Origin of the sequence: Kitasatospora sp. NPDC017646, assembly GCF_044329365.1 — a bacterium.
Taxonomy (GTDB): domain Bacteria; phylum Actinomycetota; class Actinomycetes; order Streptomycetales; family Streptomycetaceae; genus Kitasatospora.
On the sequence record NZ_JBIRJC010000005.1, the window covers coordinates 140,675 to 256,017 of the forward strand.

Here is a 115,343-nt window from a genome sequence, read left to right on the forward strand (position 1 = left end):
CAGCTCTCCCGGCGCGATCAGGCCGAACCGTCCGGGGTCGACGCGCTCGCGCAGGCCGGGTGCGAACTCGCCGAGAAGGCGCAGGACTTCGCGCCGGAAGCCGATCGGGTCGGCGTCGGCGTCCAGGTGTGCGGGCGCCTCCAGCGGGCCGCCGGGCACCGCCTCGAAGGCCAGCACGTGCGCCGGGCCGAGGCGGGACAGGAACGGGATCCGGAGGATCTCGCCGGCGCCCGGCACGAAGTGGATGTCCAGCGTGTGCGGCGAGTCCTCCCGGATGCCCTGGTAGAGGCCGGTGCACAGGATGCGCTGCGGCCCCGGGTACGGTGAGCGCGCCGGGTCCACCGGGAACAGCTCCCGGACGGACCGGTCGCCGTTGGCGACGACCACCAGGTCGTGCCGGCGGGCCGCCCGGTCCACCGCGACCGGGCCGGTCCGCACGTCACCACCGCGCCGGGTGAACTCCCCGAGCAGGTGCGGCAGGTAGAGCCGGAAGTCGACCACGCTCGCCGGCGGGTCCAGCGCCGCCGGGAACTCCAGCGCCCCGTGCTCGCCCCGTACGGTGACGGCCCAGCCGTACACCCGGGCGTCGTCGAACTCCCAGCCCCGTACGCCGAGCGCGGCCTCCCGCTGCTGGGTCGGCGCGAACCGGGCCGGGAAGTTCCTCGGCCGCCCCGCGCCGAGTTCCTCGGCGGTCTGCTCGGAGTACAGCGTCACCGGCACGTCGAGCTGCTGGAGGCGCAGCGCCAACTGCAGCCCGGAGATGCCGGATCCGATGATGCCGATGCCGGTCATGCCGTCACCCGCCCGGTGGCGCGGTCCCGGCCCAGCTCGCCGGCCAGCCAGGCCAGGGCCTCCACGGTGTACCCGGCGGCCTCCGGCGAGGCCAGCGCCGAGACCGGGATCAGTACGGGCAACTGCATGCCCGCGTCGCCGAGTTCACGGATCCGGTCGAGCACGGTCTGCCGGCTGCCGACGATCGCCAGGTCGGCGACGAGTCCGTCCGGCACCACGGCGAGGGCCCGCTCGACCTGCTCGCGGGTCAGGCGGTGCGGCAGCAGGTGCGACAGGCCCCGGTAGCCCTCGCCGAACGGGTGGGCGACACCGTGGGCACTCCACTGGGCGGCACCGGCGTGCAGCGCCAGGTACCGGATCGCCGTGGACCGGGTCAGCGCCCGGGCCGCCGCGTCGGTCTCGGCCACGATGACCGGTACGCCGCCCGCGGCGACGATCCGCTCCGGGTCACGGCCCGCCGCGTCGGCCGCCTCCCGTACGGTGGCCAGCCGACGGGCGTACTCGGCCGGCGGCATCAGGTCCGAGGGGATCCAGCCGTCGCCGTAGCGGCCCGCGAGCGCGGTCATCCGGGGACCGCCGCCGCCCACCCAGAGCTCGGGGACGGCTCCGCCGGGCGCGCGCAGGTCCATCACCGCCTGGTCCAGGGTGTGGAACTCGCCCTTGAAGTCGTGGGGCCCCGTGCCGTCGAAGAACAGCCGCAGGATCCGCAGCGCCTCGTCGACCCGGTCCACCGTGCGGCCGGGGCTGATGCCGTACGGCTGGAGGTTCATCCGCGCGCCCCCGCCGATGCCGATGACGGGCGGGCGCTCGGTGAACTGGGCCAGCGTCAGGGCGGTCTGGGCGAGCACCGCCGGGTGCCGGCGGTGGGGGTCGGTGACCCCCACCGCCAGCCGGACCGGGCCGGCGCTCGCCGCGAAGTTGCCCAGCACGGTGGCGAACTCGAGGGACAGGTCCGGAGTGGGGAGCACCGAGGCCAGGTAGCTGAAGCCGGTGTCCCAGGCCTGCCGCGGAAAAACGTTGATCAGGTGGTCGAACACCAGGAAGGTGTCCATCCCCGCGGCGCGTGCGAGGTCGAGCAGCCCGCGCCCGCCCTCGACCGGCCCCACGGCGTCCCACGCCAGTCCCACTCTCATGTCAGACGACCTCGACCCGCTGGAGGTGACGCCGGGTCGGGCCGGTGAACGCGTTGCGCCCGTGGATGAGCGAGAAGTTGTCGGCGAGCAGGATGTCGCCCGCCCGCCAGTCGTGGTGGTAGCAGTACCGGGGGCTGTGCACCCGCTCGGCGAGCGTGCCGAGGAAGCCCTCCTCCTCGGACTCGGCGACCCCGTGCACCTTGACGGACACCGGGTTCTTGTACGCCTCCGGGGCCAGCGGCTCGGCGAACCGCAGTACGGGCGCGCCGGTGGCGGGGTGCTGGGTGACCAGCCCCTGGGTGACCTCGCCGCCGTAGTGCACGACCTTGTCCGTCGAGTAGGTCATGCTGACGCGGCTCCAGCGCGCCCGCTCCTCGTCGTCCGCGTCCTGGTAGACCCGCGACGTGTCGCAGAAGACCGTCTCGCCGCCCACACCGGGCGTCGCGTCCAGGCACTGGAAGAAGAAGTAGCGCGGGTCCGCCTCGGCGAAGGCGCCGTCCCAGTGGAAGGGCACGTCGCCGCTGCCGAAGAGGTAGTTCCGCGGGTTCTCCTCGACGACCAGGTCGATGACCTCGCCGGCGTCCCACTTCAGGACCTCGCCCCACTGCCGGGAGTAGTCCGCGAACTCCTGCTTGGCGAGGAGCTGGAAGCCGCGCAGCACCAGCACCCGCGACTCCTCGGTCCAGCGGCGCAGCGTCTCGACGGGGATGTCGTCGATCCGGGCGCCGCCGCCGAGGGCCTCCACGAGCCGGCCGAACGGGCGCAGCGGGGTGTGGATCAGCTTGGTGGTCTCGGTGGAGCCGCAGGGGTGGCTCACGTTGGTGGACTGTGGCACCGAATTCACGGAATCGCCTTTCTCGGAGGGGTTGACCGCGGGGACGGGGCGACCGTCAGGCCCTGGCGGTGGACGGCGGAGCGACGTAGTGACTGGGGCGCCCGTCGCGCCAGACGACGGAGGCGTCGAGCTTCTCCGCGTCCCATTTCTTGACCAGCGACAGGTTCGTGCCGTCGTCGAGCACGACGCCGTGCCACGGCGTCAGCCATTCGTCGCTGCTCCGCAGCAGCCGTACACCGATCTTCTCGGAGTGCGGCGGCTGCGGGTGTATGGAAAGCCGTAGCGCACGCGGGAACTGTTCGGCCACCACCGCGCTCCAGGCATTGCTTCGGCTGATGGTCCGGTAGGCGCGCTCCTTGGATTCGTTCCGCAGTGCGGTCCGCGAGACGGAGTCGCCCTTGACCCCGACGGCGTCCTCGAACATGAAGCGGTGGATCCCGTTGAAGAGGCTCCGGGCGTTGGCGTCGGTGCGCACGCTCTCCTTCAGGTCGTCGAGCGAGGGCGCGTAGTCGAGTTCGAGCACCTGGCGCAGCTTCGGGTAGTCCGTCCCGCTGAACGCGTCGTCCAGCCCGTACAGGTCGAGCGAGGACCAGTTGGCCGCCTTGATCATGTCGGCCAGGCGCCGGCGGTACTCGGTCACCATGTCGTCCTCGACGCCGACCACGTCGCCGAACACGTGGCCGTCCGAGCAGATCGTGATCCGCGCGCCGGCGGGGTGGAAGTGCCTGATGTAGTCGCAGAGTCCCTGGAGGAAGCTCAGTCCGAGGAACTCGGCGTAGTCCGGGGTGCCGCCCAGCACCTTGGTCCGGTTCGGCGACTTCGCCGGGAACGCGGGCAGGACCAGGTGGATCGGCAGCGACCGGCGGATGAAGTAGGCCAGTTTGGCGCGGTGCGCCTCGCGACAGCCGTCGCAGGGCGAGGTGAGACACTGCGCCCCTCCGGTGTTCTCGCCGTTCCTTCTGTCGCTCCGCCGGAAGTGGTACAGGAGATTGACGATCTTGTCCGACAGCTCCGTTTCGGAAACCGTCGTGGACGGATTCTGACTCAAGGTGACTCCCCCGTGGAAAGATGGGCGAACAAGGAATAGGCCGTTCGCTCCGGTGCTGCCCGGTTTTTCCCCCGCCGGGTGCGCCGGTATCGGCTTCGGTTCGCCCTCCGAGACGTAGGTTTGCACACCTCGGGAGCGCCCCGCAACGGCCGTGCGATTAGATGGGAATGGCGGCCGATAAAGGAGTGGTTATCGATCCGTATTCGGCCTGCCGGCGCCCGTTCCGGGCGCACCGGGATATCCCCGGTGCATCGCCGCCGGATTTCGGTTCCCGACGGGGACGGCCGCGGTCGGCCGTCGCTGCGGGACGGATCCCCGCCCTTACCGGAAGTCCGGCACCGGGCGCGGATCGAGGAGCGGTGCCCAGCCCTCGTCGGAGTGCCGGTACGTCCACCGGGGCCCGCCGCGCACCAGGCCGGCCAGGGCCGAGAGCAGCCGTTCGACGTGCTCGGCGGTGGTGCCGAGGCCGACGCTGGCGCGCAGCGCCCGGCCGGCCCCGGCGGCGCCGCCCACCAGGGAGTGCACGGCCTGGTGGGCGCAGAACGCCCCGTACCGGATGCCGATCCCGTGCTCCGCCGCCAGGGCGGTGGCGAGCAGCTGTTGGTCGACCGGTCCGCCGGCCCGGTCCACGACGCTGAACGACACGACGCCGATCTTCGGGTGGTCCGGGTCCCACATCCCGAGCAGGCGGACTCCGGGGATCTGCGCCAGGCCCTGCCGCAGCCGGGCGGCGAGCGCCTGCTCGTGGGCCGTGATCGCGTCCCACCGCGCCGTCAGGGTGTCGCAGGCGACGGCCATCGCGTGGGCGCCGACCACGTTCGGCGAGCCCGCCTCGTGCCGGTGCGGCAGGTCCGCCCAGGTGACGGTCTCCTCGCCGGACTCTTCGGCCACCAGCGCGGTCGCGCCGCCGCCGGCCAGGTACGGTGCGGCCTCGGCCAGCCAGGCCGGTGTCCCCACCAGGGCGCCGGCGCCGAACGGGGCGTACAGCTTGTGGCCGGACAGGGCCACCCAGTCCACCCCCAGCGCGGTCACGTCCAGCGGCCGGTGCGGCGCCAGTTGCGCGGCGTCGAGCACCACCCGGGCGCCGTGGCCGCGGGCCACGCCGGCCAGTTCGGCCACCGGCCAGACCTCGCCGGTGACGTTGGAGACGCCGGTCAGCACCACCAGCCGTGGCCCGTCCGGCGCGGCGGCCAGCGCCTCGTCGAGCCGGCGCACCGCGTCCTCGGGCCGGCTCGGCACGCCGAGCCGGCGGAGTTCGGCTCCGCGCCAGGGCAGCAGCGCCGCGTGGTGGTCCGTGGAGAACCGGAACACCGTGGTGCCCGGCGGCAGCGCGCGGCCCAGGAGGTTCAGCGCGTCGGTGGTGTTGCGGGTGAACAGCACCGCGGCGCCGGGCGCGGCCCCGACGAAGCGCCGGACGGCCGTCCGGGCCTCTTCGTAGACCCGCGTGGACACCGCGGAGGTGAACCCGGAGCCCCGGTGGACGCTGCTGTACCAGGGCAGCAGCCGGTTCACCCCGCGCTGGACGGCGGTGAGGCACGGTGCGCTGGCCGCGTGGTCGAGGTTGGCGTGCGGCACCCGTCGGCCGTCGAGCAGCGGCACGGATAAACCGGCGCCGACCACGCCGGGAATGCACTCGGTATCGGAGTTCAGAAATGAGTCCGTCTTCATGCCGGCCCCCGTGATTATCACTTTGGCATGGTTTGCGCGGAACTGATCGGGCGAAAGTGAGCGGACGATTCCCCTTTGTGTGCCTCGTGCGCCTTGTGGGCTGTGCCGCGCCGGCGCGTGCTCTTGCGTCCTACGGGTGGCTCGCCTCGCCGCCCCCGCGCTAGAGTGAAGGCTCATGCTGTCATTTGTGCGCCGATTCGGTCAACGTTTCATTCATAAGGCATGCGCAAGCAGCGGTAGATTAATCATTATGAATCATGGGGGATGTCAGCCATGGACGACCCGACCGTGCACCAGCTGCGACTTCTGCTCACCCTGGCCGAGGAACTCCACTTCAAGCGCGCCGCCGCCCGGCTGTACCTCACCCAGCCGGCCCTGAGCCAGCAGATCAGCGCACTGGAACACCGGCTGGGCGTACAGCTCTTCACCAGAACCAGCCGGCGCGTCGAACTCACGGCGGCCGGCGAGTCCCTGCTGCCCATGGCCAGGAAGGTCGTCACCGCGATGGAGCACCTGCGCAACGCGGCGTCCCGCACCAAGCTCGGGGACGGCCGGCTGCGCATCGGCGTCTGCGAGAACGTCGCCCCGCTGGAGGCGACGCGAGCCGTGCTCGGTGCGATCAGCTCGCTGTACCCCTGTCTGGGCCCGGAGATCCGGATCTACGACTTCGCCGACCCGATCACCGCCCTGGAGAGCGGAAGGATCGACGCCGCGTTCGTCTACCTGCCCGTACCCGAGGGCTTCCACAGCCAGCCGCTGACCACCGAACCCCGGATGGTCTGCGTCGCCAGCTCGGACCCGTTGGCCGCCCGTTCCTCCGTCAGCCTGGCGGACCTCGCGGGCCATCCGGTCGTCAGCCTGGCCTCCGAGATGTTCCAGGAGGGCCGCGACTACTGGGCCGCCGCTCCACGCCCCGACGGCACCCCCGTCCACTACACCGACCACCAGGTCAGCAGGTTCGAGACCCTCCTGTCCGTCGCCTCCTTCGGCGGCGCGATCGCCTTCGTCCCCTCGGCCGCGGCACGCCTCTACCCCCGGCCCGACCTCCGCTACCTCCCGGTGGACGACCTCCCGGACTGCACCCTGGGCATGGTCTGGTCCGCCGCGGACCGGGCCAAGCCGCACATCGCGGCCCTGGAGGACATCTGCCACCAGCTCCGTCAACAGGGTGTGCTCCAGGGGGACATGCAGAGCCTCACCCGTCTCCTGGACATGGAGTCGGCCTACTGCTGACCCGGGTGTCGCGGAGTGCGGGGCCCGGCCCCCGGGGGCCGGGCGCGGAGTCAGTCAGCGGGCCGGGGGGCCGGTTCGGCGGTCGCGGTGCGGCGGGCGACGGCGGGGCCGAGGAGGAGCTGGCCGACGGCGGCGAGCAGGCCGATGCCGGCGCAGGTGAGCCACAGGGCGGAGGAGCCGTGGTCCAGGAGCCAGGCGCCGGCGACCGGCGCCGGCAGGCCGCCGAGGGACCAGGCGAAGCCGTAGGCGCCGCTGTAGCGGCCGCGGAGGTGGGGCGGGGCGAGGGCGACGGCGGTGGCCGCGCTGGCGCCGGTGAAGGCGATCTCGCCGAGCGACCAGATCACGGTGGTGGCGCTGTAGCCGAGGGGTGAGGCGGCCAGGGCGTTGAGGCCGAAGCCGAGGCCGACCAGCACCGTGCCGGCGGTCAGCACCCGGTTGGGGTCGGCCCGGCCCAGCCGTCCGACGGCGAGGGGCTGGACGATGCTGATGACCACGCCGTTGACGGCCATGGCGGTGCCGAAGGCGGCGGGCGACAGTCCGTCGGCCCGCATGGCGAGCGGGAGCGTGGAGACGGTCTGCATGTAGACGAAGGCGTAGCCGCCCGTGATCAGGACGAAGGCGCACATCACCCGGTCCCGCAGCACCGCGCCGAAACCGGAGGTGCGCGGCCCGGCCGCGGGCGGTGCGGTGTCCTCGCCGACGGCGAACCAGACCATCAGCCCGAAGGCGGCACAGGTGGCCGCGTCGACCCGGAACAGCCAGCCGAAGCCGAGGCCGACCAGCGCCCCGCCGATCAGGACCCCGGCGGTGTAGCCCAGGTTGACCGCCCAGAACAGCAGGCTGTAGGCGCGGGTGCGGTGCCGTTCAGGGACGAGGTCGGCGACCAGCGCGCTGGAGGCCGGACGGTAGACGTCGATCGCCAGGCCGAGCGCGAACAGCTCGACGCCGAAGGCGAGGAGGCCGCTGCTGGCGGCGATGGCGACCATCAGGGCCGCGCTGGCGAGCATCCCGCCGAGCAGCGTCGCGCGCCGGCCGAAGCGGTCGGCGAGCCAGCCCGCGATGAGCTGGGAGAACAGCATGCCGACCGCGAAGACCGTGAGCAGGGTGCCGGCCGCGGCTGTGGAGAAGCCGCGGTCGGTCGTCAGGTACAGCGCGAAGAAGGGCTGCACCATGGTGCCGACGCGGTTGACCAGGGTGCCGGCCCAGAGGGCCCAGAAGGCCCTCGGCATTCCGCCCAGACCGGCGCGCAGCCGGGGTGCCGCGGATGCCGGTATCCACGTCAACAGCTGTGTCAGCACTCGGACGTCCTCCTCGGTTCACGAACGGCGGGCGACCCCGGGGGCGTCGGGCGGACCGGCGGCCCCCGGGGCATCGGCGACGGGTCGTCAGGACCGGACGTGCACCCGGGTCAGGTTGGGGAAGGAGTACAGCGAGCTGATGAACAGGCCGCCGACCTGCGGGCCCACCAGGGAGAACTGACGCTTGTAGAACACCGGGATCAGGGGCGCGTGCTCGGTCATGATCCGCTGGTCCAGCTCGGCGTACCCCTCGGCCGCGGCGGCCCGGTCGGGCTCCTTGCCCAGTTCCGCTAGACGCCGGCTGATCTCGGGGTCGTCGAAGTAGGAGAGGTTCATGTTGCCCGTCTCGGTGAGCCGGTCCCCGCGGAAGAGCACGTCCATCACCCCGGCCGGATCCGGGAAGTCCGGCCCCCACACGCCCCAGATCAGGTCGACGTCGGTGTCCCGGCGGCCGACCGTGCTGTAGTAGGCGGCCCGGTCGACCGGGACGAGCTCGATCTCGAAGCCGGCCCGCTCCAGCCCGGCCTTGACCACCGGCGCGAGCTTGCGCAGCGGGGCGATGTCCTGGAAGGCGTACCGCAGCTTCGGCACCTCCTTGCCGGCCAGCAGCCGCTCGGCCTTCTCCGGGTCGCCGTTCGGACCGGCCGGGTAGGCGTCGTACGGGCGGTAGCCGGGCAGCAGCGGGGCCAGGATGGTGGTGGCCGGCTCGGCCGCGGCCGGGCCGCCCGCCGCCTCGATGTAGGAGTCGCGGTCGAAGGCGTAGATCAGCGCCCGTCGCACGTCGGGGTCGGGCACCCGCTGGGTGTTGATGTAGATGTACATCGCGTAGGCGGTCGGGCCGTCCAGGACCCGCTCCAGCTTCCCGGGGTCGATCTGGATGGCGAGGATGTCAGCCGGGGCGACGTCGGTGGTGGCGATCGAGGTGGCGTCGGCGGCCGCGGGCTCGGCCAGGCGCCGGGTCTGGGCGGTGCGGTCGACGCCGAACGTCCAGCGGACCTCGTCGACGTACTGGCGGCGGATCGGGTCGGTGGCGGGCGACCAGTGCGGGTTGCGCTCCAGCACGATGTACTCCCCGGGCTGCTCCTCCTTGCGCCGGTAGGGGCCGGTGGACAGCCAGGAGGTCTCGTACTCCGCGCCGGGGGCCCGGTCGGCCGGCACCGGCGTGGTGGTGGTCGTCGCCGCGAAGAACGGGAAGTCGGGGTGCGGCTCGGCGAGCCGGAAGACGATGGTCCGGGCGTCGGGGGTGGTCACCCCGGGCGCGGGCCGGCCGTCGTGCCCGGGGCCCCGGTAGGTGCGCTCGGGGTCGAGCGCGCGCTGGATGAACTGCGGTCCGTAGTCGCCGAGTTCGGAGAAGGAGCGGGCGACGGCGTGGGCGACGTCGGCCGAGGTGATCGGGGTGCCGTCCTCGAAGGCCAGGCCCTCCCGCAGGGTGTAGGTCCAGGTCAGCCCGCCGTCGACGGTGCGTCCGGCGTTGGTCGCCAGGTCGCCGACGAGGGTCAGGACGCCGTTGTCCGGGTCCTCCTGGTAACCGGTCAGGGTGCGGTGGAAGAACGCCGTGGCCACGGCGAGGGTCGTGCCGATGTACGTCTGGGCCGGGTCCATGTGCTCGGGCGGAGCGTCCGCGAGCAGGGTGACGCTTCCGCCCCGCCTGGCGCCCGGCACCTCGGAGGCGGGTGCGGTCGCCACTCCCTGGTGGTCGATCACGAGTCGCTGGCCCTCCGGGAGCGGGGTGCGCTCCCCGTCCAGCACCGGTGCGAGCAGTTCCGGGGAGTCGCCCTGGTTGGTCACGGTCGATCGGTCCTTCGTTTCCGGGTCGGCGTGCTGCCGACGAGGGTGGGGTACGGGTGAGGGGTCCGGGCCGCGGTTCAGTCCCGCGCCGCGGCGTCGACCGCGCTGAGCACGGCGGCCAGGTCGAGGCCCAGTTCGGCGAGGACGTGCTCGTGGTCGCCGCCGTGGGACGGCCAGTCCTGGCCGGCGTTGACGCCGCGCACCGCGCACCGCGGGAGCAGCAGGGCCAGTGCCGAGGCGACGCCGCCGGCCGGGCGGTGCTCCTCGACGACGACGAACCGGGAGTGCCGCCGGGCCAGCACCGCCGCGGCTTCGGCCAGGTGCTCGTGGTCCAGGTAGCACAGGTGGGCGTGGGCCAGCTCGGGGCGCCGCTGCCGGGCCTGCCGGCACAGCTCGGTGCCGACCTCGCCGACCGAGACCAGGCAGACGTCCGTACCGGACCCGCCGGCCGGGCCGTCCCAGCGCACCGTCGGCACGTCCTCCCCGGCGGGGTGCAGTCCGACCGGGTTGGCGTTGCGCCCGGTGCGGATGTAGTGCGGGCGGCCGGACGACGCCGCGGCGCGGATCACGGCCCGCATCTCGGCCTCCCCGTAGGGCGCGGCGATCACCACGCCCGGGACGCCGGACAGCACCGCCAGGTCCTCCAGGCAGTGGTGGGTGGTGCCGAACCAGCCGCCGGAGACGCCCGCGTACGGGGCCACCACGCTGACCCCGGCGTTGAGGTAGCCGAGGCCGAGCTTGAGACTCTCCGCCGCCCGCAGGGCCGCGAACGGCGCGAAGGTGCTGACGAAGGGCCGGAAGCCCGCCATCGCCAGCCCGGCGGCCATGTCGATCATGGCGCCCTCGGCGATGCCCAGGTTGAAGAACCGGTCGGGGTGCTCCTCGGCGAACGGGTGGCGGCGCCCGCCGAGGTCGGCCTCCAGGCACAGGATGCGCGGGTCCGTCCGGGCCAGCAGGGTCAGCTCCGCCCGGTAGGCGTCCCGGCCGGAGAGCACGGCGGGGGCGGCGGACCCGGCGGGCGCGTCCGGCTCCGCCGGCCGCACCTGAGTGGCAGTCATTTCACGAACCGCTTCCACTTGGCCGCCCGCGCGGCATCGATGGTCACATAGTGGGATCCGGCCCTGCCCTCGACCGCGGGCACGCCCTTGCCCTTGACGGTCGCGGCGACCACGGCGAGCGGCCGCCCGTCCGGGGCGCGGTCCGCGGCGAACACGGCGTGCAGCTGCGCCAGGTCGTGCCCGTCGACCTCCACGGTGTCGAAGCCGAAGGCCGCGAACCGCTCGACCAGGTCGGGCAGCGGCGAGATGTCCGCGACCAGCCCGTCGTTCTGGCCGCCGTTGCGGTCCACCACCAGCACCAGGTTGCCGATCCGCTGGGCCGCCGCGACCTGGCAGGTCTCCCAGATCAGCCCCTCCTGGAGCTCCCCGTCACCGACCACGGCCACGCCGAGTCCGGGGCCGCCGGACAGCCGCCGGGCCAGTGCCCAGCCCGCCGCGTACGGCAGTCCGTGGCCCAGGCTGCCGGTCGGGAAGAGCACCCCGGGAACGGCGTGGTTGGGATGGCCGGTGAAGTGGTGCCCGGGGTCGGCGTACAGCGGCGCGGGGTTCTCCGGCAGGACGCCGCTGACGTGCAGCGCCGCGTAGAGCGCGGCGGCGGCGTGCCCCTTGCTGAGCACCACGCGGGTGCCCTCGTCCCGCCCGGCCCGGTGCAGCGCGGCGATCAGGACGTCCGTCACCGAGAGGCTGCCGCCGAGGTGGCAGCCTCTCGGTCCGGCGGCCATGTCGATGATCAACCGGCGTGCCTCGCGGGCGCGTTCGGCGAGCAGGGCCAGTACCTCGTCGGTACCGGCGGCCGGCCTCGCGCCGTCCAGCAGGACACTCATGACCGCTTCCCCTCTCCCTGTTCGTTGCGGTCGGTCGCGGCGGGCCGGGACGCGAACCACCCGGCCACGGCGTCCGCCAGCACTCCGCGGGCCGCCCGGTACTCCTCGGCGGCCACGTGCTCCCGGTCGGTGTGGTCCAGCGCGGCGTCACCGGCGCCGTAGGCGACCATCGGGACGTCCCGCCAGGTGGTGGCCAGGGTGTTCATGTCCGAGGTGCCCTTCTTCACCAGGAACCTCGGACGCACGCCGGCCTTGGCGAAGGCCCGGCCGAAGGCCTTGGCCAGCGGGCTGGTGCGGCCGCCGCTGACTCCGGGCGTCGCCCGCAGTTCCGTCACCTCGACGCCCTCGCCGGCCTCCTGCGCCGCCGCGGCCCGGAGCGCCGTGAGGTCGGCCCCGGGCGGCACCCGGAAGTTCAGCACGCCGGTGGCGCGCTGGACGCCGCGGTCGGCCTCGGACTCGACGCCGATCACCGCGTCCAGCGCGGTCGGCGCGACCTCCAGCACGGCGGTCCTGATCCGCTCCAGCGCGCGCAGCAGCGCGTCGGGAGCCGACAGGGCGTCGTACCCGGCCGAGTGACCGCTGCTCACCGTCGCGGCGATCCGCAGCTTGAACAGGCCGAAGTAGCCGATGGTGAGCGCGCCGGAGCCGCTGGGCTCACCGACCACCACGGCGTCCGCCGGGTAGTGGTCGCGGACGTGGAAGGCGCCCCTGGAGGAGGAGATCTCCTCCTCGACGGCGCCGACCACGCGCAACTGCCCGTCCGCCGGGACCTCGGCCGCTGCCAGCACCTCCAGGAAGGCGACCAGCGAGGCCTTGGCGTCCACGCTGCCCCGGCCGTGCAGGGTCCCGCCGTCCCAGTGGGCCGGCCAGTGGAACGGCACGGTGTCGAGGTGGCCGAGCAGCAGCAGCCGCCGGGGCCCGTCGCCGCGCACCGCGACCAGGTTGCCGGCCTCGTCGATCCGGGCGTCGATGCCCCGTTCGGCGCACCACTGCGCGAGGTGGGCGGCGAGTTCCCGCTCGTCCTCGGAGACCGAGGGGATCTGCACCGCGCGGCTGAGGAGTTGGAGGTCGGGGGCGGGTTCCCGGGTGCGCCAGAAGCGGGTCCAGCCGTCCGGGCGGCCCAGGGTGTGCGGCCCGGTGATCGCGACGTCGGCGCTGCCGGCCAGGGCCAGCTCCGCGGCCCGGACCTTCTGGCGCATCCGCCCGCCGGCGTACCCGCCCGCCTCGCCCGCGTGGGCGTGCCGGAGCGTGGAGCCGGGGTCGGCCGGGTCGGTGAGCAGCCCGGCGGATCCGGTGACCAGCCGCAGGTGGTCGGCGGCCACCGCGTTGGACACCTCGGCGGCCAGCACGTCGGCGTCCACGTTGAGGGCGGCGCCGCCGTCCACGTCGAGGACGGGCGGGCTGACGCAGACCACGTCGAAGGCGTCGAGCAGGGTGGTGAGGCGCTCGGCGTCGACCGCGGCCACCACACCCGCCCGGTGGTCGCGCACGATGCGGGTCCGGCCGTCCGCGACCACCTTGAGCGGGCGGTTGGCCCGGCCGGAGACCAGACCGGTGCGGGCCGCCACGCCGGTGAACACCCCCAGGCCGCGGGCGGTCAGGCCGGCCTCCACCAGCGGGAGGGTGAGCTGCTCGTAGGCGGCGATCACGTGCGGGACCTCGGCCGGCGACATGTGCCGGACGCGGTCGCCGTTGGGCAGGTCGAGCCACGGGATCGACCGGCCGACGGCCTCGTAGTGCCGCTCGATGCCGGCCGCGCCGCCGGCCACCAGGAGGACCCGGGCGCCGCGGCGGGACAGCTCGGCGACCTCGTCGAAGATCCCCGGGTGGTCAAGGGTGCTGCTTCCGAGCTTGAGGACGTGCAGCGGCCGGGTCATGGCGCCACCGCGGTGAACGGCAGGCCGGTCGCCTCGGGCAGGCCGTGCAGCCGGTTGAAGGTCTGCACGGCCTGCCCGGCGGCGCCCTTGAGCAGGTTGTCCAGCGCGGCCACGGTGACGCAGCGGCCGCCGCGCACGGAGACCGCCACCTCGGCCACGTTGGAGCCGATCACGGACTTGAGCATCGGGAAGTCCTGCGGGGACCTCGGCGAGGGCCGCAGCCGGACGAACGGCGTACGGGCGTAGGAGGCGGCATAGGCCCGCCGGACCTCCAGCGCGGTGACGCCGGGGCGCAGACGGCTGTAGGCGGTGACGAGGATGCCGCGCGGGGTGTCCAGGCTGTACGTGGAGAAGTGCAGCTCCGGCGCGGCGCCCGCGTAGTCCGTCAGGGCTTGGACGACCTCCGGCGCGTGCCGGTGGCCGAACAGTTTGTGGACCCGGAAGTTGCCCGCCCGGTCGGCCGGGTGCTCGGTCGAGCCGCGGCCCGAACCGCTGGAGCCGGTCTTCGCGTCCACCACCACGTCGTCCTCGACCAGGCCCGCGGCGAACAGCGGGCGCAGCGCGTAGACCGTGGTGACGGCCATGCAGCCGGGCAGGTTGACGAACCGGTCCCGCGGTACGTCGGCGAACTCCGGGACGTGGTAGGCGAAGGGCTCCGGCCAGTCGGCCGAGGCCGGGTAGTGGGCCGCCGCCTGCTCGGGGTCGCGCAGCCGGAAGTCGCCGGCGAGGTTCAGCACGCGCCCGGCCCGCTTCGCCACAAGGCCCATCCGCGGGGGCAGTTGACCGCCCGGCAGGCAGCCGAAGGCGACGTCGACCTCGGGCAGCTCGTCGAGCGGACGGAACGTGAGCTTCGCGGCGGCCGGGTGGTTGCGCAGCCAGGGGAGGACGGCGCCGACCGTCCGGCCCGCGCTGCGCTCCGAGGACAGGAAGGCGAGTTCGGCGTAGGGGTGGTCGAGCAGCAGCCGGATCAGCTCCGCCCCGGTGTAGCCGGTGGCGCCGAGCACGGCGACGGTGACCGGCCGCCCCTGCCGCGCCCCCGCGGGGGCGGTCTGCTCAGCCAAGGCGGGCCGCCCGTTCCTGCGGGCGCGGGTACTCGCGCTCGGTGGCCAGCTTGCGGATGGCGTCGGGCCGCCGGGCGACCTTGGTGAAGGCGTCCGCGTAGCGTAGGGCCCGCTCGTACTCGACCGGGGAGCGCAGCTCGCGGCAGAGCACCAGGGTGCTCTCCAGCATGGCGAGGACGTTCGGGAAGTCCTCCGGGCGGTGGTCGCGGACGGCCTGCGGGTTCAGGGTGAACGGGTAGCCGCCGCCGAAGCCCTCGCGGTGCCGGAACGGCAGGTGGCAGGGGATCGGGGTGTTCTGCCACTCGCGGGCCGGCACGCCCTCGGCCACCAGCAGCTGGTGGACCGCCTCCTTGACGGCGTGCACCGGCAGGTCGCCGAGGCCGACGGCCTCCGGGTCCAGGGTGATCCGGTACATGTTGTACGCGTGGGTGCTGCCCTGTGGGACGTGCGGCGGGCGGAACAGCCCGGTCTGCGTCAGGGCCTCGCCGAGCAGCGCGGCGTTGCGGGCGCGGACCGCGTCGTAGTAGGGCAGCCGGCGCAGCTGGCTGCTGCCGAACGCGGCCGCGATCCAGGACATCCGGTAGTCGATGCCGTGGCGCTCCAGGTACTCCTCGGCCCGCTGGTGGGCCTCGTCGGTGGCGAAGAAGGCGATGCCGCCCTCGCCGCCGAGCGGGAAGTTCTTGTCGGCCATCAGGCTCTGCCCGGCGGCGTCGCCGAGCGAGCCGGCGACCGCGCCGCCGAGGGTGGCGGAGTGGGCGTGCGAGGCGTCCTCCACCAGGGCCAGGCCGTGCCGGTCGGCCAGCGCCCGCAGGGCGGGGACGTCGGCCGGCAGGCCGTGCACGTGGACGGGCATGAGCGCCCTGGTCCGCTCGGTGACGGCGGCCGCGGCGGCCCGCGGGTCCATGCAGTAGGTGAGCGGGTCGATGTCGACGAAGACCGGGACGGCCTTGGCGGCGACCACGGCCTGGGCGGTGGCGATGAAGGTGAAGGCCGGGACGATCACCTCGTCGCCCGGCTGGACGCCGGCGCCGATCAGGGCCATGTGCAGGCTGGACGTACCGCTGGCGGTCGGCAGTGCCCGGTGGGCCCCGACGTACGAGCGGTAGGCCTCGGCGAAGCCGTCGACGACCTTCTCGGGGCTGCTGCGCTGGGACAGCAGCATGGTGAAGACGTCTTCCTTGGTGATGACCGGGAAGACCGTCCGGCGCAGCTCCTTGGGGATGATCGCGTCGCCCCCGAACTCGGCGAGCTGGGCGTCGAGTTCGTCGGCGCTGGGCAGCGGCAGGGGGGCCGAGGGGAAATCGGTGATCACGCGGACGCTCCTGACGGGGCCGACGAGGAGGCCTGCTGGACGGCCATGCGGATGCAGGCGGCCACGAGCGGGCTCAGACGGTAGTTGAACTGGACACCGGGGACGAGGTCGGCGTCGGCCTCTTCCTGGGTCCACATGGTGCGCAGGTCGTAGGCGCCGAAGATCTTCAGCCGCTCGGCCCTGGCCCAGATCCGGGGATCGTCGGTCAGGACGGCGGCCGCCGGGCCGAAGCCGAGGCCGGTGAGGTCCACGACCAGGGCCGGGGCCGGCTCGACGCCCTCCGGGCGGGCGAGTTCGCGCAGCCGGTCGGCGTTCTCGCCGTCCAGCGAGATCCGGTCGAAGGCCGGGCGGCCGTCCGCTCCTTCGCGGACGGTGACGCCCAGCCAGGCGACGAAGGCCGCCGTCCTCGGGTCGAGGCCCGGGAGGTCGGCGGAGTCGCCGTGGCCGATCCCCTGGCCGGCCAGCGCGGCGTGCACGGCCGCGGTGCCGCTGTTCACCAGGACCGCCTTGGCGCGGCCGGTGGCCTTGGCCAACAGCCTCTCCAGCCCTGGCAGTTCGCGGTCACTCTTCTCGATGCTCATCACGGTCCCCGAGGTCATGACCCGGGTCAGTACGACCGCCGTGTCGAACAGTTCCATCGAACCTTCTTCTTCGGTGATGCGGGGCAGGGGGGCGGGCGCGGGGCCCGTCGGCCGGTCGCCGGTCGGCCCGTCAGGCGGGCAGCGCGCCGGCGAGGTGCGCCGCGAGCCGGCCGGCCACGTCGACGCCATGCAGGGCAGACGAGCGGGCGAACTCGGGGTTGGCGTTGACCTCCAGCACGCCGAGTTCGCCGGTGGCGCGGTTCTCGATCAGGTCGATGCCGTAGAAGCCGTCGCCGAGCAGGTCGACGGTGGCGAGGCAGAGCTTGGCCATCTCGTCGGTGATCTCGGCCCGTTCGACCTCGGCCCCCAGGTGGGTGTTGGTCCGCCAGTCCGTCGAGACGCGGCGGAACGCGACCACCGGCTCCCGGCCGACGATCACGACCCGCAGGTCGTGGCCCGGCTTGTCCACGTACTCCTGGACGAGCACCGGGAAGAGCTTGCCGGCCGCGTCGACCGACTCGCGCGCTCCCACCCAGCTGTCCAGGCACTCCTCGTCGGACAGCCGTACGACGCCGCGGCCCCAGGAGCCGCTCACCGGCTTGACCACCGAGGGCCAGCCGATCTCCTCGACGGCCTCCCGCACCTGGTCGTGGGTGAAGGCGTGCAGGGAGCGCGGGTGGCAGATCCCGTGCCGGGCGAGCAGCAGGGCCTGGAGGCCCTTGTCGTTGCAGATCTCGATCGCGGCGGCGGTGTTGAAGGTCGGCACCCCGGCCTGCTCCAGCCGCCGGGCGGCGCCGATCGCCTCCCGGTGCGAGAGGTTCCTGAGCACCGCCAGCCGGGGTGCCGGCACCCGGCCGGACAGGATCCCGGCCAGGTCCGGCACCAGCGCGGTGCGGGCGGTCAGTCCCTGGGCGCGCAGGGCGTCCAGGAGCTGCCGCTCCTCCGGGCGGAGCATGGTGAGGGACAGCAGGACGTCGACGGACTCCGGGCTCATTCGCCCCAGTCCTCCTCGACCTCGGGGGCGAGCTCGACCCGGACGGTGGCGTCGGACTTCTCGACCACCTCGTGCTCCTGGCCGCAGGAGTCGCAGGCGACGATCTCGCCGACCTCCCAGTCGGCCAGGATCTCCAGGGCGCTGTCGCAGACCAGGCAGGCGGTAGCGGGTGCGGTTACGGACATGGTTCCTCTCCAGGGGTTCGTGGTGCCGGACGGTGCGGGTTGTTAACGGTGCGGGGTGGTGCTCCGGCTGCCGGACCGGTCAGCCGGCGGGGTGCGGGTCGACGACGACGCGCACCTGGTCGGCGAAGGTCTTGGTGGCCCCGTCGACGGACTCGTCGAGCGGGACGTCGACGATCAGGGAGGCCGAGCGGTGGCCCGAGTCGACCTGGTCGTCGAGCAGGTCGCCGACGCGGCGCCCGACCAGGACGCCGCGTAGCGCCGCGGGGGCCTGCGGGGCCAACGGGGTCAGGACGGGCCAGCGGTCGTCCCGGACGATCCAGGAGACCTCGGCGCCGTCCGCGGTGACGTCCGCCAGCCGCCCGTGCGGGTGGTCGACGAAGTGCTGGCGGGCCCGGCGGCGGGGCTCGGGGTAGCGGGTCGGGAGTCCGAGGGCCAGGTCGACCATGGCGGGCTCCACGCCCTCGCCGGTGGCCAGCTCCCACAGGAAGGTGATGGCGTCGCCGGGCAGCCGCGCGGCCACCTCCATCAGCACCACGCCGTCCTCGGTGAGCCGGTACTCGGCGTGGGTGATGCCGTCCTTCAGCCCGACCCGGCGCAGGACCTCGCGGTTGGCCTCGACCAGCGCGGTGCGCGAGGCCTCGTCCAGGACGGCGGGGGAGGTGTGCTCCACCTCGGTGAAGAAGGCGCCGCCGGACTCGTTGCTCTCCTTGCCCGTGACGCCGGACCAGAGCACCTCGCCGCCCTGCACCAGGGCCTCCACCGAGAACTCGGGGCCGACCACGCGGCTCTCCACGAGCGCGATCTCGTGCGGGGCCAACGCGGCCAGCGCCGCCGTCAGCTCCTCCTGGTCGTGCACCAGGCGCACCCCGGAGCTGTAGAACCGGCCGGCCGGCTTGACCACGGCGGGCAGCCGCTCCGCCGGGAGGGTGAAGCCGGCCCGCTCCTCGGCCGGAACCGTCTGCCAGGACGGCGCGAAGGCCGGGGCGGCGGTGCGCTGGAGCAGCTTGTTGCGGCAGATCAGCGCGGCCTGGGAACCGCTGCCCGGCAGGCCGAGGACGTCGGCGAGGACGCCCACCGGCTCGACGAACACCTCGCCCACCGAGATGACGCCGCGGACCCGGTAGCGGCGCAGCAGCGGCTGCACGGCGGGCGCCACGGTGGCCACCTGGGCGTCGGGCACCTGGACGACCTCGGCGAGCCCGGACAGCGGGTGCCCGGCGTCGGCCCGCAGTTCGGCGAGCCGGTCAAGGTCGGTGTCGCGGCTCACCACGGCGAGCGGGGCCAGGCCCCGGCGCCGGGCCTCGGTGATCAGCCGGCCCTGGCGGGCGAGGACCACGAGGTCGCCCATCAGGAGCAGGGCGTCTGGGCGGCCCTGCGGATCGGGCTGGGGGCCGGGCTGGGACTGCGGATCGGGCTGGGACTGGGCAACGGTGGGCATGGCGGATCGTCACTTCCTGGGTTGGGGGTTCAGCCGGCCCGGGGCGGGCCGCTGGATCGGAGGGGCGGCAACGGTCGCGGACGCCCTGGGCCCCTCCGGGAGCGGAGCTGCGTCACACTCCGTCAGCGACGGCGGCGACGGGCAGGGGCGCGTCCGGGACGGCCTCGGGGTCCTCGTGCCGACCGCCCTCGCCGTCCGAGCCCGACCGGACCAGGCTGACCGTGAAGACCAGCCAGCCCGCGACCAGGGCGACGGTGGCGAGCAGCAGGGCCGTCCGGGCGCCGAGCCAGGTGCCGGCCCAGCCGCCGAGCGCGGCGCCGATGCCGATGGTGCCGAAGGCCACGAAGCGGTTGGTGGCCGAGGCGGGCGCCAGCAGCGTGTCCGGGGTGGTCCGCTGCCGGGCCGTCAGGCTGAAGATGTTGAAGACGGTGAGGCCGAGCCCGTACAGGACGAAGGCGGCGGTGCACACCGTGGCGGTCACCAGCCTGGGTCCGGACACCAGCGGGATGACCAGCGGTGCGACGGAGGCCAGTCCCATTCCGGTGATCAGCGTCCGGGCCGCCCCGAACGAGCGGCCCAGCCGGGTGGCGAACAGCGATCCGAGGACGGAGCCGGCCCCGCCGACGGTCATCGTCAGGCCCAGCAGGCCGGGGGAGAAGTCGAGGTCGCGCACCGCGTGGACGAGGTAGAGGGTGAGGACGGCCTGTTCGAACAGGTTGAACCAGGCGGCCTGGAGGGTGAGCCGGCGCAGCAGCGGCACCCGCCAGGAGAAGCGCAGCCCCTGCCCGATGAGTCGGAGGATGCCGGGCCCCTGCCCGGACCCGGCCGCCGGTGCCACCGGGACGCTCCGGTGGCGGATCGTCAGGAACGCCCCCACGGCGAACAGGTAGGCCACGACCCCCAGGGTCAGCGAGGTCGGTCCGCCGAGCGAGCCGAGCAGGATGCCGCCCAGCCCGGGCGCCGCGACGGTGGCCAGCGCGTAGGTGGTCTCCAGCCTGCTGTTCGCCACCACCAGCCGGTCGCCCACCACCAGGACCGGCGCGTAGGCGAGGGCGCACACGTCGGCGAAGCAGGTGATCGCGCCGATCGAGAAGACCACCGCGTAGAGCAGGTAGATGCTCAGCCAGTGGAAAACGATCGCCAGCGGCACCAGGGCCAGCAGCAGCGCGTTGACGGTGTTGGCGGTGATCAGCGTGGGCCGGTGGGCGCGCCCGCTCAGCCAGGCCCCCGCGAACAGGGTGAAGACCAGCAGCGGCAGGAACTGGGCCGAGTTGAGCAGCCCGACCTCGGTCGACCCCGCGTTCAGCGAGACCACGGCCACCAGCGGGATGAGCAGGGTCATGCTCTTGCCCGCCAGGTTGGCGAGCGCCTGACCCAGCCAGAACCTGGCGAAGTCCGGGGTGACGACCAGTGCCGCGGTGCGGCTTCGGAGGTCGGAAGGCATGGCGGTCCCTTCGGACGGCGTCGGACGGCACCGGGCGGTGCGAGGCCGGGCGGTCGGTCGGTGAGGAGTGGTGCGCCGGCGCCGGTCGCGGGCCGGCGCCCCCGGCGCGGGGCCGGGCTCGGCGGAAGGCGGGGCCGGTGCTCAGCAGAAGGGCGCGAAGGCCTCGGCGACCACGGCCTTGGCGACCGCGCCGGAGGACTCGGCGAGCGACTTCAGCTCGGCGGCGTTGTGCGCGCGGATGTCGCCCGCGCGGCCCGCCAGGGCGCTGTCCTCGGCGAGGTCGAGCAGCCACAGGGGCCGCAGCTCCGCGCCGCGCAGCGCCTTGGCGTCGGCCGCCTCGATTCCCGCGTGGACCCAGCGACAGCCCGCCTCGGCGGCGGCCCGGATGGGCTCGTAGTAGACGGTGTTGAAGTACTCGCAGGCGTCCTTGAGCCGGCCGTAGTCGAAGCCGGCCGCGCGCAGGTAGAGGGTGTCGCCCCAGGCGTAGTAGAGGCAGAAGCCCACGGGGGGCTCGCCCTCGATGCCGCAGAACGCCACCTGGGCGGCATCGCCCATGGCCGCGGCCTGGCGCCGGAAGGACTCCGCGAGCACCGCCGGGTCCGAGGCGTGCCCGTACCGGGCCTGGGTGCCGACGAGCAGCTCGGCCGCCTCGACGTAGCACTCGCCGAGCGTGGACCTGGTGATCCGGTAGCCGGCGTCCCGGAAACGCTTGACGTCCCGTCGGACCATGTCGATCCGGCGCTTGGACGGCAGGCTGCGCAGCCACTCGTCCCAACCGCCGTCCGGGACCGGGATCCAGGCGTCGGCGGCGAGCAGCAGCGGCGGGCCGGCCGCTCCGGCGGCGCGCAGGGCCAGCACGTCGTCGGTGCTCAGGAAGAGGCCGAAGGCGGGCACCGGCCGCGCCTCGGGGGTGGAGGGCAGCAGCTCGGAGCCGGCCAGTTCCAGCCGGAGCTTCCCCAGGGCGTCGAACAGCGCGGCGGCCGCCCGGTCGCGCCCGACACCGGGCGAGGCGAGCAGGTGGGTCTGGTAGCCGCGGCGCTGTCCGAGCAGCAGACCGGCCTCACCCGCGCCGGGCAGGCCCAGCGCGGAGAGGTGGGACTGCCACTGGTAGAAGGAGTTGGGCTCGTGCTCGACCGCGGTGATCGCCACCGCCGCCGTTCCCCCGTCCCCCACGGGTACGTGCAGGCCGCCCGTGGCGGTGGTTCCGCCGATGTCCGTCGCACAGAACCGCAGCCAGTCGTGGGAGGAGTAGAGGCGGTTCCCGGTCAGGGCGTCCCAGGCCGTGGGTGGGAGCCCGCCGAGGACGTCCGCGAAGGGCGAGGTGTGTGACATGCGATGGGGTCCTGTCTGAAGAGGGCGGACGCTCAGCCGCGCCGGGCGGCGAGCTCCAGCTGCTGCACCCGGCTGCCGACCCGGGTGCGCAGGACCACACGCGGCGCCCCGTCGCCCGGGAGGACCTGGAGGGTGCGCTCCTCCGTCCAGCCGGCGAAGCGGAACTCCTGGTCGCCGACGTGCACCAGGCGGAACTCCGGCCGGCCGTCCAGGCTGAGCACCAGGTGCTCGCCGTCGCGCTCGACCGAGGCCGCCAGCTGCTTCTGCGGCTGGAGGAACTCGCCTTCGGTCTCCTCCCAGTTGGCGAAGGACTCGGGGAGGTCGAAGCGCACCAGGGAGGCCTCGGTGGCCTCCGCCGTCAACGGTCGACGGCCCCGGCTGAAGACGATCTCCGAGACGTCGACCCGGTCCCGCACCTCGGCGGGGAAGAGCTCGAAGAGCTCCTTGCTCGGCAGGGTGTCGATCACCAGGTGCACCCGGGTCTCCGTGCCCGTGTTCTCCACCCGGTGGACCTGACTGAAGTCGCCGAACCAGAAGGTGCCCGGCTGCCACTGCTGGAGCTTGCCCGCGATGTACATCCGGGCCTCGGTGTGGGTCAGGATCGGGACGTGCACCCGCGCGGTGCCCCACGCGACGCCGTACTTGTTGTCGAAGTGGTCGGCCGACCGGGCGCCGGGGCCGAGCGCCATCAGCCGGGCGCTGCGCAGCTCGGCGGGGATGGTGTCGAGCACCTCCGCCAGGTACGGCGCCTTCTCCAGCCACGCGGTGGGCTCGAAGTCCACCAGCGCCGGGCCGCCCGGGTCGGTGCGGTCGAGGTCGCCGCCGGGGCTGCGCAGCGGCAGGACCCGCCAGTCGATGGGCGCCTCGCCGATCACGCCGTCGGCGCCGTACGTCCGCTGGAGGTTCCAGGCCTGCCGGCGCAGTTCCGCGACGTCGGCGACCAGTCGCTCGACGTCGAAGTCGAGCGCCAGCCGCGCCGCCTCGGGCAGTCCGGGTACCACGTGCGCCTGCGTCGCCTCGGTCATCTCGTGCTCTCTCCTCTGGCCTTGGTTGGTGGACGTGCGGGGGTTGGTGGAGCGTCAGCCCCAGCCGGGGTCGCCGGGCAGGAGGGCGGTCACGGTGCCGACCGCGAGTGCGACCGCCGTCGAGACACGCAGCAGGAAGTAGAGGGTGGAACGCATCCTTGGCTCGCTTTCGTAGGGCCGACGGTTGTGACGGGAGTAAGCCTGCGGGCCGGGTGGGGTGCTCGGGGAGGCCTTCCGGGTCGCATGAAGTTGCACTGCAGCAAGGTGAGGTCGCGAACTCGGGAACAATATTCCAGGACATGACAAATCGGATGTTTTCCGCCAATCGGCCCGCCATCATGAACGCCCTGTAAAGAATTTCCCGAAACCTTTACCGGGCAACGCTTCCTGCTGATACTGAGGCCGATCCGTCGAACCGGATCCGTCATTGTTAGAAACGGTTAAAGGTCGATGGCCGGTTCGACTCGGATCACCTAGAGTTGGCGCCGTGAATTTGCCGAAGCCCGGATTTCCCGAACTCCTGCCTTCACTCGACGCCACAAGCGTCGCGATCTACAAGTACGCCCTGGAGGCCGGCGGACTGACCGTCGGCTCGGTCGCCGGCCTGACGGGCACCGACCCGGCGGAGGCCGAGGCGGTCCTCTCCGGGCTGATCGCCATGCGCCTGCTCCAGCCGAACCGCGACGGCTGGGTCCCCACGCACCCCGCCACGGCCCTGGCCACCCTGTTGGCGCCCGTCGAAATCGACATCCGGCTGCGCGAGTTGGACGTGGCCCGGGTGCGCGAGGAGGTCGCCGCACTCCTCCCGCTCTACGAGGAGCACAGCGCCGCCCGGGAATCGCCCACCACCACGATCGAGATCCTCGACAACCTCGAATCGGTGCGCTCGGCCCTCGACGCCGCCAGCGCCCAGTGCCGCGAAGAGACCCTGACCGCCCAGCCGGGCGGCGGGCGCCAGCAGGAGATGCTGGCCGAAGCCACCCCGCGGGCCCTCGCCATGCTCCAGCGGGGCCTGCGGATGCGCACCATCTACCAGCACACGGCGGTCTTCAGCGGGCCGACCCGGGACTACGTCAACGAGGTCACCCGCAAGGGTTCGGAGGTCCGGATCTTCGGCGAGGACTTCACCCGGATGATCATCTTCGACCGGCAGGTGGCCTTCATCGGCGACCGCACCCGGCCGAACCTCGCCCTGGTGATCCGCGAACCCACCCTGGTCGGCGTCCTGGCCGACGACTTCGAGCGGCTCTGGCGCTGGAGCAACCCCTTCCTCGCGGTGCCGCAGCGCATCACCCGGGACGCCGCCGAGGGCATGAGCAGCGCCAAGCGCACCGTGCTCCGGCTGATGGCCGACGGCCTGAAGGACGAGGTCATCGCGCGTTGCCTGGGCATGTCCGTCCGCACCTGCCGCAAGCACATCGCGGAGATCATGCAGGAACTGAACGCCACCAGCCGCTTCCAGGCGGGCTGCCGCGCGATGCAGCGGGGCCTGATCGACAGCGGCCCGCTGAGCGTCACTCCCGACGGCTATCTCCTGCCCGACGGCGGTGACCCGTCCGCGGATTCCCGCCCCGAATCCGCCGGCGAGCGGAATCGGGGCCACGCGGAGAATGCGTTCGGAGCCGCCCGCGTCCGGGTCTGACGCCACGGCGCAAAGCAGCGGCGGAGATCGGCGGTGCTCCGCTTCCCGTTCACGAGGAGATATTCCCCTCCTGACGGGCCATCACCCAGCCCCCCCTTGGGTCGGATATCGAACGGTCGGCGCTCCGGCGGCCGCGGAATGCCTGCCCGGGCGGAGCGCCGCCGAGAACGGAACGCGGCGTCCACCCGGGCCGCGACGGCCGAACGGAAGCCCGCCGACCCGCACACGGCGCAGCGGCGGGAGGCCGCGTCGACGATCGCGGGCAGGTCCTGCGCGCCTGCGCCCAAGTGCCGCGGGCTACTCGAGGGGCGCCTGCGGCATCGTGCCGGGGCAGAGTCGGCGCGGCTGCCCGTCACCCTTGAGCTTCGCGTCGACGCAGCCGCCCGGCAGCGCGCCGGGGCCGTAGGTGCTGGTGCCGAAGTTGGCGGTGACCTCGAGAACGCCGTTGCCGAAGCTGGTTCGCTGCACCTGGTGGTCCGCGCTCAGGTAGCGGAAGTCGGTCATCGGCTGAGTGCCGGCGGCCTCGTGCAGGGGCGCGAAGTACTGCTGGAGTGCGGCGAGTTGCCTGCCGTCGGTGTTCAGCGTCGGGCCGTTGAGGACCAGGTTCAGCGGGGTGTTCTGCAAGATCGCCTGCAACGCCCGGGTGGTCTCCAGCGCCGGGAACTTGGTGTAGGACAGCTCCCACCGGTCGAGGTTGACCTGGGCGTCGTGCAAGGCGGTCTCCAGCAGCGGGATCCGGTACGCCGGGTCGAACATGGCCTTGGTCAGATCATCCGGCAGGGTGACCGGTTTGAAGAAGACGCCCGGTGCGGTGGCCGGCGCGTAGCCGCCCCAGACCTCCTTGTCCTTCTCCAGTGGCCACAGCCCGTCCACCGGCGGGGTCAGCGAGCCGTGGCTGAAGGCGATGACCGGGCCGGCCCAGCTGTGCGCGGCCTCGGATCCGAGCACCAGTTTGTCGGGACCGGACAGTCGGCGCATCCGGGCGATCCGGTTGGCTTCGTCCTGCTGCTGGTTCATCGGGTGGTCGGGGCTGAAGTCGTCGTACAGCTCGCCGGCCGCGTCCACGTCCAGGAAGTAGCTGTTCGATCCGTTGGCGGTCATCTGCCGGGTGCGCTGGGCGAGGAACTCGTCGTGCTGCGCGAACGCCTGCGAACTGAGGTAGCAGCCGCGATCGTGGAAGCCCGCGAGCACGGATCCGTCCTGCCGGTGGATGCAGTAGCCCGGGTAGACCGGGGCCGGCCAGGCGGAGGTGGGGGCGTCGGCGGTGGCCGGGTCCTGCCCGTTGGCGAACGAGTCGTACGGGCCGACCAGGTAGCCCGCCCGCTTCGCGGCGGCCACCGCCTGTGCGTCCATCGGCTGGTCGTCGGCGTCGTAGCCGAGCCAGAGCCGGGACAGGCCCAGCGCCTGCATCTGCCGCACTCCCTGCGCGGTGCGGGCGCTGCCCCAGGCGTAGGCGTGGAACGCGCCGAGCAGCTTGCCGACCTCCGGGTTGGCGGCGATCTTGCTGCTCAGCGTGGCCAGTTGGCCCTGGTCACCGAGCCAGTGGCGGTAGTCCTGCGCAGGGGCGACCGGCGAGGGGGCGGTGAGGGCGAAGGTGACCGTGTAGTCCCGGGTGCCCGCCCGCTGGGAGAACGTGTGCACGGCGGTGCCGCGCAGACGGCCGTCCTGGGAGCCGAGGCCGAGTGAGGTGCCGATCGGCTGCGGCACCAGGTAGCTGAGACCCGCTCCGGCCAGCGTGTAACCCCACAACGGCATGCTCAGGTCGGTTCCGAGGCCGTAGCTGGCGCCGGCCACGCCGGTCCGGGTCGAGTTCCAGAACGGGTCGGCCACCGGAATGCCCAGACCCTCGCCGCGCGGCAGCTGCATCTGCGTGGCGGACGGATCGGTGCCGGTGACCGGCCAGGACAGCGTGGCGCCGTCGCGCTCGCTGTGCACGGTGACCTGGAGCCGACCGCGCACCGCGGCGGCGGTGACGCTCAGGCCGTGCTCCGGCAGCTTCCAACTGGCCGTACCGCCCTCGACGGTGACCGGGCCGGGCGCGCCCAGTGGCTGCGCGGCGGGTGCGGAGAGGGTCAGCGTCCGTTCGTCGCGGCCTTGCGCGGTGATGGCCAGCGAGTCGGTCCGCAGCTGTGCGACGCCGCCGTCCACCGGGATGTCCAGGAGGTTGCCGTGTGACCGGATCGAGAGGCCGGCGGGCGCCCGGCCGGCAGGGTGGGTGGTCGCCCCGTGGGCGGCTGACCAGCTCGCGTTGACGAGGGTGGCAGCGCTCACCAGCGCGAGCGCTGCCACCGTCGCGCGGCGGCGGGGGGTGCGTCGCGGGCGTTGCGGGTGGGGCGGCGGAGTGGAGCTCGTGGTCGTCATGCTGCGGAAGGATGTCGGAGGGTCATAAGAAGGTCTCTTATGAGGCGTCGGCGGGGCCGTGCCACGAACGGGCCGTCAGCGCGCCGACCGCCCTGGCGGACGCGCTCAGCCGGCCAGTGCCAGCCGGAACAGCGCGCCGCCGCCCGGGGCGTTCTCGGCGGTGAGGGTGGCGCCGTGGGCGCGGGCGATCTGACGGGCCATCGCGAGTCCGAGACCGGAGCCGGGCAGTGCGCGGGCCGCCGAGGCGCGGTAGAAGCGGTCGAAGACGTACGGCAGGTCCTCCGGCGCGATGCCGGGGCCGTGGTCGCGCACGGTCAGCTCCAGGCCGGCCGTGAGGTGCACCTCGACCGTGCCGCCCGCCGGGCTGAACTTGGCCGCGTTGTCCAGCAGGTTGGACAGCAGCCGGGCGCACCGTCCCGGCACGCCCGGGACGGTGCGCTCCCCGGCGGTGTCCACCAGGGTGAAGCCGATCGCGGGCCAGTGCTCGCGGGCGGCGTCCACGCAGCGCGCGACCAGCGCGCCCACCCGGACCTCCTCGAGCAGCGGCTGCGGCTCCTCGTCGCGGGCCAGCTCGATCAGGTCGTTGACCATGCCGGTCACCTCGCGCAGCTGGCGGCCCAGCGCGGAGGCCGCCCGCTCGCGCTGGCTGTCGGTCAACCGGTCGGCGCGGCTCAGGAGTTCGGCGTTGGTGCGGAGCGCCGTGAGCGGGGTGCGCAGCTCGTGCGAGGCGTCCGCGACCAGCCGGCGCTGGGCGGCCACGGACTGTTCCAGCTCGCCCAGCATGGTGTTGAAGCTGCCCGCCAGTCTGGTCAGTTCGTCCTCCCGGCGGCCGGGCGGCAGCTCGATGCGCAGACCGGCGTCGCGGGTGTCGGCGATCCGTTCGGCGGTCCTGGTCAGCCGGGTGACCGGGGCCAGTCCGGTGCGGGCGACCGTGTGGCCGAGCGCGGCGGCCAGCAGCACCCCGGCCGCGGCGACGGCCGCCATCAGCTCGCCGGCCTGCCGTACGCCCTCCTGCACGGTGTCGGCGCGCAGCGCCACCTGGACGGCCTGCCGGGTGCCGGCGGGGGCGGCGGTCATCGGGGTGGTGAGCATCCGGGCCGGGTGGCCGCCGATGGTGACGTCGGTGAAGTAGCCGCCGCGCTCGCGGGCCGCGATCCGGCGGGTGGCGGGCGTGACCGGCAACAGGTACGGCTGTGCCGGGTCCCTGGCCGGGTCGGCCGGCACGATCTGGGCGCACGCGGGAGCGGCCAGGTAGCCGCACTCGCCGTAGACCACCTGTGGTCCCTGGCCGCGGTGCTGCTGCTGGAGCAGGGTGGCCTGCTGGGTGAGGTGCAGGTCGAGCTGGTGCTCGAGCTCGTAGCGGACGACGGTGAAGGCCGCCGCGCTGACGCCGACGGCGACCAGCGCGACCGCGGCCGTGCAGGCCAGCGCCAGCCGGGTGCGCAGCGGACGGCGCCGGCGCCAGCGGGCGTGCGCCCTCACCGCTCCTCCAGCCGGTAGCCCACCCCGTGCACGGTGTGCACCAGCCTCGGCTCGCCGCCGGCCTCCAGCTTCCGTCGCAGGTAACCGATGTAGACCGCCAGCGAGTTGGAGTCGGGGCCGAAGTCCGAGCCCCACACCCGCTCCATGATCACTTCGCGCGGCAGCACCTGGCCGGGGTGGCGCAACAGGACCTCCAGCAGCGCGAACTCGGTGCGCGAGAAGTCCAGCGGGCGGCCGCCGCGGCTGCCGGTGCGGGTGACCGGGTCGACCACGAGGTCGGCGTACCGGTACTCGGCCTCCTCGACGGCCGGAGCGCTGCGGCGCAGCAGGGCGCGCAGCCGGGCGGTCAGCTCGTCCAGCGCGAACGGCTTCACCAGGTAGTCGTCGGCGCCCGCGTCCAGGCCGTCGACCCGCTCGCTCACCGAGTCGCGGGCGGTCAGCACCAGGATCGGGATCCGGTCGCCCAGGGCCCGCAACCGTCGGCAGACCGCCAGGCCGTCGAGCGCGGGCATCATCAGGTCGAGCACCATGGCGTCGGGCTGCCAGCGGGTCACCTCGCCGAGCGCCGCCAGCCCGTCGGCGGCGCCGCGCACCTGGTAGCCCTCGACCGCCAGCCCGTCCTCGACGGCGGCTCGCACCTCCGGGTCGTCGTCCACGACCAGCACCTTCTGCCCGTTGCTCATGCGGACAACCCTCTCAAACCGACTCTGAGAACTCTCTTACATCGGCTCGCCAGGCTGCCGGGCATGCGGACAGAACACGGGGACCAACCCCTCTCGGTGGTGATCGGTGCAGGTGGCACAGGCGGACACATCTATCCGGGCCTGGCGCTGGCCGAGGCCCTGCGCCGAGCCGACCCGCGAGCGGTGATCTCGTTCGTGGGTACCGAGCGCGGCCTGGAGACCAGGCTGATCCCGGAGGCCGGCTACCGGCTGCACACGGTCGACATGATCCCCTTCGACGCCGCCCTCGGACTGCGCCGCTACACGCTGCCCGCCGCGCTGCTGCGCTCCGGCCGGCAGTGCCGGGAGATCCTGCGGGCCCAGGGTGCGCAGGTGGCGGTCGGCATGGGCGGCTACCCGAGCGCGCCGGTGATCGTCGGGGCCCGGCTGGCCGGCCTGCCGAGCGTGGTGCACGAGTCCAACGCCGTGCCGGGACGGGCCAACCGCTTCGCCGCCCGGCTCACCCCGCACCTGGCGCTCGCCTTCGACCGGACCCGGTCCCACCTGCCCACGGGCCGGCGGGTGGAGACGGTGGGCATGCCGCTGGTGGGCGCGGTGGCCCGGCTGGACCGGGCGGCGCTGCGGGCCGAGGCCCGGCGCCACTTCGAGGTCCCGGAGCACGCCCGGCTGCTGGTCTTCAACGGGGGCAGCCTCGGCGCCACCCGGCTCACCGAGGCCGCCGTCGACCTGGCCGAACGCTGGCGGCACCGCCCCGACCGGCGACTGCTGGTCAAGACCGGCCCCACCGCCCTGGACGAGGTGCGGGCCCGGCTGGCCGGCAACCCGGTGGCGCGGGCGGTGCCCTACCTGGACCGGATGGACCTCGCCTACGCGGCGGCCGACCTCATGGTCTGCCGGGCGGGCTCGGCCACCGTCGCCGAACTGGCCACGACCCGGATGCCCGCCGTGCTGGTGCCCTACCCGCACGCACCCCACGACCACCAGACGCACAACGCCCGGGTGCTCTCCGACACCGGCGCCGGCCTGCTGCTGCCGGACGCCGAATGCACCGGCGAACGGCTGGCCGCACTGGTGGAACCGCTGCTCGCCGACCCGGCCCGGCTGACGGGGATGGCGGCGGCGGCCGACCCCGGTACCCACGCGGACGCCGCCGACCTGCTGGCCGCCAAGGTGCTGGCCACCATCCGCCGCGGCGTGCCGGCCACCGCGTCCGGGCCCACCACCGAACCGGACGGCCCCCGAGGGCCGCACCGGGCGAACGGCCCGCACGACCCCCACGACCGATACGACCCGTTGACCAGCGACAACCCGCCCCTGCACACCTGGAGGACGACATGACCGCGCAGACCGACGACCGCCGCCCGCAGCCCTCGAACGACGCTTCCACGCCCGCCGACTGGACCGGACGCACGGTGCTGGTCACCGGCGCCGAGGGCTTCATCGGCAGCACCCTGGTCGACCTGCTGGTGACCCGGGGCGCCCGGGTGCGGGCCCTGGTGCACTACAAGCCGTACGCCGAACGCGGCTACCTGGCCCGCTACCTGGCCGAGTCCGACGGCGCCGTGGAGATGCTCGCGGGAGACGTCCGGGACGCCGGCCGGGTGCTGGACGCGGTCGCCGGCTGCGACACCGTCTTCCACCTCGCCGCGCTGATCGGCATCCCCTACAGCTACCAGGCTCCGGAAGCCTACGTGCAGACCAACGTGGTCGGCACCCAGAACGTCGCAGCCGCCTGCCTGCGCCACGGCGCCAGGCTGCTGCACACCTCCACCAGCGAGGTGTACGGCAGCGCGATCACCGTCCCGATCAGCGAACACCACCCGCTGCAGCCGCAGTCCCCGTACTCCGCCTCGAAGATCGGTGCCGACATGGCGGCCCTCTCCTACTGGAATTCCTTCGAACTGCCGGTTTCGGTGGTCCGCCCGTTCAACACCTACGGGCCGCGCCAGTCCGCCCGCGCGGTGATCCCCACCATGCTCGCCCAACTCCACTCCGGGGCACGGCAGATCAAGCTCGGCTCACTCACCCCCACCCGCGACTTCAGCTACGCCACGGACACCGCCGAGGGCTTCCTGGCCATCGCCCGGGCCGATCGCACCATCGGCGAGGTGCTCAACCTCGGCACCGGCCACGAGATCTCCATCGGCGACCTGGCCACCGCGCTCATCACCACCAGCGGCCGCGACGCCGAGGTCGTGGTCGACCCGGGTCGACTGCGCCCCGGCGGCAGCGAGGTGGCACGGCTGCTCTCCGACAACCGCAAGGCGCGCGAACTCGCGGGCTGGCAGCCGCGCGTCGACCTGGCGGAGGGCCTGCGCCTCACCTCCGACTGGGTCGCCGAGCACCTGCACCTGTTCGCGCCCGAGCGCTACCAGGTCTGACGCGGAGGTGACCCGCGCGGCCACATCGGCCACATCGCTCGGGTCGGGCCACGTCGGTCGGGTCGGGTCGGGGCGGGCCGGGTCGGGAGGGCGCCCCGGCCGCTGCCCCGGCGCCGTCGGGCACCGGGGCAGCGGGCCCGGGACGATGAGGTCACCCCGGGCAGGCGACGGTGCTACCGCGCCGCCGCCTGCCCGGCCGGGACCGCACCTTCGAGGCCCCGGCCGGGCAGGGCCCGCAGGATCGCCTCGACGCTCTGCTTGGCGTCGCCGAAGAGCATGGCGGTGTTGTCCCGGAAGAACAGCGGGTTCTGCACCCCCGCGTAGCCGGAGGCCATCGAGCGCTTGAAGACGATCACCTGCTCGGCCTCCCACACCCGCAGGACGGGCATCCCGGCGATCGGGCTGCCCGGGTCGTCGGTGGCGGCCGGGTTGACGGTGTCGTTGGCGCCGATGACGAGGACGACCGAGGTCGCGGCGAAGTCGTCGTTGATCTCGTCCATCTCCAGGACGACGTCGTAGGGCACCTTCGCCTCGGCGAGCAGCACGTTCATGTGCCCGGGCAGGCGCCCGGCGACGGGGTGCACCCCGAAGCGGACCTCGACCCCGCGGTCGCGCAGCCGCTGCGTCAACTCGGCCACCGGGTGCTGGGCCTGGGCCACGGCCATGCCGTAGCCGGGGGTGATCACCACCGATCGGGCCCGGTCGAGCAGCCCGGCGGCCTCCTCGGCACGGACCTCGCGGTGCTCGCCCTGCTCCTCGCCCCCGCCGGACGGGGCCTCGATGCCGAAACCACCGGCGATCACGGACAGGAAGGAGCGGTTCATGGCCTTGCACATGATGTACGACAGGTAGGCACCGGAGGAGCCGACCAGCGCCCCGGTGACGATGAGCAGATCGTTGTCGAGCAGGAACCCCGAGGCGGCCGCGGCCCAGCCCGAGTAGCTGTTCAGCATGGAGACCACCACGGGCATGTCGCCGCCGCCGATCGAGGCGACCAGGTGCCAGCCCAGGGCGAGCGCCAGCACGGTGACCGCGACCATCAGGGCCGGGCCCGGGCTGGCGGTGAACCAGACCGTCAGGCCCAGGAAGGCGGCCAGCGCGCCCAGGTTGAGGGCGTTCTTCCCGGGCAGCGTCAGCGGACGCGAGGCGATCCGGGCGGACAGCTTCAGGAAGGCCACGATGGAGCCGGTGAAGGTGACCGCGCCGATGAAGACGCCGATGAAGACCTCGGCGTGGTGGATGCCGAGCAGGTCACCGGCGATCCGGGTCTGGCCGGACCCGTGGGACTCGACCTCCAGGTAGCTGTTCCAGCCGACCAGGACGGCGGCGAGACCGACGAAGCTGTGCAGGACGGCGATCAGCTCGGGCATCTGGGTCATCTCGACCCGCCGCGCCCGCCACAGCCCGGCCGCACCGCCGAGCGCCATCGCGATCACGATCAGCGCGACCGCGCCGGCGGTGATGCTCTGCGCCGCCACCACGACGGTGGCGACCAGCGCCAGGGCCATGCCGGCGATGCCGTAGACGACACCGGCCCGCGAGGTCCGGTGCTGGGAGAGCCCGGCGAGGCTGAGGATGAACAGCAGCGCGGCGACCAGGTCCGCGGCGTGCGAGGCCGTCGTGGAAGTCATCGGGTTCGACGCCTTTCGGGGGAGGTCGAGAACATCGACAGCATGCGGCGGGTCACGGCGAAGCCGCCGAAGATGTTCACGCTGGTCAACAGCACGGCGATGAAGGACAGCACGGTGACGACGCGGCTCTCGTGGCCGATCTGCAGCAGGGCCCCGATCACCACGATCCCGGAGATCGCGTTGGTCACCGACATCAGCGGGGTGTGCAGGGCGTGGTGCACCTTGCCGATGACGTAGTAGCCGATGACCACGGCGAGTGTGAACACCGTGAGGTTTCGGGCGAGTTGGGCCGGCGCGAAGGCGGTCAGCAGGAAGGCCGCGAACATGCCCGCGCCGATCAGGCCGAAGCGCGCCGCGGGGCCGAGGCGGGGCCGTCCCGGTTCCACGGCCGCGGATGCCGGCGCGAGGGGTTGCGCGGCCGGAGCGGCGGACACCGCCACGGGCGGCGGCGGCCAGGTGATCCGGCCGTCGCGGACGACCGTGACGGCCCGCTGGACCACGTCGTCGAAGTCCAGGGCCAACCGGCCGTCCCGGTCGGGCGTCAGCAGCTTCAACAGGTTGACCAGGTTGGTGCCGAACAGCTGCGAGGCCTGTGCGGGCAGTCGGGCCGCCAGGTCGGTGTACCCGATGATGGTGACGCCGTTGTCGGTGACCACCGTCCGGCCCGCCACGGTGCCCTCGACGTTCCCGCCCTGCGCGGCGGCCATGTCGACGACGACGCTGCCGGGCCGCATCGCCGCCACGTCCTCCGCCGTGAGCAGCCGCGGGGCCGGGCGGCCGGGGATCAGCGCCGTCGTGACGATGATGTCCACGTCCTTCGCCTGCTCGTGGTACAGCGCGGCGGCGGCGCGGTCGTACTCGGCGGAGGTCGCCTTGGCGTACCCGTCGGCGCTCGCCTCCTGGACGACCTCCACGGCCAGGTACTCGCCGCCCAACGACCTCACCTGGTCGGCCACTTCGGGCCGTGGATCGGTCGCTCGTACGATCGCGCCCAGGCTGGACGCGGCGCCGATGGCGGCCAGGCCGGCCACGCCGGCACCCGCCACGAGGACCTTCGCCGGCGGGACCTTGCCCGCGGCGGTGACCTGGCCGGTGAAGAAGCGCCCGAACACGTGGGCCGCCTCGATCACCGCCCGGTACCCGGCGATGTTGGCCATCGAGCTGAGCACGTCCATCGACTGCGCCCGGGAGATCCGCGGGACGGCGTCCAGGGCCAGCGCGGTGACGCCCTGGGAGGAGAGTGCCTTGAGCAGTTCGGGGTGCTGTGCGGGCGCGATCAGGCCGATCAGGGTGGTGCCCTCGCGCAGCCGGGCGATCTCGTCGTCCGTCGGGGCGTTGATCTTCAGGACCACCTCTGCCGCCCAGGCGTCGCCGATGCGCGCCCCGGCGTCGGTGTAGGCGGCGTCGGTGAAGCCGGAGGCGGCGCCGGCCCCCGGTTCGACGACGACGTCGTAGCCGAGACCGAGCAACTGCCGCACCGTCGCCGGTGTCGCCGCGACGCGGGCGTCCCCGCTGGACGACTCGGCGACCACGCCGATGGACCGGGGTGGGGGTTGGGTCGGGACAAGTGCAGACATGTCTGGTGTCTCCCTCGTCGAAAGCGCTGCTGACCGGGGGGATGCGCGGCCGGGGAGGATCCCCGGCCGTTGGTCGAAGGAACGTACTCCTACCCAGTCTGCGAACCGATGGCGCGAACCAGTGACGAGCCTCACTCAGCCGTACGGACACCGGCCGGGCGTGGCCGGGCGTCCGCCGCCTCCCGAGGGTGGTGGGCCCCTCCCGCCGGCGGTCCGTCGCCCTTACCAGTGCGGTCGGCGGCTCCGGCCGGAATTCCGAAGTAATTCACATCCTTCGGCTCAAAACCACTGGGGCCGGGTGTTTCCGGTCGGTCCCCTGACTACGCCGCGTGCCGCGGCACGATGACTGGCCCAGGTCATTCGGGTTCCTGTCCTCGGAGGCCGAGGAGGCCCACCGCCTCAAGGGCCAGTTCCCGCTGATCGCGGCCATGTTCTACCCCAACGCGACCGGGGACGAGCTCGACCTCGAAGTGGACCAGCAGAGCTGGTACTTCCTGTTCGACGACGCGCTCGACGAACAGTGCGGCCGCACGCCCGAGCGGGTCCGCCACCTGGTCGGGCTGGTCAAGGAGGGCACCGCGGGAGAGGCGTCCCCGCTGCCCCTGGCCGCTGCCTTCGCCGACATGCGGCGTCGCGGCTGCCGGGACATGCCCGAGGACTGGGTCCAGCGGTCGGCGGCCCACTGGGCCTCCTCCCTCGACCACCACGTCCACGAGGCGCGCAGCCGGCAGTCCGGCACGCCGATGTCCCTGGGAACCTACCTGCGCGTCCGGCGCCACACCATCGGCGTGGCACCCGTCATCCACCTCGCCGAGCGGCTGTCCTCGTGCGTCCTGCCGGACCACCTCTACGCGCTGCCGCACCTGTCGGTCATGCGGGAGATGACGAAGACCTTCATCATCTGCGACAACGACATCGTCTCCCTGGACAAGGACGAGGCGCTGGGGGAGCGGAACAACCTGGTCCTCTGCCTGGAACGGGAGCACGGGCTCTCCCGGCAGGAGGCGGTCGACCTGGCCCTCCGCCGCCGGGCCGAGGCCCTGGACCTGTTCACCGGCGCCCACCGGGCCCTGCTGGGCAGTGCGACGGCCGGCCGGCTCGACCCGGCCGAACGCGACCTGCTCCAGCGCTACTGCACGGAGGCGCTGCAGACCACGGTCCGCGGCGCCCACGACTGGCACCACGTCTCCACCCGGTACCGCGGTCAGCGACCGGCGCCCCCGTTCCACGACCGCGCGCGCAGCCCGTTCCAGGACCGCACCGCCAGGACCCGACACAGCCGAGGAGCAGCACCACGCCCGACCACCGCCCGGCGTCCTTCGTCGCCTCCGAACGGGACCGGACCTGCCCGTTCGACCCGTCGCCGGACCTGCGCCGGATGCGCGACGAGGACGGCCTGCCCCGGCTGCGCGTCCTCCACCCGGTGCGCGGCGAGATCGAGGCCGTCGTCGTCACCCGGTACGGCGACGTCCGGGCCGCCTTCGCGGACGAGCGCCTGGTGACGGGCAACGGCATCGACCCGGCGCTGCCGCACACGCTGTTCAACCACCCCGGCTTCCTGGCCGCCTACAGCGGGGCGGAGCACGGCCGCCTCCGGCGGATGCTCATCGGCGGCTTCACCGTCCGTCAGGTCGAGCGCCGGGTCAGCAACTGGCCCGGCTGGAACTGAAGATCGCCCTGCCGGCCCTGCTCCGCCGCTTCCCGACCCTGCGGCTCGCCGCCCCCGAAGCCGCCGTCCGCTACCGCCGGGGCTCGACGGTCTACGGCGTCGAGGCGCTCCCGGTCACCTGGTGATCTGTGGGCCCGTCGACCGCCGGTCGGCGCGGCGGCCGACACCGGACGTACGGGAAGTCCGGGGGCCGGGGTTGCGTCGTCGGCGGTGTCGCGGGCGAGCGGGCGCCGGGAACGGGCGAGCGAGCGGATCCTGCCATCGTGAACCGTTCGTCCACCGCGGAGGTTTGCCTTCACTTTGCCTGATCAGGGGTCAAGTGAGAGGGGCGTGGCGGCAACGAAATCCCTCTTTCCGGTCATTCCGCCGACCGCGTCTACCGTTCCGGCGAGCCGCGGCCCTACGGTTGTTCCATCCGATCCGTTCGCACACCCCGGGGATGGCATGGATATGAGGAAGCGATTCGCGGTGTTCGCACTGGCCACGGCCGTGGCCGGAGCGGGATTCGTCGGCATCTCGTCGACGTCGGCCTCCGCCACCACGACGGCGCTGAGCTGTGGCAACAAGCAGTTCTTCACCGGGAGCGGCGGCCACGCGGGTGCGTCGATCAGGTGTACGGGCGGGCCCTTCGTCGCGGACGTGACGTGCTTCAAGCCGGGCTACGGCCGGTACCACCACTACGGCAACCGCGTCGAGAGCGGCGGCACCTCGACCGTGTGGTGCGACCTCAACGCCACCGCGGAGAACGTGACGGGCCTCGCTTCCTGAACCCGCGTCACGGAAACGGGGTCGGAACACCCGCACCGGAGGGTGAACTCCGAAGGCCCCCACGGAGCGGGCGCGGCGGCGCGCCCGCTCCTGCACGTTCAGTGGCGGAACAGCCCGCGCCGCTCCGCTTTCGCCGACGGCGCCGGGACGCCGTCTCAGGCGGGCAGCACCCACTTCTGGTTGGCGCCGCCGGTGCAGTCCCAGATCTGCACCTGGGTGCCCGCGGTGGTGGACCACCCGGGGTCGTCCAGGCACTTGTCGGACTGCGGGTTGTACAGCGAACCGTCGGAGCGCGGGATCCAGACCTGGGAGCCGGTGTTGTTGCAGGCGTAGAGGTCCACCGCTGTGCCGTTCGCGGTGCCGGCCGCGTACACGTCCAGGCACTTGCCCAGCACGTGCAGCGTGCTGCCGGCCTGGACGACCGTCCACTGCTGGGCGGGGGTGCCGTTGCAGGTGTAGATCTGCACCGGGTTGTAGTCGGCGGTTGAGGCAGCGCGGTCGTCCAGGCAGAGGCCGCCGTAGCCGGTGATCGCCGAGCCGCCGCCGCTGCCGCCGGTGGTGGAGGTGTACGCCGCGACGGATGCGACGCTCATCGTGGCCCCCGAGGTGGTGGCCGCCGTCGGGGTAGTGCACCCGCAGACGCCGTTGGGGAAGCCGCCGCCGATGGCCAGGTCGAGGATGATGGACAGCGGGTGGTCGAAGGCCTGCTGCCAGACGGCGGTGCCGACCTGGTTCTCCGTCACGGTGAAGTACGCGGTGCCGTCGAGGTACCAGGTGATCGACTCGGCGGCGGTGTTGGTGCGGTCCAGGACCATCGTGTAGTCGTGGTAGCCGCTCTGGCAGCCCGGGCAGGCGCGCAGACCGCTGCCGATCCCGTTGCCCTCGTTGCACACGCCGCCGGGGGAGGTGCCGCAGTGAACGGTACCGGCCACCTGCGAGCGGGCGTTGACGTCCTCCATGATGTCGATCTCGCCGTTCTCGGGCCACTGCCCCGGGCCCAGCATCCAGAACGCGGGCCAGTACCCCAGCCCGCCGGCGGGGGCGGGCTGCATGATCGAGGCCGTGACCTCCAGCTTGCCGCCGGCCGGCGCGCCGGCGACCGCGTTCGGCGTCCGGATCCGGCCCGAGGTCCAGGAGCCTCCGCTGCCGAGGGCGGTGATGTCCAGGTGGCCGTTGCCGTCGAGGTGGACGTTGGCGGTCGAGTCGGTCATGGTCTCGATCTCGCCGGTTCCGAAGTTCGAGCCAGGGCCGGTGTCGTACGTCCAGTTCGCCCCGGACGGCCGTGTGCCGGCGGGGCCCGCGAAGTCGTCACTGAACACGGTCGTCCACCCCGGCGGCGGCCCGGCGGCGGCCACCGGGGTCGCCGCCGTCACCATGGTGGTGGCGGCGGTGGCGGGCGCCTGGCCGAGCAGCGCGACGAGCATGCCGAGGGTGGCCAGGACCGCGAGTCGGCGGCCGGGCCGGGTGAGTTGGCTGGCGCGTCGGCCGGTGCGGCGGCGCGCGTGGTCACGGGTCATCTGCGGCTCCCAACGGAAGGGGCGCGGACCCGGCCCGCGAGGTGGGGTGGGGGCCGGTTCCGCGGAGCGGAGCGGAGCGGGGGTTCCGGTCCGGCGGATCCCGCCGGACGAGCCCTGGAGTCGTCCCATCGTGTGCTGAGCTGAGGCGCATTCAACTCCTGTACCTGTCAAGGCGTCAAGAGGCTGGAACGGCGCTCCCTGGCGTCAACTCGTGAAGGCCCTCGTTCGAAGGCTCTGGCGATCAACGCGGTCCTGGCGACATCCGCCCTCGTGCCGGCGGCCCCGGCCGCGCAGTCCGACGACCATGGCGGCCGGCAGCCCCACCACGGCGAGGACCACGACGCTCCCGCCGGGACGCTCTGCCCGTTCCACCTGCACATCACCGACCTGCTCGACCAGGAGGAGATCAGGACCGTCGGCCGCTACCCCGACGGCTCTCCCGAGAGGTCCTCCGGCGCAGGCCGCTGATCCTGCGGTGCACCGACGTGGACACCAGCGCCCAGGTCGACCGCGACCGGAGCGGCCGGGCGACCGAGCACCGCCTGCCGGACGGCAGCACGCCGTGGGGGCGTTCCGCGCCCTTCGCGCGTCTCCGCCGAGATCCACCCCGGCAGGTCCCCGGGTACGCGACCCCCGCCGCCGAGCGGATCGAGGTGAGAGGGGACGGGATCGGTGTGAGACTGGGCAGGAGAGGGGTGATCACCGTGTCGGACCCACCGCACGCGTCCGCCGGTTCCGACACCGCTGTCGACGAGCGTCGGCTGGAAGAGCTGATCATCGAGGCGCAGACGGCCTTGCCGGTCGAACTGCCCGCCCTGGCGAACCGGTGCGCCGCGGCCCTCGGCATGGACGCCGCGCTGATCTACCTCGTCGACCTGCAACAACGGCTGCTCGTCCCACTCGACGAGACCTCGGAACCGGTGCCGGTGGACCGCTCGCCGGCCGGCTGGGCTTATCGCAGGCTCTCCCCGCAGGTGGCGGCCGACGACGGCGGCATGATCGTCTGGATGCCGCTGGTCGACGGTGCGGAGCGGCTGGGCGTGCTGGCGGTGCGGACCGCCGCGCTCGACGGCGTTCGGATGCGCCGCAGCCGGATGCTGGCCCATCTGTTCGCCACGCTGATCACCTCCAAGCGCACCTACAGCGACTGGCTCGCCTCCCTCGCCCGGACCACGACCATGGGGTTGCCCGCCGAGATGCTCCGGGCGTTCCTGCCGCCCAACACCGTCGGCAGCAGCCGGTGCGTCTCGACCGCGGTCCAGGAACCGGCGTACGACGTCGCCGGCGACGCCTTCGACCACTCGGTGGTCAAGAACGTGCTGCACACCATGATCCTCGACTCCATGGGTCACGATCTGACCGCCGGACTGACCACGTCGGTGGCCATGGCGGCGGCGCGCAACGCCCGCCGGGCCGGCCGCGCCCTGGCCGACGTCGTCGGTTCCGTCGACCAGGCGCTCGCCCGATGGCTGCCCGACCATTTCTGCACCGGAGTGCTGTGCAGACTCGACGCGGAGACCGGGGTGCTGCACTGGCTCAACTGTGGTCACCCACCACCACTGCTGATCCGTGCCGACCGGGTGCTCCACGGAGCGCTGGACAGCCCCCCACAGCCCCCGATCGGCCTGGCCGGCCAACTCGCCCCGGCAGCCCGGCAGGTCCACGAGACGACGCTGGAACCGGGCGACCGCGTCCTGCTCTACACGGACGGCGTCGTGGAGGCCCGCGACACGGACGGTGCGGAGTTCGGCCTCGACCAGTTCGCCGACTTCATCATCCGCTCCTCAGCCGCCGGCCAGCGCCCGGCCGAGGTGCTGCGGCTGCTCATCCACGCCATCCTCGACCACCAGCGCGACCAGCTGCGGGACGACGCGACCATCCTGATCTTCGAATGGCGCCCGCAGCACCCGTGACGCGCTGTCGCCCCTGCCCTTTGCCGCCCGTTCGCCCGTTCGCCCGTTCGCCCGTCCGCCCGTTCGCCCGTTCGCCCGTCCGCCCGTCCGCCCGTCCGCCCGGGCGATCGGGCCTCACGATCGGAACCACGGGCAACCGCGAGAGGGCCCGCGCCACGCGGATCGCGCGGGCGCGGGCCCTCTCGGGTCATCCCAGTGGTCCCTGTCCGGCCGGCCCCCGGGGTGAGGGGGTGGGCGGTCGAGATCGTGGGTGTGTTGCCGGGCCGAGGGATCGGCTCAGTACCAGTGGTGGTTCTGCCAGAAGGCCCAGGCGGCGTTCGGGCTGCTGTAGCGGGTGTTCATGTAGTCCAGCGCCCACTTGATCTGGGTGGCCGGGTTGGTCTTCCAGTCGGGACCGGCCGAGGCCATCTTGGAGGCCGGCAGCGCCTGGCCCAGGCCGTAGGAGCCCGAGCTCGGGTTGGTCGCGGTCACGTTCCAGCCGGACTCGTGGGAGATGATCTGGCTGAAGGAGGCCAGCTGGTTCGCCGGGACGATCTGGGCGGCGATGGCCTGGGGGGAGGCGGTGGCGGCGTTCGCGGTGGCGGGGACGACGGCGGCACCCAGGGCGGTCAGGCCGGCGGCGCCGGCCAGGATCGCGGCAGAGGTACGCATGCGGAGCTTGAAACTGGGCATGTAGGGCAAGACCTCAATCGGGTTGGGCCGAGCCGCGCCCCGTGCTGGACCGTGGCCGGACAGGGGCCATGACGGTCGCGGGGCGTGACCCGGCAGTTAGCCGTTCACCGGCGGGACAGGAGCCGGTGTGGCTGGATGCGGCAATTGTTGCCAGGTGGGACCGGTTGTCGACAAGACCCCCTTGTTACGATCCGCCGTCGTATTCACGGGGGTGGGGCGTGCTGGTTCGCAGGGCGGATCGCACCGCCGACAACCGTGCTGAGCTGGGAAGATGCAGCGACCGGGGTTGGCGGGTGGCGCCGGGAGTGGCCACTATCGCCCGTCGTCGACCTGTTCGGGTGTGAGCGGGCTCACTGTTTATGTCGCTTTTCAGTCGATTTTTCCGTTGCTGACCGAGTCGTCACCCGTGCTCTGAGTGCCGGCGACCTGCCTGGATCGAGACCCGCGTCACACGCCCGCCGCCGCGACGAGGGCACCGGTGACTTCGTCGCGGACGATGACCACCGCTGCCCGGTGGCACCGGGCGAGCCGACGGTGCGGTGCCGTCCTATCGTGTTCGGAGGGGGTGAGCGTGCCGAGGAGCTGCCATGGCTACGGCGAGATGGTTCTTTGAGTCAGGTCACACTGCGGCGGAGTTCAGCGCCAGACACATGATGGTCACCTACGTGCGCGGACAGTTGAAGAACGTGCGCGGCTTCCTGGTGATCGACCCGGACGACCCGGAGAAGGCCCAGGTGGAGGCGACGATCGACGCGACGCAGGTGTACACCGGACAGCCCGACCGCGACGCCCACCTGCGCAGCGCCGACTTCTTCGATGTCGAGCGTTTTCCGACCTGGACGTTCACCGGGTCCCGCATCCGGCAGGTGAGCGCGAACGACTTCGAGGTGACGGGCGAACTCACCATCCGCGGAGTGACACGCTCCGTGACGTTCGATGTGACGTACCTGGGACAGTGGGACACCCCGTGGTGGGAGGGCGACCGGGACCTGGGCCCACGGCGCCGGGCCGGATTCGTCGCCAGGTCGCGCATCAACCGCCATGACTTCGGCGTGAGCTGGAACGACGTGGTCGACCGGGGTGGTGTCGTCGTAGGCGACATGGTCGACGTCACGGTCGATGTCGAGGCAGTCCTGGAGCCCACTGCGACGGCAGGCTGACCCGCACAGGGGGAACACGGGCGCGATCGCGGGGAAGCGCGCTGGTCTCCCGGCCCCGACCGGGGCACCGCCCGGTGAGGCCTTCGACGTGCTGTTCAGCGCCGCCCGCCCCCGGCGCGCTGCCCACCGTGTCCTCCGAGGGGCGCTCGGCCTTCCACCGGCTCCGGGTGTGCGCACCTCCGGGCTGGGTGGCAGCGTGGAGGAGGGACCCGATACGCGGGGACGGCCTGCATGCACAGAGTGGACAGTCACGCCACCGGAGACACGGAACCCGGCGGACCGGGGGAACACCGGTACGCCGGGGGGCGGTCGAGTTCGAGGCTGCGGGTGCGTAGTGTCGCCGGGCAGGTGTTCCTGTGGCTGCTGGTCGTCGTGGTGCTGCTGGTCGGTGCCGGGCTGACGGCGCTCGTACTGCAGGCCCGTGGCTACGCCACGAGTGACGCCGCGCACCGCACGCGCGCCGCGGCCGTCACCATGGCGCAGGTCCCCACGGTGGTGAACGCTCTGGACAGCGCCGACCCGACCGCGGTGCTGCAGCCGCTGGCTCTGGACGTCACGGAAAAGGGCGGCTTCGACTACGTCGTGATCGCCGGCCCCGACGGGACGCGCTACGCGCAGACCGCCCAGCCCGAGCTGATCGGGAAGCACCTCATCGGCCCCTACCAGCAGGCCCTCAAGGGACCGATCACCATCAGCTTCACCGTGCCCATCGGACGCGTCGTGGAAAGCAGCGCGCCGGTCACCAGGCCGGACGGCTCGACCGCCGGCCTGGTCCAGGTCGGCTACACCGTCGCGCGGGCGAGCAGCGCGGTGAGCAGGCAGTTGCCGGTCCTGTTCGGCGGCGCGGCGGCCGCGCTCGCGGTGGGCACGGGCGGGGCGGTGCTGGTGCGGCGGCGGTTGCGTCGCCAGACCCACGGGCTGGGCCCGGCCGAGATGACGCGGATGTACGAGCACCACGACGCGGTGCTGCACGCGGTGCGCGAGGGCGTGCTGATCGTCGGCGGGGACGGGCGGGCGGTGCTGGCGAACGACGAGGCGCGGCGGCTGCTGGAGCTGCCGCCCGAGGTGGAGGGGCGGCCGATCACCGAGCTGGGGCTCGATCCGGGGCTGGCGGAGCTGCTGGCGTCGGGGCGGGCCGCCACCGACGAGGTGCATCCGGCCGAGGACCGGCTGCTCGCCGTCAACAACCGCCCCACGGCGCCGTTCGGCGGCGGGCCCGGCAGCGTCGCGACGATCCGGGACACCACCGAGCTGCGGGCGCTGGCCGGGCAGGCCGAGGCGGCCCGGGGCCGGCTGAAGCTGCTCTACGACGCCGGGCTGCGGGTGGGCACCACCCTGGACATCGTGCGGACCGCCCAGGAGCTGGCGGATGTGGCGGTTCCCCGGTTCGCGGACTTCGCCACCGTCGAGCTGGCCGAGGCGGTGCTGCGCGGTGACGAGCCGCTCCCCGGCACGGGCGTCGCCGGAGGCCCGCGGATCCGCCGGGTGGCCGCCCGCGGCATCCGCGAGGACCGGCCGTTCTACCCGGTGGGCTCGCAGATCAGCCCGCTGCCCGGCACACCGGAGGCCACTGCCCTGGGGCGCGGGCGTGCCACGCTGGTGGCCGACCTGCGGCAGGCACACGCCTGGCGGGCACGCGATCCGCGGACCACCGACCGAATCCTGGCGTACGGGGTCCACTCGCTGATCTCCACGCCGCTGACAGCGCGCGGACGGGCCCTGGGCACGGTCAGCTTCTGGCGCGCGGGGCAGTCGGAGCCGTTCGGGCCGGAGGACGTCGCCTTCGCCGAGGAGCTGATCGCCCGCGCGGTGATCTGCGTCGACAACGCCCGCCGCTACACCCGCGAGCGCCGGATGGCCGAGGCGCTGCAGCGCAGCCTGCTGCCCCGGGGACTGCCCGAGCAGAGCGCCCTGGAGGCGGCCTACCGCTACCTGCCGGCACTGAACACGGTCGGCGGGGACTGGTTTGACGTCATCCCGCTGCCCGGCTTCCGCGTGGCACTGGTCGTCGGCGACGTCGTCGGTCACGGCCTGCACGCGGCCGCCACCATGGGCCGACTTCGCACAGCCGTCCTCAACTTCGCCGCCCTCGACCTGCCTCCGGACGAGTTGCTCGCCCGTCTCGACGAACTGGTCGCCCGGCTCGACCAGGACGAGGCGGGAGAAGGCGACGTCGAGGGCCAGGACGAGGGTGAGAGCGAGCGGACGGTCACGGGCGCCACCTGCCTGTACGCGATCTACGACCCGGTCTCCGGAGACTGCACCATGGCGCGGGCGGGTCACCCACCGCCCTCACTGGTGCGCGCCGACGGCAGCGTGGAGTTCGTCGACCTGCCCGCCGGGCCACCACTGGGGGTGGGCGGTCTGCCCTTCGAAACCACCGAACTCCAGCTGGCGCCCGGTGCCGTCCTGGTCCTCTACACCGACGGACTCGTCACCAGCCGCGAGCGCGACCTGGAGACCGGACTCGCCGCGCTGCGCCGTTCCCTGGCGAGCGCCCACGCGGACGCCTCCCCGGAGGACATCTGCCGGGCCGTGTTCGACACGCTGGCCCCGCCGCGTCCGAGCGACGACGTCGCACTCCTCGTCGCGCGCACGCGACTGCTGGCGCCCGACCAGGTGGCCACCTGGGACGTACCCGACGACTTCTCCGCCGTCTCCCGCATCCGCAACGCATGCGGCGACCAGCTCACCGCCTGGGACCTGGAGGAACTGACCTTCACCACCGAGCTGATCCTCAGCGAACTGGTCACCAACGCCATCCGCTACGGCACCGAGCCCATCCGCGTCCGCATGCTGCGCGACACCAGCCTGGTCTGCGAGGTCTCCGACGGCAGCAGCACCGCCCCGCACCTGCGCTACGCGGACACCACGGACGAGGGTGGCCGCGGCCTGTTCCTGGTGGCCCAGCTGGCCGAACGATGGGGAACCAGGTACACGGCACGAGGCAAGGTCATCTGGGCGCAGCAACCACTGGCCGCACCCGAGCAGCAGTTCCAGGCGATGCTGTTGTGAGCCCCGCGTGTGACTCGCGCTCGACTCCGCCCTTCCCGGCGTCACCACCTGATCGTCCGGGATCCGGCAAGGCAGCTGAGCGTCGACCCCACCGGAGCCACCATCCTGCGCCTGGTGGTCGCCGACGCAACGGAGGCGACCACGTCGACTGGGCGGCACCGTTGCTCGCCTGCTGACCCAGTGTCCGACAGACGCGGTGCTCCGGCAGGCGCGGTGGCGAGGGACGGGACCCCTTCTGCGTGACCGCGACTGCCACGCACCCGGCCGTGGGATGTCGCGCCGTTCCGCTGGACGTGCGGGCACGGCGGGGCCGCTTCAGGGTGGCGGCCCCGCCGTGGGTCAGGGGTCGAGGAAGGACATCAGCCGGTGACCTGGACGACTGCGGTCCGGCCGGCGGTGACGGTGACGGTGGCGTAGGTGTAGGTGGTGCCGTCGACGGTCGTGGTCCGGGCGGGCTGGGTGGTCCCGTTCACGGTGATGCCGGTGTGGTTGCCGGGGAACCGGGCCGTCCAGGTGAGGCTTCCGGTGGCGGAGGTGTTGGTGAGCGTGGACGTGGCGGCGCCGTCGTGGCGCAGGGTCACCGTGTTGCCGCCGACCGGGATGGAGGCGAGCTGGAGCCAGCCGATGTCACCCGGGAGCTGGGACGTGGTGGTCAGTGACCGGCCGGCGGCGTCGGGCTGGACGCCCATCAGACCCTGGACGGTCTGGCTGAGGAGCGTGTAGGAGATCTCGGGGTAGTCGGCGTTGAGGAAGCTGCCGTGCGAGGCGTTGACGTTGCCGTAGACGTACTGCATCCACTTCCAGCCCGTGGCACTCATGTTGTGGGCGAAGAAGACGTCGGGCAGGTAGGTGTCGGCTTCGAGGTTGTCCGGGGCGCCGGGGCCGGAGGCCTGGGCGTCGATGAAGGTGAGGTAGTTGGTCTGCCGGGCGCCGGGGTCCATGATGCCCTTCAGCGGCATGAACCAGGAGTTCTCCTTGCCCCAGCCCGTGTAGGCGGTGCCGTTGACGTCGTAGGCGCGCACCACGTTGGCGGGGTTGGCGGGGTCGACGCTCCAGGTGGAGTTGTAGTAACTCTTCAGCCGCGCCGCCTTGTTGGCGTACGTGGTGGCGCCGGTGGCGTCGCCCTTGGCCTTGGCGAGGGCGGCGGCGGCCAGGTAGGCCTGGTACTGGGAGCCGATGGCGTCGCCGGATTCGGCGAGGGTGGCGCCGTTCTCGTTGTAGCTTGCCACGCCCTGGAAGATGTCGCCGCTGGTGGCCTGGGCGACGGGTGTTCCGCCGTTGTCGATCGGGCCGGTGTGCCCGTTGATGTACGGACCGACGGTGTTGGCGACGAACGTGGACAGGGTCGGGTCGTTGAGGTAGTCGGTGTCGCCGGTCCAGGTGTAGGCGTCGTTGACCTTCTGGGCGAGTTCGAAGGCGGCGGGGAGCTCGCGGACGAAGGAGGTCGGGCTGTTGTAGTCGATCGCGCCGGGCGTCTTGGCGTCGAAGTTGACAGACCAGTACGGGTCGTAGCCCTGGGCGGGGGTGGCGGAGGCCGCGAACGAGCGCAGCATGGTCTTGTTGGCGGCGTCGAGGCCGAGCAGGTGCGCGCCGACCAACTGGTGGGCGAAGTCGCGGGAGTAGTAGTAGGGGCGGAAGGGGTAGCCGGCCCAGACGGTGTTGGAGTAGACGCCCTGCTTGTTGGGATCACCGTTGATCGGGCCGGTCACGCCGGGCTGGGTGGCGAAGGAGTTCGCCTTGGTCTTGGCCCAGTTGAACAGCGCGGTGACGGTGGCGTTGGACGAGCTGAGCTGCGGGTCGTTGGGCGCGGAGGGGGTGACGGTGACGTCGTCGACGTTGACCCAGCCGCTGGGGGAGGAGCCGATCACCAGGGTGATGCTGTCACCGGCGTTCACATGGACGTGCGGCACGGTGTACAGGGCGTAGGTCGACTGGGCCGGGACGGTGAGCGAGCCGGCGGTGGTGCCGTTGACCTGGACGGTGAGCGTGCCGCCGGCGGCGCCGGAGGCGATCCAGGCGCTGACGTCGTAACTGCCGCTCTGGGGCGCGGTGATGCTCTGGCTGACGCGGTACCCGGTGCCGGCGTCGAGGTAGGCCAGTCCGGAGCCGCTGTGCGGGTTGTTGGTGGCGGTGCCGGCGTGGGCGGTGAACGTCCAGCCGATGCCGCCCTGTTCGAAGCCGGGGTTGGCGAACACCAGCGGGTCAGCGCGAGTGAGCAGCCATTCCTGGTTGGCGCCGCCGTTGCAGGTGTACTGCTGGATCTGGAGGTTGGGGGTGGTGGCGCCGCCCGGCAGGTCGAGGCAGAGCGCGGCGTTCTGCGGGTGGATGATGGTGGCGCCGTCGGGCGCGGTGGTGAGAGCGAACTGCTCGTTGGCGCCGCCGTTGCAGGCGTACTCGATGATCGGGGTGCCGGAGGTGGTCGAGCCGCCCTGAACGTTCAGGCAGGTGTGGGGTGCGGCGCGGTCGGCGATGGTGTAGCCGCCGTGGCCGTTGGCGGTGAGCTGCCAGCGCTGGTTGAGCAGCCCCTGGCACGGCTGCTGGACGACCGGCGTCAGGTCGGCGGTGGCGGCCCACTGCCCGCCCAGGCACTGGCCGGACGCGCCGGAGGCGAGGGTGTAGCTGCTTCCGGCGACGACGGGAGCGCTGGCCGCGGCGTGGGCCGCGGTGGCGGGTGCGAGGCTGAGGGCGCTCGCGGCCAGCGATATCAGGCCCAGGTGGGCGTGGACACGGCGGCTCGTGAGGTGGGGCAAGGGGTCCTCCGACATCGTTGTGGGGGATGGAGCCCCGGCGGCCTCAGGTGGGCGGCCGCCGGTCGTGGTGGGGGCCGGTCGTGCCGCGCACGACGACCTCGGGTTGGAACATCAACTCGCCGACCGGCACCTGGCGCCCGGCCAGCAGGCCGACCAGGCCGCGGGCGACCTCGGTGGCCAGCCGGTCGACGGGCTGGCGCACGGTGGTGAGCGGTGGGTCGGTGAACTCCATCAGCGGGCCGTCGTCGTAGCCGATCACGGAGACGTCCTCGGGGACGGCGAGGCCCTGACGGCGGGCGGCGCGGATCGCCCCGAGGGCCATCTGGTCGCTGCAGGCGATCACGGCCGTGGCACCCCGGTCGAGCAACTGCTCAGTGGCGAACTGGCCGCCCTCCACCGAGTAGGTCTGGCGGACGATCAGCTCGTTGTCGCCCAGGCCGAGGGCCGCCATGGCGGCACGGTAGCCCTCGACCCGCCGGTCGGCGGGCCGGTTGCCGACCGGGCCGGCGGCCATGGCGATGCGACGGTGGCCGAGCCGGTGCAAGTGGCGCACCGAGAGCTCGGCGGCGTACACGTCATCGGTGGAGTACGCGACCGAACGTCCTTCCTCGAAGCGGCCGTTGATGCACACGTACGGGACGGCCCGGCTCTCCAGCAGCTGCACGACCTCGGGGTCGACGGTGTCGAGCGTGTTGCTGGCCGAGCAGAACACGATGCCGCTGGCGCCGAGGTCCAGCAGCGACTTGAGGAAGTCCCGTTCCTGGACGCCGCCGGGCAGGGCGGGGCAGACGACGGCGCGCAGGCCGTGGGGGGCCAGGGCCAGGCCGATCTTCTCGGCCAGCAGACCGAAGATCGGGATCGACAGACCGGGCGTGATCACCCCGATGATGCCGCCGCCGGTGATGCCGCGCTCGTATCCGAGCTCCTCCATCACCCGCTCGACCGCCTGGCGGGTCTTCTGTGACACGCCGGTCTTGCGGTTCAGGACCCGGCTGACGGTCGCCACGCTCACTCCGGCGCGCTCGGCCACCTCGGCGATCCCGACCTTCTCGTGCTCCACTGCGGCCCCCAACTCGTGCTCTCTGCTCGTCTCGGCTCGGCGGTAACTATGTCATTCGGGGTCCTCGTCCAGCTGGCACAGACCGCCGGGCGGGACAGCGAGGGAGTGCAGGCCGGCCGTGAGGTCGAGAGCGGTCGGCGGCTGCGGTCGGCCCGCCGCGTCGTACACGCTCAGTCGCACCTGGCGGGGTGGCCTGGAGACGTCCAGGAGGAGCCGTCCGCTGGTGGAGGCGTTGATCAGGGTGAGCGTGCGCCATGGTTCGGTGGGCAGGACGACGGGCCGGTCGGTGTAGCTGGTGACCACCACCTGCTCGCCGTGGCGGGCCGTCACCTGCGGGTAGAGCTCGTCGGGGCGGCCGGGTTCGTAGTGGCCGCCGGTGAGGGCCGGGCTCAGGCGCTGCCAGGTGGTGAGCCAGAAGGCGAGGGTCTCGCGGTGCCGCGCCGGGAGTTCGGAGAGCCGGGCGGAGATCTGCGGGACGGCGTGCAGGGCGCCGTGGATCTGGCGGGCGAGGGCTTCGGGCGTCGCGTCCGGGTCCCACATCAGCATGTCGGAGTGGACGGCGCCGCCCGGTGCGATCAGGCCGATGTCCAGGGTCCGCACACGGTTGGCCAGCGCGTCGGCCGGGCAGTCGTTCGCGCGCAGCAGGTTGCCGTAGGCGGTCATGGCCGGGCCGGTGTAGCGCTGGCGCAGCTCGATCACGAACCCGTCGCCGCGCAGACCGCGCAGTTCCTCCCGCAGCCGGCCCAGCAGCAGCGCCATCGCCCGGCCCACGTCGGGCACGAAGCCGAAGCCCGCGTGGTCGGGGGTCGGTGTGCCGGTGTAGACGGCGGCCTCGTCCAGGAAGTCGATCTTCAGCCCGTCGAGGCCGTGGGTGTCGACCACCTCACGGCAGATGCGCACGACGTGGTCGCGGACCTCGGCGTGGCGGGGATCGAGGATGTGGCAGTCGAGGACACGGCTGTGGTGGGGGGCGAAGCGGGACCAGCGCCGGTGGGCCTCGGAGCGTTCCCCGAGAAGCAGGGGGGCGATCCAGGCGGTGTAGCGCAGGCCCGTGGTGCGGACGGTCTCGACGTGGCCGCGCAGGTCGGGGAACTTGTCCGGGTCGGGTCGCCAGTCGCCGCAGCCCGCGTAGCCGCGCCCGTTGCCGTGCAGCTGCCAGCCGTCGTCCAGGAACAGCTGGCCGCAGCCGAGCTCGGCGGCGAGCGCCGCCTCGCGCTCGACACCGGCGGCGTCGACGTCCTGGGTGAAGGCGTACCAGGTGGAGTAGACGGGGGTGCGGCCGAACGCCGGGGTGGGAAGCGGTTGCCCAGCCGGGAGACCGGCGAACCAGTCGCGCAGCTCGCGCAGTGCGGCCGCCAGCGTGCCGCCGGGCGCGGCCAGCCGCAGCCGGCAGCTCTGGCCGGCGGCGAGCGGGAAGCGCAGCCAGACGCCGAAGCGCTTGTGCTCCTCGGAGACGCCGAACCGCAGGGCCGTCACCTGCTCGGTGCGGTCGGTGGCGAAGCCGAGGACAGCGCGGCCGTCGGTGTCGTAGAGGCAGCCGACCGGGGCGGAGTCGATCAGGGAGACCGAGCGCCAGGGGGACCAGTCGGCCGGCAGCGTGCGCTCCCAGCCGGCGTTCGGGTGCCAGAAGCCGGCCGCGTCGCCGAGCGGCACGTCCAGGCGGACCGTCACCTCCGCTGCGACGGAGGCCGTGACGACAGCTTCGGAGTCCTGCCGCGCTGCCAGCTCGACGGTGCCCTCGGGGGCGTGCACGGTGATCCGTGCACCGTGGAGCTGGAGTTCGCACAGGCCCGGATCCCACTGGTCCGGGGTGAAGGTGGGCAGCGCGGCGAGGTCGAGGGTGCCGGTCTCCACGGAAGGCCTCTCTGGGGTGGGGTCGGTGGACGGTGGGCGGGTCACTGCTTGACGGCTCCGGCGAGCATCCCCGAGACGAAGTGCTTCTGGAGGAAGAGGAAGAGCACGGCCATCGGTACGGCCGCGACGGCGGTGCCGGTGAGTAGCTGGCCGTAGTCGACGTCGATGCTGCCGGTCAGCGCGGCCAGGGCGACGGGGATGGTGTACGCGGACTGGTCGCGCAGTACGACCAGGGGCCACAGGAAGTCGTTCCACTGGAACAGGAAGAGGAACATCGCCAGCGCCGCGAGGGCCGGCCGCATGGTCGGCAGCGCGATGCGGAAGAACAGTCCCAGCTCGCCGCAGCCGTCGATCCGCCCGGCCTGGAGCAGTTCGTCCGGCAGGGCCTTCATGGACTGGCGCATCAGGAAGATGCCGAACGGCAGGGCGAGGTTGGGCAGCAGCACGGCCTGCCAGGTGTTGAGCCAGTCCAGGTTCACCATCATCTTGAACAGCGGGACGACGGTCAGCTGGGTGGGCACCACGAGGGCGAGCAGCAGCACGGAGAAGAGGAAACCCCGGCCGCGGAAGCGGTACTTGGCGAAGCCGTAACCAGCCAGGGTACAGACGGTGCCGCCGAGCAGCGTGTAGGCGACGGACAGCAGCACGGAGTTGAGGACGACCCGGCCGAAGCCCACGGACTCCTGGAGGTGGCTCAGGTTCGACCCGAGCGCGTCGCCGGGCAGAAGGTGCGGCGGTCGGCCGAAGATGTCGTGCGAGGTGTGGGTGGCGGCGATAGCCAGCCAGTACAGCGGTGCGACCGTGAAGGCGAGCAGCACCAGCATGCCCCCGGTCAGCAGCACCTGGCCGCGCCGGGACGCGCGCAGGGCGGGGCCGGTGGTGGCCATCAGTCCTCCTCCTTGGCGAACTTGACCTGGACGATGCCGAACACCGCGATGATCAGCACCAGCGCGTAGCCGATCGCCGAGGCGTAGCCGAAGTCGAAGTAGCGGAAGCCGGTCTGGTACAGGTACACGCCGATGGTGGTGGTCGCGTTGTCCGGGCCGCCGCCGGTCATGATGAACGGTTCGTCGAACAGCTGCAGGGTGCCGATGGTGGACAGCACCACGGTCAGCACCAGGGCGGGGCGCAGACCGGGCAGAGTCACGTGCCAGAAGCGGCGCCACGGGCCGGCACCGTCGACGGCGGCGGCCTCGTAGTGCTCGGCGGGGATCCCCTGGAGGCGGGCCAGGTAGATGACGGCGTTGTAGCCCGTGTAGTGCCAGGTCAGCGCGAGCACGATGGAGATCCGGGCCCAGAACGGCTCGCCGAGCCAGTGCACCTCGGGCAGGCCGACCAGCTGCAGCAGCCAGTTCACGGCGCCGGAGTCCTGGTTGAGCAGCGCGCCCATCAGCAGTCCGTAGGTGACCAGGCCGGTCACCACCGGCAGGAAGAAGCCGAGGCGGAAGACCGGCTTCCAGCGCAGCAGCGCGGAGTTGAGCGCGACCGACAGGCCGAGCGCGAGCGCCAGCATGACGGGGACCTGGACGACGAGGATCAGCGCGGTGTTGCCCAGCGCCTTCCAGAACAGCGGATCGTCGACCAGGCGCTGGTAGTTGTCGAGCCCGGCCCAGGTCTGTGCCATGCCGTCCGTGTGGTACAGGCTGAGGACGAACGACCACCCGATCGGGTAGAGCCGGAACGCCGCGAAGAGTGCGAGCGCGGGCAGCACGAACAGGTACGGCGCCAGACGCGCGCCGCTCCACCGGCGGCGAGCGCGCAGCGGCCCGGTGGCCGCTCCGGTGCCGTCGGCGCCGGCCCGGGACGGGGCCGACGCACCGAGCGAGGTGGTGCTCATGCCTGCGACCGCCGGGTCTGCTGGGCCAGCTGGTCGGCGGCCGCCTTCAGCACCGCGGCCGGATCCGCGCCCTGCAACAGCACCTTGGTCTGGGCGTCGTCGATCGCCTTGAGGGCGCGGGCGTAGTCGGAGGTGTAGTTGGTCGCCACCGACGGCTTGGACAGCTCGTCGACGAAGACCTCGGCGTACTTCTGCCCACCGAAGAACGCGTCGGCGGCGTGGAAGGCCGGGTCCTGGTACGCGTCCAAAAGCGCCGGGAAGATGCCCTTCGCCTTGAAGATCTCCACCTGGGAGGAGGGACGGGTCAGGGCGAACTCCGCGAACGCGAACGCGGCCCGCTGGTTCTTGCTGCTCCCGGACACCGCAAGGTGGGTGGAGTTGACGATCGCCGAGCGCGAGCCGCCGGCGGTGACGGCGGGCGGGAGCATCAGCTGCCAGTCGCCGTTCTGGTCGGTGGCGAAGGTCTCCATGTAGCCGCCGTACCAGGCCGGGTTGGGGCAGACCGCGACCTTGCCGGCCTTCACCGCGGCGTCGTAGCCCGGCGCACCGGGCGAGCCCTGGGCGTCGAGGACCAGACCCGCGTCGTTCATCTCCTTGATCAGGGTGAGCGCGCGCACCGCCTCGGGGGAATTGAGGGTGATCTTCCCGTCCAGGTTGAAGTAGAAGGCCCCCTGGAGCTGGAGCAGCAGCTGGAACAGGTTGGCGGAGTCGGCCTGCGAGGCGGACCGGTCCACGGCCAGCAGGGCGGTACCGGTGGCGTCCTTGACCTTCTTCCCGGCGGCGATGACGTCGTCCCAGGTCGCCAGCGTCGTCGGGTCCACACCCGCAGTCTTGAAGAGGTCGGCGCGGTAGAAGAAGCCGGCGGCGTTCGCCTCCCACGGCAGTGCGTAGACCTTTTCGCCCCGGGAGACGGTCTGCCACAGGCCCGGCGCGAAGGCGTTGGCGTACTTGCCGGCGTCCAGTTTCGACAGATCGGCCAGCCCGCCCGGGAACTTCTCGATGTAGCTGGGCAGGTAGTCCACGCCGATGTGCAGCACATCGCCCAGGCCCTGCCCGCCGGCCGCCATCGCGATGGTGATCTTGTCCCAGATCGCGGGGTTGCCGATGTCCTGCACCGTCACCTTGACGTCCGGGTAGACGGCGTTGAACGCCGGGACCAGGGCCTTGAGTTCGGCGGCCGGATTCTTCCAGCTCCACACGGTGATCGATCCGGACGGGGCGCCGGAACCCCCGGTCACGCCCCCTCCGGAGCCCGAACCACTGCACGCGGCGAGGGCCGAAGCCCCGCCGGCGGCCACCGCCGCGGCCCCCAGCCCCTTCAGGAAACCGCGCCGACTCGGCCCGCCCACGACTCTGCCACCCATGCCCGGGTCTTCCTCCCTCGAAGCGCGCGACCGCAGTGGGAAACGACGGGTCACGCGTGTGCTTCAGCGGCCCCGGGGAGCCGGGCGCCGCTGCGCCGCCGGTCTGGCCAGGCGGCCGAGGAGGAATGTAGCGATCCGATCAGATGCAAACAAGGGTTTTCACGTCGTTTTCGCTACACAGAGCGAAAGTGTTACGCAAGGAGCTGCCGGGCCATGCTCGTCCCCCGTCTCGCTCGTCCGGTTATCAGGCGCACGAGCAGGCGAGTTGGGTTTGCCGCCCGATGGCCGGTGAGGGTGTTCGGTCGCAGTCGGACGCCGGGTCGGCGCTCCGGTCGCACTGCATCGAGCGCCCACCCGGCGTGTTGACTTGCGACGGATCATGTTTGATTCTGTTGCCGCCTCGGTGGGGTCTGGAGCACACTGGCTCGACCCGCGAGGCCTCCGTACCGAGAGGCAAACCGTGACCAAGACGACCGCCAAGCTGGCGGACCGCCGCGAGATCATCTACTTCGACCAGGACGACTCCGCCGTCCGGAACTCCATCGACCTGCGCCCTCTGGAGCCCGCCACCGGCCTGTCGACCGTCCGCCGGGACCCCGCCACCGGCGCGTGGGTGACCATCGCGGCCCACCGTCAGGGACGGACCTACCACCCACCGGCTGACGAGTGCCCGTTGTGCCCCTCCCGCGACGGCAGGCTGAGCGAGATCCCCGACAGCGACTACCAGGTCGCGGTCTTCGAGAACCGCTTCCCGTCGCTCGCCCTGGACACCGCCGCGCCCGGCACCGGCTCCGGCGGCCCACTGCGCGCGGAGCGGGCGGGTGCCGGCCGCTGCGAGGTGGTCTGCTTCACCGCCGACCACGACGCGTCCTTCGCCGACCTCACTCCGGCCCGGGCCCGCCTGGTGCTCGACGCCTGGACGGACCGGACCGCGGAGCTGTCGGCCCTGCCCGGCGTGGAGCAGGTGTACTGCTTCGAGAACCGCGGTGCCGAGATCGGTGTGACGCTGGCGCACCCGCACGGGCAGATCTACGCCTTCCCGTTCACCACCCCGCGCACCGTGCTCATGATCGGGCAGGCCGAGCGGCACCGGGCCGAGACCGGCCGCAACCTCTTCGAGGACCTGCTGGCCGCCGAGCGCGCCGACGGCGTCCGGGTGGTGCTGGCCGGCGAGCACTGGACCGCGTTCGTCCCGTTCGCCGCACGGTGGCCCTACGAGGTGCACCTCCACCCGCACCGCCGCGTACCCGACCTGACTGCACTGAACGAGGCCGAGCGCGTCGAATTCCCATACATCTACCTGGAGTTGCTCCGACGATTCGACCGGATCTTCGTCGAACCGGGCCAGCTGGCCCAGGCCGTCGTGACCCCGTACATCTCCGCCTGGCACCAGGCGCCCACCGTTCGCGGCGAGGAGTTGGCTCTTCATCTGGAACTCTTCACCGTCCGCCGCGCCCCCGGAAAGCTCAAGTTCCTGGCCGGCGTCGAGTCCGGCATGGACGCCTTCGTCAACGACGTGACGCCCGAGGCGGCGGCCGAGCGGCTGCGGCAGGTGGCGTCATGACCGACATCCTGCACGCGTTCCATGCCGTCCACGGAACCGCGCCGGACGGTGTGTGGGCCGTACCCGGCCGCATCAATCTGATCGGCGAACACACCGACCACAACGGCGGATTCGTCCTCCCCGTCGCTCTCCCGCAGGCCACGCGCGCCGCCGTCCGCCGCCGCGACGACGGCCTGCTGCGGCTGTCCAGCACCCGGGTCGGCGGCCCGGTCGTCGAATTGCGGGTGGACGACCTCACCCGGGGCGCGGTGAACGGGTGGGCCCGCGTCCCGTGTGGCGCGATGGACCAGATGGCCTCCATGTGCTGCACCGAGGGCAACGCGCTCTTCCTGGACACCCGCGACCTGACCTACCGCCAGGTCGATCTCGACCTGGCCGGATCGGGTCTGCGACTGCTGGTGATCGACACCGGGGTCAAGCACGATCTCGCCGGCGGCACCTACGCCCGGCTGCGCGCCGGGTGCGAACAGGCTGCCGCCCTGCTCGGCCTGCCCACCCTGCGGGACCTGCCACTCGACGCACTCCGGCCCGCCCTGGACCGCCTGCCCACACACCTTCGCCCGCTGGTGCGGCACGTGGTCGAGGAGAACGCGCGCGTCGAGCAGGCCGTCGCGCGGCTCGAGGCCGGGGACCCGGCCGCCCTCGGGACCCTGCTGACGACCGGGCACACCTCGCTGCGTGACCACTACCGGGTGACGTGCCCCGAAACCGACCTCGCCGTCGACACGGCCGTCGCCGCCGGTGCCCACGGCGCCCGGCAGACCGGTGGCGGCTTCTGGGGAGCGGTCATCGCTCCCGGCAGGTCGCGCGACGGCCGCAGCAGCCGAAGCCAGTTGCCCAAACTTCGCAAAATATCAATGGAGTTGGTCGAGGTTGACGACGGCTGTCACCGGGGCGTGGTCGGACCAGCGCTCGGCGTGGGTCGCGGCGCGCTCGACGTAGGCCTGGACGCACTTGTCCGCGAGGCCCGGGGTCGTCACGACGAGGTCGATGCGCCAGCGGATGGACGCCTTTTCGAGAAGGATCCGCACCGTTCGACTCTTCCCACCGGCTGCCCGGCACCGGTCACCCCACTGATCGGCGGGCCCCGGTACCGTGGCCGATGGGCCGCTGGAGTGATGTGCGGCGACATGGTCGTCAATGTGGTCGTGAATAGTTTGCGGAGCCATTTCCTGCACCGCATGATCGGCCGTGTTCGGTCTTCTCGATCTCGGGCGGCGGTGCGGTCTCCCGTGCACCCGCTTCCGGCCGGGCGCACGGGAGTCACGGTCCATGTCAGAGGGGGACGGCATGTCGCAACGCTTCGGCAGGACTCGCTGGAGGCGCTTCGCCGTCATCCTGCTGCCGTCTCTCGCGGCCACCGCGGCCCTCGTGACCGGGGCGGCCCAGAACGCGCTCGCCGCGTCCTTCCTCATCTCCGGTGAGGAGTTCAAGCTCTCGGCCGAGGAGCTCCACGGCGAAGGCTTCAGCCTGTACGGCACAGTGGACTTCACCCGCGAGCACGACCCGGTGCCGGTCATGGTGACGGGGTTCGAGTCCGCCACGATCCACGGGCTCTGCCAGTCGGCCGTCTTCCCGATCCCGGTGCTCGGCACGTTCACGCTGCGGCTCACCGGTGACAAGCGAGCGGCCACCGTGAAGGGCTTCTTCATCGACGCGAAGCACTTGGCGGCCGACCAGTCGAGCGCCCATCACCTCGACATCGGGGTCGCCGCCGGAGCGCTCACCAAGGGCGAAATCAGCCAGGGCGATCGGGACTCGCGCTTCTTCAACCCCAACAGCCCTGCTCAGCAGGCAAGTTCGATCAGCCTGACCGACGTGCGGGTGGCCGCGGTCGCGGTAGCGGCCGGCAGCTTCGATGTTCCCGGTTTGGGCGTTTCGCTGGTGCACGGCCGGGACGAGTGCTTCTGACCCGCCGACCCGGTATCCCGACAGCCCGTCTCAATCCCACTGACCGCACAGGGAGTTGCCACGTGTGGAACAGAACCACGGCCTCGTGGTCCCCGCCGCGCGAGGCGATCGCCGCAGCCCGACGGGAGTTCCGCGTCTGGCGCGGCACCCGCCCCTTCTGGGCCGGTCTGCTGACGTTCAGCGGCGGCCTGCCGATCCTCTACTTCCCCTTCCCCTATGCCCACCCCAGTCTGGGCGGTCTCGGCCTGGCGCTCTCCACCACTGCGGGTGCGGGCTCACTCCTCATCGGGTGCCTGCTGATCACGCTGGGTCTCACGCTCTGGCTCCAGCAGCAGGCGCGGATCTTCGCCGGGGTCGCCGCGATTCTGCTCGCACTGCTCTCCGTGCCGGTCGCCAACTTCGGCGGCTTCTTCCTGGGCCTGCTGCCCGGGCTCATCGGCGGCTCGCTGGCCTGCGCCTGGGCACCACCGGACAACGGTGGGCCGGTGGAGCCGGATATTCCGGAGTGAACCGCGAGAGGGCCCGTGCCACGCGGATCGCGCGGGGTTGACGTCAAGACCGGACGCGTCGCCCCGGCCGCGACGTTGCGGAGTCGATCGGGTCCAGGTCGTTACGGCCGCCTGACTGCCTTCGGACGAAGCCCGTGTCGCACATTCGGTCCAAACGTGCGTGCCCGTGGGGGGCCAGCGGTGGACGCGACGGAGGCTGGGCCGTCAGGGGGATCGCCAACTGAGACGGAGAAGCCGTGCCCGAGCCGGACTACTACTAGTTCCACTCCTCCCACGGGCACCACGCCCCGCTCCACGTCGTCTGGATGCCGCTCGGACCGGGCGGCCTGAGCTCCTTCGAGTACGCCGACTCGACGAGGTCCCACACCTTCCGGGGGAAGGAGGTGAGCGTGGTCGAAAGCCCGCTCGGCCGTGTGGTGAGCGTGACGATCGAGACGAGTGTCGACCGCGGATCGACGTCGTTCTCCGTGCTGGTGCCGTCGGTCAATCTGAACGGGCACAGTGCGACGGTCAGCACCGTCGGCATCACCACCCTGCACCGGATCGGGATCGGGCCCATGACCGGGCAACTCGACGTGTACTCCGAGACCCCGCTCATCGGTACGGCCGAGAGCCGCATCATCCCCCTCGAAGAGGAGGCCGGTGCCGGCGCCGCTCGCGTGTGATCGTGCCCGCCGGGACACCGCCGCCGCCGGTGCGGGAGAACACTTCCCACACCGGGGGCGACGGGCCCACGTCCCTCCGGGCGTTCCTCGGCCTCGCGGTGCGCATCATGCCCACCCCGGCCACACCGCAGGATCCGTCTCCGTCCTCACCGACGGCGGCGACCTCGTCGCCGTCGATCTGACCGCGGGCTGGCTGCCGGCGGACCCGAAGACCGGAGGCCCGCTCCCGCGGTGTCGGCGACTGGTTGTGGTGATTGAGATCGATAAAATATGGATTGTGATCATCAGTGATCGACTGCGGTGGCGCCGCCCTCTCTACGGCCGATGGGAGCCGGCTCTGCTGGCGCCGCTGATCCTGACCGTCGTCGTCGCGGGCCTGGCGTTCGCCACACCCAGGCAAGTCGCCTTCAGCCGTATCCTGACCGCCGCGCCGGCCCTGGCCGCGTCCATGTGGCCCGTGCTTCCCACCGTCCTGCTGGGGCTGTGCTGCCTTCTGATCATGATCGGCCTCAGCCTCGTCTATCCGGACCTGGGGACGTGGTACACGGTGGCGGCGATCTTCGCCGTCACCGTTGCGGCCGCGTACGCGAGCCATATCCGGCTCCAGCGGGAGAAGACCCTCGGCCACGTCAGACTCGTCGCCGACGCGGCGCAGGAAGTGGTCATGCGCCCTTTGCCGCGCTTCGTCGGGCGCGTCGAGATCGAGTCGCTGTATCTCGCGGCGGCGGCGCAGGCCCGCATCGGCGGCGACTTCTACGAAGCCGTCGACACACCGTACGGGGTTCGACTGCTCATCGGCGATGTGCGAGGCAAGGGCCTGGCGGCGGTAGGGGCGGCTGCGGCGGTGGTCAACTCCTTCAGGGAGGCCGCCTACGACGAGCCGGACCTGCGCGACGTCGCCCGGCGCCTGGAGACCAGCAGCACTCGACACAGCGTTGCGTTCGCCACTCAGGACCCGTCGGAGAGCTTCGCCACCGCCATTCTCGCCGAGATCCCGGACAACGACGGCCGCATCGGACTTCTCAACTGCGGGCATCCCCCACCGCTGCTCCTGCACGCCGGGCAGCTGGGCATCGTGCAGCCCACGGCTCCCTCGCCGCTTCTCAACCTCGCGGAGCTGATCGGCGGAGACTACAGCGTCGAATCCGTCCGTTTCACCCCTGGCGACCTGCTGCTTCTCTACACGGACGGTGTGATCGAGACCCGCAACCGCACCGGCGAGTTCTTCCCGCTGCCGGACTGGATGCGGCGGCAGACCCCGGCCGGGCCCCGAGAGCTTCTCGACAGGCTTCACCGGGACCTCCTCGACCACAGCAACGGAGGACTCGACGACGACATCGCGGTCCTCGCCGTACGCCTGCGCGAACACCCGGAGCACGAAGGTCCTCGTCCATCCGGTTCGGGTGTCGCCTGACGACCGGAGTCGGCACACGACGACCAGGACAACCCCCGTTCGGTCACCCGACGTCCGTGCGTTCCGCCGGTGGCCGGCGTCGGGTTCGAGTTCGAGGTCGAGGTCGAGGTCGAGGGTCTGCTGGTCGGGCCCTTCGGGTCGGGCCCGCGCCATGGGGTGCCCCGCCGGTCGGCACCCGCCCTCTCACCTGCGCCGACCCGCCCTCTCACCCGCGCCGACCCACCGCTGATCCGTTCGGAACGCAGGCCGACGGTCGAACTCGGTCCGTTTGGCGTCGACAATGGGATTTGTCCCCCGTTGTTCCGGAACAAGGCTGGGCCTGGCTTGGTCGACTTGCAGCGAAGTCCTGATGTGCCCGGGCGGCTTGCTCGTCCGAGGCGCAGCGGGCAAGGGCGCCAAGAACACGGTCGGCCGCATGCGGGAAGGCCCAGGCGGCTGTTCAAGGGCCTGCTGAGCCTGCACAGCCTCGCCGGCCCGGTGTTCCTCCTGCAGCTGGCGGCGATGCTGCTGATCGTCGTCGCCGCGCTGGGGGCTCTCGTGGTCGGGGCCCGGCGCGACGCCACGGCGGATGCCCAGAGCCGGACGCTCGCCGCGGCGCAGGCGTTCGCGAACTCTCCGGGGATCCTGACGGCACTGAGCGGCCCCGACCCGACCGCAGCCCTGCAGCCGTACGCCGAGGCGGCCCGGAAGGCCGCCGGCGTGGATGCCATCATCGTCTACCGGTTGGACGGGATCACGCTCACCCACAGCGACCCGAACCAGATCGGGAAGCACGTCATCGGTCCCTACGCGGAGGCGGCGACCGGCAAGCCCTTCACCAGCACCTTCCACGGATCGCTGGGCCTCTCCGTGATCTCGGCGGTACCCGTCAAGGCCGCCGACGGCTCCGTCGTCGCCATCGTCTCCTCCCCGGTCACGGTCGGGAAGGTGCAGCAGAGGGTGAACCAGCAGCTTCCGGTCCTGTTCGGCGGTGCCGCGGTGGCTCTTGCCATCGGTGCGGGCGGGACGAGCCTGGTGAGCCGCCGGCTGCAGCGGCAGACCCATGGCCTGGGCCCAGCCGAGATGACCAGGATGTACGAGCACCACGACGCCGTGTTGCACGCCGTCCGGGAGGGCGTGCTGATCCTCGGCGAGGACGGCCGCCTGCTGCTGGCCAACGACGAGGCCTCCCGGATGCTCGGCCTGCCCGTCGACTGCGAGGGCCGTCCGATCACCGAGCTGGGCCTCGGCGACCCGGTCGCCGAGCTGCTGGCCTCGGGGCGAGTGGTCACCGACGGCGTGGTCGGCTCCGGCGACCGTCTGCTCTCGGTGAACATCCGGGCCACCGACCGCAACGGGGGACCGCCCGGGCGGGTCGCGACCCTGCGCGACTCCACCGAGCTGCGAGCCCTGTCCGACAAGGCCGAGGCGGCCAACGAGCGCCTCAAGGTGCTGTACGAAGCCAGCAGCACGATCGGCACCACGCTCGACGTGGTGCGCACCGCCCAGGCACTCGCCGAGGCGGCCGTCCCGAACTTCGCCGACCACGCCACCGTCGACCTCGCGGAGTCCGTCCTGCAGGGCGACGAGCCCACCGGCACCCGGAGCCTCCGACTGCGGCGCGCCGGGCTGAGCGGCGTCCACCCGGACGCGCCGTTCCATCCCGTCGGTGCGACCATTCCGATCGATCCCAGCGCCCCGCTCGGCCGCAGCCTTCATCACGGCCGGTCCGTGATCGAGGCGGATCCGACCAGTGCCGCGGTCGACCACGGCATCCACTCGGTGCTGAGAGTGCCGCTGCTCGCCCGAGGCCAGGTCCTCGGCGTGGCCGCCTTCTGGCGCGCGGCCTCACCGGCGCCGTTCGACCAGGACGACCTCTCGCTGGCCGAGGAGCTGGTCGCCCGGGCCGCCGTCTGCATCGACAATGCGCGCCGCTACACCCGCGAGCACCGGATGTCCGTCACCCTCCAGCACAGCCTGCTACCCGGCGGACTGCCCGAGCAGAGCGCCCTGGACGTCGCCTACCGCTACCTGCCCGCCGAGGCCGGCGTGGGCGGCGACTGGTTCGACGTGATTCCGCTGCCCGGAGCCAGGGTCGCCCTGGTGGTGGGCGACGTGGTCGGCCACGGCCTGCACGCCGCCGCCACCATGGGCCAGCTGCGCACCGCCGTGCACAACTTCTCCTCCCTCGACCTGCCCCCGGACGAGCTGCTCGGCCACCTGGACGACCTGGTCAACCAGATCGACCAGGACCGGGCGGCCAGGGACAGCGACGCCATCACCGGCGCTACCTGCCTGTACGCCATCTACGACCCGGTCACCCTGCGCTGCGCCATGGCCCGGGCCGGGCACCTGCTGCCGGCCCTGGTCCACCCGGACGGCTCGGTGGAGTTCCCCGAGTTGCCCGCCGGGCCGCCGCTCGGGCTGGTCGACCTGCCGTTCGAGAACGCCGAACTACAGCTGCGGGAGGGCACCCGGCTGGTCCTCTACACCGACGGGCTGGTCGAGGACCGCTCCCGGGACATCGACGTCGGCCTCGAACTGCTGCGCACCACCCTCGGCCAGGGCGACCGCAGCCCCGACGACACCTGCGAGGCGGTGCTGAACGCCCTGCTGCCGGCCAACCCGACCGACGACATCGCCCTGTTGGTCGCCCGGACCAAGGCGCTGCCGGCCGGCCGGGTCGCCACCTGGCACGTCCCGGCAGACCCGGCCGCCGTCGCTCGGGTCCGGGCCGACGTCGCGGAAAGGCTCACCGGGTGGGGGCTGGACGAGATGGCCTTCGCCACCGAGCTGATCGTCAGCGAGCTGGTCACCAACGCCATCCGGTACGCCGTCGGTCCCATCCAGCTCCGGCTGCTCCGTGACCGCGCACTCATCTGCGAGGTCTCCGACGGCAGCAGCACCTCCCCGCACCTGCGGTCCGCGGTCAGCACCGACGAGGGCGGGCGGGGGTTGTTCCTGGTCGCCCAGCTCTCCGAGCGCTGGGGCACCCGCTACACCCCCAACGGCAAAGTCATCTGGGCCGAACAGCAGCTCCATGAGAGCGCCACCCCGGCAGTGGAAGGTCCCGGCGAGACCACGCTCGTGACCACCGAAGGACGTCTGGAGTCATCGTGACCGCATCCCGTGCCCGAGCGGCGACCGTCTGCGGCTGCCTGATCCTCCTGGCCATGGGCCTGGGCGCGTGCGGCCGCACACCGCCCGCCGCACCCAAAGACCCGTCGGTGGCCACCTCCGCGAAGGACGTGGGTGGCATGGACGCACTGACCGCCGCGGCGAAGAAGGAGGGCGCGCTCAGAGCCATCGCGATCCCCCGCGACTGGGCCGACTACGGCGGCCTGATCGACGGCTTCGAGAAGAAGTACGGGATCACGGTCACGGTCGACGACCCCCTGGGTCACAGCCAGGACGAGATCGACGCCATCAAGAAAAACGGGACACGGCAGAGCGCCCCCGACGTCATCGACGTGGGGGACACGTTCGCCCGGGCAGCAGGCCCGCAGAACCTGCTCGCGCCGTACAAGGTCGCCGCGTACAGCTCGATCCCGAGCAACCAGAAGGACCCGCACGCCCGTTGGTCCAACAACTACGGGGGTTACATCTCCATCGGCTGCGACGCGAACCGTGTCGAGGTCTGTCCCCAGACCTTCGCCGATCTGCTGAAACCCGCTTACCAGGGCAAGGTCGCGCTTGAGGGCGACCCCACCCGCTCCGAGACCGGATTCGCCAGCGTGTACGCGGCGGCCCTGGCGAGCGGCGGATCGTTCGACAACATCCAGCCCGGCCTCGACTTCTTCGCCAAGCTCAAGCAGGTGGGCAACCTCAACCCGGTCAGTGCCACCTCGGTCACGGTCGCGAGCGGCCAGACGCCCATCAGCATCAACTGGGACTTCGTCAACCTCAACTACACCGATCAGCTCCGCAGCAAGGGTGTCAACTGGCAGGTCTCGATCCCCTTCGACGGCAGCTTCGCCCAGTACTACGCGCTGGCGATCAACAAGGACGCCCCGCACCCGGCGGCCGCCCGCCTGTGGCAGGAGTACCTCTTCGGCATCGAGGGCCAGAACCTCCGGCTCAGAGGCTACGCCCGCCCTGTGCTGCTCGACGTCATGAAGAAGGACGGCACCCTCGACGAGGCCGCCGCCGCCAAGTTGCCGACGGTTGAGGGAACGCCCGAGTTCCCGACGGATGCGCAGGTGGAGAAGGCGAAGGAGACGGTCGCCCTGGGCTGGGCGAAGGCCGTCGCGGACGGCTGACGCCGGGGGCGTGTCCGGCCGACGGCGCACTCACGGCAGCCCCGCCCTTCGGGGCGGCCGAGGCCCCTCGTAGGTTCCTGTCAGAAGTCGTGGTCATACGCCACGGTGACGGGCGCGTGGTCGGACCAGCGCTCGGCGTGGGTGGCGGCGCGTTCGATGTGGGCCGGCCGTACCCGCTTCGTTGCTCGCCGTGTTGCAGTTGGTGCGGGGCATTTCACCGTGCCGACGTTCCGCACCTTTGCCGCCCTGGTCACAGGGCTGATCGCGCAGACTGGGCGGTGCACGGTCACCGGGATGCTCGCCGGCGCGGGGTTGACGCGCACCTGGTCCCACGACCGTGCCCATACCTTCTTCTCCCGCGCCCGCTGGAATCCGGACATCCTGGGTGTGTCCCTGTCTCACCTGATCGTGCGGCGCCTGCTGCCCGAGGGTACGGTGCTGACGGTGGCGGTGGACGACACGCTGTTCAAGCGACGCGGAAAGAAGGTGTTCGGCGCGGCCTGGCAGCACGACGGCGCGGCCAAGGGCCCCAAGCCCGTCGGACGCGGGACCTGCTTCGTCGTGGTGGGCCTGGTCGTCGAACTGCCTTTCCTGGCCCGGCCGGTGTGCCTGCCGGTGATGGCCCGACTGTGGCGCCCGAGGCAGGAAAGCAAGGTCGACCTGGCCGCCTCCATGCTCCGCCTCCTCGCCGCCTGCCACCACGGGCGGCGCATCCACGTCGTCGCGGACGCCGCCTATCACGGCAAGGCGCTGCGCGACCTTCCCGCGACCTGCACCTCACCACCCGCCTGCCCGCGTCCGCGGTGCTCTACGGCCTCGCCCCACCGCGCACCGGCAAACGCGGCCGCCCCGCGCTCAAGGGCGCCCGCCTGGGCACGCCGAGGGACTTGGCCGTCACTTGCGACTTCGCCGCCTTCGAGGTCACCCGATACCAGCGCACCGACACGGTTCTCCTGGCCGAGACCGCCTGCCTTTGGTACGGCTCCTTCCACACCCGTACCGTCCGCGTGATCCTCTGCGCGACGACGGCACCGCCACCGGCTACGACCTCGCGCTGGTCACCACCGACCTGACCACGCCCGCCCCGGCGCTGATCACCCGTTCGCGTGGCGCTGGTCGACCGAGGTCACCTTCGCCGAGGCCCGCGACCTGCTCGGGGCTGGCCAGGCCCACAACCGCACCCGCCTCTCAGTCGAGCGCACTGTCCCGTTCGGCCTGTACTGCTACACGATCACCGTCGCCTGGTACGCGCTGCACGGCCACCAGCCGAGCGACGCCGCCGACCGCCGCGCGCGCGTCCCCTGGTACACCACCAAGACCGACCCGCCCGTCTCGGACATGGCCGCCAAGCTCCGCCGGGTCATCATCGCCGCCCGATTTCTTCCCACCTGCCCAGGCCAGCCGACCGATCAGGAAATCCGCGCCGTCCAGCAGGCATGGTCCGCAGCCAGCCTCGACGCCGCCGCGTGATCAACCAGACCTGTCAGAACGTCGAAAGTCGAGCTCCTCACGCGACGTGAGAAAAGCGCGCGGGACTGCTTTGTAGCGTTCCCATATGCCCTGAACCGCACAGAGCGGCGCCGACCGCGAACTGGCGGAGAAGGAATTTCAGACCCAGAATTAGGCGCAACATCACCTGCCTTGATCGCCTTGACAGGTTCCGCGGGCTGCTGGCGGTCTGATTCAGCGCTCGGCGCCGAACCACTGCGCCAACTCCCGCTTGAGCACCTTGCCGCTGGGGCCGAGCGGGAACGCGTCGACGAACTCCACCAGGCGCGGGTACTTGTACGCGGCCATCCGCTCTCGGCTCCAGGCGACGATCTCCGCGCCGAGCGCCTTGTCCGGCGTCCGGTCCGCGCGCGGGATCACCACCGCGCACACCTCCTCGCCGTGCCGCTCGTGCGGGACGCCGATGACCGCGACCTGCGCGATCGCCGGGTGGTGCACCAGCATTTCCTCGAGCTCGCGCGGGTACACGTTGTACCCGCCGCGAAGCACCAGGTCCTTCTTGCGGTCGATGATCGACAGATAGCCGTCCGCGTCCTTCACCCCGAGGTCGCCCGAGCGGAACCAGCCGTCCACCAGCACCTCGGAGGTCGCCTCGGGCCGGCCCAGGTAGCCGGCCATCACATTGTGGCCCCGGATGACGATCTCGCCGACCTCGCCCGTCCGCAGCAGCTCGATCCGGCCCTCCAAGTTGGCCCTGGCGATCTCCACCTCGACGCCCCAGATCGGGCGGCCCACGGTGCCCGGCTTGCACGGCCAGGCCCGCTGGTTGTACGCGACCACCGGTGAGGTCTCGGTCAGCCCGTACCCCTCGTAGATCGTGCAGCCGAAGGTGGCCTGGAACTCCTCCAGCACCTTGACCGGCAGCGCCGAGCCGCCGGAGAACGCGCGGTCCAGGGGCGGGCGGAGCGGGGTGGCGGCGGCCGCGTCGAGCAGCGCCAGGTACATCGTCGGGACGCCCATGAACACCGTGCACCTGTGCGCGACCATGAGGTCGAGCGCGCCCGCGGCGTCGAAGCGGTCCGTCAGCACCATGGTGGCGCCCGCCCGGAAGCAGGTCAGCATGCCGCAGATCTGCCCGAAGGTGTGGAACAGCGGCAGGCAACCGAACAGCACGTCCTCGGCCCGGAAGTCGAACGGGGAGAGCATCCCGACGGTGACGTTCATGGTGATGCTCAGCTGGGTCAGCATCGCGCCCTTGGGCCGACCCGTGGTGCCGGAGGTGTAGAGGATCACCGCGAGGTCGTCGGGCGCGCACGGCCGGTAGGCGGCGATCGGTTCGGCGTGCTCGGCGAGCACGTCCAGCCGCGGCGCTTCGCACTCCGGGTCGGCCCGCACCGCGAGCAGCGGCACCTCGGCGATCTCCGCGCCCTTGCACCCCTCGGCGAGCAACGACCCGGCGCAGATCAGCACGTGGGCCCCGCTGTCGCGCAGCACGTACTCGATCTCGGTCGCCTTGAGCAGCGCGTGCATCGGCACCACGACCGCGCCGAGCGCCAGCACGGCGAAGTAGGCCGCCGGGAACTCCAGGCCGTTCGGCAGCAGCAGCGCCACCCGGTCACCGGGGCGAGTACCCCGTTCGTCCAACACCGTGGCGTACTGCCGCGCACGGAACCATAGTTCACGGTACGTCAGGCGAGCTCCGGCGAACTCGATCGCCGGGTGGTCCGGACGTCGTACCGCCGACTCGGCGAGAACGGCTGCTACCGAGAGAGTCACCAAACCTCCGCTGATCGATTGCGGTCGAAATCAGCGACGACGGCGGCCGGGCGCGCCAGGGCCCCCGACCGCCGTCCCCGCCTCACGCCTGTGTGCGCGGGATGTCGAGCTCCTGCCAGATGGCGTCCAGCGCCTCCGCGAACATCTCGACATCGGCCGTGGTGTGCGTCGCGGACGGCGCGACGCGCAGAATCTCCTCGCCCTCCAGCACGCTGGGGGCGTTGATGGATTGCACATAGATGCCGTACCGGTCCAGCAGCAGCGCCGACGCCTGACGGCAGGTGGCGTCCTCGCCGACGAACGCCGAGACGATGTGCGACATCGGCGAGACGAACGGGATGCGCTGCTCGTCGAGCAGCCGGTGCAGCAGCTGCGCGTTGTTCCGCAGCCGCTCGCGCTCCTCGTCGGAGGCGACGAGGTGGCGGACCGCCGCGAGTGCGCCGGCGGCGATGGCCGGCGGCAGCGAGGTGGTGAAGATGAAGCCGCGGGCGAAGCTGCGCACCGCGTCCACCATCGCGGCGGGCCCGGCGATGTAGCCGCCGGCGGTGCCGAAGCCCTTCGCCAGGGTGCCCATCACGACGGTGAATTCGTCGGCGATGCCGTCCCGGGCGGCGATCCCGGCACCGCGCGGGCCGTACATGCCGACCGCGTGCACCTCGTCGATGTACGTGGTGGCGCCGTAATTCTCGGCGACGGCGGCTATCTCGGCGAGCGGCGCGATGTCACCGGACATCGAGTACACCGACTCCAGGACGATCAGCTTCGGGCGGTCGCCGTCGGCGCGGATCAGCTCCTCGAGGTGCGCGACATCGTTGTGCCGGAAGATCCGCTTCTCGCAACCGCTGTGCCGCAGCCCGTCGATGATCGATGCGTGGTTCAGCTGGTCTGAGTAGACCACGGTGCCGGGCATCCGGCCCGCCAGCACTGACAGCGCGGCGTCGTTGGCGGTGTAGCCCGAACTGAACAGCAGCGCCGCCTCCTTGCCGTGCAGCGCGGCGAGCTCCTGCTCCAGCAGGACGTGGTAGTAGTTGGTGCCACCGATGTTGCGGGAGCCGCCGGAGCCGGCGCCGAACGCGTCGACGGCCTCCTTCATGGCGGTCAGCACGGCCGGGTTCTGCCCCATGCCGAGGTAGTCGTTGCTGCACCAGACGCTGATCTCCAGCTCGGCGCCTGCCTGCCCCTCCCGGGCAGTGGCACTCGGGAACCGTCCGGCACGCCGACCGACCGCCAGGAACTGACGACTGTGGTCGGCGAATTCCTTCATCTCATGAGTGAAGAAATCCAGGTGTGCGGTCATTAAGCCACTCGCTCTCTAAAGAAGCCGCTGTCATATCGATCATGAGGCTGTCGATCGAACGGAATTTGGGAAGGCGGATCCGGCCCGGGACTCGATCCCCAGTAGCACCGGTGCGTTTGGGGCTGGTTGGCCGCCAACAGAGCGCCTGTAACGAGAGTCAGCCAGTCATCGGTCTCAGGCCGGTCAGGCCAGGATTTTCGACAGCATCCCCGCCAGGAAGACTGCCGAGATTGACAGAAACGTGGCCCCCGGTCCAAGTGGGAACCTGTCTCGCCGGATGGACCAACCCTGTCGCGCGGTCGCCGAGCCTAAGCCTGACCTGCGGAAACCTACCGATCACATCCGATAAGACAACGGCTTATCAGCGAGAGCGCTAGCTAGTGCGACCAGCGTCTGCTTGTCCGGCTTGCCGGCACCGGTGAGGGGCAGTGCGTCGTAGAACGTCACCACGGCCGGTACGTGATTCGGGGACAGCTCGGCAGCGACGTGACCGATCAGCGTCCCGGAGTCGGCGGTGCTGCCCGGCCGCACCACGATGGCGGCGTGGATGTGCTCCACACGGTCGTCGTCGACCACGCAGTACACCGCGGCCTGGGCGACCTCCTGATGGGTTAGCAGCGCATTCTCCACATCTGTGGGACGGACCTTGATGCCGTTGGTCTTCATCACCTCGCCCATCCGGCCGTGCAGGCGCAGAAAGCCGTTCTCGTCGAGGGAACCGAGGTCGCCGGTGTGCACCCAGCCGTCGCGGATGGTCACGGCGGTCAGCTCCGGTTCGCCCCAGTAGCCGAGCATGGTGGACGGGCTCCGCACGCACACCTCGCCGATCTCGCCGGGTGGGACGTCACGGTCGTCGTCCAGGCCGCGGATGCGTACCTCCGCGGTCGGACGCCCGACGGTCCGGCAGAGTGCCGGGTCGGAGTGGTCCGGCGGGGTCAGGATGCTGATGGGGCTGGTCTCCGTGGTCCCGTAGATCTGGGTCAGCACCGGGCCGAACACCTCGACCGCCTCGGCCAGGCGGGCGGGAGCTGCGGGGGAGCCGACGTAGGTGATGTTCCTGATGCTCGACCGGTCGGTGGTGGCGATGTCGGGGTGGTCGACCAGCATGTACAGCTGCGGCGGGGTGATCGCCAGCGTGGAGATGCGGTGCTGTTCCACGGCCCGCAGCACTTCGCCCGCCTCAAACCCGTCGTGCAGGACGACCGTTCCGCCGGAGGCGAGCGCGAGGTCGACGACGGTACCGCTGGAGTTGCTCACCGGAAGGGTCGACAGGTACACGATGGGTTCCGGGGACTGGAAGCCCACCCGGGGGCCCACCTGCAGGTAGAGGCTGCGGACGCGGTACGGCATTGTGACAGCCTTGGGGCTGCCGCTGGTACCGCTGGTGCAGATCACCACGGCCGGTTGTTCGGGGTCGACCTCGACGGCGTCTAGGTCGAAGGCGTACGAGTCGCCCGACGAGAGGTCTAGGACATCGGGACCGAGGGGGCCGAGAGCGGCGAGACGCGGTGGCTCAGGCAGCCGGTCGCACAGCTCGCGGGCCGCGTCGACGTTCTCCTTGTCGATGGCGAGGAAGGTCGCCCCGGTCCTGCTGAGCATCTCCTGCCGGGCGGCGGCGGCCAGCTGATCGGTGGGATCCACCGCGTTCGTGGAGTGCAGGTGGACCAGGGTGGCCCCGGCGAGGTTGGCCGCGTAGCGGAAGATGATGGTCGCCGGGGTGTTGGTGACGGTTAGCACCGCCACAACCGGATCCTTGCCTTCCGCAATCGGGGCTCGGTGTTCTGTGAAGTGCCGACGCAAGATTTCCGCCGCGGTGAGAACAGCCTTGGAGAACTGGCCTGCGGTGAACTCTTCGCCTTCCCGACGCAGGGCAATCCGGTCAGGATCGGACGCCAGCGCCTCAAGCACCCGGCGGGCGTAATTCTCCTTCGAAGGCATCGGAACTCCATTCCGCCGACCCGTTTATTGATCGGTGTAGGATTACATGATCGCGAGAGCGTGGGCACTCGAAAATGTTGCTGGTTTCACGCGGCGAACTAGGCGGGAGAGTTGCTGTGACTTGCGCCCTGGACCGCGGCGTTCACCGCTGCCTCCGGTGCCACGACGCCGGTTGCTCCCGGGTTGAATATCTCGGCTACCAGGAAGGCCAGGTCAAGCGCCTGGCCTCTGTTGAGACGCGGGTCGCACGCCGACTCGTACCTGCGGTGCAGGTCGTCGAAACCCAGATCGGCGCCGCCGCCGACGCACTCGGTCACGTCCTCGCCGGTCAGCTCCACGTGCAGTCCGCCGGCGTGGGTGCCGAGCGCCTGGTGCACCTCGAAGAAGCCGGCGACCTCGGCGAGGATGTCGTCGAACCGCCTGGTCTTGTGCCCGCTGGGCGCCTCGAAGGTGTTGCCGTGCATCGGATCGCACACCCACACCACCGGCGCGCCGGAAGCCGTGACCTTCTCCACGAGTTCCGGCAGCAGGTGCCGCACGCGGTGTGCGCCCATGCGCACGATGAACGTCAGCCGGCCCGGCCGCCGGTCGGGGTCGAGGCGGTCGATCAGGGCCAGCGCCTGCTCGGGCGTGGTGGCAGGGCCCAGCTTCACCGCGATCGGGTTGTCGATGGTCGCGAAGTAGGCGACGTGGGCGCCGTCGAGCTGTCTGGTGCGGTCGCCGATCCACAGCATGTGGCCGCTGCCCGCGTACCTTCGGCCGGAACGCGGCTCGTAACGGGTCAGCGCGGCCTCGTAGTCGAGCAGCAGTCCCTCGTGGCTGGCGAACAACTCCGTGGTGCGCGACGGATCGCCGCCGCGCGCGTCCTTGGAGGACAGTGCCCGGCCGATTCGACCGGCGAGTTCGCTGTAGCGTTCACCGGCAGCCGAGCGTGAGACGAAGTCCTGGTTCTCCTCGTGCAGTTGGCGTAGATCGGTGCCGACACGGGCGAATGCGCGCATGGCGTCCAGGGTGTAGCGCGAAGCGTCGTACATCCGAAGCAGCCGGGACGGGTCCGGCCGTCGTTCGGCCTGGCTGAAGCCGACGCCGTTCACCGCGTCGCCCCGGTAGACCGGCAGCGTGCGCCCGTCGACGGTCTCGGTCGGCCGGGATCGGGGCTTCGCGTACTGCCCGGCCATCCGGCCCACCGTGACCACCGGCACCGCCGACGCGTACGCCAGGATCACGGCCATCTGCTGCAGGAGGCGTAGTTTGCTGTGAATCGCCTGCGTCGAGAGGCGGCCGAAGCGTTCGGCGCAGTCGCCACCCTGCAGCAGGAACGCTTTGCCCTCTGCCACCTGGGCGAGTCGTGCGGTGAACGTGTCGCACTCCTGCGGCGTGACCAACGGGAGCACGGCTGCCAGCTGATCCATCACGTCGCCGAGCTCAGCCAGGCTAGGCCACTCCGGCCGCTGATGGGCGACAAGTGTGCGCCAGTGCGCGGCGGCTTCGCCGGTGGGGGTCAACATGATCTCCGTCCGCTTCTCACGGCTCAACGGTGCGGGGCGGTCATGGGTGGACCATCTCGACGAGATCGTGGCTGATGCCCAGGTCGTCGAGCAGCAGCTGCAACGGTCCGGTGTCCCGCGCGGGCACGGGACGGGAGGCGGCCCACTCGCTCAGCTGATCGGTGTCGATCTCGAAGCCGCCCTGGGCCGCCACGGTCACCCAGGGGTCCAGGTCCGCGGAGCGGAACGCGGTCAGCCCGGCGACGAGCGCTTCGCGGAACGTCCGCTGCAGTGCGCCGTCCAGGTTCCGGTAGAGCGAGCCGCACAACTCACGGAACACCACCGCGTGTCCGCTCTCGTCCCGCCGGTGCAGATCGGTGGTGATCCGGTTCATCGGCTGGATCTCCTGGGCGGTGGCGAGTGTGGAGAGGAACCCGTTGATCGTCGTCTCGGCGGCCAGGGAGAACGCGATGTCGACGATGTCGCGGTCGAACCCGGACAGCCCGGCGCGGGTGGCTTCCAGCTCCCGGACGACCGACCAGACGCCCGGCGCGAACCGCAGGTCCGTCAGGTCGCGCCGCCTGCGGGTCACGCCGACGGCGTTGTGGCACATCAGGATGTGGTAGTGCTCATCGATGATCGTCTGGTGCAGCGCGTCGACGGCGACGTCGTCGTGGCGGACGGGGATCCGTTCCTGGAGCATCAACCGGCAGGCCGGCAAGATGATCTCGTCCTCGATGGCCGCGGTCTTGGCGTTGTAGGAGATCCACGCCGCGGACAGGATGCGCTCGCGAGCGTCCTGGTCGAGCCGGTCGGCACCCGGCAGTCCCAGCACCGGGACGAGGCGTTCGGGGAAGTCCGGCATCGCCGTGTCGAAGTGACCGTCGAGGTCGAGCTCGTCCTTCTTGACGGCCACTCGCTTCCCCCAGCGGCGCGTCAGCTGCACCAGCAAGTCGCGTTCGTACGTGGGCTCTTCACGTGCCGAGGTCATCGGGAAACCTCCTTCATGGGTTCACCACAGGAATCAGCGAGGCGTCGGCCGCAACGGCGAGCGCGGCCAGGCGCGACTGCCAGCGCTCGGCCGCTGCGGCGTCCGTGTCCTGGAACCGGCCCAGCCCCTCGGTGACCGGCCGGATGCCGTGCAGGGCGTTCAGCGTCCAGACGGGGACGCCGGCGAGATCCGACGCGGTGGCCTGCTCGGTGACGACCTGGTGCCCTGTCGTGGCGGCGAGCTCGCCGAGCAGGGCGCGGGTGATCCCGGGGAGCAGGCCGGGGCCGGGTGGTGGCCCGCACAGCGTGTCGCCCCGCCACCAGACGATGCTCGTGGACGCCCCTTCGACCACATGCCCTTCCGTCGAGACCAGCACCGGCTCGTCAGCTCCCGCCGCAGCCGCGGCAGCGCGTAGGGAGGCCAGGTGATCCAGGTCGGCGCCCTTGACGGCCGGCAGTCGACGGCGGTCGGGTCCCGCCGCGGTCCACAACCGGACGGTCGCGGTGCGCGGTGGCGCGGGGCGCAGCCACATCCGCAGCCGCGTTCCCGACCCGGTCTCCACGAGTTCGACGCGAGGAAACCATCGGCCTTGCGCGGGCAGCGACTCGGCGACCGCCCGCAGGAACCGGTTCGTCCGTTCGTCTCCCGGTCCGCCGAACCGGTCGCAGGCCGAACCGAAGCGTTCGGCGTGCCGGTCGAGTCCCCGCACCCGCCCCTCGTCCACGAGCCAGGAGTCGATGACCAGCACCGTCCCGGCGGCGTCGGCCGTCGACCATCCGCCATCGGGGTCCCAGCACCGGCGGACGCCCTGGTCGGTGGCCGTGCTCTTTGCCGTGTTCATCGTCGGGAGCCGCCCACGTCCGACACCGCCGGCGCACGCCAGGCGCGGAGCGACGCCGCCGCCTTGAGCAGCATCTCCTCGTACTCTTCGTGCGGGTGGGAGTCGAGCACTATCGCCCCGCCGGCTCCGATGGTCAACCGGTCACCGACACGGACCGCGGTGCGGATCACGATGTTCAGTTCCGTGCCGCCGGAGAGGCCGAAGTAGCCGAGGGCGCCGGAGTAGACACCCCGGGCCTCCGTCTCCAAGCGGTCGATGATCTCCATGGTGCGCAGCTTCGGCGCTCCGGTCATCGACCCGCCCGGGAAGCACTGCCGGGCGCAGTCCATCGCGCTGACCCCGTCACTGAGCCGTCCGCGAACGGTGGAGACCAGTTGGTGCACGGTCTCGTAGCTCTCGACGGCCAGGTACGGGTCGACCTCGATGCTGCCCACCTCGCACACCCGGCCCAGGTCGTTGCGCAACAGGTCGACGATCATCAGGTTCTCGGCCTGAGTCTTGGCGCTGGAGGCGAGGACGGCGGCCAGTTCGGCGTCGCGCACCGGGTCGGCGTCGCGCGGGGCCGTGCCCTTGATCGGCTTGCTGGTGACCGTGCGGTCCCTCTCGATGCGCAGGAACCGCTCCGGCGAGGAGCTGAAGACCGTGACGTCGCCCAGGCGTAGGAGCGCGGCGTACGGTGCCGGGTTCGCCCGGCGCAGCCGCAGGTAGAAGGACGTGTCGTCGTCATGGAACGGCATGTGCAACTTGTTGGTCAGGCAGATCTCGTAGCTCTCGCCCCGGTTCAGCTGACGCTGGCACTCCGTGATGTCCGCCAGGTACTGGCTCCGGCCGCGGCCGAGGTACTCCTCGGCATTCGGGGGCGGGCCGACGGCGGGTTCGCGCGGCGGCTCGACATCGGCCGGGTTCAGGCCCGTCAGGAGCGCGGACGTCCGTTCCACCCACTCCTGCGCGTCACGCCGGGTCTTCTCGTCGTGGACGGCCACCAGGTAGGTCAGTCCCTCCTGGTGGTCGACCGCGATGACGCGATCGGCGAACATCCAGATGGCGTCCGGCGTTTCGGCGGTGTGGCTGGCCGTGGCCCCGCATTCGGCCTTGAGTTCGTAGCCGAAGTAGCCGACGTAGCCGCCGGTCAGGTCGAACGGCAGGTCCGAGTCGGGGATGCGCCGGTCGCGCAGCCGCTGTTCGAGGACGTCGAACACGCTGCCGGTGACGATGCCGACGCCGTTCGCGTCGCGCACTTCCACTGTCCCGCTGCCGGTGCGGTAGGTCAGGACCTCGCTGAGCGGACCTGACGTGTCGCCGAGGAACGAGAACCGGGACAGGCCCTCCTCCACCCGGCTGCTGTCCAGCCAGAAGCAGTACGGGGTGTTGTCGAAGAGCTTCAGAAAGATGGCCTCGGAATCGGCAGCGGTCGGCACGGCCGTGCTGATGATTCCCAGTTCCTCGACCGCGCCGGGCGTCTCGCCGGCCAGTGCGGTGCCGGTGCCGGTGCCGGTGTCCGTGTCCGTTCCGGTGTCGGTGACGGAGGGCCGTTGTTTGGGCTGCGTCCGGCAGGTCAGATCGGCGAAGTTCCGCAGGATCTCACGCCCGTACTGGGAAGCTATCGACTCGGGGTGGAACTGCACGCCCCACTGCGGCAGATCGCGGTGACGCAGCGCCATGAGTACACCGTCGTCTGCCCACGCGGTGGCGATGAGCTCCTCGGGCAGGGGCTCCTGCACGCACAGCGAGTGGTAGCGAACCGCGACGAATTCCCGCGGAATGCCGGCGAACAGCGGATCTCCCTCGTGGGAGACCTTGGCGACGTGCCCGTGTCTCGGTTCGGGCGCGGCGACCACCGACGCTCCGGCCAGGTGCGCGATCATCTGATGGCCGAGGCAGACGCCCAGCACGGGCAGCGTGGTGCGACGCAGCAGGTCGCCGAGGAGGCCGACGTCGCGCGGGTTCTGCGGCCGTCCAGGGCCGGGCGAGACGACGATGTTGTCGAAGTCCTCCAGCCGCAGGCTGGACAACATCGGATCGTCGTTGACCATGACGACGGGCTCCTGGCCGTTGATCTCGGCGATCAACTGGTACAGGTTGAAGGTGTACGAGTCGTAGTTGTCCAGCAGCAAGGTACGCATCACGGGCCGTCCAAGATCTTCCGGAGCGTTTGGACGTCGCCCGGTTCCAAGGTGATCCCGAAGATCTCCTCGGGAGCGGAAAGCGTCTCGTCCTTGTCGAGTTCCCGGAAGGTCGCCGGCTCTGCGGGACGTATCTCCGTGAGAGTGCTGCCGACGAGGAGGTGCCTCACGTCGGGCTGAGTGCGCTGGAGGACCATCCGGTGGTTGAACGGCGAGCGCGGGTGAGTCAGGCAGAAATGGTTGAGGAGCTCGAAGTCCGACGGATAGCGCGCGTCGGTGGTGAAACCGTAGAGCTCTGCGGGACCCTCAGGTCGAAGGAACCGCAGCACGTGTTCACCACTCGGTTCCCGCACCACGTCGAAGGGCCAATCGCCGTCCAGCCGCGAGTTCTCGGCGAGGCGGATGGGGACGTGCGGCCCGTATGCACCGAAACCCACGTCGAAGATCCAGCGTTCGTCGTCGAGCTGCACGCACAGGGCTACGTGGAGTGCCGGACCGAACTTGTTCCCGGTGCGGATCCGTGTCCTGCCCGCGAACGCCGAGAACGTGAAGCCGATCCGGTCCAGCACCGCCGCCATCAGGACGACCTGTTCCAGGCACCAGCCGCCGCGGCCCTGTCGCACGATCTTCTCCTGGACGCTGTCCAGGTCCAACGGCACCGTCGGCCGCCCGAGCACCGCGTCGAGGTTGTCGAAGGCGATCGCGTCGACGTGGGCGGCGTGCAGACCCCGCAGCGTGGAGAGGTCCGCAGCCACGTCGCCCTGGTAGCCCACGCGGGTCAGGTAGGCGTCCAGGTCGACGCCACTGCCCTGCCACATCGAATCCGTCATACGTAGCTCATCCTTCATGTGAACTGCCCGGCGACCGCGGCCGCGAGAACGATCCAGCCGAAGTACGTGTTGGCGACGAAGGTGTCCCAGCACGATTGCGGATCATCCAGGTCCACACGTACGACCAGATAGGACAAGAAGATTCCCGCGAGCACGACGATCAGGTAGAACGCCCACCCCATCGGCGTCTGGGAACCGGCCCACAGCACGCCGCCGACGCTGAGCACGACGAAAATCGCCAGCCACGCCTTGGTGGCCTTGCCGAACAGCAGGGCGGAAGACCTGACACCGATGTTCCGGTCGTACGCCTTGTCCTGATGGGAGTAGATCGTGTCGTGAATCAGGGTCCAGAAGGCCCCGCCGGCGTACAGGCCGTACACCGCGAGCGGGTAGTCGGCGCTCCCGGTCACCGCCGTCCAGCCGATCAGCACGTAGACGCTCATCACCAGCGCCAGGAACGCCGAGGGCCAGAAGAAGATGCGCTTCATGAAGGGGTACGCGACGATCAACGGGTACGAGGCCCCGACGACCAGGGCTGTCCCCCCGTTCGCCACCGCCAGGACCAGCAGTGCGACCACGGCCTGTGCGGCGGCGAACAGGAGTGCGTTCCCGACGCTGATCGTCCCCGACGCGACAGGACGCGACACGGTGCGGGCGACCCGGGCGTCGACGTCCCTGTCGACCACGTCGTTGACCGCGCAGGCCGCGCCGCGCACCAGCACCGCCGCGACAGCGACGACCACCACCGCCAGCAGGTCCGGTCGTCGCCCGGAGGCGAGGACGACGGCCCACAGCCCTGGAAGCAGGTACAGCACGTACCCTGTAGGCCGGTCCAGTCGCATCAACAGGAGATATGCGCGGACTGACTCCGGGCTCTTCGTGACTACGCCGGTAGATATCTTGTGCAGCATCAGGATCCAATCACCAGGTCACCGGAAGCTGGACCAACCCGCCGATCAGCGTGTTGTGGCGCAGCCCCAGCTCCTCTACACCGACAGCCAGACGCATGGTGGGGAATCGCGCGACGAGCTGGGTGAGCAACACCTGCAGCTGCATCCGGGCCAGCATCGCGCCGACGCAGGAGTAGGCGCCGCGCCCGAACACGAGGCTGTCCGCGGTGTTGCGAGCGACATCGATCCGGCCGGGGTCGGCGAAGGCCGTCTCGTCGTGGTTGGCCGCGATGATGTTCAGCAGTACGAAGTCGCCGGCCCGGATGGTGACTCCGTCGATCTCGAAGTCCGTCAGCGCATAACGGGGCATGCCGCCGTTGTGCGGGTTCGGCATCGACATCCGCAGGGTTTCCTCGACCGCGCCGGGGACGAGGCCCGGGTCGTCCAGCAACGCCTGCCACTGCTCGGGGTTGGCCAGCAGCAGCGACACGCAGGTGCCGATCCGGGCCACCGTGGTCTCATAGCCACCGAACAGCAACAACGCCGTCAGCCCGAGGACCTCGTTGTCGGTGATCCCCTCGGTCGCGCAGATCCGGGAGATCACGTCATCGCCGGGATTCTGCCGTTTGTCCGCGACGAGTTGCCTGCAGTAGCCGAACAACTCGCCCAGTCCCTGCTTGGACCTGACCGGGTCCCCGACGTTGGCGGCGTCCTGGATCCAGCTGCCGAACCGGTCCTTGTCCTCCCGGGGTACGCCCAACCACTGGCACATCACCTGAAGCGGCAGCGGCAGCGCCAACATCTGGCGCAGGTCCACCGGTGACTTCTGCCCGGCCAGTTCGTCCAGGAGCCGCCCGGTCAGCTCTTCGACGTGGGGCCGCAGCGCCAGCATCCGCTCGGGTGAGAAGTGCGGCTCCAGTAGCGCACGCAACCGAGCGTGGTCGGTGGCGAAGTCGCCCAGCAGGCCGGCGAGGAACGCCGACCCGCTGTCCTTCGCCGCGGCCTCCGGATCGGGATTGGAGCGGCTGAGCCGGTCATCGTTGAGCAGCTGCGCCACCTGGGCATGACCGGTGACCAGCCACGCCTCGACGCCCTCGGCAGTACGAACCCGATGGACCGCGCCCTGGGATTGGAGCGTGCGCAGCCCTGGCGCGAGTTGCAGCACATTCGTCTGCTCGAAAGGCAATTGAGCTGGGGTACTCACTGACGGCCTCCGCCGGAATCGAGGTTCAGACCACCTTGTCGAGGATGATCACGATGTACGTCATGGCGTGCGATTGACGATGCGGTCGAACAAGGCGGTCAGTTCGGCGGACGCGGCCGGGGACAGCTCGGCTCGTCCGAGGTGCTCCAGAGCCGAGTCCAGATGGCTGCGGGACAGCTGCTCGGCCGTGTGCCGGCTGCCGGATTCCTCGACGAGGTCGGCCATCTCCTGGAGGTCCGCTGCCGTGCTGCCGTCGGCGTGCCACAGCTGGCGCAGTCGTTCGCCGGCCGGGCTGTCGGTGGACAAGGCCGCCAGCACTGGAAAAGAAGGGTTGCGCCGCAGGATGTCGCTCCGGACGGGCTTGCCGGTCACTGCGGGGTCGCCCCAGATGTCCTCGACGTCGTTGAAGATCTGAAAAGCCAGGCCCAGATGCCGGCCTGCGCTGCGCAGGGCAGTCAGGACGTGCTCCGGTCTGCCCGCCCGCAACGCGGGCGTCACCAGCGCGCACTCCAGCAGCGCGGACGTCTTCTCCTCCACGATCCGGTCGTACTCCGCGATGCCGGTGCCCGGACCCAGCCGGACGGTGAGCTCGCGAGCCTGGCCCGCGAGAACCAGACCGAGGGCTTCGGCGAACAGGCTGGAGATTTCCGCACGGCCGGGGCCGGGGTCGGCGACGACCATCTGCAGCCCAAGAGCCTGCAACGCGTCCCCGGCCAGGATGGCCAGACTGGTGCCGAACACCTTCCACGCGGCCGGGCGGCCGCGACGCAGCTCGTCCGCGTCGATGATGTCGTCGTGGATCAGGGTCGAGTTGTGCAGCAACTCCAGCGCTGCCGCCTGGCACCGCACGTCCTCCGGCCGTAGGCCGACGCCATCAGCCGCCGCCATCATGAGGGCGGCGCGGGTCAGCTTGCCGCCCTCCGCACCGCTGGGGTCACCGTGTTCGTCGATGAAGCCGAGGTGGTAGGAGCAGATCCGGGCCAGGATCGGCTGCAGTGCGGAAGTCTGCTGCCGCATAACGGGCAGTACCGTGGATTGCACCATCTTCGGCGACAGGAAGGCTTGGAGCCCGGTCGACGAGCTGTCGAGTGCGCTGATCGGGATTCTCCTTCGGTCGCGCGCCTTCCCAATTCGTGGTCAGAGCCTACGCGCATGGCGTTCGCGAATTGCACCACTGGAAATCACTGCGCTGGATGGACGAATGATTGCGCAAAGCTCATGATCACCCGATCTCACTCAGGTCAATGCGTAGGCAGCTCCCGCAGCTACGCGCAATCCGGACCCGGAGTGATGCACCGGAATTTGCGTGATCGTTCCGGCTGTCATCCTGAACGACCTCTCCCGTCGTGTCAACGACGCGGCGTGGGCAGCTTCGACTTTAGGAAAAACCCCAAACGGAGACGGTGTGGGGACTGGATTGGAGTACTGTGCAGATTGGTAGCTGCTGGGCGGCACCCGAGGCCGTACTTCGAGTCCGGCTATTAAGCCGGCACCAAACGGCAGACAAGACTTCCTGAGAAGGGCTCGGTTTCTGTGCCGGTGTACGCCTGGCGATAGCCGTCATCGACCTCGCGCTGGAACAGCACGGCGCGCGCTGGACGTGCTCGACCTGCCCCCTGGTGGCCGAGGTGCACCAGGAGGCCCGCCGGTTCGCCCGCGACGGGCGGACGTTGCGACCCTGGGTCGCCCCGGCGGGCCGAGCAGTATCACACGACGTCACTGATCATTGCCGGGAATGGTTCACTGAAAGCTTGAGAGGCTGAATGGCTATGCCAGTTGGTTCTGAGCAATTGCATGAAGTCAGGTCGTTCGACCCGTACGGCGCACATCGCGACGACCCGTATTCATTTTTGGCCGACATCGGAGAGACGGAACCGGTGTTCTACGCCCCTTTGCTCGGCGCGTGGTGCGTCACCCGGCGCGAGGACATGGTTGCCGTGCTGCGGGACGACCAAAGCTTCTCGGCGCGTGACCACAACCCTCGTCCCGCGGCCGCACTGCCCGAGGACGTGAGTCGGATGTTCCGCACCTGGCGCGGCGCTGATGCGGTGGCCGTCGGCTCACTCGACCCGCCCGAGCACGCCAGGGTCAGGGAAGTGCTCAACGCCGGGTTCACGCCGGCCAGGGTCAGAGCGTTCGAACCCACGATCCGTGCGATCGCCACCGACCTCGTCGAGCGTGCCGCGGTCTTGACGGAGTTCGACTTCATCTCGGCGTTCGCCGTTCCGTACGCCCTCGAGGTGATCTGCCGGCGCCTCGGGGTCCCGGAGGATTACTACGACCGCTGCCGCACGTGGTCCGAGCAGCGCATCGAGCTCATGATGTCGCAGAGCAACGCCGATCCTGAGCGGCTGCGTGAATTCGCCCGCGGGCTGATGGACTTCGGAGCGTTCGCCCGTTCACTCGTGCAGGAGCGGCTGGCCGCACCGCAGGACGACCTGATCAGTGAGCTGCTCCACGACGGCAAGGCGGGCCGCACGCTCACCGCTGACGAGGTTTCCGTCCAGGTCCCCACCCTGATCTTCGCGGGACACATGACCTGTGCCGAGGCGCTCGGCACGATCCTCTACCAGCAGCTTCAGTCACCCGGCGGCTGGGCCGAGGTCGTCGACGGGACGATCGCCGTACGGGACCTCGTTGAGGAGGGGCTGCGGTTCGACAGCCCGCTGGCGGGCATGTACCGGACCGCGGTCCGTGACGTAGTGGTCGGTGGCGTCCACCTGGCCGCGGGGAGTCGGCTGCTTCTGCTGTACGGAGCGGCCGGCCGGGACAGCCGCTCTCGCGCATGTCCGGCCGCGTTCAGTCCGGACAGCCGGTCTGCCACGCATCTCGCGTTCGGGCACGGCATCCATTTCTGCCTCGGAGCCGGATTCGCCCGCGCGGAACTGGAGATCGCGGTAGAGGCCATCGCCACCAGGATGCCGGGTCTGACCCTGGCGCCAGGGCAGCCGCCACATCACCGGCCAGTGTTTCCGCTTCGGGCGTTGACCGAGTTGCGGGTACGGCAGTGAGGACGGGCATCCGGGCGGTCGTCGGGGATCTGGACGATACGCTGACCCCTGCGGTGAGGACCCTGGGTTCCACAGATCCGGATGCCGGCTAGCCCCAGCACGGTGTGACGGCCCGTCAGTTGAACTGGCGGGCCGTTTCGGCTTGTCGGACTGCTGATGGGCCGTGCGGCAGGTCCGGTGATGCAGGATGGACAAACAACGAGGCCCTCCGGACGTCGAGTTGAGACGTCAGACATCTCGCTCAACCGCCAGAGGGCCCTGTTCAGGAAGCGTCAGGAAGTACCTCGACCCCAGCCTTGCGCCATGAGACGCCGAGCTGAGAACCGGGGACGGCGCCCGCGGTCAGGCGCGGACCGCGGTCAGGAAGAGGTAGCCGCTCTCCGGGATGGCCCCGAACCTGCGCACGTTGTGGATGAGCGACTCGGCGTGCTCCTCGCCGACCAGGTCGGCCAGCTTGTCGCGGACAGTGTCAAAGGCGTCGGCCATGAGCCCGAGGGTACGGATGACGTTGTCGGTGATGTCACGGATCTCCACGTCGACGAAACCGTTGGCGGCCAACGCCACCCGGTATTCGTCCACAGTACCCAGGGAGTGCACCGCGTAGTTCTCGGAGATGTGGTCCAGGACCACGCGTCCCTCAGGGCTGATCGGGTCGCGCTGGATGACGTCGGCGATGGCGAGGCGGCCGCCGGGGCGCAGCACGCGGGCGGCCTCGGAGAGCACCTGGGCCCGGTCGGGCATGTGCCACATCGACTCGAACGCCCAGGCCGCGTCGAACGAGCCGTCGGGGAAGGGCATGTCCATCGCGTCCGCGAACTGGAACGTGGCCCGGTCGGCGAGCCCGGCCTCGGCGGCGAGTTCCGTGGCCTCCTCCACCTGGATGTGGCTGACGGTGATGCCCACCACGTTCACGTCACAAGTGCGGACGAGCCGCTGCGCGGGGTAGCCGATGCCGCAGCCGATGTCCAGGACCCGCTGGCCGGCCTGTGCGGCGAGACCAGAGATCATCAGGTCGGTCAGGCGGTCCGTGGCCACCTCGACGGAGCTGTCGTCGGCCTCGTTCTCCCAGTAGCCGTAGTGGATATTGGGGCCCCAGACGGAACCATAGATCCGACCGAACCCGTCGTACACGTTGCGGACGTCGCTGTGAGCGGGAGACTGTCCGAGCGTCATGAGGAACTCCGTATCGTCGTGAAGGTGGCGGGAAGTCGGCGGCGGTTCAGCCGTACCGGCGGTGAGCCCGCGAATGATCGTGTTGGTACGCCACCGCAGATCCTGCGGGTCGACCGCGAGCCACAAGCCGGGGAACGCGTCGAGGAGATGGTTGGCGACACCTAGGCGGCAGTCACATCGAAAGGCGGGCGGAAACCCGCTGCGCTGGGCTGGGCAACCCCAGCCCAGCGCCTGCGTGATCTACTGACAACCACTGGTAACCAGTGCTGCCAGGTCAACGAACTGGCTGTCTGCTACTCTTCGCGCTCACTTACGCTCGAAGCGCAAGAAGCCCAGCTGCATGCCTCCTGCTTGCCATTCAGCGCAGAGCGCCTGGTTCGCCAGCAGAGATATCCTCAGGTTCCTGCGGTCAACTGCAGAGAGGCTGCTGTCGGTGTCCAGTACCGCCTTCGTCCAGGCGACACTCTCCTCCCAGAACGGCAGAGTCTCTGACGTGGCGTCGACCTCATCGACCAGTTCGAAGCCCGCAGCCTGCGCGGCTTCTGCGTAGTCGAGCACCGTGGCCGGCTTCGTGTAGAAGTATTCGGCCCACACATCGGCCCCGTGAGGGCGTGTGATGAACACTTCCTCGATGCACACACTCGCGCCCGGACGAAGCACCTGCGCCAGACGCTCGAACCACTGCGGACGGTTGAAGTATCCGCTGCTCTCGATCGCTACTGCTGCGTCATAGGGGCCGTCCAGGGGGAGATGCATCGCATCACAGACCAGGGTTCGGACCCGCTCGTCCACGCCGCATTCCCGCGCGAACTTGTTGACGATCGGCGCGTGTTCCGGCGCATTGGTGACCGCCGTGACGTCGGCGCCGTACTCCTGCGCCCAGAAGAGCGAGCCCCCGCCGAGACCGCAGCCGACGTCCAGGATTCGCCCCGACAGCCGGTGTTCAGCGCCCCAGATCTTGGCCGCGTACCGCAGCAGACCCTCTTGGTGGTCCCGGATGCTGCGGCGAATGGCATCCGGCGTCACATCGTCGGGATGCAGCGGCGTTTCAGCCGAAGGGTAGTGACCCACGTGGTAGTGAATCCTGGGGCCGGGCCCGTATTTGCGGACAAGCCTGGCTGTTTTGTCGTCGTAGTACTGGCCAACGATTCTTACCTCGTCCTGAGGCTCCAGCGCTGCCTGAGGCGAACTCGAAAGTTCATCCAGCAGATTTGACACGGTCACTCCTCCAGAGCTCTGATGCCGACGACATTGGCGAATGGCCTGCTTCGGTCGTTGCGCTGCGCTCGTCATGAATTTTGGCGAGGATACGTGGTTTAACGAGGATCGCCGGACCGGATTCCGTGGCTTGCGGCACGAGCAGCGCCTCGTTCGAAATGCAGGGCCGCTCTCACGATCCGGAATCCTGAGTCGCCCAAAATTGAGCGGCGGCTATTGGATGCCATCCTGGAGGACAGTCCTGGTCGTGTCAACGACGCGGCGTGAGCAGCTTCGACTTTAGGAAAAACCCCAAACGGAGACGGTGTGAGGACTGGATTGGAGTACTGTGCAGATTGGTAGCTGCTGGGCGGCACCCAAGGCCGTACTTCGAGTCCGGCTATTAAGCCGGCACCAAACGGCAGACAAGACTTCCCCAGAAGGGCTCGGTTTCTACCGACCGGCGTGGATGCCCTGTTCGGCAACGCAGGCCAGGCGTTTCAACGCAAACGTCATGGCACGGAACGGAGTGGGATGAGTGACGGTAAGCGGGTCCTGCTGGCCGAGCCACGGAGTTTGTGTGCCGGTGTACGCCGGGCGATAGCCATCATCGACCTCGCGCTGGAACAGCACGGCGCGCCGATCTACGTCCGCAAGGAGATCGTGCATAACCACTACGTGGTGCGCGAGTTCCAGCGCCGGGGAGTCCGGTTCGTCGATTCCGAGCAGGAGGTACCGGAGGGCGCGGTGTGTGTCTTCTCCGCGCACGGCGTCTCCCCGCAGGTGCGGCAGAACGCGGAGGCACGCGGGCTGGACGTGCTCGACGCGACCTGCCCCCTGGTGGCCAAGGTGCACCAGGAGGCCCGCCGGTTCGCCCGCGACGGGCGGACGTTGCTGCTGGTCGGGCATGCGGACCACGAGGAGGTCGAGGGCACTTACGGGCACGCTCCCGACCAGACGATCATCGTCGAGACGGTTGCCGACGCGGAGGCACTGGACCTTCCCTCCGACGCAGCAGTCGCCTACCTCACCCAGACCACACTCTCGGTGGACGAGACCAGGGACATCATCGCCGTGCTCCAGCGCAGGTTCATCGACCTGCGCGGGCCCGCCACCGACGACATCTGTTACGCCAGCCAGAACCGCCAGGACGGCATCCGGGCCATCGTGGACCGCTGTGACCTGGTGCTGGTGGTCGGTTCGACCAACTCCAGCAACTCGATCCGGATGGTCGAGGTGGCGCGCAGGCTCGGCGGCAGGGCTGAACTGGTGCCGGACGTGACGCACTTCGACCCCACGTGGCTGGCCGGCGTGAGCACGGTCGGCGTGAGCGCCGGGGCGAGCGCGCCGGAGATCCTCGTCGACCAGCTGCTCGACCGGCTCGCCGAACTGGGTTACGCGGACACGTCCGTGGAACGGGTGGCGACCGAGGACATCGTGTTCTTCCCGCCCACGCGGCTGACCGGAGTGGCGGACGCGCCGTGACCGGTCGGGACCGATCGTCGGCCGAACCGGCATCGCGCCGGGAGTCGGCCCGAACTGACCGAGTGGGCGGCCGCGGCCGCCCACCACGCCCGGTGAGGAGCACTGTTCGACATGGCGCTGCTGGAAACCGTGCGCGACCCGGCGCGGCTGCGTGAGTTGACCGCCGGGGAGCTGCGTGACCTCGCCGGGGAGATCCGCGCGTTCCTGATCGAGCGGGTCTCCGCGACCGGGGGACACCTCGGGCCCAACCTGGGTGTGGTCGAGCTGACCATCGCGTTGCACACAGTGTTCGAGTCCCCGCGGGACCGGTTGCTGTGGGACACCGGGCACCAGTCCTACGTGCACAAGATCCTCACGGGCCGCCAGGCCGGGTTCGACCGGCTGCGTAAGTCGGGCGGGCTCTCCGGCTACCCGAGCCGGGAGGAGTCCGAGCACGACCTGGTGGAGAACTCGCACGCGTCCACCGCGCTGTCCTACGCGGACGGGCTGGCCAGGGCGGACGCCCACCTCGGCCGACGCGACCGGGCGACCGTCGCGATCATCGGCGACGGCGCGATGACCGGCGGCATGGTCTGGGAGGCGCTCAACAACATCGCGGGCGGGCCGGAGCGGCCGCTCGTCATCGTGCTCAACGACAACCAACGCTCCTACGCGCCGACCGTCGGCGGGCTGGCCGAGCACCTGGCCGACCTGCGCGCCGGGCGCGGGCCGGGCGTGTTCGAACAACTCGGGCTCGGTTACCTCGGCCCCGTCGACGGTCATGACCTCCCCGCCGTCCAGGACTCCCTGCGCCGCGCGGTCGCACTGGGCCGGCCGGTGGTGGTGCACGTGATCACCGCCAAGGGCAAGGGATACCGGCACACCGAGACCAATGACCTCGATCTCGGCCACGCCGTCAAACCGATGGACCCGTACACCGGGCAGGCACTGAAGGTATCGCCCCCGTCGTTCACGTCGGTGTTCGGCGAGAAGCTGGTCGAACTGGCCGAGCAGCGCAACGACCTCGTGGCGATCACGGCCGCGATGACCGAGCCGACCGGGCTCCTGCCGCTGCAGCGCAGGTTTCCGCACCGGGTGATCGACGTCGGCATCGCCGAGCAGCACGCGGTCACGATGGCCGCCGGGTTGTCCATGGGCGGTGTGCACCCGGTGGTGGCCATCTACTCCACGTTCGTCAACCGCGCGCTCGACCAACTGCTCATGGACGTCGCGCTGCACCGCCGCCCGGTGACGTTCGTCCTCGACCGGTCCGGGGTGACCGGCGACGACGGGCCGAGCCACAACGGCATGTGGGACCTGTCGGTGCTGCAGGTGGTGCCGGGGCTGCGGATCGCGGCGCCGCGGGACGGCACCAGGCTGGCCGAACTGCTGGCTGAGGCGGTGGCGTGGCACGAAGGTCCGACACTGCTGCGGTTTCCCAAAGGCCCCGCCGGTGAGGACCTGCCCGCCACCGCCACGTTCAACGGGATTGACGTGCTGCGCCGTTCCGGCCGGCTAGACGTGCTGATCATCGCGGTAGGTGCGCTGGCCGGGCTCGCGCTCACCGTCGCGGACGGTGGGCGGGGACAGGGCATCGGGGTGACGGTGGTGGACCCGAGATGGGTCACCCCGGTCAACCCCGCGCTGGCCGACCTGGCCCGCCGCCACCGGCTCGCGATCACGGTCGAGGACAACAGCCGCGCGGGTGGTGTCGGTTCCGCGATCGCGCAGGCGCTGCGGGACGCCGACGTGCACACCCCGCTGCGCGAGTTCGGCATCCCGAGGCGGTTCCTCAGCCATGGCACCAGGGCCGAGGTGCTCGCCGCCTGCGGGCTGACCGCGCAGAACATCACCAGGGTCGTGGTGGGGCTGCTGACCGGCCTCGACGCCGCACCGGCGTCAGCAGACATCGACGACCCCGGCACCTGGCCGGTTCATTCAGGGGAGAAACATTGACGACCATCGATTTGGGAATGCCCTTGCCACGCAAGGACGAGGTCCCCCTCTCGGTGGCCACGCGGCGGACCTCCCGCCAGATCATGGTGGGCACGAGGTGCCGGTTGACGGCGTCGCGCCGGTGCCGGTGCAGTCGTGACCACCACGTCCACGGCCGACATCGACGCCACGCTGCAGCAGATCGCCGAGCCAGGTCACGGCTTGGCCCGCGCACTCGTGGCCGGTCAGCGTCTGACCTCCGACCTGACCAGAAGGAGCGAGATAAAGTAAACGTCCGGGAAACATGATACAAAATGCAGTTCGTGCAGAACGTGCGGATTACGATCTCGCGAACCGCCGGGCATTAATCCACAGCTTCATACGCAATGCGCGGGGGCCATGAATCTGTTCGCAGAATCTGGAGGACGAACGCCCTCGAAACCAACGCGACACGATTCGGCGCCTGCAGCTTGTCGGACATGACGCGGACGTGATAGTCGATGGTCTTCGAACTGAGGTATAACTCTCTCGAAAGTCGCCCGCTGGAGAAGCCGGCCGCAACGCCCTCCAGGATCCTGGCCTGGACCGAGCTGAGAACGCAGTCGCCGACCGGCTGGGACACTTCGCAGCCGTTCTGGTCATTACCCATGGCACTCGTCCGTTCCGTACGGCCCGGCTGGGACGGGACCGTAAGCGGAGCCCACAGTCATGACAGGCGGCAGCTCGACGTCAGGCTCGATCGAGAACCGCCTCACTTCCTGGGTCATGCCGGGTCCGTAAAACAAAAGGACGTCATCACTCGAACGGACCTCGTGGGGTTCGCGTATCAGCTGGGCTTCCGGCCAGGAAGGGAAAATCGATCCGACGCCGTGAGGACCGGTCAAAGCTATTGACAATAACGTCGGCGAAAATTCTCCCGCCGGAGTAGTGTGGGTTTTCGGCACGACACTCTCCGTTCATGTCTAACGAGGGTGCATCGGAGCCTGTGGCGAGTTACTCCGACCTGAAAATCCTAACACTGCAAGATCATCCAGGCCGAGTGGCCCGTAGTGCTTCAAAATGGCTTCACCGGCTGTGAGCCGGGGGTTTGTCGGATGGTCAGCTTGCTCGGTGGTACTCGTTGATGAGGCCGGTGACGGCTTGTCGGCGTTCGATGCGGGCCGTCGGGATGGGGATGACGTTCGAGTCGTCGAACGGTGCGAGCTGGTTCCGGCCCTGGTGCGGAGACCTGGCCCGGGCGTCGTCGCCGGGGTCCAGCAGGTGTTCCAGCAGCTGTCCGACCGCCGGCCGCCGCGGGTCCCAGGCGTGCAGGCCGCGGGCCGCGGCGAGCACGGCGGCGGTGTCCGTGACCGGCCCCCCGAGCAGCAGCAGGGCCGCTGGGCAGTTCCGCTCCAGCTGGGTCATGCGCACCACTTTCCGTACGTCTCATCTCTGTTGACCACTACCAGAAAGAACGTAGAGCCCGGGTCTGGCGGTTCATCCTGGCGGGCAGCCGGCGCCCCGGGTGATCGCCGGAACACCGGCCTGGCACCGCAGGGCGAGGCGGGGTAGCGGTGGGTAGCGGTCCAGCACGTCGTGCACCACATCCACCTCGCAGCCGTCACGGTACTGCCGGACGGCCGCCGGCCGCGGATGCGCCATGACGCCGTGCGCGCCCAGGTCCGTAGCCAGTTATAGACCCCCTTCCAGGATCCGAACCGTCCTGGCAGGTCGGTCCACGCAGTCCCAGTGCGGTACTTGAATGCGATCGCGTCGATAACCTGCCGATGATCACGCCACCGCCGACCTCGCTTGGGTGTTCGTTCCGGCAGCAGCGGCTCGGCGGCGGCCAGAATCCGGTACATGGTGCGGATCGAGCAGTGGTAGCGCCCGGAATCCAGCTCCCGAGCCCAGATCTGCGCGGGAGGCAGCTCGGCGTACTCGGGGCTGTCCATCAGTGCCAGCACGGCGGCGCGCTCGGTGGGCGACAGCGCTTGCGGCGGGGCTGATCTGGGATGGTTCGGCTTCTCGGTCGGTTCCTTGGGGTGTAGGTGTCGGTGGCGGGTCGCCCGGGACCTGCCGGTGAGCCGGCAGGCCGCCACGATGCCCACGTGATTCGCCAACTCATCGACGAATGCGGGGAGATGGGTGTCCAGGACGTGCTTCAGTCCGCGCTCTCGGAGACCGATTCCAAGAGCGCGACAGCTTTTCCCAGGACCTCCACCGCGGCCTTGTTCTTCGCCAGCTCCCGCTTGAGTCGCTCGTTCTCCCGGCGGAGCTTCTCGTTTTCGATCTCGGCCGCCGTCTTCTTCTGCCACGGTGAGGTCGACCAGGGCGCGGGAACCGTTTCTGCAGCCCCCTTTGAAGCCGCGGCTGCCGCCATCGCGGCGAGGAAGGCGTGGGCGAGCATGCCAAGGGTGATGTGCCGCATCCAGCCGGTGTAGCGGCGGACTTCGTACTGGTCCAGGCCGCACTCGTTCTTCGCAGCCTGGAAGCACTCCTCGATGGCCCAGCGCATCCCGGCGATCCGCACCAACTGCTCTACCGTCGTGTCGAGTTGTGAGTAGGCGAGGTAGTAGGCGATCTCGTCGGGCCTGCTCAGGCTGCGGCGGGCCAGCGCCCATCGGCGGCGGACCAGGTCCTCGCCCTGGTAGTCGAACTCGGCCACGGCGGGCAGTTGGACGGCCGCCCAGTCGTAGATGCGCGGTCCTTTGGCGCCGTCCCCGCACGAGATCCGCTGCCAGGCCTCGGCCGGCGCCTGGGCGAACAGCCAGTCGATGCGTGGACAGCCCACGCTGAACTGGGACTTGGGCACCGCCAGCACGTAACCGACGCCGGACTGTTCCAGCAGCCGCCGCAAGCGTCCTTCCTGGCCGTAGGCGGAGTCGGCGGTGACCCAGCCGACGGGCAGCGAGGAGGCGGGAGCGCGCAGCACCAGGGCCTTGGCGAGGCCGCCCTTGGTGCGGAACTCCCGCTCGTCGGGGATCTTCGCCGTGCGGCAGCGCTCCCGGTCCTCGGTCCAGGAATTGGGAAGGTACAGCTCGCGGTCCACCAGGGCCCGGCCTCGAGCGGACGCATAGGCGGCGAAGACCCCGATCTGGCAGTTCCCGGTGCGGCCGGCGGTTCCGGAATACTGGCGTTGCACGCCGGCGGAGGTGGTGCCTTTCTTGATGAAGCCGGTGTCGTCGATGATCAGGACCCCGTCGTCCTCGCCGAGGCGTTCGGCGACGTAGTGCTGGAGCTCGTCGCGGATCTCGTCCGCGTCCCAGCGGGCCCTGGCGAGCAGGTGCTGGAGACCGTCAGGGGTGGCATGGCCTGCGTAATCGGCCAGCTGCCAGCCGTTCTTGCGGCCGACCGGGCCCAGCAGGCCACGGATGTAGTCGCGCATCCGACGGCGCGGCTCCACGCGGCCGAAGTGAACGCCGACGCGGAGGAACAGGTTCTCGAGCTCACGGTCCCACAGCTGGGCTTCCAACTCATTGATAACGGCCGGAGGCTGCCTCCGCAGCTGCCACTACCAACGCCGCCCGCACACGATCGAGGGGCGGTCTCATGAAGACCGCCCCTGACAGATCGTCCGCCCGCTACACTCCCACTCCCAGGCTGTTGACCAGCGGAAATGGAGAAGTCCGGCTGGAGTACTAGCCGAGCGCATCCTGGACGGAGGCGAGAACGACGGCCGGGCCCTGCTGGGGCTCCTGAAGAGGCTACGGGATTCACACGGCGATGCCATGGTCCTCGCGGACCTCGCCGAGCGGGCGGCTGAGCACTTCACCTACGACGTAGACGACCGGCTCGGCTTCCTTGAGCTGCTGCGGGAGATTGCTCACCCCAGCCGTCGTACGGAGATCGACACCGCCGTGGTCCACGCCCTCCTCGAGGCAGCTGATACTGCCGATGTTGGGTGCCGACGTCTGTACTTTCTGGAGAGGGCGGCGACCGAGGGGCAGAAGCGGGGGCTGCCCGAACTGCGGGAACGTGCCGGGATGGCGCAACAGCAGACCACGCTGGAGTGGACCGTGATTTGCAAAGCGGGTAGCCTCCCGCCCACGATGGTCGCTGGACAGCGGGCGCTGGTCGATGCCGCCCCTGGTTTGCGGAACGCGCTGTGGCTCACCGTGCCGGATGTCCACCCGGTGATGCGTGCGCAGGCCCAGCTGGAGGCCGACGGCGCGTTCGAGGGCCTTCTGCGGCTCCCGAGCTCGCGCATCAACCCGGCAGAACCCGTCTTCGTCCACTCGCCCACGGAAGCCGACAACGACCACGCTGTGAAGACGCAGGTCCACGGCCTGGACCTGCTCGGAAGGCTGATCGCGACCCAGCTCGACCGTATCCACGAGCGCTTCCGGCCCGACGAGTTCGAGATGATCGACGCTCTGGAGCACGAGACGGTGCTGCCCGAACCTCGCGCTCGGATCCTCGCCCGGGCCTTCCTCTACTACTGGCTGGGGGAGACCGACGCCGCGGCGTGCAGCGCACTGCCCCAGGTCGAGCGGATCCTCCGGGAACTGCTGCGTCCCCGCGTCTCCATCATCTCCGTGGCCAAGGGGAGACCCCCGGCGGAGTCGCCATGCCGGGCGGGCTGCTGCAGAGCATGCCGGGGGCCGGGTACCCGGAGGACTGGAGTCGAGCGTTGGAGCTCCTCCTGGTCGATTCCGACCGCGGGATGAACCTGCGCAACGACATCCTCCACGGCCTGACCGGCACCCCGCCCAAGCATCACGTCGCGCTCATCCTCCAAGCGGCGCTCTACCTGCTCAGCAACGCGCACAGGCAGCGCGCAGCACCCGGAACGACAGCCTGATCCGCTCGGGCGCGGGCCGGCCGTGCCCGAGCCGTTTCCTGAAGGAGCGCCCCAGCCCGTGACAGCCCGCGCACGCAATATGGGTTGACTGCGGCCGGGGCGTCGACTCCCGTATTGCCCCGCGCGGCACGAAGACCGGGAAGCCATACGGGACTGGGCGCGCGGCCCGAACCTGTACGGTGTCATCAGCGACGACCTCGCGGTAGCCTGAGATCCCGCAGCAGCGCACGGCGAAGACCACGCAAGCAACCCGGTCGATTGGTCGAGATCACGGGTGCAGCCGATCTCCGTCAGTCAAGCGGCTTTGCGAACCGTGACATATCGTCGAAGGCAACCAAGCTGTTCGGATCGATCAGCGGTACGACGGCGGGGTAGAGCTCCGCTGCCGCAGGCGAGTCGCTGCCCCCGAAGCGCTTTGCCACCGCGAAGCCAGCGCCGGCGACGAGGTCGGCGAGTTGCAGCGAAGGGTGCGTCTTGGATTCCCCTCGCAGGACCTGCCCGACCTGGGCCCGTCCCAGGACCCAGCGCAAGTCCCAAGACCCGTCCCCATCGAACTGGCGCATCATCTTGTCCAACCAGTCATCGGTGAGCATCTTCTGGTCGTCCGTTAGCGCGTTGACCCTGCCGATACGCTCAGACCAGTTGTTGACAACGGCCGCCACCCCGGGAATCAGCGGTTCGAGATTGTCCGAGAGATCACCTTCCTGGAGCGCCTGAAGGAAGTCCGCAGCCTCCGCCCGAGTTCCGCGGGCCTGCGCGAGGACTGTAGTGACGCGTCGGCGTGTGGACTTCGCCCAGGCCGCCTCCAAGACGTCGAAGAAGTCCTCAACCGAGGACTGCTGCCCGTCCCGGTTCCGCATCGACGCAAAGTCCACCGTGGCTTCGACAAGCTCTTTGAACCCGTCCCCTCCCAACGCCCGAGGCCCCTCCTCGAACAGCGTCCGGGCGCTTTGGCGAGCTGCGCCGTTGCGGTACATCTCGACGCCCCGAGAATGGGCCTGAGTCTCGATCAGGAGATCGATGATCTTTCCCACCACGAAGTAGTGCTTGTCGATGACGTATACCGAAGCTCGACCCTCGAGGGATCCGCCCGGGCCGAGCGCCTTGACCAGCGCCTGCCGACCTGTCGGCCGGTCCTTGAAGTGCTTGAACTTCACCTCGGCCACCTGATCGGCGATCCTCGCGTCACGCCGCAGATCGAGCAGCACCTGCTGCGCCGTCTGGTCATCGATGGCAACCGATCCGATGGTCATGTATCGGTCGGGGTTGGCGGCGAGTTGGTCGCCTCCCCAGCCAGACTCGTCCGTCGCGATCCATCGGGCCTTACCGAGCACATCTACGGTTGGCTCCACTCGACTGTGTCGGGCGTAGTTGGGACCAGTCAGGCCGGTCCCGTGGTTCGGCAGGCGCGTGGCTTCGTTCATCGCGCCATCATGGCCAGACAGCGAATCAGAAGAAAACCTCAATGTACCTACCTCCCAAGGCGATTGAAGAGAGGAAGCCGGCGGTCCCGGATGCCGGTGCTGGGCACGCGCGCGAAGCAGTCCACTGTCCTGCATGGGCCGCTAACAGGTGCGACGAATCGACTTGTCAAACCGGCTCAGGCGAGATTGCAGGCCTTGTCGGCCGATGCGAGCCGACTTCGTCTGGGGCACACCGTTGATTGGGGGCAGCCGTGCCCGTCACCGTAGTGGCTGGAAGGCCGTCCCTACGGCCTGACAAACTTCGGTACCCGTAGGTTAGTTGTCTCCAAAATCGAACTCGGCGGTGACGGGTGCGTGGTCGGACCAGCGTTCCGCATGGGAGGCTGCGCGCTCGACGTAGGCCTTGACGGCGGTGTCCGCAAGTTTCTGACTGGCCATCAGATAGTCAATCCTCCAGCCGGAGTCGTTGTCGAAGGCGCGGCCGCGGTAGGACCACCAGGAGTAGGGGCCGGTGCGGTCGGGGTGGAGGGCGCGGACGACGTCGACGTAGCCGGCCTCGTCGTAGACGCGGGAGAGCCAGGCGCGTTCCTCGGGGAGGAAGCCGGCGGACTTCTGGTTGGCCTTCCAGTTCTTGAGGTCCTCGGGGCGGTGGGCGATGTTCCAGTCGCCGCAGACCACGACCTCGCGGCCGTCGGCGGCGGCGCGGGCGCGCAGGGCAGTGAGGTGGACGAGGAATTCCACCATGAAGCGTTCCTTCTCGTCCTGGCGCTCGGTGCCGACCTCTCCGGAAGGCAGGTAGAGGCTGGCGACGGTCAGGCCCGGGAGGTCGATTTCGACGTAACGGCCGGAATCGTCGAATTCCTCCGATCCGAATCCGATCGTGGTGCGCTGCGGTTCCTGGCGGGAGAGGATCGCGACGCCGGCCCGGCCCTTGGCGACGGACGGGGCCCAGACCGCGTGCCAGCCTTCCAGGTCGCGCAGTTCGACCGGCAGCTGCCCGGGCTCGGAGCGCACCTCCTGGAGGCAGATCACGTCCGCTTCCGTTCCGGCCAGCCACTCGACGAAGCCCTTCTTGGCGGCCGCCCGGATTCCGTTCACATTCACACTCGTCACCACGATCACCCGGGCAGCCTACCCATTGGCCGTGTCCGTCCCGGACCGTGACGCGCGGCCCGGGTCGTGGCGGGGCGCGCGCGGGGGCCGTCGTGAACGTGGCATGAATGTTCGCGACGGCCGCGTCAAGCCGTGTCATTGGTCTTGACCATCTCCGGACGCAGCACCTAGGGTCGCTTACTGCAAGGACCTTTAATAAAGAAGGACGGATAAAGGCTCGCTCTCCCACCTGCCGCAACAGCGGGCAGCGGGCCCGGGATCCGCCCTCCTTGTCGTAGGGCGGACAAGACCAGGTGGAGGACACGGTGGGCACGGTCGGGACGACAGGACAGCTTTCGGCGGTGCCGGAACCGAAGTACTGGCACCTGCGCACGGTGCTGCTGCGGGCCATCGACTCGGAGTTCTCCACCGGCCAGGTCCTGCCCAACGAGCGCGAGCTCTCCGCCCGCTTCGGGGTAGCCCGGGCGACGCTGCGGCAGGCCCTGGACCAGCTCGAGCTGGAGGGCCGGCTGGTCCGCCGCCGGGGGATCGGCACCCTGATCGCCGCCCCGCGGGTCGGCGTCCCGGTCAACCGGCAGGAGGAGGGCTGGCCCGGCGCCGGCCGCAGCCAGGCCTGGCGCACGGTGGACTGCGCCACCGCCCCGGCTTCCGCGCAGCTGGCCAAGGGCCTGGGCATCGTCGAGGGCGCCACCGTGCACACCGTCCGCCGGGTCCGCCTGGTCGAGGGCCGCGCGATGGCCACAGAGTCGCTGCACGTCCCGGCCGCCGCCCTGCCGCACCTGCCCGGCTTCCGCGCCGAGAGCGACCGTGCCCGCTCGGTGCTGCGCCAGCTGGAGCGCCTGGAGGTGGACGGCGAGTCCCGCGCCGTCGAGCTCGGCGTCGCCGAGGCCGACGAGGCCGTTCTGCTGGAGCGCCCCCCGGGCACCCCGGTGCTGGTCATGACCACCCAGTACGCCTCGGCCGGCCGCCTGGTGGCGCTCGCCGTCGCCACCTACCGCGCGGACACCTGCAAGCTGACCTTCGGCGAGACCGGCCTGGTCGAGGTCACCCCGGTCGGCGCGACCCCCGAGGTCCGCACCGCCTCCTGAACCGTTTCGCACCCACCCTCAGACCGCGACCCGGACGCCGACTGGCGCCCGGGTCGCGGTCGTCGAGCCTCACGCCCCGGCCCTCACGCCCGGGGCGGGTCCACCGCGAAGAGCTGGTCCTCGACGTGGTCCAGGGCGACCCGCAGGGCGCCCATCGAGACGACCTCGGAGCCCAGGGCCGCCAGGGCCACCTCCGGTGCCCGCAGGGTGAACTGGGCCAGCCGCCCACGCAGGGGCTCCAGGACGCCGTCCAGGCCGGCGGCCCAGCCGCCGATGACGACCAGCTGCGGGTCGATGGCGAGGACGAGGGCGGCGACGCCCTGGACGAGCCTGGTCAGGAAGCGGTCCATGGCGACCTTGGCCACCTCGTCGCCCTCGCGGGCGAGCCGCAGGACGCGGGCGACGGCGGCCTCGTCCAGCGGGTTGAGGGGCTTGCCGGTGGTGGAGAGCAGCTTCTCGGGGGTGACCTCCTGGCCGAGCAGGTGGAGGGCGCCGATCTCGCCGGCGGCGCCGCCGTAGCCGCGGTGGAGCTTGCCGTTGATCAGGGAGCCGGCGCCGGGGCTGAGGCCGGCCATCACGAAGACCACGTCGTCGGCGCCGACGGCCGCGCCCTTCCAGTGTTCGGCGATGGCGGCGAGGTTGGCGTCGTTCTCGATCAGGACGGGGCAGCGGAAGGAGCGCCGCAGCCGGGCGCCGAGGTCGAGGCCGGTCCAGCCGGGCATCGCGGTGCCGAGCCGGATGGTGCCCTCGCGGTCGACGATGCCGGGGGTGCCGATCCCGACGGCCCACAGGTTGTCGCGGGAGATGCCCGCCTTGCGCAGGACCTCGGCGACGGCGGTGCGGACGGCGGTGAGCCGCTCCTCGGTGTCCAGGGTCTCGTCCACGGGCTTGAAGTGACTGCCCACCACCTCGCCGGTGAGGTCGGCGAGGATGACCCGGATGTCGTGCACACCGATCTCGATGCCGAGGATGTGCCCGGCCTCGGCGCGGAAGCGGAACCAGCGGGCCGGGCGGCCGCGGCGGCCGGTGCCGGGCGGGCCGTCCTCCCGGGGCTGCTCGACCTCGGCGACCAGTCCGGTCTCGACCAGGCCCTCGATCACGCCCTCGACGGTCGGCCGGGAGAGCCCGGTCTCGCCGACGAGCTGAGTGAGGGTCACCGAGTGGCCGGTCCGCAGCGCCCGAAGCGTGACCGCCGCGTTGATCCGCCGCAGCAGCGAGGAGTCTCCTCCGGTGAGCCGATCCGCCAATGCGATGCCCTTCGCCGTTCGCGCGACTGCCCTGGCGCGCGATGTCGAGTGCGCGGAGCCCACCGAATGGCCCGCGGGGGTCTGCCCCCGGAACGCGGCACGGGCGGCGCGCCGCCGCCCGCAGGAAGGCCCGGGGGACAGGCCGGAGCCTACCCGGGGACCGCCCGGCGCGGCGAGGATTCCCGCAGCTCACCCGGGCTTCGGTATCGAAATGGTACGGATCGGGTGGCGGTGCGTGACCCTCGCTTCACCGGTCGGCCACGGACGGCCCCTGCCCGGGACGCCGGCCCCGTACGGACCAGCGCGAGCGCACCGACAGCAGCGAGCCGACGCTGAGCCAGGAGCACGCCGAGAACGCGCTGAAGACCGAGCCGGCCGAGCCGACGGACAGCACGCTGCCGACCGAGCCGATCGAGAGGACCGAACCCACCGAGCCGATGGACAGCAGCGAGCCGATGGAACCGGTGGAGCCGATCGAGCCGAGGGAGGAACGGGAGCGGATCGAACGCACGGAAGCGGCCATGCGCCCGATCGTAGCCCGGGGACGGTGCGCTCAGTCGACCCGCGCGGCGAACAGTTCCTGCCCCAGCAGCCCCATCGGGTGCCCGTCCGCAGGCAGGGTGAGCACGGTGGGGCAGCCCGCGGCGGTGAGGGCGGCCCGCCACCGGTCGGCGGGGTGGGTGGTGAGGCCGCGCGGGTCGCCGGTGATCAGCAGGTCGAGCTGTTCGGTCACGGGGGCGAGCAGCAGCAGCCGGCCGCCGGGGGCGAGCTGCTCGACGAGGGCCGGGACTTCTTCCTCCGGGCGGCCGGCGGCGGTGGCGACCACGACGTCGTAGCGCCCGCCGTCGGGGGCGGGGTGGTGGTCGGCGTTCTGCCGGGGCCGGGCGGCCAGGGCGCGGGCGACCGCGGTCTCGGTGCCGTCGCGGTCGAGTTCGAGGACGCGCAGCGGCTGCGGCCCGTCGTGGGCCTCGGCGGTGGCGCGCACGAGTGCGCCGAGTGCGGCGCCGAGGTAGCCGCGGGCGGCGGCCCAGCGGACCGGGGCGGCGGCGGGGCGGGGCGCCTCCTCGCCGGTGAGCAGTCTGGGCAGGCGCAGTGCGCCGCGCCGGACCCGGTCCAGGACGGGGGCGGTGCCGAGGCCGTCGGCCCAGGTCTCGACGGCGGGCCGCCAGGCCTCCCGGACGTCGGCGGCGGTGAGTTCGGGGGCGCCGTGGAAGAACGGGCCCTGGGCGCCGCCAACCTGGCGGGTGATCAGGCCGTGCCGGGCGAGGGCGTCGAGCCAGCGGCCGACCCGGGGGCGCTGGGCGGGGGTGACCAGGGCGGTGGCGAGGAGTTCGGGTTCCGACCAGCCGCGGGTGGGGTCGGTGAGCACTCCGGCCTGCTGGAGGGTGTGCAGCAGGGCGGCCAGGACTGCTCGGTCGAGGTGGGCGCCGAAGCCGGTGATCTGTTCGGCGGTGACGCCGATGCTGTGCTTCCACGCGGCGGCGGTGGCGGTCTCGGCATCGGCGCGCAGCCGGCGGTCGGCGGCCTCGGCCTGGCTGCGCGGGGCGCGGACGTGGGCGAGGACGGCGCCGAGGGCGTCGACGGCGGCGTACACGTCGTCCTGCCGGGGTTCGGGGCCGACGTGCAGGACCAGGCGCAGCGCCGCGAGGTCGTGCTCGGCCAGTCCGGGCTGGCGGCTGAGCCGCCAGAGCAGGGCGGAGGGCAGGCTGAGGTGGGTGGTGCGGTTGGCGGCGAGGGCGGCGAGCTGCTGTTCGGGCCGCTGGTCGGGGTCGGTGCAGTGCACGGTGCCGCCGGCCAGCAGGGTGGCCAGGGCGAGTTCGACGGCGAGGTCGGTGGCCGGGTGGAGCACGGTGTGCCGGATGGGCGGCGGGCCGAGGACCCCGGCCCAGTACCGGAGCCGTTCCTCGGCGGCGCGGGCGGCGGAGGGCGGCAGCGCGGCGTGTTCGGCGACGCGTTCGGCGAGGGCCCGGGGCAGGCCGCCCGGCGGGGAGACGCCGAGCAGCAGGCCGATGCCGCTGATCGCGCGTCCGTCGGCGACGACGGCGGGCCGGTCGCCGAGCTCGCGCAGCGCGCTGACCAGCGCAGGGGTCGAGGCCAAGGTGATCACTCCGGGGTGCAGGGGAGAAGCCGCACTACTGAACCATGCGTCCGGGCCCCGAGCGGCCGCTGCCGAGTCAAACTTCCGTAATGATTTTCATATCGCCCAGCCAAGCGGCAGGGGCGGATCTCGACACGAAGGGGCCGGAACTTCGCATTCCGGAACCGTTGTGCGAGCCCTTGACAGGTGGTTCGGGTGCTGGATTACTTGGCCTGGGCTCGCCCGGACCGAACGATCGGTCGGGCTCCCGAGATCGGCCGACCTGCGAAGGAGCGACGATGACCGGCAGCTCACCCGAACCGGGACGACGCCCGGAACGACGCCTTGGGGAGCCGATCCCACCCGCACTGCTGGACGCCGGCGAGCGGATGGGCGTCGACGAACTGCGCGCCCACCAGCTCGACCGCCTCCGCGCCACCCTGCGGCACGCCTACGACAACGTCGAGCTCTACCGCCGCAAGTTCGACGCGGCCGGGGTGCGCCCCGAGGACTGCCGCACCCTGGACGACCTCGTCCGGTTCCCCTTCACCACCAAGGCCGACCTGCGCGAGGGCTATCCCTTCGGCATGTTCGCCGTTCCGATGGAGCGGGTCCGCCGGATCCACGCCTCCAGTGGCACCACCGGGCGCCCGACCGTGGTCGGCTACACCGAGAACGACCTGTCCATGTGGGCCGACGTGGTCGCCCGCTCGATCCGCGCGGCCGGAGGCCGCCCCGGCCACAAGGTGCACATCGCGTACGGCTACGGCCTGTTCACCGGCGGCCTGGGTGCGCACTACGGCGCCGAGCGGGCCGGCTGCACGGTCATCCCGGCCTCCGGCGGCATGACCGCCCGGCAGGTGCAGCTGATCCAGGACTTCCGCCCCGAGATCATCATGGTCACCCCGTCCTACCTGCTCACCCTGCTGGACGAGTTCGAGAAGCAGGGCCTCGACCCGCGCGCCAGTTCGCTGGAGGTGGGCGTCTTCGGTGCCGAGCCCTGGACGGAGGAGATGCGGCGCGAGATCGAGGAGCGGCTCGACCTGCACGCCGTCGACATCTACGGCCTCTCCGAGGTGGTCGGCCCCGGCATCGCCCAGGAGTGCGTGGAGACCAAGGACGGGCTGCACATCTGGGAGGACCACTTCTACCCGGAGGTCGTGGATCCGCTCACGGATCTGGTGATGCCCGAGGGGCGGAGCGGCGAACTGGTCTTCACCTCGCTCACCAAGGAGGCGCTGCCGGTCATCCGCTACCGCACCCGCGACCTCAGCCGGCTGCTGCCCGGCACGGCGAGGCCGGCCTTCCGGCGGATGGAGAAGGTCACCGGGCGCAGCGACGACATGATCATCCTGCGCGGGGTGAACCTCTTCCCGACCCAGATCGAGGAGATCCTGCTGCGCACCCCGGGCGTCGCCCCGCACTTCCAGCTGCGGCTGACCAGGCAGGGGCGGATGGACCATCTGACGGTGCGGGTGGAGGCCCGCCCGGAGGCGCCCGCCGAACTGCGGGCGGCGGCCCGGGAGTCGATCGTCCGGGCGGTGAAGGACGGGGTGGGCGTGACGGTCGCGGCCGAGGTGGTGGACCCGTACACGCTGGAGCGCTCCGTCGGGAAGATCAAGCGGGTGGTGGACGAGCGAAGGTGAGGCGACAGGAGGCCGGGGGCGCACGGCTGTCCGGGGGGTGATGCCGTGCGCCTCCGGCGTCTACAGAAATGTAGACGTTCAGTGGGTGGTGAGTCCAGCCGTCCGGCGACGAGACCGCGCGGAGAGCGCCAGGGCCACTGCCATCAGTACGGCCAGGGCCAGGCTGACCGGGCCGGTGCCCAGGCCGATGCCGCCGCGGTCCGCGCCGACGCCCAGCCAGTCCGCGAACGAGGCGCCCAGCGGGCGGGTCAGTACGTACGCCCACCAGAACCCGGCCACCGGACCCACCCAGCGGGCCCGGGCCGCCACCGCCGGGACGGCGATCAGCACGGCGAAGCCCAGGCCGGCGACCAGGTAACCGAGGTCGAGGGTGGCCGCCGTCAGGTCGCCGAGCGCGGTGCCCAGGGCGAAGGTCAGCAGCACGGCCGCCCAGTAGAACAGCTCCCGGCGCAGGCCCGTCACCCGGTCGATCGCCAGCGAGCCCTCCACCAGGTGCCAGAGCAGGAACAGCGCCGCCAGCGCCGCCGCCAGCGAACCGGCCGACAGCGCGTACGGGACGCCGAGCGCGACGTGCGCCACGTCGGCGACCATCGTGCCGAACACGCTCACCAGCACGACCACCGCCCAGTACAGCCCGGGCACGCAGCGACGGGTGCGCAGCTGCACCAGGAGGGCGACGGCCAGCAGCAGGCCGGCGGCGCCCACCGCCAGGACCGGGTCGAAGGTCTTGGCGAGGAAGTCCGAGAGGGTCTCGCCCATGCCGGTGGTCAGCACCTTCACCAGCCAGAACCAGCCGTCCACGACCGGGACCTTGCTGGTGGCCCGGACGTCACCGGGCGGGGCGGGGCGGGGCGCGGTCGGCGCGTACGAGTGCGCCACGTCAGCCCTCCGAGCCGTCGACGGCGGTGTTGGAGGTCAGCTGGCCGTCGGTGCCGTCCACCGTCACCAGGTGGCGCACGCCGTCCTGGCCGACGACCGTCACGGCCCAGGCCGCGCCGCCGCCCTGTTCGGTCACCCGCCGCAGCGACTCGGCGCGGCCGCCGGGGACGGCGGCCTGGGCCTTCTCCAGGGCGGCCGAGGCGGCGAGCGAGGGCAGCGGGGCGGGCGCCTGGCCGTGGCCGTGCCCGCGCTCCTTCCCGTGCGCGTGCCCGTTCCCCTTCCCCTGCTCGTTCGCGTTCCCCTGCTCGTTCCCGTACTCGTGCCCGTTTCCGTCCTCGGTCCGGGCCGCCGCCCCACGGTGTCCGTGCCCGCCCTCCCCGTGCCCCTCGTGCGCCGCCGCCGCGACCGCGAGCCCGCCCCCGGCGAGCAGCGCCACCGCCGCCACCGACGCGGCCATGCGGCGCTCCCGCCCGCCGGTCCAGGCGAGCAGCCGCTCCGCGCGGCGGCGCCGGGGCGCCAGCGGCGGCGTCTCGGGGATCTCCGGCTCCCCGGGCTGCGGGGTGGTGGACGACAGGGGATCGGTCATCGGGGGCACTCCTTGCCTCGTGCGGCTGCTGCGCTCAGCGCCGGGCCCGGTACCGCCCGGGCCGCGCCCGGCGATCATGGCGGACCGTACCTGAACCTGCGCTTAAGGCGGGTCGGGAGCTCTCAGGAGCACCTGGCACCCTGAACGGATGCACATACTCGTCGTGGAGGACGAACACCGGATGGCCACCGCGCTGCGGCGCGGGCTGGAGGCCGACGGGCACACCGTCGACACCGCCCACAACGGCCCCGAGGGCCTCGCCCTCGCCGAGCGCCACCCCTACGACGTGATCGTCCTCGACATCATGCTGCCCGGCCTCAACGGCTACCGGGTCTGCGCCCGGCTGCGCGCGGGCGGGTGCCGGGCCGGCATCCTGATGCTCACCGCCAAGGACGGCGAGTGGGACGAGGCGGAGGCCCTGGACACCGGCGCCGACGACTACCTCGCCAAGCCCTTCTCCTTCGTCGTGCTGCTCGCCCGGCTGCGGGCCCTGCACCGGCGGATCGACCGGCAGCGCCCCCGGCTGCACACCCTCGGCGACCTGGTGCTGGACGCCAACGCCCGCACCTGCACCCGGGCCGGCACCCCCACCCACCTGACCGCCCGCGAGTTCGCGATCCTGGAGCACCTGGCCGCCCGGGCCGGGACGGTGGTCTCCAAGCGCGAGATCCTCGACCACGTCTGGGACGCCGACCACGACGCCGACCCGAGCATCGTCGAGGTGCACGTCCACGCCCTGCGGCGCAAGATCGACGCACCCTTCGGGCGGGCCGCCCTGCAGACCATGCGCGGCGCCGGCTACCGGCTCGACCCGGCCGGCGGCTGACGTGCCCGGACCTCGGCGACTCCCGTACGCACTGCGCCGGTTCGTCCCCCGGACGGTACGGGCCCGGGCCACCGCGGCCGCCGGTACCGTGCTGGCCGCCGCGCTCGCCCTGGCCGGGGCCGGACTGCTCGCCGCCGTCCACGCCGACCTGGTCGCCTCGGCCGCCTCCGCCACCCGGCAGCAGGCCGAGTCGGTCGCCCAACTCGCCGTCCAAGGACGGCTGGTGCCCGTCCTGCACCCCGCCCACGGCACCGACTTCCTCCAGGTCGTCGACGCCCGCGGCACCGTCCTCGCCGCCAGCCCCAACCTGGTCGGCCGCCCGGCCCTGGCCACCGCGCGGCGCACCGGCTCGCACACCACCGACGAGGTCGACCCGCTGTACGACCACCACCGCCAGCGGCTCGCCGCCGTCACCGCCGACACCCCCGACGGGCCGGTCACCGTCTACGCGGGCGCCTCGCTGCGCGCCGCCGACGAGGCCATGGACATCACCCAGGCCGGGCTGGCCGTCGCCTGCCCGCTGCTGCTGCTCACCGGGGTGGTGGTCACCTGGAAGGTCACCGGGCACGCGCTGCGGCCGGTGGAGGCGATCCGCGCCGAGGTCGACGCCATCACCGGGCAGGACCTCCACCGCCGCGTCCCCGAACCCGGCACCGCCGACGAGATCGCCCGGCTCGCCGCCACCATGAACGCGATGCTCGACCGGCTGGAGGCCTCCGGCCACCGCCAACGGCAGTTCATCGCCGACGCCTCGCACGAGCTCCGCAGCCCGCTCGCGGTGCTGCGCACCCAGCTGGAGGTCGCCGACACCCACCCGGACCCGGCGGTCCGGGCCGAGCTGGTGCACGGTGCCCTGGCGGACACCGACCGGCTGCAGAACCTCGCCACCGACCTCCTGCTGCTCGCCCGCCTGGACGCGGGCGGCACCGACGACCGCCCCCGCCAGCGGATCGACCTCACCGACCTGGTCGCCACCACCGTCCTCGCCCGCCCGTCCGGCCCGCACCGCCGCACCACCGACCTCGCCCCCGAGGTCGCCGTCGACGGCATCCCGCTCTGGCTCGGCCGCCTGCTCACCAACCTGCTGGACAACGCCGACCGCCACGCGGCCACCACCGTGCACGTCCGCCTGGGCACCGACCCGGCGCGCGGCCTCGCCCTGCTGGACGTCGAGGACGACGGCCCCGGCATCCCGCCCGCCGACCGCGAGCGGGTCTTCGAACGCTTCACCCGCCTGGACGACGCCCGCTCCCGCGACCACGGCGGCACCGGCCTCGGCCTGCCGATCGCCCGCGACATCGCCCGCCACCACCACGGCACCCTCACCGTCACCCCGACCCCGAGCGGGGCTCGGCTCACCGCGGCGATCCCGCTGGCGGCTGACGTCCGAGGACCGGTGCTCCGTCGGTGACCGGGGGCGGGAGGCGTACCCGGAAGGCCCTATGCTGCGGGCATGCCGAGTGAGCTGCGAACTCTTCGGGCCGACGCCGACCCCGCCTTCATCCGGCGGGAGACGGAGCTGACGCCCGTTCCCTTCGTGCCGGAGATCCGCCTGCACATGGCGCAGGACGCCATCGCGCTGTGGGAGACCACCGAGCGCGAGCGCGGCCGGGACGGACTGCCGCCGCCGTTCTGGGCGTTCGCCTGGGCCGGTGGGGTGGCGGTCGCGCGCTACGTGCTGGACCACCCCGAACTGGTGGACGGGCGCGCGGTGTTGGACATCGCCGCTGGGTCCGGACTGGTCGGGGTGGCGGCCGCTTTGCGCGGGGCGAGGGAGGTGCGCGCCGCCGAGATCGACGCCTACGCGGTGGCCGCGATCGGACTGAACGCCGAGGCCAACGGCGTACGGGTGGCGGGCGCACTGGTCGACCTGGTGGACGGGGACGGCGCCCCCGCCGAGGTGGTGCTCGCCGGGGACGTCTTCTACGAACGGGCCATGGCCGCCCGCTTCCTGCCCTTCCTGGAACGCGCCGCCGCCCGCGGCGCCACCGTGATCGTCGGCGACCCGGGCCGGGCCTACCTGCCCCGCGAACGGTTCACCGCCGTGGCCTCCTACCAGGTGCCGGTGGTGGCGGACCTGGAGGACGCCTCGGTCAAGACCACCACGGTGTGGCGCCTCGGCTGACCGTCCACGGCGCGGAATTCCGAGCAGTACCGGGCAACTCCTTGCTAGACAGGCCGACATGAACGAAGAGATCGTGTTGCGGACCGCCGTGCCCGAGGAGATACCCGCCCTGCTCGCCCTCTGGGCCCGAGCCGCCAGGGGCACCAGCATCACCGACGACGCGGCGGGCGTGGCCGCGCTGCTCGCCCGCGACCCCGAGTGCCTGATCGTCGCCGCCCCGGCCGACGACCCGACCACCCCGATCGGCACCGTCATCGCCGGCTGGGACGGCTGGCGCTGCCACCTCTACCGCCTCGCCGTCGACCCCGAACACCGCCGCCGGGGCATCGGCGCCGCCCTGCTGGCCGCCGCCGAGGAGCGCTTCGCCGCACTCGGCGGGCGGCGCGCCGACGCGATGGTGCTCGACGACAACGCGCTCGGCCACCGCACCTGGCAGGCCGCCGGCTACCGGCCCGAACCCCGGTGGAGCCGCTGGGTCAAGCCGTTGCCCGCCTGATTCCGGCCGTCCGCGGTGCGGCGGACGGCGATCGCGCTCGGCAGGTCGGGGTGACGTGGGACGTGCGGCCCCCGGAGCAGGTGTCCGGGGCCGCACGTCAGTCCGCCCCGGGCCCTCAGCCGCGCAGGCGGGCCAACCAGGCCTCGACCTCGTCCGAGCCGCGGGGGAGGTCGGCGGAGAGGTTCTCGTTGCCGTCCTCGGTGACCAGGATGTCGTCCTCGATCCGCACCCCGATGCCCCGGTACTCCTCCGGCACCGTCAGGTCGTTCTCCTGGAAGTACAGGCCCGGTTCGACGGTGAGCACCATGCCCGGCAGCAGCGGGCCGTCGACGTGCTCCTCGGTGCGGGAGTGGGCGCAGTCGTGGACGTCGATGCCGAGCATGTGGCCCGTCCCGGCCAGGGTGAAGCGGCGGTGCAGGCCCAGCTCGTACACCTTGTCGGCGGGAAGGTCGCCGAACAGGCCCCAGGCGGTGAGGTGTTCGGCGAGCTCGCGCTGGGCGGCGTGGTGGAAGTCGCGGAAGTCCGCGCCCGGCCGGACGGCGGCGATGCCGGCCTCCTGGGCGGCGTGCACCGCGTCGTAGACCTTGCGCTGGATGTCGGTGAAGCGGCCGGAGACCGGCAGGGTGCGGGTCACGTCGGCGGTGTAGAGCTCGTTGGTCTCCACGCCGGCGTCCAGCAGCAGCAGGTCGCCGGGGCGGGCCTGGCCGTTGTTGCGCACCCAGTGCAGGGTGGTGGCGTGCGGCCCGGCGGCGGCGATGGTGCCGTAGCCGACGTCGTTGCCCTCCAGTCGGGCCCGGACGAAGAAGGTGCCTTCGATCAGCCGCTCCGGCGTCGCGGCGTCCGTGCCGAGGACGCGCACCACGTCCTCGAAGCCGCGGGCGGTCGCCTGGCAGGCCAGGCGCAGCTGGGCGATCTCGAACTCGTCCTTCACCAGGCGCATTCCGGACAGGAAGACCTCGAAGTCGGCGTCCCGCTCGGCGGTCGCCCTCTGCCGCAGGATCGCCTCCACCCCGGCGTCGTGCCCGCGCAGCACCCGGACCGGGGCGGTGGCCGCGGCGAGGTCGGCGCGCACGGTGCGGACGTCCCGGCAGGGCAGGCCGAACAGCCGCTCGCTCTCGGTCAGGCTGTTGCGGCGCCCGTCCCACAGCTCGCCGTGGCCGTCGAGCCAGAACTCGCCGCTCTCGATGTCGGAGCGGTCGCGCAGGTAGAGCACGGCCCGGTGGCCGCTGTCCCCGGTGGGCTCCAGCACCAGGACGGCGTCCTGGGACTGGTCGCCGGTCAGGTAGACGTAGTCGGAGGACGGGCGGAACGGGTAGTCGGTGTCGTTGGCCCGCACCTTGGGGTTGCCGGACGGGACCACCAGCAGCTCGCCCGGGAAGGCGGCGGAGAGCGCGGCCCGGCGGCGCTCGGTGTGGGCGGCCTGCGGGATCGGCTCCAGGGCGTGGCGCTCGGTGTCCGCCCAGCCGTGCTTCATGCTCTCGGCGAGTTCCTCGGTCACCCCGCGCGTGAGGCCGTTCTTGCGGTACTTGATGGGCGGGGCGGACTCGGTGGGCTGGGCGGGCTCGGTCACAGCGGACTCTCCAGAGGGGGATACGGCGCACCGTCGCGCCGACCTGCCGGGTACGTAACAAGCGTTGTGTACCGTATATCGAACGGGGTCCGAAGAGAAGGGGGCGGTGGGCGCCCGGGCCCGGCCGCCCCGCCTCATGCTCCGTCCGAGTCCCCCACCGTCCACTTCTCCCCGTCCACGAGGAGACCGAAGAACGCCCCCGCGAACACGGACAGCACCACCGGTGAGGCCGGGTGGTCCGCGGCGACGTGCGCGGGCAGGGTCATCGCCGCACAGGCGACGGTGCCCGCGCCGGCGACCCCGAAGAGGACCCACCACCAGTACCACCACGACCGGCCGGGCGGTGGCCCGGCGCGGCTGCACCGGGCCACCGGACCGTTCCCGGTCGAGGAAGGCCACTGAGGGCGTCGGGGAGGATCCCCGGCGCCCTCGTGGGCGCCCCGGCTAGCTCAGCTCGCTGAGCGAACTGCGCGCCCTCAGGCGCCGTTGAGGGCGTAGTTGCGGAAGGTCGCGAGCAGCGGGAGGACCTCGGTCTTGCTCGGGTCCTCCGTGACGGCCCGCATGGCGTCGATGACGGTGTGGGCGATGATCTTGGTGACGGAGAGGTCGTCGGCCTCGGCGACCGTGCCCCAGGCCTTGAGGGTCTGGGTGAGCAGGGCGCTCATCCGCGCGCCGATGTTGGCGCTGACGGCGTCCGACAGTTCGGCGATCTCCTCGTCGCTCATGCTGGACCGCAGGCCGAAGGCCAGCGCCATCAGGGTGTCCATCGCGTGCTCGCCGTACGCGGCGACCAGCGCCGGCAACGGCCGCTCGTCGGCCCCGCCCGCCGCAAGGGCGGACAGGGCCTCGTCGTCGTCCTTCCACGCCGCCTCCAGGGCGGCCAAGGCCCGCAGGGCCTCGTCCACGGTCAGCCCGTCTGTCATACCCGGAACGGTATTGAGCCGGTACCGCACCCCGCACGGTTTGGGCGCCGGGATCACACCTTCGAGGGACGCGGGCCCGGTTCCGGCCGGTGGACGTGTGCGAAGTGCTCGGCGTCCCAGGTGCCGCCCAGCCCAGGGGCCAGGGAGGCGAGGGCCACAGAAGCGAAGTCCTCCGCCGCGCCCGCCCGTTCCGGCAGGGCGCCGAGCAACGGGGCGCCGGCGGAGCGCGGCAGGTCGGCGAGGTTGCAGCGTTCGGCGAGGCCGGGGTCGGCCGGCCAGGAGCCGACCAGGACGCCGGCGAGCGGCAGTTCGCGGGCGGCGAGGGCCTCCGCCGTGAGCGCGACGATGTTCAGGGTGCCGAGCCCGGCGGAGGCGATCAGCAGTACCTCGGCCGGAAGGCCGGCGTCGAGGACGGCCCGGGCCTGGTCGGCGAGCGTACGCCCCTGGTCGTCGTAGCGGACCAGGAGGCCGCCCGCGCCCTCGACCAGGACCAGGTCGTGGGTGACGGCGAGGTCGGCGACGGCCGTGACCACCTCGGAGGGGGAGAGGCGGGGCAGGCCGGACCGCCGGGCGGCCGTGTCGGGGGCCAGCGGCTCCGGGTAGCGGGCCAGCTCGCGCACCGTCAGTTCACCGGCCAGCCGGGCGACTTCCGCCGCGTCGCCCGGCTCGCCGGGGGCCACGCCGGTCTGCCCGGGCTTGAGCACGGCGACCTTCCGCCCGGCCCGGAGCGCCGCCGAGGCGACGGCCGCCGTGGCGACGGTCTTGCCGACGTCCGTGTTGGTGCCCGTCACGAACAGGATGCGCGCGCTCATCCGGCCACCGCCGCGGCGGTCACGGCGGCAGCGATCCGTGCCACGTCCTCGTCCTCCGTCACGTAAGGGGGCATGGTGTAGATGAGGTCCCGGAACGGGCGCAGCCAGACGCCCTCGCGGGCCGCCGCCTCGGTCGCCGCCGGGACGTCCACCGGGTGGTCCAGCTGCACCACGCCGATGGCGCCCCGGACCCGGACGTCACGTACGCCCGGCACGTCCGAGGCCGCGGCCAGGCCCTCGGCCAGCCCGGTCTCGACGCGCTTGACCTGCACCGCCCAGTCCTGCCCGAGCAGCAGGTCCAGCGAGGCGTTGGCAGCCGCGCAGGCCAGCGGGTTGCCCATGAAGGTCGGCCCGTGTGCCAGTACGGGCATCTCGCCGCGGCTGATCCCGTCGGCGATCTCGCCGGTGCACAGGGCGGCGGCGAGCGTCAGGTACCCGCCGGTGAGGGCCTTGCCCAGGCACATCACGTCGGGGGAGACGCCCGCGTGGTCGGCGGCGAACAGCGCGCCGCTGCGGCCGAAGCCGGTGGCGATCTCGTCGAATACCAGCAACACCCCGTACCGGTCGCAGAGTTCGCGCAGCATCCGCAGGTAGGCGGGGGAGTGGAACTGCATGCCGCCCGCGCCCTGGACCACCGGTTCGACGATGACGGCCGCCAGCTCGTCGGCGTGACGCGCCATCAACTCCTCGAAGTGCGCCGCGTACCCGGGGTCGAGCGGGGCGTCGAAGCCGGCCGGCGGCTGCGGTGCGAAGAGCTGCCCGGGCAGCACCCCGCCCCACAGGTGGTGCATCCCGCCGTCCGGGTCGCAGACCGACATCGGGTGGAAGGTGTCGCCGTGGTAGCCGCCGCGCCAGGTGAGCAGTCGGCGCTTCTCCGGCCGTCCGGTCGACTGCCAGTACTGCAGGCACATCTTCATGGCGACCTCGACCGCCACCGAGCCCGAGTCGGCGAGGAAGACGTGCCGCAGCGGCTCCGGGGTGATCTCGACCAGCCGGGCGGCCAGCCGGACGGCGGGCTCGTGGGTGAGCCCGCCGAACATCACGTGGCTCATCCGCCCCAGCTGCTCGCGCAGGGCCTCGTCCAGGACCGGGTGCCGGTAGCCGTGGATGGCGGCCCACCAGGACGACATCCCGTCGACCAGCTCGCGCCGTCCGTCCGCGACGGGCTCCGCGAGGCGCAGTCGGACGCCCGAGGCGGACTCGACCACGTACGGGGTGACGGTGCCGGGCATCGGCCCGTACGGGTGCCAGACGTGCGCCCGGTCGAGGGCGAGCAGCGTGTCCGCGGACAGCTGGGACATGGTGAGGTCTCTCCGAAGTGTTCCGACGGCGGGCGCCCCGGGGCGCCGAAGCGTGCCTGGGCGCCGAAGGGTGCCGAAGGGTCAGGCGTTGGGGGCGAGTTCGGTGCCGGCGCCGCGACGGCGGACCTTGACCAGGTCGCTGCGCAGCTCCTCGTCCGTGCCCTCCTCGACCGGCGCGGGCTCCGGGTGGGAGTGCCCGCCGCACGGGCCGCAGCCGCCGCCGCTGCCGCAGGCCGAAGCGGCCGTCCCGCAGGAGCCGGCCGCGGCCGCCTCGGCGACGTCGGCGCGGTGGCGCGGCAGGGTGGCCTCGCCGGCGCCCTCGACCTCGAAGCCGGCGTCCTTGATCATGTCGAGGTCGGCCTGGCCGGCCTGGCCCTCGCTGGTCAGGTAGTCGCCGAGGAAGATCGAGTTGGCGATGTGCAGGCCGAGCGGCTGCATCGAGCGCAGGTGCACCTCGCGGCCGCCGGCGATCCGCACCTCGGTGTCGGGGTTGACGAAGCGGACCATCGCCAGGATGCGCAGGCAGCGCTGCGGGGTGAGGTTCCACTCCTTGGCGAGCGGGGTGCCCTCGAAGGGGATCAGGAAGTTGACCGGGACGGAGTCCGAGCCGAGCTCGCGCAGCGCGAACACCACGTCGACCAGGTCCTCGTCGGTCTCGCCCATGCCGGCGATCAGACCGGAGCAGGCGGACAGGCCGGCGCCGTGGGCCTTCTGCACGGTGTCGACCCGGTCCGCGTAGGTGTGGGTCTTGGTGATGGTCCCGTAGGTGTTCTCGGACGTGTTGAGGTTGTGGTTGTACGCGTCGGCGCCGGCCGCCTTGAGCCGCTCCGCCTGGTTGTCGGACAGCAGGCCGAGGCAGACGCAGATCTCGACCTCGGGGTCGGCGTCCTTGATGGCGGCCATGGTGTCGGTGACCCGGTCGATGTCACGGTCCGTCGGACCGCGGCCGCTGGCGACCAGGCAGACCCGCTTGGCGCCGCCGGCCACCCCGGCGCGGGCGGCGTCGGCGGCCTGCTCCGGCTTGAGCCAGGTGTACTTGAGGATCTCGGCCTTGGAGCCCAGCCGCTGCGAGCAGTAGGAGCAGTCCTCGGGGCAGAGCCCGCTCTTCAGGTTCACCAGGTAGTTGAGCTTGACCCGGCGGCCGAACCAGCGGCGGCGCACCTTGCCGGCCGCGGCGACCACGTCGAGCAGCTCGTCGTCGGTGGTGGCGAGGACGGCGAGGGCTTCCTCGTGGGTCGGGACTTCGCCGCGCAGGCCCTTGGCGGTGAGGGTATCGAGCAGATCCATGGGGCCGATCCTGCCTGCTGGCGTCGGAACGGCGCCAGAGCAAACCCACCAGAAGATCCCCGGAAGGATGTGCCGATTGCCACAGTGTCGAAGCTCACGGCGTCGGCGCTGGTCACGCGCTTGACGGAGGGCCGGAAGCGAGGTTACCGGCGGGTAGTGCGAGGGCGTCCGGAGCGAAGATCGACAACCCCCCCACCCAGTGACCCACGCCACCCGGGGGGTGCTTAGAATCTGCGCCATGACCACGCAGGGGGAGCGCACCCCGACTCCGGGAGAGGGCCAGGACGGCCGGGCAGGACTGCGGACCGGCGGGGGCGCCGAGGACACTCCCGCGGCGGGATCCGCAGGCACGGCACGCGGGCGCGGCCCCCGGCTCACCCCCCGCCGGGCGGTCGGCTGGGTCGTCGTGGCCGTCGTGGTCGTGGCCGGCGGATGGGTCATCACCCGCCCGACGCCCGGCGACTACATACCCGGCCTCGGCCCGTCCAAGGCGGACTCCGCCCGCACGCCCCCGGTGGTGGGCGCCGCCCCGCCGACCACCGATCCCGAGGCCCTCAACGCCGGCAACCTGTTCCCCGCCCAGCGCCCGGTCGAGGTCGCCGGCTACAAGGCCCGGCGCGGCGGCATCCGGCAGGGCGAGAAGTGCGACGAGGTGCTCCAGGACCGTACCCAGGAGCTGCTCAAGGACAGCGGCTGCCAGGCCTACCTGATCGTCAGCTTCACCGGCGTCGACCACCCGGTGTGCAGCAGCGTCACCCTGCTGCGCTTCGCCGATCAGGCCGCTGCCGCCAGGGCCGCCGACACCCTGCGCGGCAAGCCCGGCGCGGTCGCCTTCATCCTCGCCGACACCAACTTCGCGCCCGCCCCGTCCGCCGGCAGCGCCAAGCCGGGCAGCGAGGCCCGGGTCGAGGCGGTCGGCCACTACGTGACCGTCACCAGCTCCCGCCCCGGCGACGCCCGCCCGGCCGACACCGCCTCCTCGAACCCGGCGCCGTCCACCCCGACGCCGACCGCCTCCGGCGGCGAGCCGAACCTGGACGAGGCCACCCGGGCGCTGTCTTACGCGGCGGGTCAGCCGTTTGTCTGGATGTGACAAACGCCAAGGGGTCCGGCGCGCTAGCGCCGGGCCCCTTTTGACGGTCACTCAACCGCGTTCCCGACGGGAGGCCAGCCGCCGAGCCGGTCCACCGCCGTCACCCGCAGCACCGCCCGGCCCTCCTCGTCCGAGCCGTACAGGTCGACCTCGGCGCTGATACCCCAGTCGTGGTCGCCCTCCGGGTCGTCGAAGATCTGCCGGACCTTCCAGGCGGAGTCCTCCTCCTCGATGATCAGCATCTTCGGGCCGCGCGCGTCCGGGCCGGTGCCCAGGTCGTCGTACTCGTCCCAGTAGCCGTCCATCGCGTCCGCCCAGCGGTCCGCGTCCCAGCCGTACTCGCCGTCCAGCTCGCCGAGTTCGTCCCAGTGCTCCAGCGCGCACAGCTCGACCCGGCGGAACATCTCGTTGCGCACCAGCACCCGGAAGGCGCGGGCGTTGGCGGTGACCGGGGCCGGCTTGTCGTCGAGGGTGACCTCGGCGGTGGCCGCCTCGGTCGGGTTGGCCAGCTGCTCCCACTCGTCCAGCAGGCTGGAGTCGACCTGGCGGACCAGCTCGCCGAGCCAGGCGATGACGTCCTTGAGGTCGTCGGTCTTCACGTCCTCGGGGACGGTCTGCTCCAGCGCCTTGTACGCACCCGCCAGGTAGCGCAGCACGATGCCCTCGGTGCGGGCCAGCTCGTAGAAGCCGACGTAGTCCGAGAAGGTCATCGCCCGCTCGTACAGGTCACGGACGACGGACTTCGGCTGGAGCTGGTGGTCGCCGATCCACGGGTGCGCCCGGCGGTACACGTCGTACGCGTGGGTGAGCAGCTCCTCCAGCGGCTTCGGGTAGGTGATCTCCTGGAGCCGCTCCATCCGCTCCTCGTACTCGATGCCGTCCCGCTTCATCTCGCCGACGGCCTCGCCGCGCGCCTTGTTCTGCTGGGCGGCGAGGATCTGGCGCGGGTCGTCGAGGGTCGCCTCGACCACCGAGATCACGTCCATCGCGTACGAGGGCGAGGTCGGGTCGAGCAGCTCGAAGGAGGCCAGCGCGAAGGTGGACAGCGGCTGGTTGAGCGCGAAGTTCTCCTGGAGGTCCAGGGTCAGTCGGACGATCCGGCCCTCGGCGTCCGGCTCCGGCAGCCGCTCCACCACGCCGCCCTCCAGCAGCGAGCGGTAGATCGCGATCGCGGTGCGGATGTGCCGGCGCTGGGCCGCCCTGTCCTCGTGGTTGTCGGTGAGCAGCTTGCGCATCGCCTCGAAGGCGTTGCCCGGGCGGCCGATCACCGACAGCAGCATCGCGTGACTCACCTTGAACCGGGAGACCAACGGTTCCGGGTCGGCGGCGATCAGCTTGTCGAAGGTCTCCTCGGTCCAGCCGACGAAGCCCTCCGGCGCCTTCTTCCGGACCACCTTGCGCTTCTTCTTCGGGTCGTCCCCGGCCTTGGCGATCGCCTTGTCGTTCTCGATCACGTGCTCCGGCGCCTGGGCGACCACCTGGCCGACGGTGTCGAAGCCGGCCCGGCCCGCGCGCCCGGCGATCTGGTGGAACTCACGGGCGCGCAGGATGCGCACGCGCTGCCCGTCGTACTTCGACAGGGCGGTGAACAGCACCGTGCGGATCGGCACGTTGACGCCGACACCGAGCGTGTCGGTGCCGCAGATCACCTTCAACAGGCCCGCCTGGGCGAGGCGTTCGACCAGTCGGCGGTACTTCGGCAGCATGCCCGCGTGGTGCACGCCGATGCCGTGGCGGACGTAACGGGACAGGTTGCGGCCGAACTTGGTGGTGAAGCGGAAGTTGCCGATCAGGTCGGCGATGGCGTCCTTCTCCGCCTTCGAGCACATGTTGATGCTCATCAGCGACTGCGCGCGCTCCACCGCCTCCTTCTGCGTGAAGTGCACGACGTAGACCGG

95 protein-coding genes and 2 pseudogenes (2 of these 97 running past the window's edge) are annotated in these 115,343 nt (G+C 71.5%); 34 read left to right on the forward strand and 63 right to left on the reverse strand.

Features of this window, described 5'->3' with window-relative positions:
- The 5 genes from ACH4J0_RS10795 to ACH4J0_RS10815 form a co-directional block, all read right to left on the reverse strand.
- Positions 1-792 carry the 5' portion of a styrene monooxygenase/indole monooxygenase family protein gene (locus ACH4J0_RS10795; RefSeq protein ID WP_396238439.1) on the reverse strand. Its footprint begins 435 nt before the window's first position, so 792 of the gene's 1,227 nt are visible here — the first part of the coding sequence; the start codon lies at positions 790-792; its stop codon lies off the left edge, out of view.
- Positions 789-1,925, reverse strand: a complete 1,137-nt coding sequence (locus ACH4J0_RS10800) for an LLM class flavin-dependent oxidoreductase (RefSeq protein ID WP_396238441.1) — start codon at positions 1,923-1,925, stop codon at positions 789-791. Before ACH4J0_RS10800 ends, ACH4J0_RS10795 begins: the two co-directional genes overlap by 4 nt.
- Position 1,926: 1 nt before the next feature.
- Entirely contained in the window at positions 1,927-2,760 is an 834-nt protein-coding gene (locus ACH4J0_RS10805) for a TauD/TfdA dioxygenase family protein (protein ID WP_396238443.1), read from the reverse strand.
- 55 nt (positions 2,761-2,815) lie between these two features.
- Entirely contained in the window at positions 2,816-3,808 is a 993-nt protein-coding gene (locus ACH4J0_RS10810; protein ID WP_396238445.1) for an L-tyrosine/L-tryptophan isonitrile synthase family protein, read from the reverse strand.
- Between the two features lie 321 nt (positions 3,809-4,129).
- Complete coding sequence (locus ACH4J0_RS10815) at positions 4,130-5,476, reverse strand: aminotransferase class V-fold PLP-dependent enzyme (RefSeq protein WP_396238447.1); 1,347 nt, start codon at positions 5,474-5,476, stop codon at positions 4,130-4,132.
- A gap of 273 nt (positions 5,477-5,749) precedes the next feature.
- Here ACH4J0_RS10815 and ACH4J0_RS10820 point away from each other — a divergent pair, with 273 nt between their 5' ends.
- Entirely contained in the window at positions 5,750-6,709 is a 960-nt protein-coding gene (locus ACH4J0_RS10820; RefSeq protein ID WP_396238449.1) for a LysR family transcriptional regulator, read from the forward strand.
- Between the two features lie 50 nt (positions 6,710-6,759).
- Here the strand turns inward: ACH4J0_RS10820 and ACH4J0_RS10825 are convergent, their stop codons facing one another.
- The 14 genes from ACH4J0_RS10825 to ACH4J0_RS10890 all read right to left on the reverse strand — a co-directional run bounded on the left by ACH4J0_RS10825 (position 6,760) and on the right by ACH4J0_RS10890 (position 22,926).
- Positions 6,760-8,007: an MDR family MFS transporter gene (locus tag ACH4J0_RS10825; RefSeq protein WP_396238451.1), complete on the reverse strand. Its 1,248-nt coding sequence runs from the start codon at positions 8,005-8,007 to the stop codon at positions 6,760-6,762.
- Between the two features lie 87 nt (positions 8,008-8,094).
- Entirely contained in the window at positions 8,095-9,795 is a 1,701-nt protein-coding gene (locus ACH4J0_RS10830; RefSeq protein ID WP_396238453.1) for an ABC transporter substrate-binding protein, read from the reverse strand.
- A 77-nt stretch (positions 9,796-9,872) separates the two neighbouring features.
- Positions 9,873-10,853, reverse strand: a complete 981-nt coding sequence (locus ACH4J0_RS10835) for a transketolase family protein (RefSeq protein WP_396238455.1) — start codon at positions 10,851-10,853, stop codon at positions 9,873-9,875.
- Positions 10,850-11,677 (reverse strand): 1-deoxy-D-xylulose-5-phosphate synthase N-terminal domain-containing protein, encoded by an 828-nt coding sequence (locus tag ACH4J0_RS10840; protein WP_396238457.1) that lies wholly within the window; start codon positions 11,675-11,677, stop codon positions 10,850-10,852. The genes ACH4J0_RS10835 and ACH4J0_RS10840 overlap by 4 nt, the downstream gene beginning before the upstream one ends.
- The gene (locus ACH4J0_RS10845; protein WP_396238459.1) at positions 11,674-13,554 is read right to left on the reverse strand and encodes a M20/M25/M40 family metallo-hydrolase; all 1,881 of its coding nucleotides are present in this window, start codon (positions 13,552-13,554) and stop codon (positions 11,674-11,676) included. The genes ACH4J0_RS10840 and ACH4J0_RS10845 overlap by 4 nt, the downstream gene beginning before the upstream one ends.
- The gene (argC, locus tag ACH4J0_RS10850) at positions 13,551-14,615 is read right to left on the reverse strand and encodes an N-acetyl-gamma-glutamyl-phosphate reductase (RefSeq protein WP_396238461.1); all 1,065 of its coding nucleotides are present in this window, start codon (positions 14,613-14,615) and stop codon (positions 13,551-13,553) included. The genes ACH4J0_RS10845 and argC overlap by 4 nt, the downstream gene beginning before the upstream one ends.
- Positions 14,608-15,927 carry a DegT/DnrJ/EryC1/StrS family aminotransferase gene (locus ACH4J0_RS10855; RefSeq protein WP_396238463.1) on the reverse strand — a complete coding sequence of 440 codons (1,320 nt, stop codon included), beginning with the start codon at positions 15,925-15,927 and terminating at the stop codon, positions 14,608-14,610. The genes argC and ACH4J0_RS10855 overlap by 8 nt, the downstream gene beginning before the upstream one ends.
- Complete coding sequence (locus tag ACH4J0_RS10860; protein ID WP_396238465.1) at positions 15,924-16,565, reverse strand: DegT/DnrJ/EryC1/StrS family aminotransferase; 642 nt, start codon at positions 16,563-16,565, stop codon at positions 15,924-15,926. Before ACH4J0_RS10860 ends, ACH4J0_RS10855 begins: the two co-directional genes overlap by 4 nt.
- A gap of 73 nt (positions 16,566-16,638) precedes the next feature.
- The gene (locus ACH4J0_RS10865) at positions 16,639-17,502 is read right to left on the reverse strand and encodes a RimK family alpha-L-glutamate ligase (protein ID WP_396238467.1); all 864 of its coding nucleotides are present in this window, start codon (positions 17,500-17,502) and stop codon (positions 16,639-16,641) included.
- Entirely contained in the window at positions 17,499-17,687 is a 189-nt protein-coding gene (locus ACH4J0_RS10870; protein WP_396238469.1) for a lysine biosynthesis protein LysW, read from the reverse strand. Before ACH4J0_RS10870 ends, ACH4J0_RS10865 begins: the two co-directional genes overlap by 4 nt.
- Positions 17,688-17,766: 79 nt before the next feature.
- Complete coding sequence (locus tag ACH4J0_RS10875; protein WP_396238471.1) at positions 17,767-19,125, reverse strand: acetyl-CoA carboxylase biotin carboxylase subunit family protein; 1,359 nt, start codon at positions 19,123-19,125, stop codon at positions 17,767-17,769.
- 112 nt (positions 19,126-19,237) lie between these two features.
- The gene (locus ACH4J0_RS10880; protein ID WP_396238473.1) at positions 19,238-20,569 is read right to left on the reverse strand and encodes an MFS transporter; all 1,332 of its coding nucleotides are present in this window, start codon (positions 20,567-20,569) and stop codon (positions 19,238-19,240) included.
- 141 nt (positions 20,570-20,710) lie between these two features.
- Positions 20,711-21,901 (reverse strand): peptidogalycan biosysnthesis protein, encoded by a 1,191-nt coding sequence (locus tag ACH4J0_RS10885; RefSeq protein WP_396238475.1) that lies wholly within the window; start codon positions 21,899-21,901, stop codon positions 20,711-20,713.
- A 32-nt stretch (positions 21,902-21,933) separates the two neighbouring features.
- Complete coding sequence (locus ACH4J0_RS10890; RefSeq protein ID WP_396238477.1) at positions 21,934-22,926, reverse strand: aspartyl/asparaginyl beta-hydroxylase domain-containing protein; 993 nt, start codon at positions 22,924-22,926, stop codon at positions 21,934-21,936.
- Between the two features lie 487 nt (positions 22,927-23,413).
- Here ACH4J0_RS10890 and ACH4J0_RS10895 point away from each other — a divergent pair, with 487 nt between their 5' ends.
- On the forward strand, positions 23,414-24,568 hold the full coding sequence (locus ACH4J0_RS10895) for a LuxR C-terminal-related transcriptional regulator (protein ID WP_396238479.1): 1,155 nt from the start codon (positions 23,414-23,416) through the stop codon (positions 24,566-24,568).
- Between the two features lie 297 nt (positions 24,569-24,865).
- Here the strand turns inward: ACH4J0_RS10895 and ACH4J0_RS10900 are convergent, their stop codons facing one another.
- The 3 genes from ACH4J0_RS10900 to ACH4J0_RS10910 form a co-directional block, all read right to left on the reverse strand.
- Entirely contained in the window at positions 24,866-26,929 is a 2,064-nt protein-coding gene (locus ACH4J0_RS10900; protein WP_396238481.1) for a glycoside hydrolase, read from the reverse strand.
- Positions 26,930-27,034: 105 nt separating this feature from the next.
- Positions 27,035-28,411, reverse strand: coding sequence for an ATP-binding protein (locus ACH4J0_RS10905; protein WP_396238483.1), 1,377 nt, complete (start codon positions 28,409-28,411; stop codon positions 27,035-27,037).
- Positions 28,408-29,094 carry a response regulator transcription factor gene (locus tag ACH4J0_RS10910; protein WP_396238485.1) on the reverse strand — a complete coding sequence of 229 codons (687 nt, stop codon included), beginning with the start codon at positions 29,092-29,094 and terminating at the stop codon, positions 28,408-28,410. The genes ACH4J0_RS10905 and ACH4J0_RS10910 overlap by 4 nt, the downstream gene beginning before the upstream one ends.
- 63 nt (positions 29,095-29,157) lie before the next feature.
- Here ACH4J0_RS10910 and ACH4J0_RS10915 point away from each other — a divergent pair, with 63 nt between their 5' ends.
- The gene (locus tag ACH4J0_RS10915) at positions 29,158-30,432 is read left to right on the forward strand and encodes a UDP-N-acetylglucosamine--N-acetylmuramyl-(pentapeptide) pyrophosphoryl-undecaprenol N-acetylglucosamine transferase (RefSeq protein ID WP_396238487.1); all 1,275 of its coding nucleotides are present in this window, start codon (positions 29,158-29,160) and stop codon (positions 30,430-30,432) included.
- Positions 30,429-31,475: an SDR family NAD(P)-dependent oxidoreductase gene (locus ACH4J0_RS10920; RefSeq protein WP_396238489.1), complete on the forward strand. Its 1,047-nt coding sequence runs from the start codon at positions 30,429-30,431 to the stop codon at positions 31,473-31,475. Before ACH4J0_RS10915 ends, ACH4J0_RS10920 begins: the two co-directional genes overlap by 4 nt.
- Positions 31,476-31,648: 173 nt before the next feature.
- Here the strand turns inward: ACH4J0_RS10920 and pntB are convergent, their stop codons facing one another.
- Entirely contained in the window at positions 31,649-33,106 is a 1,458-nt protein-coding gene (pntB, locus tag ACH4J0_RS10925; RefSeq protein ID WP_396238491.1) for a Re/Si-specific NAD(P)(+) transhydrogenase subunit beta, read from the reverse strand.
- Positions 33,103-34,683: a Re/Si-specific NAD(P)(+) transhydrogenase subunit alpha gene (locus ACH4J0_RS10930; protein ID WP_396238493.1), complete on the reverse strand. Its 1,581-nt coding sequence runs from the start codon at positions 34,681-34,683 to the stop codon at positions 33,103-33,105. The genes pntB and ACH4J0_RS10930 overlap by 4 nt, the downstream gene beginning before the upstream one ends.
- A 329-nt stretch (positions 34,684-35,012) precedes the next feature.
- Between ACH4J0_RS10930 and ACH4J0_RS10935 the strand changes: the two genes are divergently transcribed.
- From ACH4J0_RS10935 to ACH4J0_RS10945, 3 genes are all read left to right on the forward strand, one after another.
- Positions 35,013-36,185: a pentalenene synthase gene (locus tag ACH4J0_RS10935; RefSeq protein WP_396238495.1), complete on the forward strand. Its 1,173-nt coding sequence runs from the start codon at positions 35,013-35,015 to the stop codon at positions 36,183-36,185.
- Positions 36,107-36,352, forward strand: a complete 246-nt coding sequence (locus ACH4J0_RS10940; RefSeq protein ID WP_396238497.1) for a hypothetical protein — start codon at positions 36,107-36,109, stop codon at positions 36,350-36,352. Before ACH4J0_RS10935 ends, ACH4J0_RS10940 begins: the two co-directional genes overlap by 79 nt.
- A 450-nt stretch (positions 36,353-36,802) precedes the next feature.
- Complete coding sequence (locus ACH4J0_RS10945) at positions 36,803-37,120, forward strand: hypothetical protein (RefSeq protein WP_396238499.1); 318 nt, start codon at positions 36,803-36,805, stop codon at positions 37,118-37,120.
- Positions 37,121-37,275: 155 nt separating this feature from the next.
- Here the strand turns inward: ACH4J0_RS10945 and ACH4J0_RS10950 are convergent, their stop codons facing one another.
- Positions 37,276-38,637 (reverse strand): ricin-type beta-trefoil lectin domain protein, encoded by a 1,362-nt coding sequence (locus tag ACH4J0_RS10950; protein ID WP_396238502.1) that lies wholly within the window; start codon positions 38,635-38,637, stop codon positions 37,276-37,278.
- A 270-nt stretch (positions 38,638-38,907) separates the two neighbouring features.
- Here ACH4J0_RS10950 and ACH4J0_RS10955 point away from each other — a divergent pair, with 270 nt between their 5' ends.
- On the forward strand, positions 38,908-39,105 hold the full coding sequence (locus tag ACH4J0_RS10955) for a hypothetical protein (protein WP_396238504.1): 198 nt from the start codon (positions 38,908-38,910) through the stop codon (positions 39,103-39,105).
- Between the two features lie 227 nt (positions 39,106-39,332).
- A complete protein-coding gene (locus ACH4J0_RS10960) occupies positions 39,333-40,550 on the forward strand; it encodes a PP2C family protein-serine/threonine phosphatase (protein ID WP_396238949.1) in 1,218 nt (405 codons plus the stop codon).
- A 276-nt stretch (positions 40,551-40,826) separates the two neighbouring features.
- Here ACH4J0_RS10960 and ACH4J0_RS10965 read toward each other — a convergent pair whose 3' ends face one another.
- Complete coding sequence (locus ACH4J0_RS10965; protein ID WP_396238506.1) at positions 40,827-41,201, reverse strand: transglycosylase SLT domain-containing protein; 375 nt, start codon at positions 41,199-41,201, stop codon at positions 40,827-40,829.
- A gap of 608 nt (positions 41,202-41,809) precedes the next feature.
- Here ACH4J0_RS10965 and ACH4J0_RS10970 point away from each other — a divergent pair.
- Together ACH4J0_RS10970 and ACH4J0_RS10975 are read left to right on the forward strand one after the other, a co-directional pair.
- Positions 41,810-42,382, forward strand: coding sequence for a YceI family protein (locus ACH4J0_RS10970; RefSeq protein WP_396238508.1), 573 nt, complete (start codon positions 41,810-41,812; stop codon positions 42,380-42,382).
- Positions 42,383-42,613: 231 nt separating this feature from the next.
- Positions 42,614-45,397, forward strand: a complete 2,784-nt coding sequence (locus ACH4J0_RS10975) for a SpoIIE family protein phosphatase (protein WP_396238510.1) — start codon at positions 42,614-42,616, stop codon at positions 45,395-45,397.
- A 359-nt stretch (positions 45,398-45,756) separates the two neighbouring features.
- Here the strand turns inward: ACH4J0_RS10975 and ACH4J0_RS10980 are convergent, their stop codons facing one another.
- Genes ACH4J0_RS10980 through ACH4J0_RS11005 form a run of 6 tightly spaced genes read right to left on the reverse strand, consistent with a single transcriptional unit; the run spans position 45,757 to position 54,136 of the window.
- The gene (locus ACH4J0_RS10980) at positions 45,757-48,147 is read right to left on the reverse strand and encodes an RICIN domain-containing protein (protein ID WP_396238512.1); all 2,391 of its coding nucleotides are present in this window, start codon (positions 48,145-48,147) and stop codon (positions 45,757-45,759) included.
- Positions 48,148-48,190: 43 nt separating this feature from the next.
- Entirely contained in the window at positions 48,191-49,219 is a 1,029-nt protein-coding gene (locus ACH4J0_RS10985) for a LacI family DNA-binding transcriptional regulator (RefSeq protein ID WP_396238514.1), read from the reverse strand.
- 39 nt (positions 49,220-49,258) lie between these two features.
- Positions 49,259-51,061: a glycoside hydrolase family 36 protein gene (locus ACH4J0_RS10990; RefSeq protein WP_396238516.1), complete on the reverse strand. Its 1,803-nt coding sequence runs from the start codon at positions 51,059-51,061 to the stop codon at positions 49,259-49,261.
- A 41-nt stretch (positions 51,062-51,102) separates the two neighbouring features.
- Positions 51,103-51,948 (reverse strand): carbohydrate ABC transporter permease, encoded by an 846-nt coding sequence (locus ACH4J0_RS10995; protein WP_396238518.1) that lies wholly within the window; start codon positions 51,946-51,948, stop codon positions 51,103-51,105.
- Positions 51,948-52,898, reverse strand: a complete 951-nt coding sequence (locus tag ACH4J0_RS11000; protein WP_396238520.1) for a carbohydrate ABC transporter permease — start codon at positions 52,896-52,898, stop codon at positions 51,948-51,950. Before ACH4J0_RS11000 ends, ACH4J0_RS10995 begins: the two co-directional genes overlap by 1 nt.
- Positions 52,895-54,136: an ABC transporter substrate-binding protein gene (locus tag ACH4J0_RS11005; protein WP_396238522.1), complete on the reverse strand. Its 1,242-nt coding sequence runs from the start codon at positions 54,134-54,136 to the stop codon at positions 52,895-52,897. Before ACH4J0_RS11005 ends, ACH4J0_RS11000 begins: the two co-directional genes overlap by 4 nt.
- A gap of 586 nt (positions 54,137-54,722) precedes the next feature.
- Between ACH4J0_RS11005 and galT the strand changes: the two genes are divergently transcribed.
- The 10 genes and pseudogenes from galT (at position 54,723) to ACH4J0_RS11055 (ending at position 66,033) form a co-directional block, all read left to right on the forward strand.
- Positions 54,723-55,826 (forward strand): galactose-1-phosphate uridylyltransferase, encoded by a 1,104-nt coding sequence (gene galT / locus ACH4J0_RS11010; RefSeq protein WP_396238524.1) that lies wholly within the window; start codon positions 54,723-54,725, stop codon positions 55,824-55,826.
- A complete protein-coding gene (locus ACH4J0_RS11015) occupies positions 55,823-57,250 on the forward strand; it encodes a galactokinase (RefSeq protein WP_396238526.1) in 1,428 nt (475 codons plus the stop codon). Before galT ends, ACH4J0_RS11015 begins: the two co-directional genes overlap by 4 nt.
- Positions 57,198-57,737: a DUF6230 family protein gene (locus ACH4J0_RS11020; RefSeq protein WP_396238528.1), complete on the forward strand. Its 540-nt coding sequence runs from the start codon at positions 57,198-57,200 to the stop codon at positions 57,735-57,737. The genes ACH4J0_RS11015 and ACH4J0_RS11020 overlap by 53 nt, the downstream gene beginning before the upstream one ends.
- A gap of 107 nt (positions 57,738-57,844) precedes the next feature.
- Positions 57,845-58,234: pseudogene (locus ACH4J0_RS11025) on the forward strand (DUF6114 domain-containing protein); the annotation flags it as partial.
- A gap of 395 nt (positions 58,235-58,629) precedes the next feature.
- The gene (locus ACH4J0_RS11030; protein WP_396238530.1) at positions 58,630-58,911 is read left to right on the forward strand and encodes a hypothetical protein; all 282 of its coding nucleotides are present in this window, start codon (positions 58,630-58,632) and stop codon (positions 58,909-58,911) included.
- A gap of 277 nt (positions 58,912-59,188) precedes the next feature.
- Entirely contained in the window at positions 59,189-60,325 is a 1,137-nt protein-coding gene (locus ACH4J0_RS11035; RefSeq protein WP_396238532.1) for a PP2C family protein-serine/threonine phosphatase, read from the forward strand.
- Between the two features lie 477 nt (positions 60,326-60,802).
- The gene (locus tag ACH4J0_RS11040; RefSeq protein ID WP_396238535.1) at positions 60,803-63,424 is read left to right on the forward strand and encodes a SpoIIE family protein phosphatase; all 2,622 of its coding nucleotides are present in this window, start codon (positions 60,803-60,805) and stop codon (positions 63,422-63,424) included.
- Positions 63,421-64,563 carry an ABC transporter substrate-binding protein gene (locus tag ACH4J0_RS11045; RefSeq protein ID WP_396238537.1) on the forward strand — a complete coding sequence of 381 codons (1,143 nt, stop codon included), beginning with the start codon at positions 63,421-63,423 and terminating at the stop codon, positions 64,561-64,563. Before ACH4J0_RS11040 ends, ACH4J0_RS11045 begins: the two co-directional genes overlap by 4 nt.
- Before the next feature lie 156 nt (positions 64,564-64,719).
- Complete coding sequence (locus ACH4J0_RS11050) at positions 64,720-65,574, forward strand: transposase (RefSeq protein ID WP_396238539.1); 855 nt, start codon at positions 64,720-64,722, stop codon at positions 65,572-65,574.
- 327 nt (positions 65,575-65,901) lie between these two features.
- Entirely contained in the window at positions 65,902-66,033 is a 132-nt protein-coding gene (locus ACH4J0_RS11055; RefSeq protein ID WP_396238541.1) for a hypothetical protein, read from the forward strand.
- 213 nt (positions 66,034-66,246) lie between these two features.
- Here the strand turns inward: ACH4J0_RS11055 and ACH4J0_RS11060 are convergent, their stop codons facing one another.
- The 11 genes from ACH4J0_RS11060 to ACH4J0_RS11110 form a co-directional block, all read right to left on the reverse strand.
- On the reverse strand, positions 66,247-67,788 hold the full coding sequence (locus ACH4J0_RS11060; protein WP_396238543.1) for a long-chain fatty acid--CoA ligase: 1,542 nt from the start codon (positions 67,786-67,788) through the stop codon (positions 66,247-66,249).
- Between the two features lie 82 nt (positions 67,789-67,870).
- Positions 67,871-69,085: a 5-aminolevulinate synthase gene (gene hemA, locus ACH4J0_RS11065; RefSeq protein ID WP_396238545.1), complete on the reverse strand. Its 1,215-nt coding sequence runs from the start codon at positions 69,083-69,085 to the stop codon at positions 67,871-67,873.
- Between the two features lie 336 nt (positions 69,086-69,421).
- Positions 69,422-71,023 (reverse strand): class I adenylate-forming enzyme family protein, encoded by a 1,602-nt coding sequence (locus ACH4J0_RS11070; protein WP_396238547.1) that lies wholly within the window; start codon positions 71,021-71,023, stop codon positions 69,422-69,424.
- A 98-nt stretch (positions 71,024-71,121) separates the two neighbouring features.
- The gene (locus ACH4J0_RS11075) at positions 71,122-72,531 is read right to left on the reverse strand and encodes a class II 3-deoxy-7-phosphoheptulonate synthase (RefSeq protein WP_396238549.1); all 1,410 of its coding nucleotides are present in this window, start codon (positions 72,529-72,531) and stop codon (positions 71,122-71,124) included.
- 40 nt (positions 72,532-72,571) lie between these two features.
- Positions 72,572-73,501 carry a diiron oxygenase gene (locus tag ACH4J0_RS11080; RefSeq protein ID WP_380340407.1) on the reverse strand — a complete coding sequence of 310 codons (930 nt, stop codon included), beginning with the start codon at positions 73,499-73,501 and terminating at the stop codon, positions 72,572-72,574.
- A gap of 13 nt (positions 73,502-73,514) precedes the next feature.
- The gene (locus tag ACH4J0_RS11085) at positions 73,515-74,342 is read right to left on the reverse strand and encodes an aminotransferase class IV (RefSeq protein ID WP_396238551.1); all 828 of its coding nucleotides are present in this window, start codon (positions 74,340-74,342) and stop codon (positions 73,515-73,517) included.
- On the reverse strand, positions 74,339-76,465 hold the full coding sequence (gene pabB, locus ACH4J0_RS11090; protein WP_396238553.1) for an aminodeoxychorismate synthase component I: 2,127 nt from the start codon (positions 76,463-76,465) through the stop codon (positions 74,339-74,341). The genes ACH4J0_RS11085 and pabB overlap by 4 nt, the downstream gene beginning before the upstream one ends.
- Entirely contained in the window at positions 76,465-77,295 is an 831-nt protein-coding gene (locus ACH4J0_RS11095; RefSeq protein ID WP_360263029.1) for an arylamine N-acetyltransferase, read from the reverse strand. Before ACH4J0_RS11095 ends, pabB begins: the two co-directional genes overlap by 1 nt.
- 14 nt (positions 77,296-77,309) lie before the next feature.
- Complete coding sequence (locus tag ACH4J0_RS11100; RefSeq protein WP_396238555.1) at positions 77,310-78,206, reverse strand: UbiA family prenyltransferase; 897 nt, start codon at positions 78,204-78,206, stop codon at positions 77,310-77,312.
- A gap of 10 nt (positions 78,207-78,216) precedes the next feature.
- Entirely contained in the window at positions 78,217-79,371 is a 1,155-nt protein-coding gene (locus ACH4J0_RS11105) for a cytochrome P450 (protein WP_396238557.1), read from the reverse strand.
- Between the two features lie 78 nt (positions 79,372-79,449).
- Complete coding sequence (locus ACH4J0_RS11110; protein ID WP_380340424.1) at positions 79,450-80,406, reverse strand: polyprenyl synthetase family protein; 957 nt, start codon at positions 80,404-80,406, stop codon at positions 79,450-79,452.
- Positions 80,407-81,152: 746 nt separating this feature from the next.
- Between ACH4J0_RS11110 and ACH4J0_RS11115 the strand changes: the two genes are divergently transcribed.
- Positions 81,153-82,400, forward strand: coding sequence for a cytochrome P450 (locus ACH4J0_RS11115; RefSeq protein WP_396238559.1), 1,248 nt, complete (start codon positions 81,153-81,155; stop codon positions 82,398-82,400).
- Positions 82,401-82,742: 342 nt separating this feature from the next.
- Here the strand turns inward: ACH4J0_RS11115 and ACH4J0_RS11120 are convergent, their stop codons facing one another.
- Complete coding sequence (locus ACH4J0_RS11120; protein ID WP_360501472.1) at positions 82,743-83,573, reverse strand: methyltransferase domain-containing protein; 831 nt, start codon at positions 83,571-83,573, stop codon at positions 82,743-82,745.
- Between the two features lie 306 nt (positions 83,574-83,879).
- Positions 83,880-84,791: an SAM-dependent methyltransferase gene (locus ACH4J0_RS11125; protein ID WP_396238561.1), complete on the reverse strand. Its 912-nt coding sequence runs from the start codon at positions 84,789-84,791 to the stop codon at positions 83,880-83,882.
- 513 nt (positions 84,792-85,304) lie between these two features.
- Here ACH4J0_RS11125 and ispH point away from each other — a divergent pair.
- The 3 genes from ispH (at position 85,305) to ACH4J0_RS11140 (ending at position 88,460) form a co-directional block, all read left to right on the forward strand.
- On the forward strand, positions 85,305-86,255 hold the full coding sequence (gene ispH / locus ACH4J0_RS11130; protein WP_360263009.1) for a 4-hydroxy-3-methylbut-2-enyl diphosphate reductase: 951 nt from the start codon (positions 85,305-85,307) through the stop codon (positions 86,253-86,255).
- A gap of 111 nt (positions 86,256-86,366) precedes the next feature.
- A complete protein-coding gene (locus ACH4J0_RS11135; protein ID WP_396238563.1) occupies positions 86,367-88,190 on the forward strand; it encodes a 1-deoxy-D-xylulose-5-phosphate synthase in 1,824 nt (607 codons plus the stop codon).
- Between the two features lie 135 nt (positions 88,191-88,325).
- A complete protein-coding gene (locus tag ACH4J0_RS11140) occupies positions 88,326-88,460 on the forward strand; it encodes a hypothetical protein (protein ID WP_396238565.1) in 135 nt (44 codons plus the stop codon).
- Between the two features lie 73 nt (positions 88,461-88,533).
- Here ACH4J0_RS11140 and ACH4J0_RS11145 read toward each other — a convergent pair whose 3' ends face one another.
- The 4 genes and pseudogenes from ACH4J0_RS11145 to ACH4J0_RS11160 form a co-directional block, all read right to left on the reverse strand.
- Positions 88,534-88,818 carry a LuxR C-terminal-related transcriptional regulator gene (locus ACH4J0_RS11145; protein ID WP_396238567.1) on the reverse strand — a complete coding sequence of 95 codons (285 nt, stop codon included), beginning with the start codon at positions 88,816-88,818 and terminating at the stop codon, positions 88,534-88,536.
- 449 nt (positions 88,819-89,267) lie between these two features.
- Positions 89,268-89,573, reverse strand: coding sequence for a hypothetical protein (locus ACH4J0_RS11150; RefSeq protein WP_396238569.1), 306 nt, complete (start codon positions 89,571-89,573; stop codon positions 89,268-89,270).
- Positions 89,570-90,103 carry a transposase gene (locus ACH4J0_RS11155; protein ID WP_396238951.1) on the reverse strand — a complete coding sequence of 178 codons (534 nt, stop codon included), beginning with the start codon at positions 90,101-90,103 and terminating at the stop codon, positions 89,570-89,572. Before ACH4J0_RS11155 ends, ACH4J0_RS11150 begins: the two co-directional genes overlap by 4 nt.
- A gap of 380 nt (positions 90,104-90,483) precedes the next feature.
- A pseudogene (locus tag ACH4J0_RS11160) lies at positions 90,484-91,623 on the reverse strand (IS701 family transposase); the annotation flags it as partial.
- 256 nt (positions 91,624-91,879) lie between these two features.
- Here ACH4J0_RS11160 and ACH4J0_RS11165 point away from each other — a divergent pair.
- Positions 91,880-92,818 carry a hypothetical protein gene (locus ACH4J0_RS11165; protein WP_396238571.1) on the forward strand — a complete coding sequence of 313 codons (939 nt, stop codon included), beginning with the start codon at positions 91,880-91,882 and terminating at the stop codon, positions 92,816-92,818.
- Positions 92,815-92,952 carry a hypothetical protein gene (locus ACH4J0_RS11170; RefSeq protein WP_396238573.1) on the forward strand — a complete coding sequence of 46 codons (138 nt, stop codon included), beginning with the start codon at positions 92,815-92,817 and terminating at the stop codon, positions 92,950-92,952. Before ACH4J0_RS11165 ends, ACH4J0_RS11170 begins: the two co-directional genes overlap by 4 nt.
- Before the next feature lie 290 nt (positions 92,953-93,242).
- Here the strand turns inward: ACH4J0_RS11170 and ACH4J0_RS11175 are convergent, their stop codons facing one another.
- Both ACH4J0_RS11175 and ACH4J0_RS11180 read right to left on the reverse strand, forming a co-directional pair.
- A complete protein-coding gene (locus tag ACH4J0_RS11175) occupies positions 93,243-94,376 on the reverse strand; it encodes a hypothetical protein (RefSeq protein WP_396238575.1) in 1,134 nt (377 codons plus the stop codon).
- 315 nt (positions 94,377-94,691) lie between these two features.
- A complete protein-coding gene (locus tag ACH4J0_RS11180) occupies positions 94,692-95,498 on the reverse strand; it encodes an exodeoxyribonuclease III (RefSeq protein ID WP_396238577.1) in 807 nt (268 codons plus the stop codon).
- Between the two features lie 332 nt (positions 95,499-95,830).
- Between ACH4J0_RS11180 and ACH4J0_RS11185 the strand changes: the two genes are divergently transcribed.
- Positions 95,831-96,577 carry a GntR family transcriptional regulator gene (locus tag ACH4J0_RS11185; RefSeq protein ID WP_396238579.1) on the forward strand — a complete coding sequence of 249 codons (747 nt, stop codon included), beginning with the start codon at positions 95,831-95,833 and terminating at the stop codon, positions 96,575-96,577.
- Positions 96,578-96,660: 83 nt separating this feature from the next.
- Here the strand turns inward: ACH4J0_RS11185 and ACH4J0_RS11190 are convergent, their stop codons facing one another.
- The 3 genes from ACH4J0_RS11190 to ACH4J0_RS11200 all read right to left on the reverse strand — a co-directional run bounded on the left by ACH4J0_RS11190 (position 96,661) and on the right by ACH4J0_RS11200 (position 99,922).
- Positions 96,661-97,824 carry an ROK family protein gene (locus ACH4J0_RS11190; protein WP_396238581.1) on the reverse strand — a complete coding sequence of 388 codons (1,164 nt, stop codon included), beginning with the start codon at positions 97,822-97,824 and terminating at the stop codon, positions 96,661-96,663.
- Positions 97,825-98,071: 247 nt separating this feature from the next.
- A complete protein-coding gene (locus tag ACH4J0_RS11195; protein ID WP_396238583.1) occupies positions 98,072-98,347 on the reverse strand; it encodes a hypothetical protein in 276 nt (91 codons plus the stop codon).
- A gap of 30 nt (positions 98,348-98,377) precedes the next feature.
- Positions 98,378-99,922, reverse strand: coding sequence for a hypothetical protein (locus ACH4J0_RS11200; RefSeq protein ID WP_396238585.1), 1,545 nt, complete (start codon positions 99,920-99,922; stop codon positions 98,378-98,380).
- Positions 99,923-100,200: 278 nt separating this feature from the next.
- On the opposite strand from ACH4J0_RS11200, the gene paaK reads away from it, so the two are divergent.
- The gene (gene paaK / locus ACH4J0_RS11205) at positions 100,201-101,547 is read left to right on the forward strand and encodes a phenylacetate--CoA ligase PaaK (protein ID WP_396238587.1); all 1,347 of its coding nucleotides are present in this window, start codon (positions 100,201-100,203) and stop codon (positions 101,545-101,547) included.
- A gap of 78 nt (positions 101,548-101,625) precedes the next feature.
- Here the strand turns inward: paaK and ACH4J0_RS11210 are convergent, their stop codons facing one another.
- Positions 101,626-102,426: a hypothetical protein gene (locus tag ACH4J0_RS11210; protein ID WP_396238589.1), complete on the reverse strand. Its 801-nt coding sequence runs from the start codon at positions 102,424-102,426 to the stop codon at positions 101,626-101,628.
- 1 nt (position 102,427) lies between these two features.
- On the reverse strand, positions 102,428-103,012 hold the full coding sequence (locus ACH4J0_RS11215) for a hypothetical protein (protein ID WP_396238591.1): 585 nt from the start codon (positions 103,010-103,012) through the stop codon (positions 102,428-102,430).
- 148 nt (positions 103,013-103,160) lie between these two features.
- On the opposite strand from ACH4J0_RS11215, the gene ACH4J0_RS11220 reads away from it, so the two are divergent.
- From ACH4J0_RS11220 to ACH4J0_RS11235, 4 genes are read left to right on the forward strand one after another with little or no spacing between them, the layout of a single operon-like run.
- Positions 103,161-103,838, forward strand: coding sequence for a response regulator transcription factor (locus ACH4J0_RS11220; protein ID WP_396238593.1), 678 nt, complete (start codon positions 103,161-103,163; stop codon positions 103,836-103,838).
- Position 103,839: 1 nt separating this feature from the next.
- Entirely contained in the window at positions 103,840-105,249 is a 1,410-nt protein-coding gene (locus ACH4J0_RS11225) for a sensor histidine kinase (protein WP_396238595.1), read from the forward strand.
- 42 nt (positions 105,250-105,291) lie between these two features.
- Positions 105,292-105,963: a class I SAM-dependent methyltransferase gene (locus tag ACH4J0_RS11230; RefSeq protein WP_396238597.1), complete on the forward strand. Its 672-nt coding sequence runs from the start codon at positions 105,292-105,294 to the stop codon at positions 105,961-105,963.
- Positions 105,964-106,021: 58 nt separating this feature from the next.
- Positions 106,022-106,459, forward strand: coding sequence for a GNAT family N-acetyltransferase (locus ACH4J0_RS11235; RefSeq protein ID WP_396238599.1), 438 nt, complete (start codon positions 106,022-106,024; stop codon positions 106,457-106,459).
- A gap of 115 nt (positions 106,460-106,574) precedes the next feature.
- Here the strand turns inward: ACH4J0_RS11235 and ACH4J0_RS11240 are convergent, their stop codons facing one another.
- The 6 genes from ACH4J0_RS11240 to bioB all read right to left on the reverse strand — a co-directional run bounded on the left by ACH4J0_RS11240 (position 106,575) and on the right by bioB (position 112,352).
- A complete protein-coding gene (locus ACH4J0_RS11240; RefSeq protein WP_396238601.1) occupies positions 106,575-108,029 on the reverse strand; it encodes an aminopeptidase P family protein in 1,455 nt (484 codons plus the stop codon).
- A 134-nt stretch (positions 108,030-108,163) separates the two neighbouring features.
- Positions 108,164-108,400, reverse strand: a complete 237-nt coding sequence (locus ACH4J0_RS11245) for a hypothetical protein (protein WP_396238603.1) — start codon at positions 108,398-108,400, stop codon at positions 108,164-108,166.
- 105 nt (positions 108,401-108,505) lie between these two features.
- Positions 108,506-108,952, reverse strand: a complete 447-nt coding sequence (locus tag ACH4J0_RS11250) for a hypothetical protein (RefSeq protein ID WP_396238605.1) — start codon at positions 108,950-108,952, stop codon at positions 108,506-108,508.
- A gap of 53 nt (positions 108,953-109,005) precedes the next feature.
- Positions 109,006-109,764, reverse strand: coding sequence for a dethiobiotin synthase (gene bioD, locus ACH4J0_RS11255; protein WP_396238607.1), 759 nt, complete (start codon positions 109,762-109,764; stop codon positions 109,006-109,008).
- Positions 109,761-111,065 carry an adenosylmethionine--8-amino-7-oxononanoate transaminase gene (locus tag ACH4J0_RS11260; protein ID WP_396238609.1) on the reverse strand — a complete coding sequence of 435 codons (1,305 nt, stop codon included), beginning with the start codon at positions 111,063-111,065 and terminating at the stop codon, positions 109,761-109,763. Before ACH4J0_RS11260 ends, bioD begins: the two co-directional genes overlap by 4 nt.
- An 81-nt stretch (positions 111,066-111,146) precedes the next feature.
- Positions 111,147-112,352: a biotin synthase BioB gene (gene bioB / locus ACH4J0_RS11265; protein WP_396238611.1), complete on the reverse strand. Its 1,206-nt coding sequence runs from the start codon at positions 112,350-112,352 to the stop codon at positions 111,147-111,149.
- Between the two features lie 238 nt (positions 112,353-112,590).
- Between bioB and ACH4J0_RS11270 the strand changes: the two genes are divergently transcribed.
- A complete protein-coding gene (locus ACH4J0_RS11270; RefSeq protein ID WP_396238613.1) occupies positions 112,591-113,445 on the forward strand; it encodes a hypothetical protein in 855 nt (284 codons plus the stop codon).
- A gap of 47 nt (positions 113,446-113,492) precedes the next feature.
- Here the strand turns inward: ACH4J0_RS11270 and ACH4J0_RS11275 are convergent, their stop codons facing one another.
- Positions 113,493-115,343: the 3' portion of a DEAD/DEAH box helicase gene (locus ACH4J0_RS11275; RefSeq protein WP_396238953.1), read on the reverse strand. It continues 669 nt past the right edge of the window; 1,851 of the gene's 2,520 nt are visible here — the last part of the coding sequence; its start codon lies off the right edge, out of view — the gene reads right to left on this strand; its stop codon occupies positions 113,493-113,495.

Coding starts and splice junctions, on each gene's coding strand:
- ACH4J0_RS11150 (WP_396238569.1), bottom strand. CDS start 89,573: ATGACCCAGCTGGAGCGGAACTGCCCAGCGGCCCTGCTGCTGCTCGGG.
- ACH4J0_RS10915 (WP_396238487.1), top strand. CDS start 29,158: ATGCGGACAGAACACGGGGACCAACCCCTCTCGGTGGTGATCGGTGCA.
- ACH4J0_RS11170 (WP_396238573.1), top strand. CDS start 92,815: ATGAACCTGCGCAACGACATCCTCCACGGCCTGACCGGCACCCCGCCC.
- ACH4J0_RS10835 (WP_396238455.1), bottom strand. CDS start 10,853: ATGACTGCCACTCAGGTGCGGCCGGCGGAGCCGGACGCGCCCGCCGGG.
- ACH4J0_RS10965 (WP_396238506.1), bottom strand. CDS start 41,201: ATGCGTACCTCTGCCGCGATCCTGGCCGGCGCCGCCGGCCTGACCGCC.
- ACH4J0_RS10880 (WP_396238473.1), bottom strand. CDS start 20,569: ATGCCTTCCGACCTCCGAAGCCGCACCGCGGCACTGGTCGTCACCCCG.
- ACH4J0_RS11050 (WP_396238539.1), top strand. CDS start 64,720: ATGTGGGCCGGCCGTACCCGCTTCGTTGCTCGCCGTGTTGCAGTTGGT.
- ACH4J0_RS10930 (WP_396238493.1), bottom strand. CDS start 34,683: ATGTCTGCACTTGTCCCGACCCAACCCCCACCCCGGTCCATCGGCGTG.
- ACH4J0_RS10975 (WP_396238510.1), top strand. CDS start 42,614: ATGCACAGAGTGGACAGTCACGCCACCGGAGACACGGAACCCGGCGGA.
- ACH4J0_RS11165 (WP_396238571.1), top strand. CDS start 91,880: ATGGTCCTCGCGGACCTCGCCGAGCGGGCGGCTGAGCACTTCACCTAC.
- ACH4J0_RS10890 (WP_396238477.1), bottom strand. CDS start 22,926: ATGACCGAGGCGACGCAGGCGCACGTGGTACCCGGACTGCCCGAGGCG.
- ACH4J0_RS11075 (WP_396238549.1), bottom strand. CDS start 72,531: ATGTTGACCCCCACCGGCGAAGCCGCCGCGCACTGGCGCACACTTGTC.
- ACH4J0_RS11235 (WP_396238599.1), top strand. CDS start 106,022: ATGAACGAAGAGATCGTGTTGCGGACCGCCGTGCCCGAGGAGATACCC.
- ACH4J0_RS11195 (WP_396238583.1), bottom strand. CDS start 98,347: ATGGCCGCTTCCGTGCGTTCGATCCGCTCCCGTTCCTCCCTCGGCTCG.
- pabB (WP_396238553.1), bottom strand. CDS start 76,465: ATGCGTACCTTGCTGCTGGACAACTACGACTCGTACACCTTCAACCTG.
- ACH4J0_RS11115 (WP_396238559.1), top strand. CDS start 81,153: ATGGCTATGCCAGTTGGTTCTGAGCAATTGCATGAAGTCAGGTCGTTC.
- ACH4J0_RS11260 (WP_396238609.1), bottom strand. CDS start 111,065: ATGTCCCAGCTGTCCGCGGACACGCTGCTCGCCCTCGACCGGGCGCAC.
- ACH4J0_RS11230 (WP_396238597.1), top strand. CDS start 105,292: ATGCCGAGTGAGCTGCGAACTCTTCGGGCCGACGCCGACCCCGCCTTC.
- ACH4J0_RS11095 (WP_360263029.1), bottom strand. CDS start 77,295: ATGACGGATTCGATGTGGCAGGGCAGTGGCGTCGACCTGGACGCCTAC.
- ACH4J0_RS10970 (WP_396238508.1), top strand. CDS start 41,810: ATGGCTACGGCGAGATGGTTCTTTGAGTCAGGTCACACTGCGGCGGAG.
- ACH4J0_RS11070 (WP_396238547.1), bottom strand. CDS start 71,023: ATGCCTTCGAAGGAGAATTACGCCCGCCGGGTGCTTGAGGCGCTGGCG.
- ACH4J0_RS10950 (WP_396238502.1), bottom strand. CDS start 38,637: ATGACCCGTGACCACGCGCGCCGCCGCACCGGCCGACGCGCCAGCCAA.
- ACH4J0_RS11220 (WP_396238593.1), top strand. CDS start 103,161: ATGCACATACTCGTCGTGGAGGACGAACACCGGATGGCCACCGCGCTG.
- ACH4J0_RS10920 (WP_396238489.1), top strand. CDS start 30,429: ATGACCGCGCAGACCGACGACCGCCGCCCGCAGCCCTCGAACGACGCT.
- ACH4J0_RS11135 (WP_396238563.1), top strand. CDS start 86,367: ATGGCGCTGCTGGAAACCGTGCGCGACCCGGCGCGGCTGCGTGAGTTG.
- ACH4J0_RS11215 (WP_396238591.1), bottom strand. CDS start 103,012: ATGACCGATCCCCTGTCGTCCACCACCCCGCAGCCCGGGGAGCCGGAG.
- ACH4J0_RS10900 (WP_396238481.1), bottom strand. CDS start 26,929: ATGACGACCACGAGCTCCACTCCGCCGCCCCACCCGCAACGCCCGCGA.
- ACH4J0_RS11155 (WP_396238951.1), bottom strand. CDS start 90,103: ATGGACAGCCCCGAGTACGCCGAGCTGCCTCCCGCGCAGATCTGGGCT.
- ACH4J0_RS11145 (WP_396238567.1), bottom strand. CDS start 88,818: ATGGGTAATGACCAGAACGGCTGCGAAGTGTCCCAGCCGGTCGGCGAC.
- ACH4J0_RS10820 (WP_396238449.1), top strand. CDS start 5,750: ATGGACGACCCGACCGTGCACCAGCTGCGACTTCTGCTCACCCTGGCC.
- ACH4J0_RS11270 (WP_396238613.1), top strand. CDS start 112,591: ATGACCACGCAGGGGGAGCGCACCCCGACTCCGGGAGAGGGCCAGGAC.
- ACH4J0_RS10815 (WP_396238447.1), bottom strand. CDS start 5,476: ATGAAGACGGACTCATTTCTGAACTCCGATACCGAGTGCATTCCCGGC.
- ACH4J0_RS11080 (WP_380340407.1), bottom strand. CDS start 73,501: ATGACCTCGGCACGTGAAGAGCCCACGTACGAACGCGACTTGCTGGTG.
- hemA (WP_396238545.1), bottom strand. CDS start 69,085: ATGACCGCACACCTGGATTTCTTCACTCATGAGATGAAGGAATTCGCC.
- ACH4J0_RS10870 (WP_396238469.1), bottom strand. CDS start 17,687: ATGTCCGTAACCGCACCCGCTACCGCCTGCCTGGTCTGCGACAGCGCC.
- ACH4J0_RS11085 (WP_396238551.1), bottom strand. CDS start 74,342: ATGAACACGGCAAAGAGCACGGCCACCGACCAGGGCGTCCGCCGGTGC.
- bioD (WP_396238607.1), bottom strand. CDS start 109,764: ATGAGCGCGCGCATCCTGTTCGTGACGGGCACCAACACGGACGTCGGC.
- ACH4J0_RS10945 (WP_396238499.1), top strand. CDS start 36,803: ATGAGGAAGCGATTCGCGGTGTTCGCACTGGCCACGGCCGTGGCCGGA.
- ACH4J0_RS11000 (WP_396238520.1), bottom strand. CDS start 52,898: ATGAGCACCACCTCGCTCGGTGCGTCGGCCCCGTCCCGGGCCGGCGCC.
- ACH4J0_RS10910 (WP_396238485.1), bottom strand. CDS start 29,094: ATGAGCAACGGGCAGAAGGTGCTGGTCGTGGACGACGACCCGGAGGTG.
- ACH4J0_RS10875 (WP_396238471.1), bottom strand. CDS start 19,125: ATGCCCACCGTTGCCCAGTCCCAGCCCGATCCGCAGTCCCAGCCCGGC.
- ACH4J0_RS11055 (WP_396238541.1), top strand. CDS start 65,902: ATGGCCGCCAAGCTCCGCCGGGTCATCATCGCCGCCCGATTTCTTCCC.
- ACH4J0_RS11015 (WP_396238526.1), top strand. CDS start 55,823: ATGACCGACATCCTGCACGCGTTCCATGCCGTCCACGGAACCGCGCCG.
- pntB (WP_396238491.1), bottom strand. CDS start 33,106: ATGACTTCCACGACGGCCTCGCACGCCGCGGACCTGGTCGCCGCGCTG.
- bioB (WP_396238611.1), bottom strand. CDS start 112,352: ATGGATCTGCTCGATACCCTCACCGCCAAGGGCCTGCGCGGCGAAGTC.
- ACH4J0_RS10885 (WP_396238475.1), bottom strand. CDS start 21,901: ATGTCACACACCTCGCCCTTCGCGGACGTCCTCGGCGGGCTCCCACCC.
- ACH4J0_RS10840 (WP_396238457.1), bottom strand. CDS start 11,677: ATGAGTGTCCTGCTGGACGGCGCGAGGCCGGCCGCCGGTACCGACGAG.
- ACH4J0_RS11250 (WP_396238605.1), bottom strand. CDS start 108,952: ATGACAGACGGGCTGACCGTGGACGAGGCCCTGCGGGCCTTGGCCGCC.
- ispH (WP_360263009.1), top strand. CDS start 85,305: ATGAGTGACGGTAAGCGGGTCCTGCTGGCCGAGCCACGGAGTTTGTGT.
- ACH4J0_RS11100 (WP_396238555.1), bottom strand. CDS start 78,206: ATGCTGCACAAGATATCTACCGGCGTAGTCACGAAGAGCCCGGAGTCA.
- ACH4J0_RS11110 (WP_380340424.1), bottom strand. CDS start 80,406: ATGCGGCAGCAGACTTCCGCACTGCAGCCGATCCTGGCCCGGATCTGC.
- ACH4J0_RS10800 (WP_396238441.1), bottom strand. CDS start 1,925: ATGAGAGTGGGACTGGCGTGGGACGCCGTGGGGCCGGTCGAGGGCGGG.
- ACH4J0_RS10995 (WP_396238518.1), bottom strand. CDS start 51,948: ATGGCCACCACCGGCCCCGCCCTGCGCGCGTCCCGGCGCGGCCAGGTG.
- ACH4J0_RS11120 (WP_360501472.1), bottom strand. CDS start 83,573: ATGACGCTCGGACAGTCTCCCGCTCACAGCGACGTCCGCAACGTGTAC.
- paaK (WP_396238587.1), top strand. CDS start 100,201: ATGACCGGCAGCTCACCCGAACCGGGACGACGCCCGGAACGACGCCTT.
- ACH4J0_RS10860 (WP_396238465.1), bottom strand. CDS start 16,565: ATGGAACTGTTCGACACGGCGGTCGTACTGACCCGGGTCATGACCTCG.
- ACH4J0_RS10865 (WP_396238467.1), bottom strand. CDS start 17,502: ATGAGCCCGGAGTCCGTCGACGTCCTGCTGTCCCTCACCATGCTCCGC.
- ACH4J0_RS10845 (WP_396238459.1), bottom strand. CDS start 13,554: ATGACCCGGCCGCTGCACGTCCTCAAGCTCGGAAGCAGCACCCTTGAC.
- ACH4J0_RS11175 (WP_396238575.1), bottom strand. CDS start 94,376: ATGAACGAAGCCACGCGCCTGCCGAACCACGGGACCGGCCTGACTGGT.